Consider the following 112,657-nt stretch of genomic DNA (forward strand, 5'->3'; position numbering starts at 1 on the left):
GATGGTGATCGAGAACTGGCGGTAGATCACGCCGGTGACGCCGTTGAAGAACGCCATCGGCACGAACACCGCGGTCAGCACCAGCACGATGCCGACCAGCGCGCCGCCGATCTGCTGCATCGAGCGCAGCGTGGCTTCCTTCGGCGGCAGGCCTTCCTGGCCCATCACCCGCTCCACGTTCTCCACCACCACGATGGCGTCGTCGACCAGCAGGCCGATCGCCAGCACCATCGCGAACATGGTCAGGGTGTTGATCGAATAGCCGAACGCGGCGAGCACGCCGAAGGTGCCCATCAGCACCACCGGCACGGCGATGGTCGGGATCAGCGTGGCGCGCCAGTTCTGCAGGAATAGGTACATCACCGCCACCACCAGCAGCACCGCTTCGATCAGGGTGATGACCACTTCCTTGATCGAGGTGGTGACGAATGGCGTGGTGCTGAAGGCGATGTGGTAGTTGAAGCCGTGCGGCCAGTATTGCTTGAGTTCCTGCAGGCGCTGGTCGATGGCCTTGGAGGTCTCCACCGCGTTGGCGTCGGAGTTGAGCTCGATGCCCAGCGAGGCCGAGGGCTTGCCGTTGAAGCGGGTGATGCTGTCGTAGGTCTCCGGGCCCAGGCCGATCCTGGCCACGTCCGACAGGTGCACGGCCGCGCCGCTGGCATCGCTCTTGAGCACGATGGCGCCGAACTGCGCCGGGGTCTGCAGGCGGCTACGGGTGGTCACGGTGGCGTCCAGGCGCTGCCCGCGCAGCGCCGGCTGGCCGCCGATCTCGCCGGCCGACACGTCGGTGTTCTGCGACTGCAGCGCGTTCTCCACGTCCGAGGGCATCAGCGCGTACTTGCGCAGCTTCTCCGGGTCCAGCCAGATGCGCATGGCGTATTCCGAGCCCATCGGCTGGATGTTGCCGACGCCGCTGACGCGGCTGATCTGGTCGTCGATGTTCGATTCCATGTAGTTGGCGACATCGAAGTTGTCCATGCTGCCGTCGTCGGAGGTGAACGCCACCACCTCGAACAGCGAGCCGCTGGACTTGGTGATGACCAGGCCGTTCTGCTGCACCGCCTGCGGCAACACCGACATCACCGACTGCAACTGGTTCTGCACCTGCACCTGCGCGGTGTCGGCGTTGGTGCCGGTCTCGAACACCAGGTTGACCTGCGCGGTGCCGTCCGAGGCGCTGGTGGAGGTCATGTACAGCAGGTGGTCCAGGCTCTGCTGCGACTGCTCGATCAGCTGGGTGACGGTGTTTTCCACCGTCTGCGCCGAGGCGCCGGTGTAGGTGGCGCGCACGGTGATGGTGGGCGGCGCCATGTGCGGATAGCGTTCGACCGGCAGCCCATGGATGGCCAGCATGCCGATCAGGACGATGACGATGGCCATGACCCAGGCCACCACCGGGTGGTTGACGAAGAAGCGCGACATGCGGGAGTCCTCAGTCGGCCTGGGCGTCGTCGCCCGGAAGCGCCGGCGCGGCATCGAGCTGGGCGGCGGTGACCGGATACGGCTGCGCCGGCTTGCCGAGTTCGGCACGGCTGCCGTTGACCACGATCAGGCGCTCGCCCGGCTTGAGCCCGGACTCCACCAGCCAGTCGTGGCCGATGGCCTCGCCGGTGCGGATGTGCCGCTCCACCACCTTGTCGTGCGCATCCAGCAGCTTCACCACCGGCTCGCCCTTGCTGTCGCGGGTCACCGCCTGCTGCGGCACCAGCACCGCGCCCTGGTCGGTGGCCATCGGCAGCACCGCGCGCAGGTACATGCCCGGCAGCAGCAGGTGCTCGGGGTTGGGCACCACCGCGCGCAGGGTGACGTTGCCGGTGCCGGCGTTGACCTGGGTGCCGACGAATTCGAGGGTGCCGGCGTGCGGATAGGTGCTGCCGTCCTCCAGCCGCACCTGCACCTGCGCCTTGCCGTCGATGGCGTGGATCTGCCCGGCGTCGAGCTGGCGGCGCAGCGCCAGCATCTGCGTGCTGGACTGGGTGACGTCCAGGTAGATCGGATCCAGCCGCTGGATGGTGGTCAGCGCCGCGTCCTGCGCGGCGGTGAGCAGCGCGCCGACGGTGTAGGCGGAGGTGCCGATGGTGCCGGAGATCGGCGCGGTGATGCGGGTGTAGTCGAGGTTGATGCGCGCCGCCTGCAACGCCGCCTTGGCCGCGACCACCGCCGCCTCGTCCTGGCGCAGCGCGGACACCGCGTCGTCGGCGTCCTGCTTGCTGGCCGCGTCCATGTCGGTGAGGCTGCGGGTGCGCTCGGCCTTGGGCCGCGCGCTGGCCAGCGCCGCCTCGGCCTGCACCAGGTTGCCGCGGGCGATGTCGTAGGCGGCCTGGTACGGCGCCGGATCGATCACGTACAGCGCCTGCCCGGCCTTGACCTCCTGGCCCTCCTGGAACAGGCGCTGGCGCAACAGCCCGCCGACCTGCGGGCGCACGTCGGCGGTCTCGTAGGCCACGGTGCGACCGGCCAGGGTGCGCTCCACCGGCAGCGTGCGCGCGCCCAGGGTCAGCACCCCCACCCGCGGCGGCGGCGCGGCCGCCGGCTTGTCGCCGGAGCAGCCTCCGGCCACGGCAATGGCCAGCAATACGGCACAGCGAACGGGACGACGAGGCGCCTGGAAGAGGTCGGGCATGGGGAGGACGGCTGGGAAGAAACGCGCAACGCTACTCCACGGATGTGTCGCATCGCACCATCCCTGTAACAGTGCGTTGTACGGGCTTCACCAAGGTCGGAGAAACGTCGGAAACCGGCACGCAGCGTCGCGTCGGCTGGCGTCGCCATTCGTTCTATTACCGAACACAAATGCGATAATCGCCCAACGTGGCGACGTCCTTTCCAGACGCGGCATGTCATCGTGCGCACGCCCGCCTTCCGCCCTCGTGGCCGGCCGCGGACGCCGTGCGTCTCCCCTGCAGAGGATCGAAAACGTGCAAACCCAATCGGATGTGTCGGCCGGCGGCCGGATATTGCTGTGGAGCGTCGGCCTGCTGCTGGCGCTGATCGGGCTGGCGCTGCTGGTCGGCGGCATCCGCCTGGCCACGCTCGGCGGCAGCGTCTACTTCCTGGCGATGGGCGCGGCCTGCATGGCCTCGGCGCTGCTGGTGCTGCGGCTTCGCCCGGCCGGGGCCTGGCTGTACGCGCTGGCCTTCGTGCTGAGCGTGGCCTGGGCGTACTGGGATGCGGGCCTGGCGTTCTGGCCGCTGGTGTCGCGGCTGATGATGCCGGCGGTGCTGGCGCTGCTGGTCGCCCTCGTCTACCCGAGCCTGCGCCGCGCCCGCGGCCTGCGCGGCGGACGCGGCGCCTATGCGCTGGCGGCGGTGCTGGCGCTGGCCTGCGCCGGCGGCCTGGCCGGCATGTTCGTGCCGCATCCGCCGGTGGCCGCCAGCGGCCCCGGCCCGGCACCGGTGCCGGTGACCCCGGCGCAGGCGCAGCGCGACTGGAGCCACTACGGCAACACCGCCGGCGGCAGCCGTTTCGCCGCGCTGGACCAGATCGGCCGCGGCAACGTCGACCAGTTGCAGGTGGCCTGGACCTACCGCACCGGCGACATCGCCCTCAGCGACGGCAACGGCGCCGAGGACCAGACCACCCCGCTGCAGATCGGCGAGACGCTGTATGTGTGCACGCCGCACAACAACGTCATCGCGCTGGACGCCAGCAGCGGCCGGCAGCTGTGGAAGCGCGAGATCAATGCGCAGTCCTCGGTCTGGCAGCGCTGCCGCGGCCTGGCCTACTTCGATGCCGACGCGGCGCTGGCCCAGCCCAGCGCCGCCAATGCCTCGCCGGTCGCGGCGGCGGTGCTGCCGGCCGGCGCCAACTGCCGCCGCCGCGTGCTGACCAACACCATCGACGCACGGCTGATCGCGCTGGATGCGGACACCGGCGCGTTCTGCAGCGGCTTCGGCCAGAACGGCCAGGTCGACCTGAAGGCCGGCCTCGGCGCCGCACCCGATCCGTTCTACCAGCTGACCTCGGCGCCGACCGTGGCCGGGACCACGGTGGTGGTGGGCGGCCGCGTCGCCGACAACGTGCAGGCCGACATGCCCGGCGGGGTGATCCGCGGCTTCGACGTGATCACCGGCGCGCAGCGCTGGGCCTTCGACCCGGGCAACCCGCAGGACACGCAGCCGCCGGCTGCGGGCAAGACCTACGTACGCAGCACGCCGAACGTGTGGGCGCCGATGTCCTACGACGCCGCATCCAACACCGTGTTCCTGCCGATGGGCAGCCCGTCCACCGACCTGTACGGTGCCGAGCGCAGCGCGCTGGACCACCGCTTCGGCGCCTCGATCACCGCGCTGGATGCGAGCACCGGCCAGGTCAAGTGGGTCTACCAGACCGTGCACAACGATCTGTGGGACTTCGACCTGCCGATGCAGCCGAGCCTGATCGACTTCCCGATGGCCGACGGCCGCAAGGTGCCGGCGCTGATCATCGGCACCAAGGCCGGCCAGCTGTACGTGCTCGACCGCGCCACCGGCAAACCGCTGACCGAGGTCCGCGAGGTGCCGGTGAAGGCCGCCGACATCCCGCACGAACCGTATGCGCTGACCCAACCGCTGTCGGTGGGCATGCCGCAGATCGGCACCAAGCACCTGAGCGAAGCGGACATGTGGGGCGCCACCCTGCTGGACCAGATGCTGTGCCGCATCGCCTTCAAGAAGATGCGCTACGAGGGCCTGTACACCGCGCCCGGCACCGATGTGTCGCTGAGCTTCCCCGGCTCGCTGGGCGGCATGAACTGGGGCGGGCTGTCGGTCGACCCGGTGCACGACGTGGTGTTCGCCAACGACATGCGCCTGGGCCTGTGGGTGCAGATGATTCCGCAGAAGGCCGAGAAGGCCGCCGCCTCCAGCGGCGGCGAGGCGGTCAACACCGGCATGGGCGCGGTGCCGCTGAAGGGCACGCCGTACGCGGTCAACAAGAACCGCTTCCTGTCGGCGCTGGGCATCCCCTGCCAGGCGCCGCCGTTCGGCACGCTCAGCGCGATCGACCTGAAGACCCGCCGCATCGCCTGGCAGGTGCCGGTGGGCACCGTGCAGGACACCGGCCCGCTCGGCTTCAAGATGCACCTGCCGATCCCGGTCGGCATGCCGACGCTGGGCGGCACCCTGGCCACGCAGAGCGGCCTGGTGTTCATCGCCGGCACCCAGGACTACTACCTGCGGGCGTTCGACAGCGGCACCGGCAAGGAACTGTGGAAGGCGCGGCTGCCGGTGGGCAGCCAGGGCGGGCCGATGACCTACGTGTCGACCAAGACCGGCAAGCAGTACATCGTGATCACCGCCGGCGGCGCGCGGCAGTCGCCGGACCGCGGCGACTACGTGATCGCCTACGCCTTGCCGAACGCCAAGTAGGAAAACGGCACGCCATTGCCACCTGCATGCGGTGGCAATGGATGGACCCGCGTTCGTGAGACCTCACAGCGCCTCGACCGAGGCGCCGCAGGTTGGTCGACACATCGAGCACGGCGCCGGGCAGCGGCGCCGATCGGGCGACGCACGCCAGGCCGCGTCGCAAAGCGCGTTGTCCTCGAAGCCCAGACAGACCCGCGCCCGCCCCGCCCTGCCCTCAACGCGCCGGCTGCAGCCGCATCGTCAGCACCGCGGCAATGGCCACCAGCAGCGGCAACGCCAAGACGTAGTACAGATTGGCCGGCTGCCAGCCGGCGTCGACCAGCACGCCGACGGTCATCGGCGAGAGGATCGCGCCGACGCGGCCGATGCCGATCGCCCAACCCAGGCCGGTGGTGCGCACGGTGGGCGCGAACACGATCGGCGCCAGCGCATACAGGCCGGCCATCGAGCCGAACAGCGCCGCACCGATCACGAAGGCCACCGGGAAGGCGAGCTGCAGCTGCGCGCCGAGCGTGGCGAACGCCGCCATGCCCAGTGCGGCGATCAGGAAGCTGGCTGCGGTCAGCCGTGGCAGCAGAAAACGTGCGGCCAGACCGCCGAACAAGGCGCCGCCGACGATGCCGCCCAGGTTCAGCAGCACGCCGCCGGTGACGCCCTGCTCGGCCGACAGCCCGGCTTGCACCAGCAGCTTCGGCGTCCAGCTCAGCACGAAATAGAAGGCGAACATGTGCATGAAGAAGCCCAGCGCGATCAGCACGCTGTTGCGGCGCAGGCGCGGGGTGAACAGCGCCGCGTAGCCGGCCTTCTCCTGCACCGGCGGGCGCGGCGGCAGGGCATCCAGGGTCGGTGCGCGCATGCGCGCCAGCAGCGCGTTGAGCCGCGCCAGCGCATCCGGCGGGCGCCGGCTGAGCAGGAAATCCAGCGATTCGGGCAGCAGCGCCAGCACCACCGGGATACACAGCAGCGAGGCGAGTGCGCCGAACACGAAGGCCGCGTGCCAGCCCCAGCGTTCCAGCAGCATCGCGGCGATCAGCCCGCCCAGGGTGGCGCCGATGGGATAGCCGGTGGCCTGCAGCGCCACCGCGGTGCTGCGCCACTTCGGGCTCGCGTATTCGGCGGTGATCACGCCGACGCCGGCGAGCATGCCGCCGATGCCGATGCCGGTGAACACACGCAGCGCGGCCAGTTGCCAGATGTCCTGCGCCAGCGCCGAGGCGGCCATGCCGACGGTCAGGATCACCAGGCAGCACAGGATCATGTTGCGCCGGCCCCAGCGGTCGGCCAGCGGCGCCAGCAGCAGCGAACCCAGCGCCATGCCCACCAGCCCGGCGCTGAGCGCGATCCCCAGCAGCTTGCCGGACAGGTGCCAGGCCTCCGACACGTGCGGGGCGATGAAGGCCATCACCATCACGTCGAAGCCGTCCAGCATGTTCAACAGCACGCAGACCGCGATGGCCGTCCACTGGAAACCGCTCATGCGGTCTAGGACGAGCGCGGTGGGCGGGGCGGCGGCATGGCTCATGGGGTCACTCCTGCTGGAACGGCGAACGAGAACCGCGGCGACGCGGCGTCACTTGGCGGGCGCGGCCGCGTGCAGGGCGTCGAGCGCCTGGCGCAGGCGCGCCGCGTCGATCTGCCCCGGCGCCGAGGCGCTGCCGAGCATTCCGAAGGTCAGGCTCTGCCCGAAGGTGCCGCCGGACAGCCGCGACACCGCACCCAGCGGCCCCATCGCCATGGTCAGCAGCGGCTGCCCGCTGCGCTGGCGCATCTGCCAGGTGGCGTCGAGCAGATGCAGCACGTCGCCGGGATCGCGCGGCATCACCGCGATCTTCAGCACGTCGGCGCCCAGCGCCTGCTGCCGCTGCAGCCGCGCCACGATCTCCGCCACCGGCGGGGTGGCGTGGAAGTCGTGGCTGGACATCACCACGTACACGCCCTGCCGGTGTGCGCGCTCGACCACCTGCCGCAGCACCGCCGGGTCGCGGAACATCTCCACGTCGAGCAGGTCGGCGAAGCGCGCCTCCAGCAGGCGCGCGTACAGCGCGCCATAGGCGGCATCGTCGATCGCCACCGCACCGCCCTCGGCCTTGGTGCGGAAGGTCAGCAGCAGCGGCTTGCCGTGCAGTGCCTGCGCCAGGCGCGGCCCCAGGGCCGCCAGCGCGGTGGCGTCGGTGGCCCCGTCCATCAGGTCGATGCGCCACTCGGCCAGGTCCGCATCGGGCGAGGCGGCGATGCGCTGCGCCTGCGCCAGGGCCTGCTCGGCGTCGGGCGCGGTGATCGGCACGATGATCTTGGGCAGGCCGGCGCCGATGGCGAGCCCGCGGATCTGCAGCACGCGCGGCGGCGGCAGCGGCGCGGTCGCCTCCGGCGCGGCGGGCGCCGTGGCCGCAGGCGCCGCGGGTGCGGCCTGCAGCGGCGATGCCAGCAGCAGGCCGGCGCAGCACAGGAAGGTCAGTGGTCGTGGGAACAAGGGCATCGGGATCGCCTGGGCAGGAGCGCGCAGCGCGCGCTCAGAAGGTGAGCTTGACCTGCAGCCCCACCGCCAGCGCGTTGTCGGTACGCGCATAGGCGAAGGTGCCGGGGTTGACGATGTACTGCACGTCCGGCCGCAGCATCAGCCATGGCGTCAGCTGCGCGCTGTAGGACAGTTCGTAGAGCTCCTCGGCGGTGTCGAGCGCGAACACCGGCGCCTCCGGCGGCACGCCGGCATCAAGCAGCGCCGCCCTCCGCGCGTCGAGCAGGCGGTGGTTGATGTCGGCGCCGACGTAGCCCAGGGCGATGCGGTCCTGGCTGCGCCGGCCGATGCCCTGGTACACGCCGCCCACGGCGTACCAACGGGTGATCTGCGCGGTGGCATGGTCGGACACCATGTACTGGGCGAAGCCGGTGAGGCCGCGGCCGCGCTCGCCGTCGGGCGAATACAGCTTCTGTTCCACCAGCAGGTAGGCGCCGTCGCGGCCGGTGGTGGCGCGCGGATCCAGACCCTTGCGCGGCACGCGCGAGGAATCGTAGTAGCCGCCGAACTTGTAGGTGCCCGGGTAGTTGCCGCCGGCGCCCGGCGTCCAGGTGAGTTCGACGGGGAACAGCGAGCCGGTGGTGCCGCGCGCGGTCAGATCGAACGCGGTGTGCACGTTGTTGTTGGTGCTGGGGTTGACCTGGAACCAGCCGACCCGCAGGTTCGCCGCCGGCGTCAGTTGCTGCGCCACTTCCGCGCCCCAGCGCGCGTTCGGATAGTTGTACCAGCCGCTGTTGCCGGACATCGCCAGCGGATGCGCGCAGAAGGCGGCGTTGACGAAGTTGGTCAGCAGCGTGTGCGCGCCGAACTGGTTGCCCATCGCGTAGAAGCCGGCCTTGATGTAGCTGCGCCCGTCGTTGAAGCGGCGGTCGTAGCTCAGTTCGGTGAGCCGGGTGAACTGACCGCCGTAGGCTTCCTGGATCGGGAAGCGGTTGCCGAGCAGATCGGCCGAGGTGCTGCGGCCGCGGCGGTCGTTGACGGTCACGTGCAGCGTGCCGCCGTCCCAGCCAGCGAGTTTCGCCAGGTCCAGATCCACGCCCAGCCGCACCTGCTGCGCATAGCGCGCGCCGCGCTCGCCGTCGACCAGGCCCATGGCTTCGCCGACGTAGTCGCCGCGCACGCTGACGCCGCGCCGCAGCCAGTCGCTGCGCGTGCCGCCCCAGTCGCCGGTCAAGGTGCTGTGCGCCAGGTCGGTGGCGTCCTGCGCGGCGGCAACGGCCGGGACGAGGGCGATGGCCACGGCCAGCAGCGACCAGGCCGGCAACGACGGCAGGCGTCGCATCGCACGCGCACCGGCGGAGACGACGCGGCTCACGGCGTCACCGCCAGCGGTGCGCTCAGCGGCGAGGTCGCGCCATCGTCGCTGGTGACGGTGGCTGTGAGCGTGGCCAGCACCGCGCTGTCGCCGTCCAGCGGCAGCGCGAAGCGGCCCTGTCCCTGCGCATCCACCGCCGCTTCGACGCGGCCGAGATAGCGTTCGGCTTCGTCGTCGCCGCGGTGGCGGTTGCCGAACAGTTCCACCGTGTACAGATGGCCGGGGCGGCCGACGAAGCTGCCCTGCACCTGCGGCACGCCTGCGCCGCGTTCGATCGTGCGCAACTGCGGGGCGGCCTGGCCGAAGTTCGGCGGCGGCTGGCAACCGTCCGCCGCCGTAGCGCCGCAGATCGTCGCGCGCTTGCGCGGGTCCGGATCGACGCCGATGCCGCGCGAGCCGACGAAGGGCGCATGCTCCAGGCCCGGCACGCCGAACACGATGGCGCCGCGCGGCTGGCCGGGCACGCAGGCGCCGCCGGCGAAACAGCGCTCGATCTTCAGGCCGTTGCCGGACAGCAGGTTGGCGCTGAACCGGTTGGCTTCGCTGCGCGGCTGCGGGCGCACCGCGATGCCGATGCCGTTGCCGGTCAGGCGGTTGCCCTCGATGAGGTTGTCGCGGCCGGTGACGCTGACCCCAATCGAATTGCCGGCGAAGTCGTTGTCGGCGATGGTGTTGCGGTTGCCCCAATTGATCTGCAACCCGTCGGAGTAGCGCTCGAAGCGGTTGCGCAGCACGGTGTTGTCGTTGCCCCACAGGATCTCGATGCCCTGCGAGGGCTCGGGGTTGGCGTCGGTGGAGCGGAACAGGTTGTCGGCCACCAGGTTCCAGGCCGCGCCGCGGGTCAGTTCCAGGCCGTCACCGTTGTCGAGGAAGGTGTTGCGCTCGATGCGGTTGCGCACCGTGGTGGTGGCGGTGGACTGGCCGTTGCCGTCGTCGCCGGTCAGCATCACCCCGGCGCCGCCGTGGTTGGCGACGATGCGGTTGTCGCGCAGCACATTGTCGCTGGCGCGGTTGAGCAGCACGCCGATGCAGAAGTTGCGGATCTCCAGGCCGCTCAGTTCCACGCCCTGGGTGTCGCGCAGCACCAGGCCCGGCAGCGTGGTGCTGCGCACGTTGGTGCCGAACTGGCCCTTTTCCGCGCCCGGGCAGGCGGCGGTGCCCTTGCCGCGGATGTAGCCGGCGCCGTCGATGGCGATGTACTGGCCGTCGTGCGCCCGCGCCAGGCCCACCACCTGCAGCGGCCCCTGCAGCGCCGGCAACGGCGCGCGCGGGCGGATCACGTACGGCGGCGCGCCCACCGCGACGATCTCGATGCGGTAACGGCCGGGCGCCTGGTTGGCGGTGGTGATCGCCCAGCGCAGCGATCCCGGGGCCTCGTCGTCGGCGTAGCGGTCCACGGTGAGCACGCTACGCGCCGGCGGCGCCGGCTCGGCCTGGTAGGCGCGCACGGCGCCGGGAAGCAGGGCCGCCGCCAACAGGGCCAGGCCGCGGGAAAACGCACAGGACATGCACCATCTCCAACAGAATCGGGACCGCGCCGGCGGCGGGCGGCGCCGCGGCCGCCAGCGGCGCACGCGTCGCGCGCTGCCAGGCGCCGGGACAGCGGCAACGCTAGTTTTATCGCACTGCACCATTCAAGTGCGAATATCGATTCGCGGTGCGTTTATCGCACAACCGGAGTCGCCGACCGCGCCGCAAGGCCAGGTGCATGGCGCTATGCGGCGGCGGCGGCCTTGCGCGCGATCAGCCGATGCACGCGCTTGCCGGAGGAGGCGCTGACGACCTCGTGGTCGTCGAGCAGCTGCATGCCGGCACCCAGCGCCGCACGCATCCGCGTCGCATCCAGCCCGGTATACAGGCGGCCATGCGCATCGCGCGGCGCGTCGTTTCCGGCCACCCGCCAGCTCAGGTACAAGGTGCCCTCCGGCATCAGCAGCTCGGCCAGCCGCGCGGCGGCGGCGGCCGCGTCCGCCTGGTCGAGATGCATCACCACCGTTTCGCACAGCACGTTGCGAAACGCGCCGGACGGGACGCCGGCCAGTGCCGGCAACGCGGCCAGCTCGAACCGCAGGCCGCGGTAGCGCCGCCGCGCCTCCTCGAGCAGGCCGGCGCTCGCATCGTAGCCGCACACCTCGAAACCGCGCGCTGCGAGCCAGGCCGTATCGCGCCCCGCGCCGCAGCCGACGTCGGCGGTCGGCCCCGGCGCGAAATGCCGCCGGAGCAGTGCGTACATGTCCTCGGGCGCGGCTTGGTCGCGCCAGTCCTGCGCATAGCGCGCGGCATCGGCGTCATAGGCAGCGACGGTCGGGCGGTCCACCATGGCGATTGCTCCGCAACGGCGTCGCACGACGCCCGGCGTAGCTTAGTCCTTGCGTGCGACACGCGTCGGGGGACGCGCCCGCGGCGGCCGGCCCGAGCGACCGCGCTATCATCGGCGCCCGCGTGGCCGCCGGCCGCCCACCGCCGGAGAGCGCCGTGTCCCCGATCCGCCCCTACCTCGACAAGACCCCGCAGCTGGGCGCGCGCGTCTACGTGGACCCCGCCTGCACCCTCATCGGCGACGTGGTGCTGGAGGACGACGTGTCGGTGTGGCCGGGCACGGTGATCCGCGGCGACGTCAATGACGTGCGCATCGGCGCGCGCAGCAACATCCAGGACGGCACCATCATCCACGTCAGCCACCACAGCCCGTTCAACGCGGCCGGCTACCCGACCCTGATCGGCGCGGACGTGACCGTCGGCCACGGCACCATCATCCATGCCTGCACCATCGAGGACCTGTGCCTGATCGGCATGGGCGCGTGCATCCTCGACGGCGCCACGGTGAAGAAGCACGGCTTCGTCGGCGCCGGCGCGGTGGTCGGGCCCGGCAAGACGGTCGGCGAGGGCGAGCTGTGGCTGGGCAATCCGGCGCGCAAGGCGCGCATGCTCAGCGACAAGGAGATCGAGAGCCTGCACTACTCGGCGCAGCACTATGTGCGGCTGAAGGACCGCTACCTGGCCGCGGCCGCGGCAGCGCCGCAGTAGCCTGCACCGCTACTCGGCCGCCAACGCCAGCAAGGCACGGCCGATCGGACGCGGCGCCTCGCTGCGCAGCACCACGCTGGTGGTCACCGCGCCAAAACGCGCCAGGGCGTCGATGACCGGCTCCAGCTGCGCCGGCGCGGGTACCAGCACGCGCAGCACGAAGCAGTCCTCGCCGGTGACCCGATGCACGTCCAGCACCTGCGGCATCTGCGCGAACAGCGCCAGGCACGCGCCGATCTGCGCATGCGTGGTGCGCAGGCGGACGATGGCCGAGGTCGCCAGGCCCAGCGCGCGCGGATCGACCCGGGCGGTATAGCCGGTGATCACGCCCTGCTCCTCGAGCCGGCGCACGCGCTCGGACATCGCCGGCTGCGACAGGCCGATGCGCCGCCCCAGGGCGGCCAGGGCGATGCGGCCGTCGCACTGCAGCGCCTCCAGGATCGCGTAATCCAGGGCATCGCCCCGCCAGGTCTTCGCCGCCACTCGCCTCGCCCCTTCGCCATGCACCATGGATTCATCGGAAAACCGTCGCTTGCGCCGATGCATCGCCATGGCGATGCCAGCCAGGCAGCGCGACACTCACGCTTTCTTCCGACGGAGCGTAGCGCATGCAGGACGTGGTGATCGTGCCGGGCATCGGCGACTCGGGACCAGAGCACTGGCAAACCCTCTGGCAGCGGCACGACCCGCGCATGCGCCGGCTGCAACCGGCGTCGTTCGCGCATCCGCAACTGCACGACTGGCTGCGCGCGCTCGACCATTGCGTGCAGCACTGCGCCACGCCGCCGCTGCTGGTCGCGCACAGCCTGGGTTGCCTGCTGGTCGCGCATTGGGCCGCGCGTGCCGAACGCCTGCCGCGCGGCGCCTTCCTGGTCGCGGTGCCCGATCCGGACAGCGCCGCGTTCCCGCATGCGCACGCGGCCAGCTTCGTCCCGGCGCCGACGACGCCGCTGCCGTTCCCCAGCCTGATCGTGGCCAGCAGCGACGATCCCTACGCGGCACCGTCCTACAGCCGCCGCTGCGCGGCCGCCTGGGGCAGCGGACTGGTCGAACTCGACCGCCTGGGCCACCTCAATGCAGCCAGCGGCCTGGGCGCATGGCCGCACGGCGCGCACTTGCTGGCCGCCTTCGACGCCGGCCTCGGACCGGCACCGGGCTCGCCCGCCTGAGCGCTGCCGACGCCTCGCCGCGCGACGCCGTGGAGCGGTAAAAAAGCGCGCTCGCGACTGGCGCGCTTCCCGCGCCTGCGCGACACTACGCGTCTCTGGCGTGGGGACGCCACCGAACGAATGGAATCGCAGATGCTCAAGATCTCGCTGCGCGGCCTGCTGGCCGCTTTTTGCTGTGCGCTGTGCTTCAGCGCCGTCCCGGCGCTGGCCCAGGACAGCGGCCCGGACATGACCGCCGAGCAGTTCGTCGGCACGCTGCATTTCCGCGACGGCCACATCGAGGTCCCGCAGGCCAAGGTGCATTTCGACCTCGGCCCGGAATTCCGCTACCTGGACAAGGCCGATGCGCGGCGGGTGCTGGAGAGCTACTGGGGCAACCCGCCCGACGACGACGTGCTGGGGCTGATCGTGCCGCGCCGGCCGGCGCTCGACGAGAGAGGCAGCTGGGCGGTGGTGGTCACCTATTCCGACGACGGCTACGTGTCCGACGAGGACGCCAGCAAGATCGACTACCAGGCCATGCTCAAGGACATGCAGGAGGCCACCCGCGAGGAGAACGCGCAACGCAAGAAGGCCGGCTACGAGCAGGTCGACCTGGTCGGCTGGGCGGTGCCGCCGCGTTACGACACCGGCAGCAAGAAGCTGTACTGGGCGCGCGAGCTGGCGTTCGCGGGCGAGCGCGAGCACACCCTCAACTACGACATCCGCGTGCTCGGCCGGCATGGCTACCTCAGCCTCAATGCGGTCTCGGGCATGGGCGAACTGGCGCAGGTGCGCGCGGGCATGCAGCAGTTGCTGCCGATGGCCGAGTTCGACAGCGGCGCCCGCTATGCCGACCACAACCCGTCCACCGACAAGATCGCCAGCTACGGCCTGGCCACCCTGATCGGCGGCGGCCTGGCGGCCAAGGCCGGCCTGTTCGCCAAACTCGGCCTGCTGCTGGCCAAGGCCTGGAAGCTGGTGCTGGTCGGCCTGATGGGCCTGGTCGCCGGCGTGCGCAAGCTGTTCGGCGGACGCCAGCGCGACGGCGGCACGGTGCGCTGACCGGCACCGCCGTCACGCTGGGCAATTCACGCCACCCCGGCTAAAGTTCCGTGTCGGAGCAGGACGCAGTCGAGAGCAGCATGCCGCCACAGGCAGCCGGCCGAACGGAAGGACGGCCTCCCCACATCGCAGGCGTCAGTGTCCGCCGCACCATGCGGCGGCGGTAAGGGGCATGCTCGATACCTATCGCGAAGTCGTCACCCCCGAAGGCGTGCCGCTGCATCTGCCGGCCGCCGGCGCGGTGCCGCGCGCGTTGGCCTGGCTGATCGACCTGGCGCTGCGCTTCGCCCTGCTCGCCGCCATGGGCATGCTCCTCGGCCTGCTCGGCGGCCTCGGCCAGGGCCTGTACCTGGTGGCGATGTTCCTGGTGTTCTGGGCCTACCCGATCGTGCTGGAGGGCTGGCGCGGCCAGACCCTGGGCAAGCAGGCGCTGGGCCTGCGCGTGGTGGCGCGCAACGGCGCGCCGGTGGGGTGGATGGCCGCGATCACCCGCAACCTGCTGCGCACCGTGGACATGCTGCCGTTCGGCTATGCCGTCGGCCTGATCGCCTGCCTGTTCGATGCCCATTCGCGGCGCCTGGGCGACTTGGTCGCCGGCACGCTGGTGGTGCACCAAGCGCCGCGCGAGGACGAGGCGTTGCCGCCGATCGCCAGCGCCCTCGCACCGCCGCGGCCGCTGCTGCCGGCCGAACAGGCGGCACTGATCGCCTTCGCCGAGCGCGCGCCGCGGCTCACCCCGGAGCGACAACTGGAACTGGCCGCGCTGGCGCAGCCGCTGACCGACACGCCGGGCCAGGCCGGGGTGCTGCGCCTGTACGCGATGGCCAACTGGTTGCTGGGCCGCCGATGAAACAGGAACAGTTCGTCCTCCGCCATCAGCACGAGTGGCAGGCGTTCGAGGCCTGGCTGCAGCGCAGCGGCAGCGCGCGCAAGCCGGCGCCGACCGCCACCGACACGCCCGGCGATGCCACGGCCGCGGTCGCGCCGCCGCATCCGCAGCAGCCGCCGCCGCTCGCCGACGAGGACGTGCCGGCGCGCTACCGGCGCCTGTGCCAGCAGCAGGCGCTGGCGTGCAAGCGCGGCTACAGCCCGCAGGTCACCGCGCGCCTGCAGCACCTCATGCAGCAGGGCCACACCGTCCTGTACCGGGCGCCGCGTCCGCACTGGCGGCGTGCGGCGGAGTTCCTGTTCGCCGAATTCCCGCAGGTGGTGCGCAGCCAGGCCGGCTACATGGCCGCGGCCACCGCGCTGTTCGTGGTGCCGCTGGTGACCATCTTCGTGCTGCTGCAGTTCCGTCCGGAACTGATCCACGGGCTGATGGATCCGATGCAGGTCAGCCAGATCGAGCGCATGTACGACCCGGCTGCCAGCGCGCAGAAGCTCGGCCGCGACAGCGGCACCGATTGGCAGATGTTCGGCCACTACATCATGAACAACATCAGCATCGGCCTGCGCACCTTCGCCAGCGGCCTGCTGGCGGGACTGGGCACGGTGCTGGTGCTGCTGTTCAACGGCATCACCATCGGCGCGGTGGCCGGGCACCTGCACCAGATCGGCTATGGCGTCACCTTCTGGCGCTTCGTCGCCGGGCATGCGCCGTTCGAACTGACCGCGATCGTGATCGCCGGCGGCGCTGGCCTGCAGCTCGGCCTGAAGGTGCTGGCGCCGGGACGGCGGCGACGCATCGATGCGCTGGTGGAAGGCGGCAAGATCGGCGCACGGCTGTGCCTGGGCGTGGCCGCGATGCTGCTGGTGGCCGCCTTCATCGAGGCGTTCTGGTCGTCCATCGCGACCGTGCCGGCGTGGATCAAGTACAGCGTGTCGGCGTTGCTGTGGACGCTGGTGCTGACGTGGCTGTGGCGCGGCGGCCGCGGCCGGGTGGAGGCCATCGATGCGGATTGAGCGCCTGGACGTGGTGCTGCGCGCACGCTCGGCCTGGGAAGCGATGGAACTGGGCACCGCGCTGGTCCGTCGCCACGCCGGGGCGATCTGGAAGCCGTGGGTGCTGGTCACCCTGCCGCTGTGCGTCGTGCTCAACCTCGGCGCCTGGGCGATCGACCGGCTGTGGCTGGCGTCGCTGTTGCTGTGGTGGCTGAAGCCGGTGCTGGACCGGATCCCGCTGTTCGTGATCTCGCGCGCGGTGTTCGGCGACGTGCCGCGCGTGCGCGACACCGTGCGTGCGCAGGGCGCCTGGGGCTGGCGCACGCTGCTCGGCTACCTGACCTGGCGCCGGCTGAGCCCGGCACGCAGCGTGTTCATGCCACTGGAACTGCTGGAAGGCGCCAGCGCCGACCAGCAGCGCGAGCGCCGCCGCACCCTGGGCGGGGCCATCTACGGCCACGCACTGCTGCTGGCCAGCGTGTGCTGGCATTTCGAGGCGATGCTGTGCGTGGCCTGCATCGCCACGATCTTCATGTTCGTGCCCATCGACCTGCTGCCGGAAACCGCACGCGCGGCCTGGGCGCTGATCGGCGACCAGACGCCGGCGTGGGCGGACATCGGCTTCAACGTCATCGGCTGGCTGGCGATGACCCTGATCGAACCGTTCTTCGTCGGCGCCGGCTTCGGCCTGTACCTCAACCGGCGTACCCAGCTCGAAGCCTGGGACGTGGAGATGGCGCTGCGCCGGATGGCCGCGCGCCTGCGCGGCGCCGCGCCGCTGGCGCTGCTGTGCCTGGCCCTGCTCGCCGCGCCGGCCGCGGCGCTGCGTGCGCAACCGCTGGCCGACGACGCGGCAACGCAGACCGCGGCGGCGCAGGATGCGCCCGCCGAGGGCACGCGCGATGGCGAGACCGACACCGCGGCGGACGCCGACGCGGACGCCGACACCGACGCAAACGCCAAGACCGACGACAAGGCCGCGGCCGCGCCCACCGCCGACAGCCACCACCACACCGCCGCGCACCCGGTCCCGCTGGACGAAGTGTTCGACACCGAGCCCGCCGCCGATGCGCGCTTCGCCCGCGCCGCCGACCGTGCCTACGCCGACCCGCTGCTGACCGCCAAGCGCACCATCGGCTACTGGAAGAAGCGCAATCCCGACGAACCGCCCAAGCCGGACGACAAGCAGCAAGACCTCACCCCGTTCGGCAAATGGATCAAGGCCGCGGCCCAGGCCATCGCCTTCGTCGGCCGCTGGGGCATGTGGCTGCTGGCGGGGATCCTGCTGCTGGTGCTGCTGCTCACCGCCAGGCACTGGCTGCCGTGGATGCGCGGCACCGGACGTCGCCGCGCGGCGCCGCCCACGGCGCCGGAGCATGTGCCGGTGCTGGCGCCGCAACCGCTGCCCGACGACGTGGCGACGGTGGCGCGGCGCGCCTGGCGCGAGGGTCGCCACCGCGATGCGCTGGCGCTGCTGTACCGGGCCAGCGTGGCGACGCTGTGCGAACGCGCCGACCTGGTGCTGCCACCCAGCGCCACCGAGGCGCAGTGCCTGCGCGCCGCGCAACGCCTGCCCGACGCCGCCGACCGCGGCCTGTTCGCGCGCATGGTGCGGGTCTGGCAGCACGCCGCCTATGCCGGCCGGCTGCCCGAAGATGACGCCTTCGACACGCTGGTCGACGAGCTGCAGCGCCAGTTCCGGTGGCAGGCATGAACAGCGGCACACGCAATGCGCTGATCTTCCTGGTCGGCCTGCTGCTGGTCAGCGTCGGCGCGGCCTGGTTCTTCGGCCGCTACGAACGCGCCGAGCGGGAGATCGTGCTGCCGCCGCGCGGCGAGGCCGCCTACAACCCGCTGTACGCGCTGCGCCAGACCCTGCGCGCCGACGGCGTGCGCGCCGAATCGCGGCAACGCCTGGACCTGGCGGCGATGCACCTGCGCCCGCACGACAGCGTGGTGCTGTACGGCGACCCGCGCATGCTCGGCAAGGCCGATGGCGACGCCCTGCTGGACTGGGTGGAGCAGGGCGGGCATCTGGTGCTGCGCACGCCCACCGTCGAGGTCAAGCGCGGCGACGTGCCGATCCTGGAAGCACTGGACATCACCGTCGAGGCAAGCAGCCCGGACAACTGCCTGATGATGGCGGTGCCCGGCGCGGCGCCGCAAAAAGTCTTCTGCGACGGTCGCCGCTTCCACATCGATCCGGACACGCCCGACAACTGGTGGAGCGGCGAGGACGACGACTTCGTGTTTGCGCGCGTGCCCTACGGCGACGGCAGCGTGGACGTGCTGTCGGAACTGGATTTCCTCGAAAACCAGGACAACCGGCTCGGCAGGATGTTCGAGGGTTCGCCGATGGAAAACGACCCGATGCTGCGCAGCGGCGGGTTGCGCGAGGCCGGCAACCGCCTGCTGGCGCGGCAGGTGCTGGGGCCGAACTACGGCCAGGGCACCATCCACCTGATCTATTCGGCCGAACTGCCGTCGCTGTGGCGCACCCTGTTCACCCGCGGCTGGCCGGCCTGGCTGCCGGCGCTGCTGATCCTGCTGGCCTGGCTGTGGTCGCGCATGCAGCGCTTCGGGCCACTGCGCGCCGCGCCGGCCGAGGACCGCCGCTCGCTGCTGGAACACGTGCGTGCCAGCGGCGAACACCTGCTGCGCTTCGGCCGCGCCGACCTGCTGCACGCGGCGATGCGCGAGGCGTTCCTGGCGCGGCTGCGCCGGCGCGCACCGCTCGCCGCGGCGCTGGAGGGCCCGGCCCAGGCCGCCGCCATCGCCGAGCGCCTGCAACTGCCGGCGGCGCAGGTCGAACAGGCGCTGCAGCCGCCGCCGCCCAACCAACCCGCCGCCTTGCGCGAGCGCATCCGCCTCCTCGTCCAGATGAGAAACCAGTTATGACCACCGCCCCCTCCGACGCCGTCGCGCCGCTCGCCGGCCCTGCCCTGATCGAACGCGCCGAGGCGATCCGCGCCGCGGTCCGCCATGCCTTCATCGGCCAGCCGGAGGTGCTGGAGCAGATCCTGATCGCGCTGCTGGCCGGCGGCCACGTGCTGATCGAGGGCGTGCCCGGCCTCGGCAAGACCCTGCTGGTGCGCGCGCTGGCGCAGGCGCTGGAACTGAACTACGCACGCGTGCAGTTCACCCCGGACCTGATGCCCAGCGACGTCAGCGGCCATGCCGTGTACGACCCCAAGACCGAGAGCTTCAAGATCCGCCGCGGCCCGGTGTTCACCCACCTGCTGCTGGCCGACGAAATCAACCGCGCCCCGGCCAAGACCCAGTCGGCGCTGCTGGAAGTGATGCAGGAAGGCCAGGTCACCATCGAAGGCACGGCCTTCCCGCTGGCGCCGCCATTCCTGGCCCTGGCCACGCAGAACCCGGTGGAGCAGGAAGGCACCTATCCGTTGCCGGAAGCGCAACTGGACCGCTTCCTGCTGAAGATCCTGATCGACTACCCGCAACTGGAGGACGAGGCGCGCATGGTCGCCGCGGTCACCAGCGGCCGCAGCGCCGGCGACTTCGACCTGTCGCAGGTGCCGCGCGTGCTCGGCGCCGAGGACGTGGTGGCGATGCAGGCCGGCACCGCCGCCATTGCGGTGGACCCGCAGGTCATCGACTACGCCGTGCGCATCGTCGCCGCCACCCGCCGCTGGCCCGGCATTGCGCTCGGCGCCGGCCCGCGCGGCAGCATCGCCCTGGTCCGCGCGGCCCGCGCGCAGGCGGTGCTGTCCGGCCGCGACTTCGTCATCCCCGACGATATCCGCGACGTGGCCAAGCCCGCCCTGCGCCACCGCATCGCCCTGGCCCCGGAACTGCAGATCGAAGGCCAGAGCGCCGACGACGCCCTCAGCGCGCTGCTGGCCAAGGTGGAGGCGCCAAGGAAATGAGCCGGGAGTCGGGAATGGGGAATCGGGAATGGAAAAAGCCGGGGTTCCCGGCGTTTCCCGCTACTCCCTATTGCAGTGAGCTGACGAACGCAGCGATGCGTCGCGCTGCAGCGCTGCCGCTTTTCCCATTCCCCATTCCCCATTCCCCACTCCCGGCCCCCCAGCGATGAGACCCGCCCCGCTCCTGCTGGCCTTGCTCGCGCTGTGGGCGCTGTGCGGCCTGGCCGTGGCGCTGGGCTGGGTGCCGCTGTGGAGCTGGCAGGCGGTGGCGGCGGGCATCGCGCTGGTCGCGGCGCTCGATGCGTGGCGGCTGTGGCGGCGGCCGACACCGCAGGTGCGCCGCGAGCTGCCCGAAGCGCTGCCGCTGGGCGTGCAGCGCGAGGTGGTGCTGCACCTGGACAGCGCGCAGCGCCAGCGCATGGACCTGTTCGACCTGGTGCCCAGCGGCTGGGAGCTGCAGGGCCTGCCGCAACGCATGACCCTGCCCGCCGCGCATCAGACCCAGGTGCGCTACCCACTGCGCCCGACCGCGCGCGGTCGCTTCGTCTTCGACGGCACCCACCTGCGCCTGCATGCGCCCTGGCGCCTGTGGCGGCAGCAACGCCTGGCCGGGCCGGCGCAGACCGTGCGCGTGTATCCGAACTTCGCGCCGCTGACCCGCTTCGCCCTGTTCAGCGCCGAACAGGCCTCGCGTCTGGTCGGCGCGCACCTGAAGCGGCGCCGCGGCGAAGGCACCGACTTCCACCAGATGCGCGAGTACCGGGTCGGCGACAGCCTGCGCCAGATCGACTGGAAGGCCACCTCGCGCGCGCGCAAGCTGATCTCGCGCGAGTACCAGGACGAGAAGAACCAGCAGTTGCTGATGCTGATCGACACCGGGCGGCGGATGCTGGCCAGCGAGTCCGGCCTGTCGCACTTCGACCATGTGCTCAATGCGGCGCTGGTGGTGTCGTACCTGGCGCTGCGCCAGGGCGATGCGGTGGGCATGATGGCCAGCGGCGGCGACGCGCGCTGGGTGGCGCCGCAGCGCGGCATGGCCACGGTCGACGTGCTGCTGCGCGCCAGCTACGACCTGCAGCCGCAGCCGGTGGCCACCGACTATCTGGCCGCGGCCACCGAACTGTCGCTGCGCCAGCGCCGCCGCGCGCTGGTGATGCTGGTCAGCAACGTGCGCGACGAGGACATCGAAGACCTGCTGGCCGCGGTGCGCCTGCTGCAGCGCCGCCACCTGGTGTGCGTGGCCAGCCTGCGCGAGCGCGAGCTGGACCAGGCGCTGAGCGAGGAGGTCCACGACCTGCCGCAGGCCGTGCAGGCTGGCGCGGTGGCGCGCTACCTGCAGCAACGCAGCGCCGCGCACGAGGCGCTGCGCAGCCACGGGGTGATGGTGCTCGACGTCACCGGCGAGGAACTGCCCGCCGCCCTGATCGAGCGCTACCTGGCGGTGAAGCGCGACGGGTTGCTGTAGCGCGCCTTGGCCAGGGCAGCGTTGCGCCTTCACGTTCTTTGTTTGGATGCCAGCAGCCAGCACAGTGCCGTCGCGTGGCAACGCAGGTGCGAGCGGTTGTTGTTCCACTGCAATTGCCGCCCCCATGCAGGAGCGGCTTCAGCCGCGACGGGCGTTCACCGGGACTCTGTCGCGGCTGAAGCCGCTCCTACAGTGCACTCGATGCAGGCCACCGAAAGAGACTGAGCGGCACGCCCCCATCGATTGCGCAGATCGCGCGAATCACCTGAAAGGCAAAACACGCACGGACGCTGCTTACACACCCGACGTCGCAGGCACGGACGGCAGCTGCGCACTGGCCTGCTGCAGACGCTGCAAGGTCCGCAGCATCAGCGGCCGATGCCGTGCCAGCTTCATCCACGCCGGCAACCGCGCCACCATCGAGCGCCCGAACAGGCCACGGCGTTCGCGCAGCGTCGCCGCCACGTAGTCCTGCAACTCCTGCAGATGGCGCGGGTTGTAGGCCCACAGCACGCCGGCGCGGGTCGGCGCGACCAGCGCCAGCGGCATGCCGAAATGCGGATCGTGGGGCGAGCCGTCGCGCACGCGCCGCGGCTGCACCGCCACTGCGCAGTCCTTGCGACACGACGCGCAGCGGCCGGGCAAGGTCTTGGGCGGCGGTACAGCGGCGGCTGACACTGCGCAGACATGCACCCACTGATGTCCGCAGTGGCCGCAGGCCCGGCGGCCGACCAACTGCACCATTCCTACCCAGTCGTCCGCCGCGCTGTCCAACGCAGCGCTGCACTGCCCGCAACGGAAGCGTGCCTGCCAGCGATACGGCTCCCACTGCGCCAGCACCCAGCCCGGCGTGCCGCAGCGATGGCAGCGCACCGCCACCTGGTCGGCATAGGCAGCCAACGGCGTTCCGTCGTTGCGATGCCGACGCGGCGCATCAGGAGACGCCGTGTCGGCGCGCGACACCGACTCACGCATACAGCACACCCGGCCGCGCCTCCTCGACGATGGCATGCGGCAGGAACCGCGCGCTGTCGCTTGTGATCGGACTGTCGTCCTCGCGGATGCCGATGCCGCAGGCGCGGTCGCCGACGATCCAGCTGCCGACCATCGGGTAACGACCCTCGAACGCCGGCAGCGGATGCGCTTGCTGGCGGATGTAGGGCCCGGCGTAGGGGCCGTCGCTCTCCAGCACGCGGCCATCGTCCAGGTGCAGCACGATGTTGGCGCCCTCGCGCGAATGCAGCGGCTTGCGCACCCAGCCCGGCGGCAACGTGGTGCCGTCGTCGAACGCGGCCGGCAGCAGGTTGGGATGGCCGCGATGGCGCTCCCACAGCAGCGGCAGGATGCCCTTGTTGCTGAGCAGCGCCTTCCACGGCGGCTCCAGCAGGCGCAGGCCCGAGCCCGGCAGGGCCTGGCCGAAGCGCTCGGCGAACATGTCCTCCAGCGGGTACAGCTTGAACAGCGCGCCGATCACCGTGTCGTCCAGGTCGGTGTAGCGGCCGTCGCTGGACAGGCCAATGTCCTCGATCGCGATCAGCTCGCCAGCGACGCCGGCCTGCGCGGCGCAGTCGCGCAGATACGCGATCGTGCCCTGGTCCTCTTCCGAATCGCGCACCGCGGCGAAGTACAGCGGCGGCGACAGCCCGCCGGCGAGCGCGGCGAAGCGCTCCAGCAAGGCTTCGTGGATGGAGTTGAACTGGTCGGCGTCGTCCGGCAGGCGGCCCTGTGCGCGCTGATCCTCCAGCCACTGCCATTGGAAGAACGCCGACTCGAACAACGAGGTCGGCGTGTCGTAGTTCAGTTCGTACAGCTTGGCCGGGCCACGGCCGTCGTAGGCCAGGTCCAGGCGCCCGTACAGATGCGGCTCGCGGCGCCGCCAGCTGTCGGCGATCCAGTCGCGGAACGCCGGCGGAATCGCCAGCCGCTGCATCAGCGCCTCGCTGGCGACGATCTCGTCGAGCAGGCCCATCGCCATCGCGTGCAGTTCGGCGCTGGGGTCTTCCAGGTCGCGCTCGATCTGGCGCAGGCTGAACGCGTAGTAGGCGCGTTCGTCCCAGTAGCGCTGACCGTCGATGGTGTGGAAGCGGAAACCGTACTCCGCGGCCTGGGCGCGCCAGTCGCCGCGCTCGACGATCGCGATGCGTTTCATGCGGGGTCTCGTGCGTTGAGGAAAAAAGCCGGACTCAGCTGCCGAAGCCGCGCCCACCGGCGGATTCGCCGAAACCGCCGCGGCTGACGGTGACCGCACGGTTCGGCGTGGCGCCGATATGGGTCATGGTCTGGTTGCCGCGCAGCATCGTACCGCTGCTCACCGCACCGGCGCCGCCGGAATAGGAGGCCGGCCGCTGCCACTGGTTCTGCCGGTCCTGGTAGGCGGGCGCGGCATTGAACCCGGCGGCGCGGTTGTTGTTGAGCATCTGCGACAGGAAGAAGCCGGTCATCATCGGCCCGATGAAGGAATGGCCGTGGCTGTCGCGCTGCTCCACGCACCGATCTTGCGCATAGTCCTGCGCGCACTGCTCGCGGCTGGCGTACTTGGGCCCCTGTTCCGCCGCCTGCTTCTGCGCCTGCGCGAAGGCCTCGCGGCAGGTGGCGATGTCGTGGGTCTGCGCCACACAGGCATCCACCGAGGTGTACAGGCCTTCCTGCGCCTTCGCTTCCGGCTCGCGCCCGCAGGCGGTGAACAGCAGCGGCGCGGCGCTCATCAGCAACAGGGCGGTCGTCTTCGACCTTTTCATGGCAACGTCTTCCTGAGTCCAGCCACGATGATGCCCGGTTCCGCCGGCCGCGGAAACCCGCGGCCGGCGGTTGGACGTCGCTGCTGACGCAGTCGCGACGCGTCAGCTCGTCGGCGGCGGCGGCACGTAGCTGGACAGGCGCGCGTCGAAGTACGGCTGCACCGCGGCGATGTTGGACTTGACCTGGATATCCATGCCGACATCGCGGCTCATGCCCAGCACGTCGTTGTCCGGCCAACCGGGCCCGAAGCACCACTGCGTGCTGGGGATGTTGTTGGCCTGCAGGTGCGCGAGCATGCGCTTGGTCGCCAATTCCGCGCTGGCGTTGCCGGCCGGATAGCCGTGCTCGCCGAGAAAGCCGCGCTTGCCCCTGTGTGCCAGCCAGTCGATGAACGGCTTGACCATCTCGATGCCGGTGTCCGGCGCAACGTTTTCATTGGGATTGGTCCAGGCGCCGCCGCCTTGGCCCTGGTTGTCGAGGTAGTTGTGCGCCTCATAGACGATGCGATCGTACGGGTCGGGGATCGTGTCCAGGTTGTTGGACACCTTGTCCCACAAGCGCGCGCTGGCGTACTGATTGCCGCAGACGAACACGTAATGCGACCGGTCGAAATCGAAGATGCGCGCCGCGGTGGCGGTGGCTGTGCGCAGCCAGTGATCGGCCATCACCAGCGTGCTGCCGTCGGCGTTGAGTTCCGGTCCCTGGTAGGGCTCGTTCATCAGGCCCCAGCCGAAGATCGCCGGATGCGAGCGGAAGCGCTGCACGATGCGGCTCCACAGATCCGGTAGGCCGGCGGCGTTGTACAGCGTGCAGCCCGGCGTGCCGATCACGCGGTACTCGTAGAGCTTGAGCAGGTTGTCGGCCGGGTCGAAGTAGGCCAGGTACAGGAAATTGCCCTTGCGGTAGGTGCCGTTCCACACCGCCTGGTCGGCGGGGTCGGTGACCGCGCGTCCGTCCGGCCCGATCAACTGCCCGGAGCCATCGCGCCGGTAACCGGACTTGCTCGCGACCTTGATCGGCAGGCGCATGTAGTCGTGCAGCTCCAGGATCGCCACCTTGCCGCGCAGCGCGAGCCGGTCCAGCACTTTCTCGACCTGGTCGCAGTACGTGGCGTTGAGCGGCATGCCCTGGCCAGTGCTGAAGCGTGCGGCGGTGGTGGGCAGGCGGAACAGCGGGCAGGCGCCGGCGGCGGCGATGTGCTGGTCGCGGATGTCGCGGTAGTGCCGGTCGATGACGGCGTTGTCGACGAAGTTGTTGGACGCCAGCCCGGACAGATTGAGGCCCGCGAACGGCAGCGTGCCCGCGGCGCGGGCCTGCCCGCCGAGGCCCCACAGCGCGGCGCCGGCAGCGATACCGACACCGGCGCGCAGCACGCTGCGGCGGCCCGGATCGGCCGGGGTGGACACAAGGGACGGGGTGGGGGAGGAAACAGCGGAAGACGACGTACGCACATGCCGAAGCATGGACACCTCCTGTGGTCATGATGGGCGAGCCGGGCCTACGCCCCCTGACGCACCGGCCACCGCAGTCTGCCAAGCGTGTTCGGGCAGGTCTGCGAACCGCTTCTCACTCCTGGCCGGCGCGCGGTGGCGCCAGCGTGCGTGCTAACGTGGTCGGCCCACCCGGTGGATGCCAGGACGGTTGCAGCAGCAACGATCCGATCGCGCCACCATCGCCAGCCTCCCCGCCCGCTCGTTCGCTGCTCCCATGCCCGACTATCGCTCCAAGACCTCGACCCACGGCCGCAACATGGCCGGCGCCCGCGCGCTGTGGCGCGCCACCGGCATGCAGGACGCCGACTTCCACAAACCGATCATCGCCATCGCCAATTCCTTCACCCAGTTCGTGCCCGGCCACGTGCACCTGAAGGATCTCGGACAACTGGTCGCGCGCGAGATCGAGCGCGTCGGCGGCGTGGCCAAGGAGTTCGACACCATCGCCGTGGACGACGGCATCGCCATGGGCCACGACGGCATGCTGTACTCGCTGCCCAGCCGCGAGATCATCGCCGACTCGGTCGAGTACATGGTCAACGCGCACTGCGCCGACGCGCTGGTGTGCATCTCCAACTGCGACAAGATCACCCCCGGCATGCTGATGGCCGCCCTGCGCCTCAACATCCCCACCGTGTTCGTCTCCGGCGGGCCGATGGAAGCCGGCAAGACCAAGCTCGCCGACCACAACCTGGACCTGATCGACGCGATGGTGATCGCCGCCGATCCCACGGCCTCCGACGAGAAGGTCGCCGCGTTCGAGCGCAGCGCCTGCCCCACCTGCGGCTCTTGCTCGGGCATGTTCACCGCCAACTCGATGAACTGCCTGACCGAAGCGCTGGGCCTGGCCCTGCCCGGCAACGGCACCGTGGTCGCCACCCACGCCGACCGCGAGCAACTGTTCCTCAAGGCCGGCCGCACCGCAGTGGAACTGTGCCACCGCTGGTACGGCGCCGAAGACCCGCGCGCGCTGCCGCGCGGCATTGCCACCTTCGAGGCGTTCGAGAACGCGATGACCCTGGACATCGCGATGGGCGGCTCCACCAACACCATCCTGCACCTGCTCGCCGCCGCGCAGGAAGCCGAGGTGCCGTTCACCCTGCGCGACATCGACCGCCTGTCCAAGCGCGTGCCGCAGCTGTGCAAGGTGGCGCCGAACACGCAGAAGTACCACATCGAGGACGTGCACCGCGCCGGCGGCATCGTCGCCATCCTCGGCGAACTGGCGCGCGGCGGCCTGCTGCATACCGACCAGGCCACCGTGCACAGCCGCAGCCTGGCCGACGCCATCGCGCAGTGGGACATCACCCAGAGCGACGACCCCGCGGTGCAGACCTTCTACCAGGCCGGGCCCGCCGGCATCCCCACCCAGGTCGCCTTCAGCCAGGCCACGCGCTGGCCCAGCCTGGACGCCGACCGCGCCACCGGCTGCATCCGCGACGTCGCCCACGCCTACTCGCAGGAAGGCGGCCTGGCGGTGCTGTACGGCAACATCGCCGAGGACGGCTGCGTGGTGAAGACCGCGGGCGTGGACGAATCCATCCACGTGTTCGAGGGCAACGCCAAGGTGTTCGAAAGCCAGGACGCCGCGGTCAAGGGCATCCTCGCCGACGACGTGAAGGCTGGCGACGTCGTGGTGATCCGCTATGAAGGCCCCAAGGGCGGCCCCGGCATGCAGGAAATGCTGTACCCGACGTCGTACCTGAAGTCCAAGGGCGTGGGCAAGCAATGCGCCCTGCTCACCGACGGCCGCTTCTCCGGCGGCACCTCCGGCCTGTCGATCGGCCACGCCTCCCCGGAAGCGGCGGCGGGCGGCGCCATCGGCCTGGTCCGCGACGGCGACCGCATCCGCATCGACATCCCCCAGCGCCGCATCGACCTGCTGGTCTCCGACGCGGAACTGGCCACGCGCCGCGCCGAGCAAAACGCCCGTGGCTGGAAGCCAGCGGAACCGCGTCCGCGCAAGGTCAGTACGGCGCTGAAGGCGTACGCGCTGCTGGCGACCAGTGCGGACAAGGGGGCGGTGCGGGACAAGGCGATGCTGGACGGGTGAGGTGTTGTCATGCCATGAAGACTCCTGATTCCCAGGGTCTTCATGGCATCCCGGCCCTGCACTGTGGGAGGGACTTCAGTCCCGACGCGGATCAACAAACGCGCACGACTGGGCTGCTTTCCTGGACACCACGGCACATGCGGATGTACCTGCCCGGCCTGCCCCGTCCGCGCCGGATGTCGCTTGCCGTTGGCCAGGATGAAGCGCCGTATCCAGCCGATGTAGGCTTGCTCGGTGCGCAGGCTGTCATGCCGAAGCCGCAACCGGCCACGCACCTGCTCCAGCAACCTCGGCGGTTGATGCGCCGTTACGGCTTCATCGTCATGGGTGTAACTCATACGCCAGCTCGAACGTCGGATAACGTAGCCAGCATGGCGCACGGAGCCGCGGCCACCATCCGGCAAGTCATTGATGCAAGTTAGGAATTTCCCGCTTTGCAGACGTCTGGCGTTGGTGGATACTTGGGGCATTACCGCTTTTTGGCGGTCCAATAGTAGTTAGGTGCCACATGCAGACTCCACCAGTGCTCGAAGAACCAACCTACCCGGGGCGCTCTGGCGGGTATGTCGCCCGTATCACCGGAAAGCTCATGCATGAGGCCGCGACCCTCGGGAGCCATCGTCTGTTCCTGCCGGCACCTCGTTCTGCCGAAACGCATTTTGTGTATTCCGGCTATGACCCATCTTTTCCACCGCTATTCCAAGTTCCTCACGAGTTTTATCCAGGACTCTACGAGAGGGTCAAAGCAATATTCGGGGTCGGCGCTAGTACAAAGAACGGCGAGAAAGTTATTACCTATGACGGAACTGCTTACACATTCCAAGCCCAGCTTGTTTCGGAGGCCGTTCGTGGTGTCGGCATCTCAATCTCCCCCGGTGGCACCTAACAATTCATTCAAGCCGAAGCCGCTTCGCGGCTCGGCCTAATTCAGGCGCTAGGCGGCAGAGATACATCATGGCAACTGGCTGCGTCTTTACCATCAACCCGAGCATTCCGCTGGCTGCGGTGGCCGAGCGCATCGGCGCGGCGCTGGTCGCGCGGCTTGAACCTGAAATGTCTGGGCGCTTCGAGGAGTATCCGGCGTTCGTGGGAGCCACATCCGATCTGGATATCGTCCTGCTTGGCCCGCCTAGACCCGAGGACGACATTCGCGAGAACCCAACGCAAGACTATGCACTTCAGGTAGCACCTATCGCACAAGTCACGCAGGACCGCTACGTGGAGCTGCATCAGCAATTACTAGCAGGCGGCGTCGAGGTGGTGGCCTACGAGTTGCCGCCTAACAATTCATTCAAGCCGAAGCTGCTTCGCGGCTCGGCTTAATTCAGGCGTTAGGCCTTACGGAGCATCATCGTGAGTTGGGACGTCAGCATCCAGCGCTTCAACTGCGTGTACACATCGGTCGATCAAATTCCGAATGATGAACAGTGCCTCCCTCTTGGGTCGCAAGCTGAGATACGCGCTGCTATTTCGCAAGTCTTTATTGGCACAGATTGGAGTGACCCAACTTGGGGCCACTATCAATGCGTGGCTGGCTCTATCGAGTTCAACATGGGCAAGACGGATCCCAACGATGGGTTTGCTCTTCATGTCCGTGCATCCAGCGAAATCGTCGAGCCCATCATCGCCCTCTGCCGAGCACACGGTTGGCAAGCCCTCGACTTCAGTGATGGGCGGTTCCTTGAGCAATCAAGCGATCCCTCGGCAAATCTTCGGGCTTGGGCAAGCTACCGTGATCAGATCCCCGGAAAGGCCTAATATTTCGTTCAAGGCGGACGGCTTCGCCGCCGCTTAACTCCAGCGTTAGCGCGCTATGGCAATTGCAGAGCACTCGATAGTCTCCTTCCGCATTTTCGGGGACGACCTTGTGCCCACTGAGATAACTAGCCTCCTGTGCTGTGAGCCAACCAAGGCGTTCGCAAAGGGTGATGTCCGGGTCGGCTCCAAGACAGGGAACCGCTACATTGAAAAGACCGGCCGTTGGAGCCTCGCGGCCGAAGACCGAAGGCCAGAAGATATCCCCGCTCAGGTCTTGGAGATCCTTGGCAAGCTCCCTGGGGATTCGGCCGTGTGGGCAGTACTGCGGTCCCGCTTCACAATGGATTTCTTCTGCGGCGTCTTAATGGGCTCATCCAACGATGGGCTTGAGTTCTCACCGGAGCTTCTCGGGGAGCTGTCCTCACGTGGCATATCGCTTGGCCTAGACATCTACGATCCGTGCGAGGATTGAAATGCACGGGGCGCACGCTAACTATTCGTCCAAGCCGACGCCGCTTCGCGGCGCGGCTTAACTCAAGGTGTTAGGGCTCATATGCGGGCACGCGATCTCTCCTTTCTAGAACGGCGGACCTTGACCAAAGACCGTGCGCTAGTGCAGCGGCTCCTTGGCAAGAACGACCGTCTCGAGCGAGATGCGCGCGACTTGCCCAAACTGCAGCGGCTTCTCGCTGCGTCACCTTCAAATGATGCTTTGATTGGCCTGGGCACTGCCTTTGGCGACGTCCTCGCCTCAGAACTTGGCCTTAGTTGGGTATTGGCCACAGACAACCTCGGCTCTGACCATGCGCTCCAAGCTCTGCCAAAAAAGGTCTTCGTCTTTCCTCGCAGCATGCTCATCAAGCGCATAGCCCGCGGCGAGGAGCCCAAGGCAATAGACTTGGCCTATATGCTCACCGAGATCGGCCATACAGTGACAGGGCAGTCGGCTGGGGCCGCAACCAATGAGCCCTAACAAATCGTCCAAGCCGACGCCGCTTCGCGGCGCGGCTTAACTCAAGCGTTAGGCCTAAGGTCGTACATGGATGCAATCTCAACCATTGAGCAGGTTCTACGTTCCGGACTGCTGTCGGAGAACCTTGTATTTGCCCCATCAGCAGGCGTACTCCCGGCGCAGCTATCCGCGCTTGAGATCATCTTGCCACGCTCCATATCCCCACAGCACCGAGCCTTGCTCGCTCGCTGGAACGGCATCGACCTTGATGTAATTCGCGTACTCGGCACCGGCAATATAGAGGGCCAATTGCCCCGGATTGAGGACAATCAGGCCCTAAGCACAGAAACTGGGCATGCTGGCGCCATTGCCATTGCAAATGATCCGTCTGGATTTGTGTACTTTGAACTTCCAGATGGTTCGGTGATCGCTTGGGACCATGACGGTGGCGGCACCACCTTCATGGCATCGGATATCAACGATTTTTTTGGGCAAACTGTCTTTGGCTCGCGTGGAGCTGAGTTTTTTGGAGAGGAGTAGGGCCATGAATTGCGGGCGGCCGGACTTGTGTAGCCTTAGGCCTAACAATTCATTCAAGCAGAACCCGCTTCGCGGCGCGGCTTAACTCAAGCGTTAGGCCCTTCATACACACCACGACCTCCGGAGAAGAAAAGTGATGGAGCGTTTTATCTCAGGTATCCCTGCTTCACAACTCTTTAAAGAGTTGCGAGAGCAGGACAGCGCCATCACCGGAACTAAGCTCGTGGAGATTCTTCTAACGGAGTTCCCGAAGATCAGCCCTGCTGCTTGTGTAGCCATCAATAGATGGTCAGGGATTGGGAGTGTAGTGATCCCAGACGAAACCCTTGACGCCTTGATATCTCACTACATCAAAGAGGCTGGATATGGCAACTAACGCCGAGGAAGCTATGGCTAACGACAACGCTACCAGACTGGTCAAACCAAGCATTGCCAGCACTCTTAGACCAAGTGCAGGCTCCCGGCCTCTACCATGGCTCCCTGGCCTAACTCATTGGTCAAGGGGACGCTTGCTCAATCCAGCGCTACGGCCAGGCCAAATGGGCACCCCTTACCGCGGGCGTTAGGCCTCATGGACGCTAAGCCGCTGTACATCCATATAAAACCAGGAAGTGCGCCTCCGGCGCTGCCACACGAGCCGACGCGTACGGTAGCCGTCTTGGACCAACTCGTTGCACCAGACTGGCAGCATCTTGTAAGTCGTTGGCTCATCAAGACCGGCTGTTTGTACATGCTTGCTTGGGGTGAGGGCTGCAGGAGCTGGGATGATTCGGTGGATATGGCCAACGCTGAGCTGTTCGGCCAAGGTGGAATCCCGGATGAGTCAAGCGCGATGACTACGTGGCACGCCGATGAATCTTTGATGGAGTGCATGTGGTTCGCAAAGAACTGCGCCATGCACGCTGTCGTGGAACTGGAGCGCACGGTTCTTCTGCACGTTGGCGCTGCGGCTCGCGAGCAAGCTTTGCTCGACGCGTATGCTGAGGCCTAACAATTCGTTCAAGCCGACGCCGCTTCGTGGCGCGGCTTAATTCAAGCGTTAGGGCGCACAGGTGAGCACACCGCGACTCGCTACAAGAGAACACGACGGCTGGTGGCTATCGGACGGCGAAGAGGCCCATGCCGAGAGCCCGGAGTCGTTCTGGGTCCCGCCTGCAGCAGCCCGCCGTGGGCTCGCACCCGGCGACATAGCTAAGCTCCGGTTCTACATCCTGCCCTGACGCCTCCGGCGAGGAGGTCGAGCACGGCGAGCGCATGTGGGTACAGGTCTTGGAGTGCCAGGCGGGCTGGTACCGGGGCGCGCTAGACAACGACCCGCACTGCCCAGACCGGCTGCAGGCTGGCATGGAGCTATGGTTCCAGCCTCGGCACGTGATAGATATCCATCAGGGGTGAGGCAGCGGGTGCGCCCTAACAATTCATTCAAGCCGACGCCGCTTCGCGGCGCGGCTTAACTCAGGTGTTAGGCCGCTATGGCAGCAACAAAGCTCTCGCCGGAAGATGCCTCGCTGCTCGCCTCGCGCTATCCGCAGCTCCCCCGTGACTACGTCTCGCATCTGGTCACCCACGGCTGGGGCGATACCGCGAACGGCAAGGTGCTGTATAACGGTCCACTGGAGACCGCCGAGATTTTTGGCGCCGCCGCTGGGCCACCCGGCTTACTCGCCCTCGGCGATGATCTGTCCGGCTACTGCTTCGCCTATGATCCGAGCGCTGGAGTGTACGGTGAGCTAGACCCGAATGGTCGCTGGGAGCCTTGGCACATCGGTCGCGGCATCAGCGCATATGTCACGGCCTAACAATTCGTCCAAGCCGACGCCGCTTCGTGGCGCGGCTTAACTCAAGGTGTTAAGCATCACGTGGAAACGTCGCGCGCCCCCTATCCGGGACACACCGAAGAAGTGGATGGCTTCGACGAGCCGCCCGGCGCCATCTATACCTTTGCCGAGGCGGGGCGGGCGTATCGATTCGACGTTGCAGAATGCTCGAAGTACGCGTCATGTCTGCCGTCGCTAGTAGAAGGAAGGGAGGTGACCATCATGGTGAATGCGCCGCACTCGCCGACAAGCCCTGCTATTCAGATCCCGACGGATTGCGCCGCCTTCCAAGCTGCGTTGGTCGAGCTTGGGGCACTCGGCGTCAAGTACGTCTCCTTCTTCAACCAGCCGACTGGCGGGTTCAAGCAGTTCGAGATTTGGGAGTTGCGTGATGATTCCTAATGCCGAAGTCCACGCGGTCACGCGGCGCAACGCACGGCGAGCAGTGTTGCTTAACCTGTCAGTGGAGCGGACCGCCTTCGGCGTCCGCTCACCTTCACGTTAGGCGGTAGTGCTGCAAGTGCGGCGCGGCTTCCGTCCTCGGCAACAGCGCTGGCACTTCAGCGGTCGGCTCCGGTGAGCAGTCCTTATGTTTCCCGCCATCGGATCGCTCGCCGCTTCGTCGTCCGTCTTCATTGCTCCGCTGCGCTCATTGCCTTCGGGCTCGGTCACATCCAGCGGTCAGCGCCTCGGGCAAGCCCCAAGACCGCAATCTGTGGCATGCTCGGCGCTCGGCGGCAGTGCTGGGGAGCACGGTCCATGCTTCACCATCTCCTGGCACCACCGTCTAACTCTTCATCCAAGCCGACGCCGCTTCGCGGCGCGGCTTAATTCAGGCGTTAGGCGTTAGGCGTTAATAGCGATTAACGGGGGTCTGTGTGAACTGGTTGAAAGCCTTCTTATCCTCGAATTGGCAGTCGGCTTCTGCGAATTCAGCGTCGAGCGAAATCATCAGTGCCGCCAAGGTGCCCTGGCGAGTGGAGGTAGTTCCGGGTAATAGGGCATTGGAAAAGATCCTAGCACTCCGCCTGACGGAGGATGAGTCGGTGCCAGTCGCACTCGGCGACGACGACGATCTCGACCGCACTATGGAAGCTCTGGAGCACAACAACGCTTCAACGTTGGAAATTGTTGAAGCAGCGGAGTCGATTGATATCCAAGAGTGGTTCAAAGAACGTGTTACCGAGGATCCCGACTATTACGCCGTAGATGGCGAGGAGCTCGCACCCGGCCCGCAGCCCGCGCAGGCCAAACCGCTGTCCTTGGCTTTTGATGTGCTCAGCGGGGCTCCGAAAGCAAAGGTGCATATCGCGCTCATTCCCACTACTAAGCCGTGGGAGGTGCCTGCTCATCTGAAGATGGGCAGCTGGAACGAGTGTCCGGAGCCAGAGGTCCACATCGCAGTGTTTCGGTCATGGTTCGAACGGTACGGTGCGGTCGTGACTGGCGTTGGTCCAGACACGGTCGAGTTCTCCGTTGCCCGTCCCCCTGAATCGCTCGAAGAAGCTCGGGTCCTCGCACGGGAACAGTTCATCTACTGCGCCGATATCGTTCATCAAGGGGTGCAGTCTGTTGAGAACCTAGCTCGAGTATTGTTGAAAAGTGGCAACTGGTACTTCTGGTGGGATTGACGCCTAACAATTCGTTCAAGCCGACGCAGCTTCGCGGCGCGGCTTAATTCACGTGTTATGCCTCATGAGAAAACTTCTCGCCGTTCATGACAGCTTTTATGTGCCAGGCAGAGGCAGGGTTATTGTTGGACGCATCGAGGACAAGGATGCGCAGTTGCTCGTTGGTCAAGTCTTTGTGCTGGTTCTGTCAAGTGGTGAGCCTCACAGTCTCAAAGCACTCGGCGTCGAGGCGTTCACTGGATGCTTCAGTAATCCAACGCAGCTTGGCATTCTAGTAGGCGATCAGCTTGGCACTTCAGCATCTCTCTCGGATTCGGAGATCTGGGTTGAGGCCTAACAATTCATTCAAGCCGACGCCGCTCCGCGGCGCGGCTTAATTCAGACGTTAGGCGGTAGTGCTGCAGGTGCGGCGCGGCTTCCGTCTTCGGCAACAGCGCTGGCGCTTCAGCGGTCGGCTCCGGTGCGCAGTCCTTACGTTTCCCGCCATCGGATCGTTCGCCGCTTCGTCGTCCGTCTTCATTGCTCCGCTGCGCTCATTGCCTTCGGGCTCGGTCACATCCAGCGGTCAGCGCCTCGCGCAAGCCCCAAGACCGCAATCTGTGGCATGCTCGGCGCTCGGCGGCAGTGCTGGGGAGCACGGTGCATGCTTCACCATCTCCTGGCACCACCGTCTAACTCTTCATTCAAGCCGACGCCGCTTCGCGGCGCAGCTTAACTCAGGTGTTAGGCGTCAATGACACTTTCAAGGAATACCTCAGAAGAGATCACTGCGCTGCTAGCCCCCCCAGTTGACGAGATTGTCTATCATCTCGACGACATTGCGGGACAGATCGCCGCAGCTCCGCTTGAGACCTGGGAGGCGATAGCGGCCCTATGGTCGATGCAAGGGGCTGATTGGAAATCTTGCGCGTCTATGATCATCGACCGACTAGATAGCTCTCGGAAAGCTATCTTGCTCCGTGAGATTATCGGCTCGCATGCAGAGGAGGATGCAGCTTTGGCAGCCAACCTAGTTTCGCAAATCGGCCAGGCCCAGATTGGAGATTGGCAGCCCCTTGTCGTCACCTATCTTGAACGGAGCTGGCAGGAGTTTCCAGCACTTCGTGATTACGTCGTTGTATGCAGCAAGGCGGGCGGTCTCAACCTGCGGGTTGGCGCCTAACAATTCATTCAAGCCGAACCCGCTTCGCGTGTCGGCTTAACTCAGGCGTTAGGCGCGCAGGGGGAGTTCGTGGAAAAGCTTGACGAGTACAACGACATCACGACGCGGCTGGTGGGCGAGACGATTGCCTGCTGCCCCGACGGATGGGAGGCTGGAACACTCAGCATGCAATCGGACGGCGTAAAGCTGACCTATCAGCTCCGCAAGCCCGATCACCCGGACAAGGCGTCGATCAGCGAGCTACTGCGAGACCTGATTGACGAGCTTTATGTCCGCATGGCTAGGCACGGCGACATTTGGCTCGAGGCTTCCGCCGTTTGGTGGCGAGAAGGCAACGACGCAAAGTTCAAGATCAGCTATGTGTATCCAGAGCCCAAGAAGGCACCGTGGTGGAACATCCTGGCCAAGAGCGCCTAACAATTCGTCCAAGCCGACGCCGCTTCGCGGCGCGGCTTAACTCAAGGTCTTAGTGCCAATGACACAACTTAGCTGGCCAGACATTTTCACAGACGCCTCTGAGCTGGACTTTGGTGCGCTTCTGGCCGAGTGGCCTGGAGCAGTCGCCGGTCCGTTGGGCCCTATCGGCGGCTCCGCATTTGGGGATCTCTATTTCCAACGCCCAGGTGGAAGCGTTGAGCGGCTAGATGTACTGGAGGGCGGTGTTCACCGTGTCGCAGACAACTTCGGGGCATTCCAGCTACTCATGAATGACCCGCAGTGGCAGGAAGCCAACCTTCTAACCTCTGGCTTAGCGCTTCTTCATGAGCGTGGCGTGCGCCGAGGGGCCGGCCAGTTCTATGGCTTCGCACCGCACCCTGCGCTGGCAGGCCGCATTGACTGGAGTCACGTCATGCCGTTCGATGCTCTTGTATGGCATTCCATCTGCAGCCAGACACTTGGCGCTCGGCCATGACAAGATTGGCACCTAACAACTCGTCCAAGCCGACGCCGCTTCGCGGCGCGGCTTGACTCAAGCATTAGGCGCACATGGAAGTATCAGTACCGACCACGTACAAAGATTTTCTCGCTATGCATGGGCCATTTGAGGGTTTTCTCTTAGATGAGGCGCCACCAGGCTACATTGAGCTATGGCAGCTCGATGACATCGCATCGAACAATCAAGACATAGAGATTTCCAAGCATGCACCAAGCTACTTGGCTTTCGCCGGCAACGGCGGTGGAGAGGTGCTAGCCTTCGATTCATCAGGTGCCGTATACATGCTCCCGCTCATCGGCATGGCAGCCGACACCGCCATCAAGGTGGCAGATTGCTTCACAGAGCTGGCGTCCAGGTTTGATCCAGCCGCCTAACAGTCAATCAAGCCGAAGCCGCTTCGCGGCTCGGCTTATTTCCAGCGTTAGGGCCCATACATGCAATTCGTACGGCACGGTGATTTTCTTACGGTAGCCAGGATTACGGGGCCGACACACAACCTGCTTTCGATCCGGCTCGGCGCTCCAATCGATGAGCTGCCCTCGTGCGAGTGCTTTCCGGCCGTGGGCGGGTGTCGTCATGGCCCCCTGAGCAAACCGGAGATCATCAGGCATGTGCTCAAGGGTGCGGCTGAAGCAAATGAACATCTCGGAACATCCTATGCAGTTTTGGGCATCCGTTACGTCGAGAACGACACTCCACCCGAGTCAGCGTATGGGCTCATTGTTAGGGCTATCATTGAGCATCTGCACAGCGGCGGCCAATTTGCCCCGGCTGGGCCCTAACAATTCATTCAAGCCGACGCCGCTTCGCGGCGCGGCTTAATTCAGGCGTTAGGCATCGCATGAAAGTTGATCTAGACGTCGAGATGGAGCTCTTCACCACTAGAGGCGTTGCTCTATCATTTGAGCAAGGGCTGGAGGTGTCGCTCGATTGCATCATTTGTGGAAGAACTCATCGAACCGTTGTGTTCGGTGGTGCGAACGAGCTCGGCCAATGCACTCCCACCGGACACACTTATCCGGGCAAAATCGGCCCGAGCAAAGTGGCATCGCCGCGTCTCTGGCAAAGCAAGTATCGGTGCGTCATTCCGCTGCACTACGAATATCACGAGGTTAAGGACAGAAAGTATCCTTCCAGGACCTCGTCAATTCTTCCCACGTGGGCTCGGATGCGTTTCACGGCGACATGCCCCAAATGCGGACAATCCAGCAATCAGTCCACGCAGAGCAACATCGTGCGCCCTCATACTTGTCATTGCTCCTGCGGAAACCTGCTTTACACGGACACGTCGCCGCCTACTTTCAAGGCGCGCGATGCCTAACAATTCGTTCAAGCCGATACCGCCTCGCGGCACGGCTTAACTCAGGTGTTAGCCGTCATATGCAGACAGAGGCCTACACCACGGACGCGATCTGCCAGCGCATGGGGATGCCGTCGTTCGATGGCGACCCTGCTTGCACGGGCGCAGGCGAAGCGATTCGCTTACTGCTGAAGCCGTCTTTCCATCCGGAACTCTGCATTACCTTTGCCGACGGCCTGGTGTCGGTGGTCTGCGCACGAGCGATGATTTGGCCGCAGTTTGAACCGTCGCCGATGGTGACCGACCGCGCGCAAGGCGTCGTTCCGGCATCAGTTTTCGCGACGCTCACTTCTTCGATGGTTCCCGTAGCTCATACCGGCGCAGTGCCAGGGATCGTGATCGACGGAATGCCCGTCGAGCTGCTGCACTTCCTGCGCGGCAGCGTCACGTTGAAGGTCGGCGGGAACGCGGGCAAACGTGGCGACTTCTCGGGCTTTGTCGCGCTCGCGATCACCGCGGCATGGGAGTGCGTTTCGAGCCCCTACTGCCTCAACGCTCTTGCCGCGGCAGCGGAGTATGTGGCAAGAAGCTTCCGCATCAAGCAGAGTCTCCACGCAAGCCAACCATCGAAACTCTTGTACTCGGTCCGCAAGAAGGCCGAGAGCAACTACTTGAGGCGCTCCGGAAACACCGTGACGGCTAACCCATCCTTCCAGCGGACCGCCTGCGGCGACCGCTGAACTCAACCCTTAGGCGGTAGTGCTGCAAGTGCGGCGCGGCTTCCGTGTTCGGCAACAGCGCTGGCGCTTCGGCGGTCGGCCCCGGTGCGCAGTCCCTACGTTTCCCGCCATCGGATCGCTCGCTGCTTCGTCGTCCGTCTTCATTGCTCCGCTGCGCTCATTGCCTTCCGGCTCGTTCACATCCAGCGGTCAGCGCCTCGGGCAAGCCCCAAGACCGCAATCTGTGGCATGCTCGGCGCTCGGCGGCAGTGCTGGGGAGCACGGTCCATGCTTCACCATCTCCTGGCACCACCGTCTAACTCTTCATCCAAGCCGACGCCGCTTCGCGGCGCGGCTTAATTCAGGCGTTAGGCGTCATGACCGAGGTCTTTCTCTTCACTGTTGATGATGTGTTCCAACTTTCTGGGCGCCCGGGGCTTGTATTGGTCCCGGGCATCCCGGACTCACCAGGCGTGCCTCTCGTTCGTATCGGTTCACCAATCGTTCTATCCGCGCCCGGTGGCAAGCGCATCAACACAAAAGTGGCGGCCTTTGAAATGCTCAATTTTGGTAGCCGGCCGCGGCCTGCGATCTTGTCCACACCGGTTGCACTGCCGGCGGGTATCTCAAAGCGAGATGTGCCTGCGGGTACTACGGTATCTTTGGTCATCAGCGGCGCTGGCAGCACTGGCACCTAACAGTTCGTTCAAGGCGGACGGCTTCGCCGCCGCTTAACTCCAGCGCTGGGCCGCAAGAAAGTACAGAACATGTCAGAGCTAGAAACGCAAATCCGTGAAAAGGCCGATTTGGCTGTCGAGCAATTTCAAGATCGTGCGGGCGGAAGATTGGATTATTCTATCGACAGCCTTTTGGTCGTGGAAGAGATGCTCGATGAAGCATCGGAATATGTCGGCCAGATGCCGCCGACTGATATAGTCGCGCTGGTGCAGTTGTTAGGTTCTTATTTTCTTAACGTTGCGCATACTGCCCATGGTGGCGAGTTCGTTTGGCACCAAGAGCGAGATCAACCCGTATTAGTCGTTGGAGAGCCGAATTTCCATGTCGCGCTAATGGCATTTACGAGAGTTCGGGGACGGCTAAATGGAAACAAGGCCGATAATATTCTGTTTTTCTATCAAGGTTTTGATGAGCGCGTTCGTTCTGCCCTGCCTGGTACCCGCGTCCTTTATGTTTAACGCATATCGCCCAACCTTTCATTCCAGTGGAACGCCTTCGGCGCCCGCTGAACTCACGCGTTAGACCCGCATGACAGTCTCTCGCAACTACGCAGAAGAAATATTGGCCTCGGACAATGCTTGGGTTGCTGGTGGCGCCAATCCCACGCAAATTGCTGCTTTAGAGGCTGCGTTACGAGTTACCTTTCCAACCAGTTATCGACTCTTTCTTGCATCGGCGGGAGGGGCAGCAATCGGCGACAACTTTGTCTCCGGCATCATCGACGATGATCCACTGTCCTTAGGTGGCGGCTCACTTTTTGGCGACACAGTCAATGCCCGTGAGGAGCAGCAACTGCCTGCTCATCTTCTAGTGATACAGTCTGACGTTGACGCGCCGTACTGCATTGACACCTCGGCAAACCCTGTTCGCGGAGAGGTACCCATCGTCTGCTACGAGCCATTCAATTCGGTTGCAACACGCGTGGCAGGCTCATTCGACGAGTGGTTTTCCACTTTCTTCCTCGGGCGGGTCTAACAATTCATTCAAGTCTAACCCGCTTCGCGGCTCGAGTTAATTCAAGCGTTATACGGCAGGGGTAGTAATGGAGCATCGGACAGATTTCTATCTTGCGCCCTTCGCTATCGACGGCGAACTGGCCGGGATTGCTCCAATGTCTCTGTCAACTCTCTCGCCACAGTGGCTAGAGTTCTGTCGCGAGCTCATAGACAGGAACAGTGAATCCTTCACAGGCGCCCTTCCGCAACAGTCCCTTCGTCATATTTCCCTGCAGATCACGTCAAGCGCTGGTGCAACCTTGGCCACCTTTAGTGCCAATGGTGAGATTGTTAGCTCTGCCGCGTCCCTAACAGGCACAAATCCTATGGCTGAAGCCCAAGTCCTTGGCATGTTCGTCAAATCGCTCCGGACCGTTTATTTAGTCGAAGCTGCCTTTAGATCCTCCGAGCCATTTGAGCAGGCACTTCATTTAGCAGAGCGTCCTCTGTATATCGTCGTTCCTTGGGCAAACCCGATAATCTCTGACACAGACCATGAATTGGTTCGGGAGCTAAACAGCCACCTAGCCGGTGCTCTCTTAACGTCACGGGTTGCCGCATAACGATTCATTCAAGCCGGTGCAGCTTGGCGGCGCTGCAGACTCAAGGTGCTAGGCGTCATGACAGAAACTCATCGCAAAGGCCTTATGCGCGTCATTAGTGACGCTGGTGCATTCATCTCTGTAGCACCGGCACCAAGTAGCCCGGGCGTATCAAACGGGTGGTGGCCCTCATCGGTACCCAAGGCAATCGTTCCCGATCGGCTGCGTATGCCAAACTGCACTTTCTTGGTCACTTGGTCCACCGACCGAGACGTTCTGAGTATCTCCGAGCAAGGCAGCTAGCAATGTGCCTAACCACTCGTTCAAGGCGGACGCGCGTACCGCGCGCCGCTTAACTCCAGCGTTGGGCCTCGTCATGTTTGAGCTTGAAGTGGTGGACGTCTTTCACCTTGGAAGCGGGAAAACCGTCCTCACCGGGCGGGTGGCTGCTGGCAGGGTCCAAATTGGTGATAGCCTCATCTTGAGATCACGTCTGGGCGAAATGCCGATGGTGGTGGCTTTGCTCGAGCCTCGTGGGCTCGCTCGCTTAGGCGCGATCGAGGGAGACAACATTGCGATCGTTACCGACCATTTAGATCTGGGGCCAGTGGCGGATGGCGTTCGCCAAGTAGATAAAAATCTGTACGAGGTCGTTGCCCTTAAGCTTCAGAGCCAAGAGGTCAATGCAGCAAACGGCGCACCGGCCTGACCATTCGTCCAAGCGGACGCGCTGACGCGCGCCGCTTAACTCCAGCGTTAGGCCTACTTGGAATCACTCATGCACGTCATACAAGACCAAGCGCGCCACGATCAGCTGGAGCGCTGGCTAGCTGATCAGATTGTCGGGCTCGTAAGGTCAAGACTCGCGTCTGCTGGCGTCAATGGCGAAGCGCTCGCAGGTCTCACAAGAGAAATTTCCGTTGGTGTCGCAGATCTCTGGGATGGCTGCCATGGACTTTCATTGAACGGGGATTTTCTGTCTCCGTTCTTGGTCTTCGCTTCCGACAACGATGAGGAAGAGATTGTCGTGAGCTCGTACAGCCATACCGGATCCTTCCTTCATGAGCACGTGGTTGTCGCCGCCGGCAGGTCTGCCACTACGCAGGCCTAACAATTCGTCCAAGCCGACGCCTCTTCGCGGCGCAGCTTAACTCAGGCGTTAGGCGTCACAAATAACCCTGGGGGAGAAGCTCGTGCATTTTGATCCATCAATAGCTGACGAAGACGAACTTTGGCTTTTTGAGCGTATAGCCCAGCAGTTGCAGAAGACATATGGGCATAGCGAAGCGGCCTCCATTGCTCTGATCAATGCCTACTACAAGCGCTTCACGGATGCTTCCTTCTGTGAACGCTTTGATCTATCGCTGCAAACGACAGACTTCTTCTCGCGGGAGGAGTCTCTTAACATGGCTGATCGTGTCCAGTTCTTTGAACACCTTAGGAACGCCCCAAACGAACAGGAATTTATCCAGTGGCAACGAAGCGTTCGCCTATGAGCGCTGAGCGCCGCCTAACTAGTTGGTCAAGCCGACGCCCACAAGCTCCGCTTGCGGTTGCTCTCCGTGCTTCGCACTCCGGCGCGGCTTACCGCGAGCGTTAGGCCTCATGGGTGACAGCACAGCTCCCGCGGGTGCGTGGACCAGCTACCGACGGAAGCAACGCGACGTCTTGCTGGCCATGCTCGCGTTTCCAGTCTCTGCCGGCGTGGCCAACGGTCGTCGTTGCCCGCACTGCGGTCTGGCGCGCTATGCTGAGGCCTAACAATTCGTCCAAGCCGATGCCGCTTCGCGGCGCGGCTTAACTCAGGCGTTATCCCTCACAAATGACATCACTCGTCACAAAAGAAGATGCTCTCTCGTATCACAAGGCTACTGGCTGTCCACTCGCGCGCGCATCCGTCGTGCTTGCTGCCATGGAGCCCTTGCTGCGCGAGCGCGTTCTACTGGCCAGTCAGCAGTTCCAAAGTTCTCGCGGCCTTCGTGACCCACTAGAGTTCGCACCAGAAACTTCCGCACTTATCGAATCCGCTTGCGCCGAGGCAAAGGAGCGTGCAAGGGCATCGGGACGCACCGGACGAGGAAGCTGCCATTTTATTTGGCAGGAGCAGGCTCGTATTCTTTACGAGCGGTACAATATTGTCTGGTTTTCACCAAAAGCAATGAACCCTGACGTCGTGTATGACTAGGCAGGCTAACCATTCGTTCAAGGCGGACGGCTTCGCCTCCGCTTAACTCAAGCGTTACGTGTCCCCATGTATTCTCGCTCTCTTGCCTCAGTTCTGATGCTTCTCGCGCTGTCTTCTTGTGCGCAAGAGACACCCCCTATCGAAGATCGGAAGGAAAAGATCAAGGTCATGGAATCCAACGCAACAGGGGCGTCGCTCGAGCGGAGAACACGTTCAGTCGCCCGACTCAAATCAGAAGGGGTGCCAGTCATCGAACATCTTCCGGCAATTGAGGATGTCCGTGATGTCAAACGCAGGACCAAAGAGGAAATTGCGTGGCGAGCAATGGCCCTACTAGTCGTGGCCGTTAAAGGTGAAGGCCTAGAGCAGCCTATTGTCGACAAGATCGTCAAAGACTATGGTCTCGATGGACACTTCACGCCCAACGAGGCGGCCTTCGTTCAGCAGCAACCTCCTACTACCCATGACCGAATCCAGTTTGCTTGGCGGTATGAGGCTGCATGGACTCTGCTGTGGTCGCTTGGCTACGTCGAGTCCTTGGGAAAGCCCACCGAAATCTGCGACGTCCCACGCGCTGTGAAGTTCCTACACGAACGCACGTCCTCACAGTTTATTTCTGATTCCAACCTACGGCCCATAGAAGAGATCCTGGATGAGGCGGATCTAATCTATCGCTATCACTGGGCGGTAGTTGATGCCAGGATAAACGGCAAGCAAGCCCCAGCATCTCTAGAGCCGGGAGTAACCATGGAGAGGCACCATACCCTCAACTGGCTCATTGGATATATGGATCAAGAGTGGGATGACATCTCGACAGACACCTAACAATTCATTCAAGCCGACGCCTTTGGCGTGGCTTAACTTAGGCGTTAGGCTCTCTATACTCCACCCATGAAGAAGATCATCAACTCAACGCTCGCGGCGCTCGGCATAGCATCGTCCGCGCAGGCGGATCCGGTGCAAACCGTCGACGCGAAGTCGATTCGGTTTTCGATGCCAACCGTCGCAGCCGATCAGATCGACTTCGTGATGCCAACCAAAGAATCGTTCGAAGGGGCGCCACAGTTTCACGAAGACGCATGGCGGCAGCTGGAGTTCTTTCCGGTTGCGCGCCTTCAAGAGATCAAGCAGCGATTGGCTGAATACAAGTCCTTCGAGCTGGCCCATCGCACTCAATACGGGTGGACGGAAATCTACGCGAGGCGGTTAGCGCCATCCGAGGTGGTAGCGGGCGATGATGCGGTTGCTCAAGTCGGCAGGGTAGTTGGTGCCAAACTCGCCCCATCACCTATCCTCACCACCGCGTCGCGTCCACTTGGGCAAGTCAAGGGCGGCTTCACGCTAACCATCGGTGGAGGAGTCTTTCTCTACGGGATTGCCAGCCAAGGTGAGGTTGTCGCGCTCGGCGCCATGGTGGAGCGCGGCGGAGAGGATCTCAAACTGACCCACGCATTTGCTCAACTGAACGAGACGTACAAGCTCATCCTGGTGGACTGGCGCTCTCAACTGGTGCTCGTGTCGCTTGCGCCGTCCGGGGATGTAGATGTCTGGCGCCCATGAGCCTAATCCCTCCATCGAACGGACGTCTTTGAGCTACCTGCGTCAGCCCAAAGCCGCTGCTCATGTCGAACGTTAGGCCGCTTATCCAATGACCTGGTACGCAGACGAAATCATCCTTCGCGCTAGCGACGCAGCCTTGAAGGCGATCAGTGCCTCATCGCACTTGGCGCCCTTTGCGTACCACATCCAGTCACTCGACGGACATGAATGGTATCGGCAGGAACAGCTTCATGCGCTCCCCGATGGCGGGCTATTAATGATACGCCCCGTATGTGGCAGGTCATCTCACGGCGTTGACTGGCACGGGGTGGCGGCACTTGACTGGGCTGAGCTGCCATTTGATTCAATTGCTGAAGTACTGTTGGACACAAGCGTAGCGCAGCAGCTTTCTGAGTACCTGGACGAAGAGTCTATTCCGCCATTGCAATTGCGCAAGGCGATCGCAAGTCTAGCGGCTCATCTGAACCAACCAGTCCTGTATTACGGCTGTGGCATGTGGGGTGGAAGCGTCGACTATGAATATTCCCTTGTGTACGAGCCAATGGAATCAGTCTTTCTCACAAGATCAAGCGTTCAGTTTGACGGTCTGGGTACAGAAGACTCGCTCCGCGCCGGCCTGGCAAAAATTGGCCTGAATCTGCCAACCACTTACTTTGCCCCGCACACAAGGAGTTATCCATGGCAGCTGCACAAGCTCCGGTGACGCGGCCTAACAGTTCATCCAAGCCGACGCCGCTTCGCGGCGCAGCTTAACTCAGGCGTTAGATACAAAACTGATTCATAGGCATACAAGACCACTACAACATGGATGATTCAGAAGAGTACCCAAGCCGCGAAGAATTCCTAGATTTACTGTGGAGCGAAATCATCAATTCGCCAATGCAGGAATTCTGGATCGACAATGCAATCAATACATCGCAGCAGCAGCCCGATGGTCCATTCGGGGACGCCGGCCCTGTCCTGGAACGATTGCTTTCTTTGGGAGCATCGAGGCGCGACCTGTCCCTCATCTATCGCATGGCATCCTATGAGGCCGTGTTCGACACGCTCTATAAAATGGCAGATCCAGGGATCAAACCAGATGACGCGGCCATGCTCTTTGAGGACCTGCTTGGGTCGGACCCATCGGGTCTGGATGCCGGGCCTGGTTCAGCGCCAGAGAAGAACGCCTAACAATTGATGCAAGTCTCCCGCGCCACTTGCTGCGACGGGCTAAGGCTTGCCCTCTAACAAGAACGCCGGGCGCCGCAGCAGATGTCTGCAGTCGATCAACTTGTCGGTGACGTTTGCCAGTTGCTCGACTTGCTCACAGATGTAGAGGTGTTGAGCAGCCGCGTTCCTGGAGATACTGCAATCTTGGAGATTGTGAGTCATAGCCCAAGCGCGACGCTGGTCGTCCAGTTGCTCTGTGCAGCTGCAAATGTGTCCTTTGAGTCCAATGCCGGTTCCGATAAGTCTGCCCGCTATGGCATAACCACCTGCGAACTAGTGGTCAGCACCCGAGGATTCGACCTGGTCCCACACGGCTACTTGCAGTTGCTGGCCATCCATCTCGTCTGGCATCTTCATGACATCGGCGTGATCCCTGAGCAGGCGGCAAATGCGCTCTTGGACATGTGGCATGGTGGCCGGGTCGGTGCTCAATAAGCTATTCAAGCCGGCGCCGCTTTGCGGCGCCGCATAATTCTGACATTAGGCTCTGGAAATGATGATCCGAACAAACCGGGAAGATGTTGCCTTGGAAATCCTCAAGAAGCCAGAATGCTTCAAAAGCCTGCCGCAGCGTACGGAGTTTGAGCGCAAGCTTTGCTTGTGGCGCGCCCCGTCGTTTTCCACGCACTCGTCATGGTCGATCTTTCAACCTCCGAGGTCAACTAATTACATTGTTAGGCGCCTGGAGCATAATCCTCACCGAGGGCTTCCCATCAACATCGACGACCCTCACATCTTCGGTGCAGAAGCCCTGGTTTGTCCTGAGTTAGTAGCTCAAACCATCACCTCATTTGAGACTTTAGTTCTGCCGATGTTTCGGAAGCCACAAGGCGTCGGTATAGATGGCACTGGTTACGGGGTGATCTTCGGCAACCTCTGGCAAGGCACCAACGTCAATTGGTGGGGAGAGAATCCTGCAGGCTGGAGCCCACTCGCCATTCTGTTTCAGCAAACTATAGAGCTCCTGGATAGTTTCTTACCAACCAGCACTCTGCGCACCACTGGTGTCTAGCAATTCATTCGGACCAGATCACTTCGGGAATTGGCTTAATTGAGGCATAAGGCTCTTCATATGAAAAATGATGCACTTGATCCAGACTCAGTAAAAGACCGAGAAAGCTTTATCAACTTTGTTCACTCACTAATCACTGATCGCGAGAATTCTGAGCAGCTTGAACGGGCTAACCCTAAGCGGTACCAACTGGGCGGAGCCAATGGTTGGCAGAACTCAGAAATCTCAACCTTTCTCGAATGCGCACTAGCAGGAGCTGAGGCACAAGATGACTGGGGTAATACATCTGCGCCAAGCTGGACAGATCTAGCAGTCTTTCTGTACCTAGGAAAAATATACGAGTGATCGTCCAGCGCTGCGGCGCACAGTCGTTGAACTCCGCACACACCACGCACCTCGCACATGCCCCCATGAAGTGGAAAGCGATCCTTGCCTACACCGCGCTGCTGTTTCTTTTCCAGTGGGGCACTGGCTTTGCCAGCGGGCTCTTCGACCCTCTTGGATGGATCAATGCGTGGAATCTCCTCTCGTTCCTGCTATGCGCCGCGCTGTTCGCACACATGACGCGACGCGTGACGCAGCACCGCCTGGCGCATGCCTGCCTCATCCTGGCCATCTACGCCGTCGTTGCCGACCTGCTCGCGGCGCTGTTGCCGCCAGACGCGACGGGCGAACCGACGCTGTTTGTCATTCTCGAATGGGTGCAATTGCTCGCTTCCGCCGGCTTCGGCTTGTTCGTTGGCTGGCTGTTCCGGCGCAGGCCCGAGCAACGCCAGCTATTGTAGGTATGCGCGTCCCAAAGCCACTCGACGGCGGGTGAGTGTCATGGTCAAGATCATCCACTATCTTGGGAAAGAGATAGCGATCCTCATCCTGGCAATGCTCCTGGCATTGATCGCCTACGATGTGCTCGCCGTCCGCCCACATCTGGCTCGGATTCGCGATCTGCTCGCCCAAGCCAATCCAGAAGATGCTTCTCCTCCCGAAGCGATCCGCAGGCTGATCGACGCGAATGTGGACTCGCCTTCTTCGCAGGCGGTCCGTCTGGTGGCATCCCGAGTTTCATCGGATCTGACGCAAGGGAAATCGCAAGTACGCGAAGCGCTTTGGCGCATGCTGTTGCCGATGCATTTCGACAAGTCGCAAATGTACGGCATTTACTGCAGTCTTACTTACAATGGCGTGGATCACGGGCTGAGCAGCTTTGCCGATCGAGAGTTCGGCAAACCGCTCAGCCAGCTCTCACCGATGCAGGCGGCAACAACCGTTGCAATCACCCATGCCCCTACACTCTACTTGAGAGACCGCAACAGGCTGACCCAGCGCGCTCGGACACTACTGGTGAGGTCCCAGCAGCCGCGTTAGCCCTCCACGCATGCACAGGAAGGCGACGCCATCGGTTACCCGCGCCGATACCCCTCTGACAGGATCCTTTCCCACAGGATTGACACACGAATGAAGAAGACCCTCGCGTGCCTTGCAATGACAGCGACCTTGACGAGCCTGCCGCTCGCAGCACCGGCGTCTGAGCCGCTGTCATCCATCACCCAAGCAACACTGCAGGAGTCAGAGAGCGAGTACCAGCACAGCCCGCTGTGCGGCGAGGACGAGCTCACCCTGTGGACGTGCCAGACACGCAAGCGAGAGTTTTCGCTATGCTCGTCGAAGGCGGTCAACCGGACCTCGGGCTACCTGCAGTACCGAGCGTCGGAGGGCGGCAAGCTGGTGCTGCAGTACCCTGCGGAGAAGAAGCCACCGACGGGTCTTTTCACTTACGACACGTTTGCCAACGGCAACGCATCGATCGAGTTCAGCAACGGCGGCTACCGGTACAGCCTGTTCGATCCACTCCGATCCGCCTCGTCCATCTCCGTCTCCGGACCTGGAGCGACGGACAAGACCACGCAGATCGCCTGCGGCCCGAACCAGACGCTGCAGCTCAACTACACGATGCGGCTGATGTACGACGCAGGCGTCTGGGTCGATCCCTGAATGCGATGACCCATGTCGCGGTGCCGGCGCCCCGCTTCTTCGGACGGCCACCGACCTAGCCCGGTGGCGGTAGCGGTCGACGCAATCTGCGCTTGCTACACTTGGCGCAACGGCCCGGCTCCTGCGAGCGACCAGGTCGACCGCCATGCCAAAGCCGCCACACCTTACGTATTTTTTCCCGCAACCTCTTTCTCCCTCATCGACTATCGGTGCCATCATGAAACAGGCCGTCGCGCTTCTCCTGCTCGCCTTCGCTTCCTCGTCCGCTTTCGCGGCCGGCAGATCCTGCGAGGAGTTGAAGGCCGAGCTCACCGCGAAACTCGATGCCCACGGGGTCAAGGACTACACGCTGGAGATCCTCGACAACGCCGATATCAAGGCGGACCGCAAGGTCATTGGCAGTTGCGCGGCGGGGAGCAAGAAGATCGTCTACAGCAAGAACAAACCGTCGACGTAAGCGACAGGGGTTGTTACGTCATGCATGCAACGTGGACGCGAGGCATTGTCGTCGCGCGGAGAAGGAGCATGTCATGCAGGTAGTGGATCACGCGCCTCATGCCTGGTTCCTCCTGCGTGACGGCGACACGCTGCTGCTCGACGTCAACTGCAACCATGGCCCGGTCGGTTACGCGTGGACCATGGCGCTGACTGCCCAGGAAGTTACGCAGTTCCAGGCGCTCGGGCGTGATTTCATCGCGCAGCTCGCCGAGCGCGTGCAGTCGACCGCGCCGGGGGTATTGGGCAATCGGTCGCCGTATCTGGTTCGCAAAGCAGATGCCGAGACTCGCCAGCGCGTCACCCTGGCCATCAAGGCCTGGAACCAGAGCAACTGATTGTCCTGGGTGTCCTGCCTGGAAATCAACGCAGCTTTGCTGATCGTGCCAACTGCAATACGCAAGCCACACCCGGCAATCAGCTGATGTACCTGACCGGCATCGCGCCGGCTGATTCGACACGCCGCTTCGTCACTGTCTTGCGACAGTTCGAGATCGCGCCGATCCTCGGACTTTAGTAGGTTCGTCGCGTACGGGTCGATGGGCAGACCCGCCGAGCCGCAAACAGGTGCCGCTTGCCATGCGTGTATTTCTGGACGACGAGCGAAAGACACCCGCTGGATGGACAAGGACCTATTGGCCGGATGACGTCATCGCGCTGCTCCAGACCGGGAAGGTAGAGGAGCTCAGCCTGGGCCACGATCTAGGCGACGATGCGCGCGGAACAGGCGACGACGTGGTGCTCTGGATCGAGGAGGCGGTCGCGCTTCGGTCCTTCGTCCCGCCGAGGATGCACGTCCATTCTGCAAACACCTCGGCCGGGGATAAGATGCGTCGTGGCATCGAGGCGATCGAGCGGATGGCGGCGGAGCGCGGGCGCGTAGCTCCATCGCGATGCGGCTGACATGCGACTGATCGCCTGCGCATTGCGCGGCGCACTTCGTACTTGCTGACTTTTCGCGCCACATCCTCGTTTTCCAGCAGCGACTGCAACCATGACAAAGGATCCGGAAGCCCAACGTCGCAAAGCCCTCCGCAAGGCGGCAGAGCACGAGCAGCGTCTACGAGAAGAAGCCACCCTTCCCCTCCCCAAGGAAACGCTCTGGGCCTTGTTCGATTACTTGAATGACGCGCTCGCCGATGGCTGCGATCACTCCTTGCGGCTGACCACGCAGTTTCTCGCATCCCGCGATGTCGCTCCGGAGCCGGTCATCCCCTGGCTTGGTGCGTACGGCGGCTTCTGCGATTGCGAAGTGCTTTTCAATGTCGAGGAGCGCTGGGGCAAGGAGTGAGAGTGGACGTGATCTCCCGCACGGCCTGACAAACACTTTGGCGGCATCTTCTTCAAGGCACAGTATCCGGCCACGCTGCAGCCCTGGTGACAGCGTCATCTCGGCGTCGACGTGCAGGCCTGGGGCCGCGGCCTGTCAACTGTCGCCATGGCCGCGCCTGCTACGAGTCGACCATGTAGTGGACGAATAGCGAGCCGCTCACCATCGCGTGCGCGGGCGCGCTTTCATCGCGCAACTCGCCGGACAGGTGCAGTGGACTGCCCCGGGCGTGCTCAACAGTCGGTCGCCGTATCTCGGACGCAACGTCGATCGGGAAACCGGTCAGCGCCTCACCCAGGCCGTTCAAGGGCCTGCGTGAGGGAGACTGACAGCCAGGCTCACCGCCTGGGGGCCGAAGGCAAGGCGCCACACTTGTTGCTCCCTTGTACATGACAGTCAAGCCACTGACTGGCCGACAGCCATACGCACCACGCGGTATCGCATGCCGTTTCGCTCTGGCATGATCCACCCAGGACGGGGATCCAGGACATGAAAGTGGTCATGAAAACGCGAGTCGCCGTGCTCATCGGCGTGATGAGCACGATAGTCACAGCCGCCGCCGGCGATGTCCGTGCCGAAGAAAATGAAGCTGCTGCGCCGTACCGGGCGTTTCTGGATGTCTATGCCGGCAAGGACGGACCGCCCATCAACGTCAGCCGCGAGGCCGAGGCGATCAATGCCGAACAACTGGACGCGTTGAAGGGATGTACCGACGGTGAGTCCACATGGAGTGCGACCACGCCCGTCGCCGATCTCGGCCCGGCGATCGGCGAACTGCCATACGTGCGCCTGGTCGATCCAAAGCGCTGGACACCGCGGGACCCCGGGGAGCTGATAAGCCAGGGACATCCTGTGGATCAGGCGGTGGAACAAGGCATGGCCGCCGGATTGATGACGCTGACCGCCGTGACCTTCGATGCCAGCCACCAGACGGCGGCGTTCGCCTACTCCTTCCAATGTGGAATGCTGTGCGGGAATGGCGGCATCGTCGTACTCACCAGGAAGGGGGACGACTGGGCCGTCAGCGACAAGCGATGCGGCATGTGGATGTCGAAGCTGGATGTTCCCTCGAGGGCGCCCAAGCAGATGACAATGCCGCTCGCCGGCTGACGGCGTAATTCGGCGAAGCTTGAATCACCTTTGACACGGCAGCCCTATACATCCCGAAGATCCCTACGCACCGCCGACATCTGCATTGACGCATTCCAGCCCCGCATCTGCGCCGCTAAAAACGGACAGAACCCTTCAGAAGATCCTCACCGTACTACTGATCTACCCCGCTCTCGACATAGGATTGCCGGCCGTTCTCTCTTTTCTTTCAGACCGGCGACCGCCTGTTGCAGTTCTCCTGTGGCCCATAGCTGCTGCACTTCTCGCATGCTCTGTCTTCATGATCTGGAGAGTCCGGAGCAAGCGATTGCTTGTAGCGCTGGTGCCTATTCTGTTCGCGATCGGATTCACCTCGAAATTGCCAGCACTCTCCCTGATGATCAGCTTTGTACTGACGTTGATCCTTTTCTTTAGATTGCCCAAAAACAGCCAAAATTGAATCCTTCGGGGCTTCGCGCCCTTACGTCATTCGGTTCAGCCGTGTCGAGTGAAATATTTCACTTGGTAGGGAACGGCGTACATGATTGCGCTGACGCTGCCCAATGAAATGAAACGCATGCACGTCGACATCACCCACCACGTGGACGCCAGCGAGCCGGACGACGAAGACGGCTATTACTACGCCTACACCCTCTACCACTTCAGCGACGGCCGCGATCGGCTGCTGGCGCGCAGCTACGACGACGAGGCGGACCAGGCGCATTTCCTGAATATCGAAGTCGATGGGCGCGCGCGGACGCTGACGGACGCGGATCTGCGGCATCCGCTGCTGCTGGCGGCCGCCGCGTACCTGGGCGAGGCCGGCAAGCGTAGACTGCGCTGGCTGAGCGGCCGCGGCGACGGGTACGAGCCGCTGCCCGGCCAGCCCACCATCGGACCAGCGGAGGCTCCATGAAACGCGTCACCGGGATTGGCGGCATCTTCTTCAAGGCACAGAATCCGGCCGCGCTGCAGGCCTGGTACCAGCGGCATCTCGGCATCGACGTGCAGGCCTGGGGCGGCACCGCCTTCGCCTGGAACGACGGCAGCGGCGCGCCGGTCACCGGCTCCACCGTCTGGTCGATCGGTGCGGCGGCGCAGGAGCCGCACTTCGCGCCCGGCACGGCCCCTTTCATGATCAATTACCGGGTGCACGATCTGCACGCCCTGGTCGCGACGCTGCGCGAGGAAGGCTGCCACGTGCTGGACCGCATCGACGAATCGGAATACGGCGCCTTCGCCTGGGTCATCGACCCGGAAGGCAACAAGGTGGAACTCTGGCAGCCGCCCGCCGGGCAGTAGCCCCGGCGCCGGCCGGTCAGCCGTTACCGCTTGAGCCCGCCCAACGCGCAGCAAGACCCGCTACACGTGCGGGCGCGCTCCGGCGTCGCCCACATTCACCGACCGGGGGCTGTGCACCGCCGACGGGCGGCGCGCGATCTTCGCTCCCCCTGCACCGCCCTGCCACTACTGTCCGCGCTCATTGACCTGATCGGGATCCGCGCCACCGATGAATGCCTCCGTCCCCGGTTCCCCCTCGCCCCTGCGCGCGTTCACGGCGCGGGTCCTGGTCGTCATGGCGCTGGGTGCGCTGGCGCTGCTGGCCTGGCAGTTGTCGGAGCTGCTGCTGATCGTGTTCGGCGCGGTGGTGGTGGGCGTGCTGCTGCATGGGCTGGCCACGCTGTTGCGCAAGTGGTTGCCGCTGCCGGAGTGGGCGGCGCTGGCGCTGGTGATCCTGGTGCTTGTCCTGGGGCTGTCGGCGATCGTGCTGCTGTTCGGTGCCGAGGTCGCCGCGCAGATCGACACCTTCCGCGCCACCCTGCCGGCGGCCTGGAACAAGTTCCATGCCTGGCTGCAGTCCGGCCCGCTGGGGCCGCAGATCGAGCGCATCCCCGACCAGTTGCGCGACGGCGCTTCGACCCTGGCCACGCACGCCGGCGCGATTGTGCTGTCGGCCGGCGGCGGCGTCACCGATGCGGTGCTGATGATGGTCGGCGGGCTGTATCTGGCCGCGCAGCCGCGGCTGTATCGGCAGGGCCTGCTGCACCTGCTGCCGCGCGACCGGCGCGGCGTCGCCGACGAGGCGCTGACCGCCAGCGGCCAGGCGCTGCGCGCGTGGTTGACCGGGCAATTGCTGGCGATGGCGGTGATCGGCACCCTGACCGGCATCGGCCTGTGGCTGCTGGGCGTGCCGGTGGCGCTGGGCATCGGGCTGCTGACCGCGCTGCTGGACTTCATTCCCATCGTCGGCCCGATCGTGGCGGCGGTGCCGGCGATCCTGCTGGGCTTCACCGTCAGCCCGCAGGTGGCGCTGGGGGCGCTGCTGCTGTTCGTGGTGCTGCAGCAGCTTGAGGGCCATATCCTGCAGCCGCTGATCCAGGCGCGCGCGGTGGATCTGCCGCCGGCGCTGCTGCTGTTCTCGCTGTTCGGCATCGGCGTGCTGTTCGGGCCGATGGGCGTGGTGCTGGCGGCGCCGCTCACCGTGGTGCTCTACGTGCTGGTCAAGCGCCTGTACGTGCAACACGCGCTGGGCGATGCCGAAGGCGCGGACGGCGCGGGAAAGCCCGCCGCCTGAGCTGCGGGGCGATCCGCCCCGAGCCCGCACACCGCAATGCCCAGCGATTCACAAAACCCGCAGAGCGACCTGGCCGACACCTTGCACGGTGCCGCCGCGTACAACGACAAGGGCCATGCCTGGCTCGGGCAGGATGCCAGGCAGATCGCCGACATGCAGCGCGGGTTCCAGACGCAACTGACCGAACTGGCCGCACGCCTGGGCGAGGCGCGGCTAGGCCCGGCGCTGAGCGCGGCCATCGCCAGCGGTGCAGCAGCGCGCGACGATTCGGGCGTCTATGTGGCGCTGTGCGAGCGGGTCTTCGGCAGCACGCGAGCGCGCCGCTGAGGTCGGGCGCGGGCACCATGCCGCGGCGTCATCGGTCATCCGAAAAACGCGGCCTGCGATACGGCCGCTGAACGCCGGCCCCGGAGTGGGACGGGCTGGCTTTGACTTGTCATTCACGCGGCCCACACTGGCGGGTGCCTTTTCCCTCGCCCGATGACCCCGTGAAGAAGCCGCCCCAGGATCCTGCGTCCACCCCGCCCGCCGACACCGACACCACCCCCGAAAACCCGCAACGCCGACGCCTGCTCGGCGGCCTGGCGCTGGCCGGCAGCGCCCTGGCGCTCGGCGGCCCCGCCGAGGCCCACGCCGAGACCGCCAAGCGCGCGCCAGCGCGTGCGCTGTCGGCGACGGAACTGGATCGGCAACTGCGGCAGAAGATCGAGCACGTGGTGGTGATCTACGCAGAGAACCGCAGCTTCAACAACCTGTTCCCAGAGTTCCCCGGGCTGCAGCAACCGCTGTCCAAGGTGACGCCGGCGCAGGCGCGGCAGGTGGACCGCGACGGCAGCGTGCTCGACATCCTGCCGCCGATCTGGGGCGGTCTGGCCCCGGACGAACAGGTGGTGGCGCACCGCCGCTACAAGATCGGCGAGGACGCGATCGGGCCGCTGCCCAACGCGCCGTTCGCGCTGCGCACGCCCGACGGCCAGTTGCTGCCGCACGGCATCGTGACCCGCGACCTGGTGCATCGCTTCTACGAGAACCAGATGCAGATCAACGGCGGCCGCAACGACGGCTTCGCCGCCTGGAGCGACGCCGGCGGGCTGGTGATGGGCCACTACGGCGATGCGCCGGCCACGCTGCGGCTGTGGAGCCTGGCCCGCGAGTACACGCTGTGCGACAACTTCTTCATGGGTGCGTTCGGCGGCTCGTTCCTCAACCACCAGTACCTGATCGCCGCGCAGGCGCCGTACTACCCCAAGGCCGACAGCAGCCCGGGGCGGACGCAGATCAGCGTGCTGGCCAGCGACCGCCCGGACGAGATCCGTCTGGCGGTGCAGGACGATTCGCCGGGCAGCGCACTCAACGGCCGGCCGCGCTTCGTGCGCAACGGCGCGCTGACCCCGGATTTCTGGGCGATCAACACCCTGAGCCCGCCGTTCCAGCCCAGCACCAGCCAGGATCCGACGCGCCCGGACTACGCCGACCCGAACAGCCCCAACACGTTGCCGGCGCAGACCCACCGCCATATCGGCGATGCGCTGGACGCCAAGGGCGTGGACTGGGCCTGGTATGCCGGTGGCTGGGCGCTGGCGGTGCAGGGCAAGGGCGACACCGGCGATACCAGCGAGTTCCCGGGCAGCCCCAACTTCCAGATCCACCACCAGCCGTTCAACTACTTCGCCAACCTCGCCCCCGGCACGCCGGCACGGGCGCGCCGCCTGCGCGACGGCGGCCTGGGCGACAGCGCCCCGCAGAACCGCTTCCTCGCCGACGTGCAGGCCGGCACGTTGCCGCCGGTGACGTTCTACAAGCCGCAGGGCAACCTCAACATGCACGCCGGCTATTCCGACGTGGCCGCCGGCGATCGCCACATCGCGATGGTGGTGGAGGCGCTGCGCACCAGCCCGCTGTGGGAGAAGACCGTCGTGTTCATCACCTTCGACGAGAACGGCGGCTGGTGGGATCACGTGGCGCCGCCCAAGGCCGACCGCTGGGGTCCGGGTTCGCGCATCCCGGCGCTGGTGGTGTCGCCGCACGCCAGGCGCGGCCACGTCGACCACAGCGTCTACGACACCGGCTCGATCCTGCGCTTCATCACCCGCCGCTTCGGCCTGGAGCCGTTGCCGGGCCTGGTCGAACGCGAACGCGCGATGCACGCCGCCAGCGGCGTGGTGCCGGGCGACCTCACCGCCGCGCTGGATCTGGGTTAGACCGGCGCGCGTTGCGAAGGGCGCGGCGGACTGCCGCCGCCCTGTCCTGCCTCACGCAGTGCCGCGCTCAGGCGGCCTGGAAGGTGCCGGCGCCGCGCTGGCGACGGAACAACAGCCAGGTGCAGACCAGGCCGATCAGCGCCGCCAGCGACAGCCACAGCGCCGGCGCCGCGCGGCTGTGCGTGGTGTGGATCAGCCAGGTGGACACCGCCGGGGTGAAGCCGCCCATCGTGGCGGTGGCCAGGCTGTAGGCCAGCGAGAAGCCGGTGGTGCGCACCTCGGCGGGCATCACCTCGGTCAGCGCCACCACCATCGCACCGTTGTAGGCGCCGTACAGCAGCGACAGCCACTCGCCGACCAGCAACAGCCGCCCGAACGAAGGCGCGTCGACCAGCCACTGCAGCGCCGGCCACACCGTCAGCAGCATCGCCACGCTGGCGAACACCAGCAACGGCTTGCGGCCGATGCGGTCGCTCAACGCGCCCATCACCGGCAGCCACACGAAATTGGACAGACCGATGCAGCCGGTCACCACCAGGCTGTCCATCTCGCTCAGGTGCAGCTCGGTGCGGCCGTAGGTCGGCATGTAGGCGGTGATCAGGTAGAACGACACGGTGGTCATCATCACCATGCCCACGCCGGCAAGGATCAAGCCGACATTGGCGCGCAGCGAACGGGCGATGCCGGCCAGGTCCGGCGCCTGCCGCGCGGCGAACTCCGGGGTTTCCTGCAGCGAGCGGCGGATCAGGAAGATCAGCGGCACGATCAGGCTGCCGATGGCGAACGGCACGCGCCAGCCCCAGCTATCCATCACGCTGTCGGACAGCAGCGCATGCAGGGCGACGCCGAGCGCGGCGGCGAACACCACCGCCACCTGCTGGCTGGCCGACTGCCAGGCCACGTAAAAGCCGCGCCGGCCAGGCGTGGCGATCTCGGCCAGATACACCGACACGCCGCCCAGCTCCGCGCCGGCGGAAAAGCCCTGCAGCAGGCGGCCGAGCAGCACCAGCACCGGCGCCAGCACGCCGATGGTGCCGTAGCCGGGGACGAAGGCGATCAGCAGCACGCCGGCCGACATCAACCCCAGGGTCAGGATCAGGCCCTTGCGACGCCCGTGCCGGTCGATGTAACCGCCCAGCACCAGCGCGCCGATCGGCCGCATCAGGAAACCGGCGCCGAACGTGGCCAACGACAGCATCAGCGAGGCGAACGCGCTTTTCGCCGGGAAGAACGCATGGCCGATGGCCGTGGCATAGAAGCCATAGACCATGAAGTCGTACATCTCGAGGAAGTTGCCGGTGACCACGCGGAACACGGCGGCGGCGCCGTGCGGCGCGGCCTCGGCGGCGGCTTGGGTTGGTGCGGGAGCGGTCATCGGTCGAAGTCTGCTGGAGAAGAAACGGCGCCGCCTTGCGATGCGGTGCGACAGCGTGGGCGGCGCGCGTGGCAACGGTACAACACGCCGCGTGCGCATGCCGCCATGGAGCCGCGTGCCGCTACGTGCGGGTTAATGCATGGCGATCCGAGAGCGCGGTTCCTGGACACTCGCTGTTGCAGCGCCGGGATACACTGCGACGCGCCGGCGATGCGCCCAGGTGCCGATGCCGGCGTTGATCCACCCCGCATCCGCGCACGATGCTTGGCGCAGCCACCTCCACCGAATCCGGCGCGCACGCGTATGGCGACGACACCACCACTCCCGAATCGGTAGGCTGCACGCTGGTCATGCCCCAGGAAGCACCACCGATGCGTCCCGTTCGACCGCTGCATCTCGGCGTGATCGCCGACACCCATGGCCTGCTGCGGCCCGAAGCGCTGGAGGCGCTGCGTGGTTGTGCGGCCATCGTGCATGCCGGCGACATCGGCAAAGCGGAGGTGCTGGAGGCGCTGCGGGAGTTGGCGCCGCTGCACGCGATCCGCGGCAACATCGATACCGCGCCGTGGGCGCAGGCGCTGCCCGAGACCCTGGACCTGGACATCGACGGCGTGCGCCTGCACGTGCGCCACGACCTGAAGACGCTGGACCACGTCTCCGACGGCGTGGACGTGGTGATCAGCGGCCACTCGCACATGCCGTCGCTGCAGACCCGCGACGGCGTGCTCTATCTCAATCCCGGCAGCGCCGGGCCGCGCCGCTTCCGCCTGCCGATCGGCATCGGGCATCTGTACCTGACACCAGACGGTCCGCGCGGCCAATTGCAGACCCTGGGCTAGCGCACGCACCCGCATTCTCCCGCTCGCGGCGGGCAGGCGACGAGCGCGCGCGATCTTCGCTACAGTGGGCGCGGGGAGGCGTGCGGCCAGCGGATGGGCGTGGCGGCGCCAGGATGCGACAGCGCGAAGGGGAACGAGCATGCGCAAGGGATGGAACGTGTTCGGCAAGGTCGGCCTCGGCCGCATGACCAAGGACGAGTACCAGGCCAATCTCAACGGCCTGAACATGTTCTTCGGTGCGGTCCTGGGCCTGGTGCTCACCGGCACCGAACGCCTCAACGCCTGGCAGTTCGGTGTGGTCCTGGGCGTGCTCGCCAGCCTGGTCACCTCGATCCTGTTCATTTCCAGCAGCCGGCACCGGGTGGCGTACGCGATCTACACCCTGCTGATGGTGCTGGCGCTGCCGAAGGTGATCGACGTGATGCTCAAGGGCCAGGCACTGCTGCCGGACAAGGTGCAGCCGACGCTGATCGTGTGGACCATGATGACCATCATGGTGGAGTTCTGGGGCCGCGAGAAGGACGCCGAGACCGCTGCCGCGACGGCCGCGGACCGCACGCTCGGCTAAGGCGGCGCGCGGGCGCGATTACACGTCGCGCACCGTTGCGATGGCGGCGCGTCGCCTCACCAATCGGTCGGCGCGTAGTCCTTGAGGAACTGGCCCCACACGTGCTCGCCGGTGTTGAAGCCGTGGATGATCGGATCGACGATGCGCGCGGCGCCGTCGACGATGTCCAGCGGCGGATGGAAGCGCTCTTCCTGCACCTTGCGCGCGGCGATCTCGGCCGGATCCTCGTCGGTGACCCAGCCGGTGTCCACGCTGTTCATGTGGATGCCGTCGTTCTGGTAATCGGCCGCCGAGGTGCGGGTCATCATGTTCAACGCGGCCTTGGCCATGTTGGTATGCGGATGCCGGGTGGTCTTGAAGTTGCGGTAGAACTGCCCCTCCATCGCCGACACGTTGACGATGTGCTTGTCGCGCTCGGGCGTGCGCAGCATCAGCGGCTTGAGCCGCGCGTTGAGGACGAACGGCGCGACCGCGTTGACCAGTTGCGTCTCCAGCAACTCCACCGAGGACACTTCGTCCAGCAGCAGGCGCCAGGAATTGCGCCCGCGCAGATCCACCTGCTGCAGGTCCTGGTCCAGCCGCCCTTCCGGGAACAGGTGCTGCTGGGCGAGCAGGTCGTCGGCCAGCAGCGGCACCTGCGACAGTTCGGCGGCGCGCAGCAGACCGTCGGCACCGGCGTGCGCATGACCGCCCCCGACCGGCAGCGTGCTCCCCGCGGCCGGCAGCAGGTCGGGGCCGCGCAGGCCTTCGTACTGGCCCACCAGCCGGCGCACGTGCTCGGGCAGGTCGTGCAGCGCGGCAGTTTCGCCGGCCAGCATGTGCGCATAGAACTGCGGCGGCCGGCGCACGGTCTGGCAGGCGTTGTTGACGATGAAATCCAGGCGCGTGCGGGTCGCCAGCAGTTCGCTGCAGAACGCCTCGACGCTGGGCGTGTGGCGCAGGTCCAGCCCGTACACCTGCAGGCGATGGCCCCACTCTGCGAAATCCGGCTCCTGCGCGTAGCGCGCCGCCGAGTCGCGCGGGAAGCGCGTGGTCACGATCAACTCGGCGCCGGCGCGCAGCAGCTTGAGCCCCGCCTGGTAGCCGATCTTGACCCGGCCGCCGGTGAGCAGCGCCACGCGCCCGCGCAGGTCCGCGGTCTCGGTGCGCTTGACGTAGTTCAGCTCGGCGCAAGGCGGGCACATCTGGTCGTAGAAGTGATGCAGCTCGGTGTACTTCTGCTTGCACACGTAGCAGTGGCGCAATTCGGGCGAATGCGCCGCCGGCTCGGCCGCCGCAGCCTGCGCATGGATCAGCGCTTCGGGCGTGTGCGGCGGGAAATAGTTGGGCGTGCTGAACACCGGCTTGCGCCGTAGCGCGCGGATGCCGGTCTGCGCCAGCAGTTCCTCGGCCTTGCGCACCTTCTCCTGGTGGCGCTCGCGCGCCTGTTCCTTGAGCAGCTTGCGCCGCGCCTTGGGCTCGGGGTTGAAGACCTGGGCGACCACCTGCAGCAGGCGCACCCGCTCGGCCTCCGGCAGTGTATCGAGCACGCGCCGGTCGGCGGCGATGGTCTCGAGCAGGTCCAGGGCGATACGCAGGCGCTCGGCCAGGGGTAGGTCGTCGGGCAAAACAGGGGCAGTGGCGTTCAAGACAGATCCGGGATGGGCGACGGCGAGCCGCGGCAGAGCGCCGGCACGATGCCGACAGGGCAGCACGCGGCCCTGTGGCCGCCTCCACCGGGGCGGCGGACGGCGGCGGCACGGGCCGCGGCGGGCCGGAGGAACCGGCCACCCGGGCATTTTCGCCGATCCGCGGCCTGCGATCCACGCGCGGTGCGATCGTCGTGCCTGGCCTCCGCCCCGGAGGCGGACCGGGGCCGCTCAGCGTGCCGGTGCGGTCGCGAACTCGCCGCGCTGCAGCTTGGCCACGTCGTTACCCTGCGCATCCCTGGCCTGCAGGTCGGCGCCCTTGGCGGCGAGGTCCTTCAGCACCTCGGTGCGCTGGAACAGCGCGGCGTACATCGCCGCGGTCTGACCGGCGTTGTTGCGCTGGTCCGGCGCGCAATCGGCCTGCATCAGCCGCTTGGCGATGCTCAGCTCGCCCTTGAAGATCGCGCCCATCAACGCGGTGTTGCCGCGCTTGTCCTGCGCACAGGGGTCGGCACCGGCACGCAGCAACTGTTCCACCGCCGCCTGCTGGCCATGGTAGGCGGCCAGGATCAGCGCGGTGTAGCCCTTGTCGTCGCGGGTATTGAGGTCGTAATGGGCGCGGATGAACTCGGCCAGCATGTCCTGGCGGCCCTGCCGCGCGGCATCGAAGAAATAGGTGCGCAACTGCGCCTGCACCGCGGCCGGATCGGGCGCCGCAGGTGCGGCCGGTGCAGCGACGGCCGTGGTGCTGACCGCGAGGCCAAGAAGGAAGAAGACAACACGACGCATGGGGAGTCTCCGCAAGAAAGTGCGCGGCGCGGCGATGCCGCCGCCGGGCCGCGCGTGGGACGCATCAATCCTGTAGCTGCGCAGCCAGTTGTTTGACCCGCGCCAGGTCGCCCTTGGCCACCCGCGCCACGCCGCTGCCGTAGGCCGGGTCGGCCTTGTACAGGTACGAGAGCATGATGTGCTTGCTCGCGTCGTCGGTGCCGGCCAGCGATTCGCCGAAGCTCTGGATCAGGTCCTGCTGCTCCTTCTTGCTGTAGCTGCGGAACAGCTCGCCGGCCTGCTTGAAGTTCTGCTCGCGCGCGATCCCGGCCTGCTGGGTGGTGCCGGACAGCGGCAACTGGCTGTAGCGCGCGTTCGGATCCTGCGGCCGCGGGCTGAGCCGGCTCGGCTCGTAGTTCACGCCGCTGCTGGTGCTGCCGGCGTTCATCGCCCCGTCCTGGTTGCCGTTGTTGACCGCCACCCGCGGCCGGTTCACCGGCAGGCTCAGGCCGTTGGTGCCGACGCGGTACAGCTGGGTGTCGGCGTAGGAGAAGATGCGTCCCTGCAACAGGCGGTCTTCCGACGGCTCGATGCCCGGCACCAGGTTGGCCGGCGCCATCGCCACCTGCTCGGTCTCCTGGAAGAAGTTGTCCACGTTCTTGTTCAGCACCATCTGCCCGATCTTGCGCTCGGGCACGCCCGGCCAGATCTTGGTGGCATCCAGCGGATCGAAGTCGAACTTGGCCAGGTCCTCGGGCGCGAGCACCTGGATGTACAGGTCCCACTTCGGATAGTCGCCGCGCTTGATCGCGCCAACCAGATCGTTGGTCAGGTGGCTGTAGTCCTTGCCCTGCACCGCCATCACCTGCTGCGGATCCAGGTTCTTGAGGCCCTGCAGGCTCTTCCAGTGGAACTTGACGTAGTGCACCTGGCCCTGCGCGTTGACCAGCTTGTAGGCATGCACGCCGTTGCCGTCCATGAAGCGGTAGCCGGCCGGCGTGCCTTCGTTGGAGTACAGCAGGGTCAGGGTGCGGGTCGCCTCGGGCACGTGCGAGAAGAAATCGAAGCGGCGCGCATCGTCGTCGAGATTGGTGCGCGGGTCCGGCTTGAACGCATGCACCATGTCCGGAAACTTGATCGCATCGCGGATGAAGAAGGTCGGGAAGTTGTTGCCCACCAGGTCCCAGTTGCCTTCGCTGGTATAGAACTTGGTGGCGAAGCCGTGCGGATCGCGCAGCGTCTCCGGCGAATGGTTGCCGTGCACCACCGAGGAGAAGCGCACGAACACCGGCGTGGTGGTGCCCGGCGCGAACACCTTGGCCTTGCTCAGGTCGGAGATGTCGGCGGTGGCGGTGAACTCGCCATGCACGCCGGTGCCGCGCGCGTGCACCACGCGCTCGGGGATGCGTTCGCGGTCGAAGCGCTGCAGCTTCTGGATCAGTTGCACGTCCTGCAGCAGCGTCGGGCCGTTGGGCCCGGCGGTCTGCGAGTTCTGGTTGTCGCCCACCGGCGCACCGTTGTCGCGGGTGAGCGTGGACTGTGCGGCGCTGGCCGACAGGATCAGGGAAGGCGACAACAGGACAAGCAACAACAGGGATCCAGGGCGCATGGCGTCGGCTCGCGTGAAGGGAGCTGCAGCATGGCGGCAGTCCGGCGCGCAGAACATTCGTTCCTTGCGATCGATGCCATCGACGCAGCCAATCGCGTCCGCGCACTGTGATCGCGACCATTGGTAGAGCGCGCAATCCGTTGCAGCTGCAGCGCCGTCGCTGCGTCACTCGACGATGATGCAGCTGCAGATCGGCCGCAAAATGTAGACGCGCGCGCGTGCCAGCGGCAACGGCGATGCCTGGCGATGCGGCCGCAAGCGCACCGCGGCGCGATGCACCGCGCGTATCGCCGCGATGGCGGACGCTAGCGCTTGGCGCTCAGCGCGCGGCTGCGATCGGCGAACAGTGCCTGATCGGCTTGGCTGTAGGCGGCGCGCTGCACGGCCGCATCGATGCCGCGCTGGAAGTCGGCGCGAAAGCCAGGCTCGTTGATGCGCTGGGCGATCAGGAACACCGCGTGCGCCGTCTCGGCGCCGACCGCCTGCGTATCGGGAAAGCCCTGGCGCCGGATCAGATCGGTCAGGCGCTCCTGGCTTTGCTTCTGCGCCATACGCACCTCGCGTGCATACGCGCGCAGCGACTCGGTGTCGTGCTGCAGCCGCTGCGGCGAGTAGTCCCGCTTGAGATCGGCGCGCGCCTGCGCGTCGTCGCTGATCAACTGCAGCAGTTGCGTGCGATAGGCCGGATTGGCCGGCGCCGCCGCGGCAGCGTCATCTGTCGGTGCACCGATCGGACCCGCCGCGGCGATGCTGGTCAGCACGCACAACGCCGCTCCGAACGCCCAGCGTGTGGCGATTCGCATGATGATGTTTCCCCTGTCGCCCGCGATACTAGACCAGTGCGCGCGGCCTGTATGCGGTTATGGACTGGGCACCACATATCGCCTTCCAGACGGCACCGTTTGGCGATAGAAATCACAGTATTGAATCAACGCAAGTCACGCAAAGAGGCCGGTGGCGGCCAGGTCGCGGCACGCCGGGAGCACATCCGCGCAGATGCTTCAGCGGCGATCTGCGTTGGCGATCTGCGATTCGAGGCGATCCGATCTAAAGCGCCGAACCGTTCGTGGACGATCTGGCCACCTATTGGACATGGCCAATCCTGCGGCTGCGATAAAGACCGCCCCACCGGGCATCCGCAGAAGCAGCGGGTGTGCCTCGAAGCGCGGCGTCCTCGCGGTCGCGTCAGGGTCCGGCGACGTCCGGCGGCAATCCCATCGCAGCCCGGCGCTGCTGCAGTTGCTCTGGCTGTTCCACCTCGAACAGGCTGCCGTCGGACTTGTGCTGGGTCCCATACAGTTGCGGCCGACCGCTGAGAATGCGATTGCGATCCACGAACAGCGCAAGATCCTCCTTGCTATAACGCCCGTTCTCGGCCGCGGCTTCGATGCCCTTCAGGAAGGCATCGCGGAACGTCCTGTCCGCGACATGCTGTGCGACCAGGAAGCCCGCGTGCGCGCCGTCATCGCCGGCAATCGCAGTATCCGGAAAGCCGTATTGGTTCATCAGCGCGGAAAGCTTCTGCTGATTCTGCTGCTGCGAGGCGTGGATCTGCAACGCGACGGCACGGGCGGCGCCAGGATCGCTCTGCAACTGCTGTGGCGTGTAGTGCTTCAGGGCATCGGCGCGGATCTGCTGGTCGGCCTGGGCCAGCTGCAGCAGTTGTTGCCGGTAATCCGCGTTGACGCTCGCGCCTTGGTCGGAATGGGCCATCGATGGATCCTGTTGAGGACGGGCGAAACCGCAGCCAGCGATCGCGAGCAGGGTCGCCGCCGTGACCAGACGCATCATCATTCGCATACGGGACTCGCTTCTGTTGGGGCGGGTGTACGCTCGGACGCTTGCGCAGGCGGCGCAACGGCGACAGGCGTAGCGAACTCACGGTAGCGTGCGATTGCTCCATGGACCAGCAAAGCGCAGAACTTGCGTGCGATATCCAGATGCGGGAGCTTCTGGTCCAGATACAGGAACTGGCCGCCCGGATTGAGTTCGATGAAGATCGGCTCGCCTCCATCCGCCGGCACGAGAAAATCGGCGCAGAAGAAGTCGATACCCAGTGTCTGTCGCAGGCGCTCGAGCTTGACCAGCAGCGCGGGCGGCAGTGCGGTCTCGGCGTAGGTGATCGTGGTCTTGTGGCGTACCGCGCGGTAATCGATCTCACCATCCAGCGCATGCGTCATCTTGACCGCCACGTATTCCCCCTGGAGACAAACCACCCGCAGATCGCCGCGGTGGCGCACTACTTCCTGATAGTTGGTAGGACAGGCGCTCACGTCGCCATCGGCCAGGGTTTCCTCGATACGGACGCGGGTCGCATAGGACACGCTATAGCCCGCATTCTCCGACCAGGCACCGACGTTGAACGGCTTGACGACCACGCCATCCGGTTCGGCGTTCCGGAACCGACGAATGTCGTCCGCACGATGGCTGATCAGGGTCCGCGGCAGGCGCAGCCCGCTGGCTGCCGCCGTCGCCAACTGCAAGGCCTTCTGGTCCGCCATGAGCGCCTGCATCGGCGCATTGAGCCAGCGCTGCACACCGACCCCGCCTCCCATCACGGCAAGCGTGCCAAGGTCGAACAGCAATCCTTCGGAACGGATGAATCCCACGTCCTGCTCGTGCACACTCGCGGGTGGCTGCTTCTTGAACAGCAATCGCCTGCACCAGGCGGCGTCATAGTGCAGTGGTGACCCGTCGCGCACAAAGCGGACACCTTGCGTATCGCAGAGCAGCGATCCGGCCATGCCACTCGGCCAGGCGCTACTGTCGAACAATTCCACCGTGTGTCCCGCCGCCCCGATCATGGCGGCAATGGTCGTTGCGTGCGTGTCGCGTTGCGGCGCCACGATCAAAACCTTCCTTGCCTCTTGCTGCATCATCTTGGCATCCGTTATGCAATCGCTCCGAATGCATGGCGGCGCTGCAGCACCGCCATGCGCCTTCAGATCAGCTGAAGATGATGATCGTCTCGGTGTCGACGGCTTCGACGATGATGATGATCAGCGTGTCCCCCTGCTGCTGGCCGCCGCCGCAGGAGATCGCATTGACTTCTTCCTGGGTCATTTCACGCGCGAAGCGCTGCGCAACGGGACGCGAATTTTCCGTGTTCACGACAGTTTCCATTCCACTCTCCTTGAAAGACAGCATGGTTATTCGCCAGCGACAATGCCGGCGAGCTTCTCAACGCTTCGCGACGCGTCAAGTCTTTCGGCGCCAGATCGCACGCCTTGATTCCGCTCCGCCCCCAACACGACCTTGCGGTCGGCCGAGGCGATGGTGTCTTCTCGATGCGCGATCAGGACGCGCGTCATGCTCAGCGCCTTGATATGCGCATTGACCATCTCGTCGCGCTGCCGATCCAGATGGCTGGTTGCCTCATCAAGCACCAGGATCTTTGGCTGCCGATACAGGGCGCGCGCCAGAATCACTCTCTGCCGCTGTCCGCCCGACAGGATCGATCCCATGTCGCCAACCAACGACTCGTATCCCATCGGCATACGTACGATGTCGTCGTGGATGGCTGCCAGCTTGGCAGCGGCCACAACGCGCTGCAGGCTGGCGTCAGGATCGAAGAATGCGATGTTGTCGGCCAATGAGCCGGCGAAAAGCTGGTCATCCTGCATCACCGCACCGACCATGCCGCGATAGACCTCCAATCCCAGCCGTCGGATTTCCACACCGCCCACCTCGATGTGCCCTTCGGTTGGCGTGAGCAAGCCCAACAGAAGCTTGGCCAGCGTGGATTTGCCGCAACCGCTCGGTCCGACGATGGCCACCGATTCGCCTGCGCGAATCTTCAGATCAAAGTGGCGCAGAACCCAAGGATCATCGTCGGAGTAGCGGAAGCTGACGCCCTTCAATTCAATCTCCGGTGCCAGTTCGGGCCCACTGTAGTGCCCCAACGCATGCTGCTCGGGATCACTCATGGCGATGTCGGAGATGCGCTCGGCGTGCAACCGCAGCATACGAAACTCGACGCACTTGTCGACCAGGCTCCCCGCCCGACTGGTGAACAGGTCCGCATAGCTGAGAAACGCCACCAGCATGCCCGCCGACAACGCATCGTGCAGTGCCATGTAGCCGCCGATGCTGATCAGCAGCACGCGCTGGAGCCCGAAGACGCCGCCATTCAACGCAGTGAACGCCAGGCCGATGCGCTGCGCCTGCATATCCAGACTGGCTGCCTGGACGGTCGCTGCAAACAGCCGGCTCTGACGCAGGCCCTGCTTGTTGGCCAGCTTGATCGCCTGGATGCCGCGAACCGACTCCATCAACTCGCTCTGCTGCCGCGCCGAATGAAACAATTGATCGCGGGTGATTCGGAACTGCACGCGGTACATCGCCACGCGCAGAAGCAAGTAGCATACGAATGCTGCCAACACCAAACCGGCGAGCTCGGCACTGTAGAAAAACAGCACCACCAGCGCCAGTATGCCGGTCATGCCGTTGAGGACGGCTTCGACGAAGCTGCCAGTCAGCGTCGTCTGGATCGACTTCAGCGATCCGAACCGGGACAGCACATCGCCCATATGCCGCTTTTCGAAATAATCCAGCGGCAATCGCATCAGGTGGCCAAACAGGTTATTGATCCACTGGCTGTTGAGCGAGGCGCCCAGCCAGCTGACCACCCAGCTGCGCGCCAGACTCAGCGCCGTCTGTGCGAGGACCGCGAGCAGAAACCCGATCGCCAGGATCTTCAGCAGTGGCATGTCGGCCGAGACCAGGACGTGGTCGATCAACCACTGCATCTGGAATGGCATCAGCAGCACCAACATCTCGATCGCCAGCGCCAGCGCAAAGACCTGCACCAGCGCTCGACGCAGCCCAACGACCCTCCCGGTCAGCATGCGCAAGGACACCGGCCGCGGCGCCGCCACCTTCTCGAAACTCGGACTCGGCAGCAGTTCCAGCAACACCCCGGTGAAATGCTTGCCTACCTCTGCCAGCGGCAGCCGCAGCGTGCCGCGCGCAGGGTCGTGGATCAGCGCGACTCCTCGCGTGACGCACTCAAGGACCACGAAGTGGCTTAGATCCCAGTGCAGGATGCAGGGGCCGCCAACGGCGGTCAGATAGTCGAGCTCAGCGCGCATCGGCCTGACCTCGAAACCGATGGTGCGCGCGATTTGCATCAGACGCTCAAGACGTGCGCCCTGCAATGAGATGCTGAAGCGCCGACGCAAGCTGGGCAGGTCGACGTTCTGGCCATGGAAGCCCGCGACCATCGCCAGGCAGGCCAGGCCGCACTCCGCCGCTTCCGTCTGCATGACCGGCACGATCCGCGTCGCAAACGGCGACCTCCAGGGCGACCAAGGCCGACTCATGATCCACGCTCGTTGGAAGGAGCATCACGCATACCGGAGGCCAGTTCGTAGACCGGCTCGAACATCCATTCGATCAGGTGTCTGCGTTCGAGCAGGATGTCTGCATCCAGCGCCATTCCCGGGCGCAATGGCTCCTTGCGTCCATACGCCACCACAGTCTGGCTGCCCAGTTCGACGATGACCCGGTAGCGCTGCTCCTTGATGTCCTGGCCCAGCAACCGGGTCAGGTCACCCGAACTCATCGCGCTGCGCGAAATCTCCGCGACGTGGCCGGCGTGGCGCCCGAACTTCTGATACGGGAATGCCTGATAGCGCAACACCACCCGGTCGCCTGGACTGACGAACCCGACAGCCCGCGACGATACCCAGAGCTCGGCGCGTAGCCGCGTGTCCCGCGGCAACAGCGTCATCAACGGCTGCTGCGCGGCGACGGGCTGTCCCGGATACACCAACAGATTGCCGACGATCCCGTCCGAGGGCGCGCGCAGGATCACCGCACGGCGCGCCTCGCTCTCGGAGATCGATTGCGCCACATCCGCCAGTTGCCGATCGATCTCGTTGTTCTTTCCGATCAGCGTTGCCGGCAGTTGTTCCAGTTGTGTCCGCAATTGCGATTGTTGCTGCCGTAGTTCCAGCGAATGCTTCTGCAGATCCTTGAGCTGCGCCTGATTCTGGATCGCCACATCCTGCTGCTGCAGCAGTTGCACCTTGGTGAGTACACCGCGATTGCCCGGGCTGGACCACTGCTCGTACAGGCGCATGGCGCTTTCGGCGCGCTGCCGCTGCAGTTCGATCTGTTCTTCGGTACTGGCGATCTGACTCTTCAACAGTTCGATACGCGTGCGCAGGTCGCGATCCTGCGCTTGCGACAGGCTGCGCTGTTCCTCGATGTCGGATCGCAAACGCTCGCGCTTGAGGCGCAACTGCGCGATCACCGATGCCTGCGTATCGCCGAGCGACGCGCTGTCCTGCTCGCCGGAAATCTCAATCAGCGGCTGGCCCGCGCGGACTTTTGCGCCCTCCTTGGCGAACGTACGCACGACCCGACCGGATGCGGAGGGCGTCATGGTCAGCAGTCCGCGATCGGGCACCAACGTGCCGTTGACCGCTTCTCGCCGCGTATAGCTGCCTACGCACAGCAGCGCCAGCACAAAGACGAGAAGCGCGATGCTGGCCCAGAAGTAAGCCCAACCGAAGCGTGGCGCGTCCAGGCGCACGGCGCCGAGCCAGCCCTCGCGGCGTGCTCGAAACACTTCTTCCCTGAAGAATCCGTCCGCCATCGCCATCCCCTGAGCGGCGCTGTGTGCTTTCCTAGCGCGTGAATGTTTATCGCTTGCAGGGATCAGGGCCGTCAAGCGCGCATCGGCACAATGCTGGACGGCGCGGTAGACAATTCACGCCGCCACCACAGCGCCCGCGGTGTGTCGCGCGAAACGGCGATCGACTACGTCGGCATCAATGGCTTCGCACGTGCTTCCACTAGCCGATCACCCGCTTGAACGGCGGCAACGCATCGATGATGCGCTTGCCGTAGCGCTTGGTCAGCAGCCGCGAATCGAGAATGATCACGCGGCCGTGGTCGTCGGCGGTACGGATCAGGCGGCCGGCGAACTGGGTCAGGGTGCGCAGCGCGTGCGGCACCGCGATCAGGTTGAAGGCGTTGAGGCCGCGGCTCTCGAACCATTCGCCGAGCGTGGCGGTCTGCGGATCGGTCGGCACCGCGAACGGCACCTGGGTGATGACCACCGTGGTGCAGGCCTCGCCCGGCAGGTCCAGGCCTTCGCCGAAGGAATTGAGGCCGAACAGCACCGAGCCTTCGCCGGCGGCGATGCGGCGCATGTGCTCGCCGATCATCTGCGACTTGGAACCGTCGCCCTGCACCAGCACGCGGTTGCGCTGCGCGATCGGCAGCAGATCGGCCACCTTGAGCATCTTCCAGCGCGAGGTGAACAGCACGATCGAGCCCTTGCCCCAGTCCAGTTCGCGCACCAGGTAGCGCGCCACTTCGCGCGGATGGCCCTCGCGGTCGTCCGGCGCCACCGGGAACGCCGGCACGATCAGTTCGGCCTGGTTGGGCAGATCGAACGGCGAGGACAGCGACACCATCTCCGCATGCGCGGGCAGGCCGTTGTCGATCGCCAGCGCCTGGAAATCGCCGCCGCCGGTGAGCGTGGCCGAGGTCAGCACCGCCGCATCCACCTCGCTCCACAGCAGCGAGCGCAGTACTTGCGCGGCCGACACCGGCGAGCAATGGCAGATCAGATCAGCATCGCGCGAGGCGGTGATCCAGCGCGCCATCGGCGGCTGCCCGTCCTGGTCCTCGCGGCGCCAGCCCAGCCACAGCGCGTACTGCTGCTCGACCATCTCCAGGGCCATGCCCAGGTTGCGCTGCAGGCGCTCCTTGGCCGCGTCCTCCTGCTTGGACTTGGCCGCCATCTGGTGCGCGGCCTGCACCCAGTTCAGCAGCGCCCCGGTGTCCTGCGCCTGCGCATCGATCAGCGGCTTCCAGTCCTCGGGCAGGCGGCCATTGGGCGCGCGCCACATCGGTTCGTCCTGACCCGGCTCCGGCACCCACACCCGTTCGATCTCGGCGCGGAACGCCTTCAGGCCCTTGGCCACCCGCGCGGCGAGTTCGACCGCCTCGTTGGGCAACTGATTGCCGATGCGGTCCTTGTCGGCAAGCCGGTAGGCGGCGCCGACCAGCGCCTGCAGGCGGCCGGTGCGCCGCGCCAGCTCGTCCAGCGGCAGGTTCGCCGCGCCCTGGTCGATGGCCACGCCGGCGATGTGGTGGCCTTCGTCGAGCACCAGCAGCATGTCCGACGGTGGCGCGATCAGCGGCTGGCCGTTGTCGCTGTCGCCCAGCGACAGCGCCGACAGCAGCAGGGCATGGTTGGTGACCACGATCTGCGCATCGCGCACCTCGCTGCGCGCCTTCAGCACCGGACACTGCACCGCGAACGAACAGCGCCGCCCGGCGCAGCCGGCCGCATTGGTGGTGATGCGCGCACGCAGCGACGGCGGCACCGGCTCCGGCGCGGCGTCCAGGTCGCCGTTCCAGGTCCGGTCGGCGTAGGCCTTGGCCAGCGCGCGCGCCTGCTCGGCCTCGGCCGGGCTCAGCGGGCGGTCGTACAGCGGCGCCTCGTCCTCGAACATGCTGTCCTGCGCGGCCTCGCCATGCAGCTCGGCGACGTTGCGCGTGCACAGGTAACGGGTGCGGCCCTTGGCCAGCGCCACCGTGGCCTCCAGCCCGGTGGCCTTGAGGAAGGCCGGGATGTCGCGCTCGACCAGCTGCGACTGCAGCGCCACCGTGCCGGTGCTGATCACCAGCTTCTTCTTGCTGGCCAGGGCGATCGGCACGCCGGCGGTCAGATAGCCCAGGCTCTTGCCGACGCCGGTCGGTGCCTCGGCCACGCCCACGCCGCCGGAGGTGCCCAGCGCGCGCGAGACCACGCCGATCATCTGGCTCTGCGCACGGCGCACGCGGAAGCCCGGCGTATTGGCCTGCAGCTTGGCGTAGGCATCGCGGATCGCCAGCTTGACCGGTTCGGTGAGCTGACGCGGGGACGGGCCGGACGCGGGCGGCGTCGACGGCGAAGCGGAATCGGTCATCCCGGCATTTTCTCACGTCCCGTCGCAGGGACTGAAACCCGGGAACTGAACGGTGCGGCGCGCCGCGTTATGGCAGCGGCGGCGCCGTCTTGCGCGGCAGCGCCAGCCACAGCGCGCGCAGCAGCAACGCCAGGCCGGCCACGTAGAGCGCATCGTCCAGCAGATGCACCAGCGCGGAAACGTCCGGATGGACGCCGCGGAACTGCGGAGACAGCAGCGCCACCGAGCCCAGGATCGCGTTCAACAGCCGCGGCAGGATCGCGTCCATCAGCAACACCGTCAGCCCGAGCCGGGCCAGCGTGCGCGCGCGGCCCGGCGCCAGCCGCGGGAGCAGCAGCAGGGCGATCAGCGGCAGCAACAGGCGCGCCAGCAAGCCGAGCGCACCGGTCAGCACGCTCATGTCCAGAAGCGGGTGCAACTCCATTGCCGGCATCGCGTCCTCCCTCGAATCCGGTGGCGTCGGTCAGTGCGGCGGCGCCACGCGCGGCGGCAGGGCGAAGCGCAGCGCCAGCACCACTAGCAGCACGCCCACCGTCAACATCAGGCTGAGGACCGCGCGCAGCACGCCCAGCCACATGGTGAACTGGGACAGGCTGGCGCCACGCGACATCAGCCACATCGGCAACATCGACAGCGCCGTGCCCAGCAGCATCACCACCAGCATGAGGCTCAACCCGCACAGGCCCAGCGTCCGTGGGCGACCGGGGCGCCGCGTGGCCAGCAGCGCCATCCCCACCACGTACACCACCACGACCGGCAGCTGGAACAGCAGGGTCGTCAACATTTGCATCGCAAGTCCAGTGTCCACGCAGTCGTTCCTCTCGATGAAGACGCAGGCGTCAGTCGGCGCTGACCAGAACCGCATCGCGCTCGCGCAGCGCGGCGTACACCGGACCGGTGTCCGGGCGCACGCCATGCCATGCCTCGAAGCTCTCGGCGGCCTGTTCCACCAGCATGCCCAGGCCGTCCACGGTGTCGCGGCAGTGCGCCGCACGCGCCCAGGCCAGGAACGCGATCGCCACCTCGCCGTAGTTCAGGTCCACCGCCAGGGTCATGCTGTTGATCAGCGACAGCGGCAGGGTGAAGCTGGCGGCCGGGTCGCGGCCGATGGTGGTGGCATTGACGATCAGTTCGAAATCGCCCAGCTCGCGCAGGTCTTCCCAGTAGCGCGAGATCGCGCGTGCCGGCTCGCCCAGCGCATCGACCAGCGCATCGGCGCGTTCCGGCGCCCGGTTGACCACCACCAGTTGCTGCACGCCGGCCTCCAGCAGCGCCGGCGCCACGCCGCGCGCGGCGCCGCCGGCGCCCAGCAGCAGCGCGCGGCGGCCGCGCAGGTCCAGGCCGTTGCGGTCGGTCAGGTCGCGCACCAGGCCGGCGCCATCGGTGTTGTCGCCGTGCCACTGGCCATCGCGGTAGCTGAGCGTGTTGACCGCACCGGCCGACTGCGCGCGTGCGCTGTGCACCACGCTGAGCGCGAACGCGGCTTCCTTCAGCGGCAGGGTCACGTTGGCGCCGACACCGCCGTCGGCGGCGAAGGCGGTCAGCGCCGCGGCGAACCCGTCGGCCTGGACGTCGATCGCCTCGTACTGCAGGGCGATGCCGGTCTGCTTGGCGAAGGCGGCGTGGATGCGCGGCGACAGCGAATGGGCGACGGGATGGCCGAACACGGCAAAACGGGAGTTGGGCATGGAGCGCTCGTTGGTTGTTTTAGACTGGCGGCGACATTCCATGGAATCCCTCATGCGGACCCCTGCCCTGCCGCTCGCGCTGGCCGCGAGTTTACTCTGCGCGCCGTGTGCGTTCGCGCTTTCCGAATTCGGCATCGAGGGCATGGGCGTGGTATCCACCGCTGCCGACGAGACCCGCGCCAGCGTATCGGCAGACGGCCAGCGCATCGTCTGGGCCAGTCCCGACCGCGCCGGCGGGCCCGGCGGCGGCGATCTCTGGCAGGCGCGGCTGCGCGACGGCCGCTGGAGCGACCCGCAGCCGCTGCCGGCACCGCTCAACTCGCCGAACCTGGACAGCGACCCGTTCTTCAGCGCCGACGGACGCTGGCTGTACTTCGCCTCCGATCGTCCCGGCGGCCACGGCGGCAGCGACCTGTACCGCGCGCCGGTGCTCGCCGACGGCGGCTACGGTGCGCCGCAGAACCTGGGCGCGGCGGTGAATTCGCCGGGCAACGAGCGTGCGCCGGCCCTGTCGCTGGACGGCACGCGGCTGCTGTTCGCCAGCGACGGCCATGGCGGCGCCGGCGGCCTGGACTTGTTCGTGGCGCGCCTGCAGGGTCAGACCTTCACCGCACCGCAGGCGCTGGCCGAAGTCAACAGCGCCGACGACGACACCGATGCGGCGTGGCTGGGCGACGGCCGCGCGCTGCTGTTCGCGCGTGCGCACGGCAATGCGAGCAGCCAGGTGCTGCTGGCGCAATGCGCCGGCGGCCGCTACGCGGACCCGCAGCCGCTGGCGCTGTCGTTCAACAGTCGCGACGGCCACACCGCCGGCGCCGTGCTGGATGCGTCCAAGCCCAGCGAACTGTTGCTGTCCGGCAGCGCCCGCGCGCCCAGGGCCGGCAAGCGCGACCTGTACCGGATCAAGGCGCCGGCCGCCACCGGTAGCGGCGACTGCAGGTAAGCGGGTTGCGCGGCGACGCGAGACAGGGCCGGTCTGCTGCCGCGCCGACATAAAACAAGCAGACAGAAAGCAGTTGTGGGAGGGACTTCAGTCCCGACGCATGGCACTCGGACGCATCGCCCGGTCGCTACACGCGTGCATTCCGCACGGATCAGAGTCCCTTAAATGGCTGCCACCGTCCTCAGCCCGTCATCATGATGCGCAGCGACGATCAACGCAGGCACGCAAGGCCCTGGATCGCGCTGCGATCGGCGCAGCGCCTCAATACACGTCGCGCCGGTAGCGGCCCTCGGCGCTGAGCGCATCCAGCGCGTCCTCGCCCAGGATCTCGCGCAGTGCCACATCCACGCCGCGCGCCATGCCGGCGAGGCTGCCGCAGACGTACACGGTGGCGCCGCGCGCGACCCAGTCGCGGACCGCGTCGGCGGATTCGCGCAGCCCGTCCTGCACGTAGCGCTTGTGTGCCTGGTCGCGCGAGAACAGCAGATCCAGGCGCTGCAGATGACCGGCGGCCTGCCACGCCTGCAGTTCGTCGCCGAACAGGGCATCGTGCGCCGCATTGCGCTCGCCGAACAGCAACCAGTGCCCCCGCACGCCGACCTGCTCGGCCTCGCGCAGCAGGCTGCGCAGGCCGGCGATGCCGGTGCCGTTGCCGATGAGCAGCATCGGCGCAGCGCCATGCCGCCGGAACCCCGGGTTGGCGCGCACCTGCGCGCGCAGTACCGCGCCCAGCGGTGCATGCTGGCACAGCCAGCCGGCGCCGAGCCCGGGGCTGCCGTCGTCGCGCAGGGTCAGGCGCACGACCATCTGCAGCAGGCCGTCGGCCGGCACCGAGGCGATCGAGTATTCGCGCAACGGCAGATTCGGCAGCGCGTCCACCCAGGCCTGCAGGTCGTCGCCCGGCGTTGGCGACGTCAGCGCGCGCGATGCCAGTGCCTGCCACAACGGCTGAGGCACGCCATCGGCCTGCACCGTCTGTTCGGCATCCAACGCCTGCGTCGCAAGCCAGGTGCGGACCGCGTCGGCGGCGTGGCAGGGCTGCACTTCCAGGATGTCGCCGGCATGCCAGTGCGCCTGCGGCGGCGGCACCAGATCGATGCGCCACACCGGCGCACCGACGCTGCCGGGATTGAGCAGGACGCGCCTGGCCAGGCGCCAGTCCAGCGGTTCCGGCGCCTGCAGCACCGGCGCCGACGCCGCCACGCCGGTGAGCGCGGACAGTTGCCATTGCCACTGCGCCAGCGCCTGCGGGTCGGCATTGTCCACTTCCAGTGCCGGGAACAGCGCCTGTGCGCCCTGCGCGTCCAGCCAGTGCTGCACCTCGCGGGAGAAGCCGCAGAACTGCGGGTACTGCCGGTCGCCCAGGCCGAGCATGGCGTAGCGCAGCTCCGGCAAGGCCTGCGCCTGGCGCAGCACGCGCCGGACGAAACCGCGCGCTGAGTCCGGCGGTTCGCCGTCGCCGAAGGTGCTGACCACGAACAGCACGCGCTGCGCGCCGCGCAGGTGCGCCAGCTCCAGTTGCGCCAGCGAACGCACCTCCACGGCCAGGCCTGCGGCCTGCAGGTGCGCGGCGGTCTGCCAGGCCAGGCGCTCGGCCAGGCCGCTCTGGCTGGCGAAGCCCACCAGCCAGGCGCCGGCGGCATCGCCGACCAATCCCGGCAGCGCGCGCCGCGCTTCGCGCAAGGCGCGCTTCTTGCGCCGGCGATCCAGGTACAGCATCCAGCCGGTGACGAAGAAAAGCGACATGCACAGGCTCGCCAGCAGCATCGCCACGCGCCCGGGCAGTCCGAAGAAGCTGCCGCTGTGCAGCGCGAACATGCTGGTCAGCAGGCGCCGGCCCAGCGGTTGCTGCCGATACTCCAGGTGGCGCAGGACGCGGCCGCTGGCCGGATCGACCTCCACGCTGTCGTAGGCGCGGTCGTGCGCCGGATCGGGTGGCAGGTAACGGGCCACGATCGGCTGGCCGCTGCGACCGGGCATGCGCAGGTCCAGGTAAGCGCGCTGCGCGGCCGGCAGGGTCGCCAGGGCCGCCTGCAGCCGCGCGTAGTCCACCGCCGGTGGCTTGCCGCCGCGACCGCCCTCCTTCTCCTTGGGCGCGGCATCGCCGCCGAGCACCGCCACCAGCCCCTGTCGGTACCAGTCGTAGGACCAGTACAGCCCGGTCGCGGCGATCAGCAGGTACACCAGCAGGCACCAGGTACCGATCACCGAGTGCAGGCTCCACAGGAAGCTGCGCCCCTGCCGGTTCCACTCCACCGCCCACCACGCGCGCCAGCTCCACCAGCGTCGCGGCCAGCGCAGATACAGGCCGGACAGGCAGAAGAAGATCAGCACGAAGGCGCAAACCCCGGTGATCGCCTTGCCGCGCTCGCCGGCGGCCAGGCGCCGGTGCAGGTCTTCGACGAAGGAGAAGAACCCGTCCAGGCGCGGCGCCGGCAGCACCGCGCCGGTGTAGGGGTCGAAGTACAGGCGGCCGCCGTCGCGGCCCGGCAGGCGCACCGCGGACGGCCGCGTGCCGGTCGGATCGATCAGCAGGCGGTTGCTGCGGTGCGCGCCGTCCAGGTCCAGGCGCCGCGCCAGCTCGGCCAGCGGCAAGGGCTGCTCGCCGGCGGCATGGCGCGCAGCGATGGCCGCCAGCGGCGGATTGGCCAGGCGCACGATCTCGTCCTCGAAGGCGAGCGTGGCCCCGCTCAGCCCCATCACCGACAGCACCAGACCGGCACTGATGCCGAGCAGCCAATGCAACTGGAACAACAGCGACTTGATCACGGCGGCGCGGTGCGGGACAGGGCGGTCGCGCATTGTAAATGAGAACGCTTATCGCATGCGATTGATCCGTCGCCGCGCGGCGTCTACCGCCAAGCGTGACCCGCGGCGCAGTTGCCATTGGCAGCACATCCAGCCGTCACCTGACGGACATCGAACGTGGCCAGTTTCTTCACCTCCATCGACCACCCCCGAGGTTCCTGCAATGTCCGTCTCCCTGCGCGGTTGTCTTGCCCTGCTTGCGCTGTTCGCCGCCCAGGCGGCCAGCGCCGCCACCAGCTGCCCCACGCTCTACGCCGGCGGCAAGGCGCCGACGCTCGATGCGTCGATCACCAGCCGCACCACCGAGGTCTGCCACACCGAGTACGTGCTGATGGCCTCGGGCGTGACCAAGGGTCCGCTGTACTCGGCCGAGCACATCACCGACCAGCAGGTCGCCGGTGCCGAATCGATCGGCCGCGTCGGCTCCTTCCACGACGAGACCGGCATCCCCGCCGCCGACCGCTCGCACACCTCGGACTACACCAACTCCGGCTACGACCGCGGCCACATGACCCCGGCCGGCGACGCTTCGACCACCAACTCGGAGAAGGAAACCTTCTCGATGGCCAACGTGGTCCCGCAGGACCACAAGCTCAACACCGGCGAGTGGGCGCGGATCGAGGAGCAGGTGCGCCAGCTGGCCAAGCAGCGCGGCGAGGTCTACGTGGTCACCGGCCCGGCCTTCGACAGCGGCACGCGCAGCAGCATCGGCGCCGACAACGTGCAGGTCCCGGACTACGTGTGGAAGGCGGTGTACGAGCCGGGCAACGGCGCGGCCGCCTACATGTGCGTCAACGACAGCACCATCAACTGCGACGTGGTGTCGATCAACGACGTCATCACCATGTCCGGCGTGGATCCGTTCCCGGCGATCAGCGCCAGCATGAAGGCCAATCCGATCGCGCTGACGTTGCCGTAAGGCAGGGATTCGGGAGTGGGGATTCGGGATTGGTAAAAGCGTCCTGACATCCCTGTCCGGGTGGGGGCGGCCGGCGGCGCGTGTGCGCCGGCCGGCCGCCATCGCGCACGCACCTCAGGCGGTGTGCGCGGTCATCGCCTCGACCAGGGCCGCGAACACCGCGCTGCAGGCGGCGCTGCCGCGCACGTCCTGGTGCATCACGATCCAGCTCTCCAGGCCCACGCGTACCTGCTGCGGCAGCACCGGCACCAGCGCCGGCGTGCGTCGCGCCAGCGCGACCTGGCAGAAGCCGATGCCGCAGCCGGCGCGCAGCAATGCCAGTTGCGCCAGGTCGCTGTCGGCACGCAAGGCGAACGCCTCGCGCCGCCATGCCGGCAAGGCACTGCGCGCCGCGCGCAGGAACGGCGTCTCCGCATCGAAGCCGATCAGCGCATGCTGCGGCAGGTCCTCCGGCGTCTGCGGCAGGCCGTGGCGTTCCACGTAGTCCCGGTGCGCGAACAGCGCCACCGCCACCTCGCCGACGTGACGCGCGATCAGCACGTCCTGCGTGGGCCGGGTCATGCGCACCGCCACGTCGGCCTCGCGATGCAGCAGGTCCTGCACCCGGTTGCTCAGCACCAGTTCCAGCCGCAGGTGCGGATGCGCGCGACGCAGGGCCGCCAGCACCGGCGGCAGCAGTTCCGCCCCGATCACCTCGCTGGCGGCGATGCGCACCGTGCCGCGTACCGCATCGCCGTGGCGGCCCGCCGCGCGCTGCAGCGACGCGGCCAGGCTGCCCATCGCCTGCGCATGCCCGCGCAAGGCCAACGCGGCATCGGTGGGCAGCAGGCCGGTCTGCGAACGCACGAACAGCGGCACCGCCAGCGCCTGTTCCAGCGCTGCCACGTGACGGCCGACGGTGGGCTGGGTCAGGCCCAACGCGCGTGCCGCCGCCGACAGCGAGCCTTCCTCCAGCACCGCCAGGAAGGACCGGTAGAGTTCCCAGCCGATCGTGTTGTCCATACAGAAATGTATAGCCGGTCCGCAGTATTCGCCAATTTTCTTCAGCGGCACCGGCACCGACACTGACCGCCGACCCCAACGGAGCGCTGTCATGTCCTCTTCTTCCACGGCCCTGGTGCTGGGCGCCAGCGGCGGCATCGGCGGCGAACTGGCGCGGCAGTTGCGCGACGCCGGTTGGCAGGTGCGCGCCCTGCAGCGCGGCCTCGCCCACCCCAGCGCGGAGCGCGACGGCATCCACTGGCTCCGCGGCGATGCGCTGCAACGGGCGGACGTGCTGCAGGCGGCCCGGGGTTGCGCGGTGATCGTGCATGCGGTGAACCCGCCCGGTTACCGGCGCTGGTCGGAGCTGGTGCTGCCGATGATCGACAACACCGTGGCCGCAGCGATCGCCGAGCGTGCCACCGTGGTCCTGCCGGGCACGGTCTACAACTACGGCCCGGACGCCTATCCGGCGCCGGACGAAGACGCGCCGCAGGCCCCGGTCACGCGCAAGGGCGCGATCCGGGTGGAACTGGAGCGGCGCCTGCAGGCGGCGACCGCCCAGGGCGCGCGGGCCATCGTGGTGCGCGCGGGCGACTTCTTCGGCCCGCGCGTGGGCAACAGCTGGTTCGCGCAGGGGCTGGTGCGCCCCGGGCGACCGGTGGCGACGGTGACCCTGCCGGGCGACCCGGGCGTGGGCCACCAGTGGGCCTATGTGCCGGACGTGGCGCGGACCATGCTGGCGCTGCTGCAGCGGCGCGAGCGTCTGCCGGCGTTCGCCCGCCTGCACATGGACGGGCACTGGGACGCCGACGGCTCGCAGATGGCCGCGGCGATCGCGCGGGTCGCGCAGCGCCACGGTCTGGCACCGCCACGCACGCGCCGTTTCCCGTGGCCGCTGCTGACCCTGGCCGTGCCGTTCTGGCCGCTGGCGCGCGAACTGCACGAGATGCGTCCGCTGTGGCGGCACCCGCTGCGCATGCGCAACGCGCGGCTGCTGGAACTGCTGGGCGAAGAACCGCACACACCGCTGGATGTGGCGGTGGAGGCGACGCTGCTGGGGCTGGGCTGTCTGCCGGGCTCCCATTCGGCCTGACGCGCGTAGGAGCGGCTTCCGCCGCGACCGGGCTTCGACAGGAACGCCCGGCCGCGGCGGAAGCCGCTCCTACAGCACGCCGACCATCGTTATCGGGCGTGCGCTGCAGCCGCTTGCACAGACAGACGCCGGCTCAGCGCGCCTCGCGCAGCCAGCGCGCCACCTGCGGCGCGAAGTAGGTCAGAACGCCGTCGGCGCCGGCACGCTTGAACGCCATCAGCGACTCCAGCACGCAGGCGCGCTCGTCCAGCCAGCCGTTGCCGATCGCTGCCTTGAGCATCGCGTACTCGCCGCTGACCTGGTAGGCGAAGGTCGGCACGCGGAATTCGTCCTTCACCCGCCGCACCACGTCCAGGTAGGGCATGCCGGGCTTGACCATCACCATGTCCGCACCTTCTTCCAGGTCCAGGGCGATCTCGCGCAAGGCCTCGTCGCCGTTGGCCGGGTCCATCTGGTAAGTGGTCTTGTCGGCCTTGCCGAGGTTGCCGGCGCTGCCCACCGCCTCGCGGAACGGGCCGTAGAACGCCGAGGCGTACTTGGCCGAGTAGGCCATGATGCGCACGTGCAGATGTTCGTCGGCATCCAGCGCGCGGCGGATCGCGCCGATGCGCCCGTCCATCATGTCCGAGGGCGAGACGATGTCCACGCCGGCCTGCGCATGCGACAGCGACTGCTGCACCAGCGCCTCGACGGTGATGTCGTTGAGCACGTAGCCGCGGTCGTCGATGATGCCGTCCTGGCCGTGGCTGGTGTACGGATCCAGCGCCACGTCGGTCATCACCCCCAGCTCGGGGAAGCGCGCCTTCAGCGCGCGCACCGCGCGTTGCGCCAGGCCGTCCGGGTTCCAGGCCTCGGCCGCGTCCAGCGACTTGCCGGCCGGGTCGATCACCGGGAACAGGTCGATCACCGGGATGCCCAGTTCCAGCGCGGCCTCGGCCTCCTTCAGCAGTTCCTCGATCGACAGCCGCTCCACGCCGGGCATGGAGGCGATCGGCGTGCGCCCAGGCACGTCGTGGACGAACACCGGCCAGATCAGGTCGTCGACGGTCAGGGTGTGCTCGCGCATCAGCCGGCGCGAAAAGGCATCGCGGCGCATGCGCCGGGGACGATAGTGGGGATGGGCCACGTGCAGGCTCCTGGGTGGGCGGATGTTGGGAGGCCGCGCCAGTCGTACGGCCGATGCCGCCAGGCACCGCAGGCCGCGCCGCCGGCACCGGCGTGAACGCAGGGCGGCCCGCGCGCGGGCCACCGTCGGCTGCGCATGTTACTCCCGCCGGCGTGGCAAGCCGCGCAGGATGCTGCAACACAGCATGCCGGTCGCCCGGCACGCGGCTCAGAGGACGCCGCCGCCCAGGCTCAGCCGGATCACCCCGACCACGATCACCAGCGCGTTGAGCAGCAGGCCGGTCTTGGCGCGGCCGCGATTGGGCGCGGCGGTGAACAGCAGCCCGATCGCGGCGATCAGCGCGCCGACCGCGGCGAACGGGATCAGGAACCAGTTGCCCCAGCCGAGCAGCGGGATGAAGGCCAGGATCATCCACAGCAACGCCACGATGCCCCACAGCAGACTGATCAGGCCCATGCCGGCCTCCATGCGAATGTCAGCCTGCACCATAGCGCGCGGCAACGACCAGGCAACCCAACTCTTGGCATGGGGATCACGGCGGCCCTGCCAGGGTGCGACAGCGGCGGGTTCGGCACGATTCACCCGGCCCGCCTATGATCGCGTGAGATCCGACCACGGGGGCAAGGCCATGAAGATCCGACCGTTGTTGCCGCTGGCGCTGCTGCTGAGCCTGGCCGGCTGCGCCAGTTCCTCGAAGGTGATGGTCGGCGCGGCGCGGCCGCCGATCGACCCGGCGCTGGTGCAGATCTACTCCGCGCCGCCGCCGGGAGCGGTGGATATCGCCCAGCTGGAAGCCTCCAGCGCGGCCGGCTTCGGCACCCAGGGCCAGACCGACGCGGCGGTGGACCGGCTCAAGCGCGACGCGGCCAAGCTCGGCGCCAACGGCGTGGTGCTGATGGGCGTGGGCTCGCAGCGCTCCGGCGGCGGCCTGTCGGTCGGCGCGGGCAGCTACGGCGGCCACGTCGGCGGCGGCCTGGGCATCGGCATCCCCACCACGCAGAAGCGCGCCGCCGGCATGGCGATCTGGGTGCCGCCGGGGGCGCAGGTGCCAGCGGAGCGGCAGCCCGTCCCGCCCCCGGGGGCCGCACCGCCCCAAGACCGCTGACGGCGACTGTCAGTACGGCGATCGAGGGGTGCCTGGGCGTGTCCACGTCCGTCCAGGCGCACGACCGGCGTCGGTGCTGGGCGCAGCAGGCGCCGCCGCTTGCGGTGTTTCGCACCCCAGAACCCCTGGTAAGCTAGGGCCGGGCTGCCCTATTTCCCGGCTGCGCTGCCGGCGCGTGCGTCTGACGCACCCAGGATTCGGAAGATGCGCTGCCAAATGGTCAGCCTGGGTATTCGGTGGACACCATCATTGACAGAAGGAATCGTTATGAAACGCTGGATATGGATATTGGTCGCCGCTGCCGGGCTGCAGACCAGTGCGATCGCATCGACGCCGCACCAGACGCTGGTCTGCCGCATGGACGACCCGTTCCTGTTCTGTTCCAAGGGCTGCGACATTCCTGACTACAACTGGAAGCCGGTGGACCCCATCTCGGGGACCTGGGCGCCGGTGTCGCCGTATTGCCCTTATCCAACACCGGTCTCGACACATCACTGCGTTGGATGGACGACGACCGCGATCGCAGCGCTTGCTCAATACCAGAGCATCTGTCCTGGCGCATTGAAGCAAGGACAGTGGAAGGGGACAAAGCCCCCGGAACTGGTTCCCTTCAAGCACTAGCGTTGGTTCGAGCGCCCAACGGATCAGGCTGGAAGGCGACGCACGCAGACGGTGCGTCGCTCCACATGCAAGGGTCAGGGCGCCTCGCTGCCACGCGTGTTGGCGATGAACTGGGTCTCCACCGCCTCCTGTAACTGGTCCGGGGGCAGCAACCCCTGGTCCAGCAGGAAGTTGTTGAACTTCAGCCGGTCGAACCTGGTGCCCAGCGCCAGTTCGGTGCGCATGCGCAGTTCTAGGATGCGGCTGTAGCCGTAGAAATAGCTGCCGGCTTGGCCGGGCGCGCGCACCATGTAGCGGTCCAGCTCCTGCCGCGCCATCGCCGGCGACAGGCCGACGTCGTTCTCCAGCACCAGGCGCGCACGCTCGCGGTCGATCAGGCCGAGATTGAGCATCGGGTCGAGCATGGCCCGCGCCGCGCGCAGCAGGCGGAACTGCAGGGCGATCAACTGCCCGTCCAGCGGCTCGTACGGCACCATCTCGGCCTCGGCGTACAGCGCCCAGCCTTCGACGTTGACCGAATTGAACGCGAACAGGCTGCGCGCCAGCGACACGCCGCGCTCGACCATGGCGGTGAACTGCAGTTCGTGGCCGGGCCGGCCCTCGTGCGCACTCAGCGTCCATGCCGCGGCGCCGAAGTTGAAATCGTCGTAATGCTCGCCCTTGCCGGCGCTGTCCGGATTGCCCAGCGGCAGCACGAAGGTGCCCTGCTCGCCGGTGTTGCCGACCAGCGGCGCCGGGCGGAAATGCGGCGCCGGTTGCGCGGCGCTTTCGGCCGGCGAGCCCAGGCGCATCTGCATCGGCCGCTGCGGCACGTCGACGATGCGCTGCTGGCGGATGATCGGATCGATGCGGTCGATGACGCTGCGGTAGTGCGCCTCGAGTTTGTCGTCGGGGATGGTGTCGCGCTTGAGCGCACGCAGCACGGTGCGGTAGTCGCGTGCATCGTCGCCGCGCAGGCCCTTTGCCGCGGCCACCAGCGGCGCCAGTTGCTGCATCGCCGCGCGGGTTTCCATGAATTCCAGCTGCGCGCGCTGCATCAGCACCTGCGGGGCGATGTCGATGCCGACCTGCTTGAGCTGGAACGCATACAGCTCTGGCGGCAGGCGCGCATCCTCGCGTGCCTGCGGCAACACCACCGTGCGGGTCCAGGTGGCGTAGTCCTGGAACTGCTTGTCCATCGCCGCCAGCGCCGCGTCCGCGCCGGTGATCCTGTACTCGGCGAACAGCGAACGAATGCCCTTGGCGTAGGTATCGACGTTGCTCAAGGCCTGCTCGACCTCGCGCTTGGTCGGCTGCAGGAGGTTGCCATCGGCGCGCTTCTCTTCGTAGCGTTGCCGCGCCAGCTGCAGGGTCGAGGTGCTGCCCGGCGCCAAGCCGACGTAACGCTGCAACCGCAGCAGCGCCTTGGCGCGGCGCGCCGCCGGTACCTGCTCGGACAACAGGTTGTTGATGCCGCCGAACACGTGCTGCGGCGCATCGGTCCATGGCAGCAGAAAGCGCTCATTGAGCGTGCTGCCCTCGATGGACTGGTCGGCGGCGTGGATCAGGATCGCCAGGTCCTGGCGCACGTTGGGATCGCGCTCCACCTGCAGTTTTTCCTGCAGCGTGCGACGCGCGGCGCTGGTGGCCTCGCGGAAGCGCCGCGCGTTGTCGGGACCGAAATCGGACACCTGGTCGTCGAAACCCGGTACGCCGAAAAAGCTCACCTCTTCGGCCTGGAACGGTGCCTGCGCCTGCAGCAGGATCTGCGCGAAGGCATTGCTGCGCTCCACCCAAGCCGGCGCGTGCTTGGCCGACGCAGCCGCCGGTGCGGCCGCTGCCGCCAGCGCAGGGAACGGCGAAGGTGCCGCCAGCGCCAGGGTCAGGGCGATGGCGAGGACACGTGGCTTCATGGCGCAGCTCCGACAGAACGATGCAGGGACCGTACGCGGCATTGCCGGATCGGCCATCTGCCGGAGGTCATGGCCGCCACCGCGCGGCGATGCCGCATGCGGCGGTGGCGATACGCCATCGCGTGCCCGTGGACGCTGTCGACCGCACACGACATGCGCGGCAAACCGCTTGCGCCCGCTATTGCGTGGCGTCGGCCTCGGCAGGCGTGGCGCTGTGCACGTCCGCCGCGGGTACCGGCGGCGCCTCGACCGCCATCCCGTCCGCCGCCTCGTCGTCCTCGCTGTCGGCGTCCTGCCCGAGCGCATCGAGCAGCGGGATCGCTTCACCCGCATCCGGCAATACCTGCAGGGTGGTGTAGTGCCACTCACCCGCATGGCGCTCGGCTTCGATGTACAGGGTGCCGTTGGCGCGCGTGCCGTGCAGCGACACGCTCAGGGCGGCATTGCCACTGCCGGCGCCGCTGCTGTTGAAGCTGCCGCTGGGCATGATGCCGTCCTTGATCGGCGCGCCCAGCGCGGCCGCCACGCGCGGATCGCGTTGCGCGGCCATCACGCCGACCCGGTACGGCTCGGACGACTTGGTGACGCGCGCGATGCCGAGCACGAACACCGCGATCGACGCCAGCAGCAGGGCGCCGAGCACCAGCACGATCAGCGGCACCGCCCATTTCCAGTGCCGCGCCCACCAGCCGCGCTTGGCCGGCGGCTGCGCCGTGGCGGAGGTGGGATCGGGCGTCCCGGGCAGCGGCGGCGGACTCGACATGGCGTCACTCCTTGTCATGCGGAAGCGGAGAGAGGGAAGCGCGGCGGCGCACTCAGGGCTTGAGGCAGCGCGCCAGGAACGCCTCGGTGGTGCGATAGCGATGCAGCGCGTTGCTGCCGGACAGGCCGTGCTTGGCGCCCGGATAGGTCATCAGCTCGAACAGCTTGCCGCGCTTCTGCAGTTCGCTCATCAGCGAGGTGGAATTGGTGAACAGCACGTTGTCGTCGGCCATGCCGTGCAGCAACAGCAGTTGCGAGGTCAGCCCGTCCAGGTGCGCAGCCACGCGGCTGTCGCGGTAACCGTCGGGATTGGCCTTGGGCAGGTTCATGTAGCGCTCGGTGTAGTGGCTGTCGTACAGGCCCCAGTCGGTCACCGGCGCGCCGGCGGCGCCGCAGGCATAGGCCTCGCTGTGCTTGGCCAGCAGCATCAGGGTCATGTAGCCGCCGTTGGACCAGCCGTAGACGCCGATGCGTGCGGCATCGACCCACGGCTGCGCCTTCAGCCAGGCCACGCCGCGCAACTGGTCGTCCACTTCCACGGTGCCCTGGTGCTGGTACAGCGCGCCGCCGAAATCGCGGCCGCGGCGCGGCGTGCCGCGGTTGTCCAGCGAGAACACCACGTAGCCATGCTGGGCCAGGTACTGGTCGAACAGCGCATCGCCACGGCCGGGCCAGCCATCGACCACGGTCTGCGCGGCCGGGCCGCCGTACACGTAGACCACCACCGGGTAGCGCTTGCCCGGATCGAAGCCGGCCGGCTTCATCAGCCGGTAGTGCAGCTGGGTCTTGCCGTCGGCGGCGGTCAGGGTGCCGAACTCGACCGGCCGCTGCGCCTCGCGGTAGGCGGCATAGGGATGCTGCGGATCGGCCAGGTCGTTGACCAGCAGGGTGGCGATCTTTTCGCCGTTGGCGCGGAACAGCTCGATCTGCGGCGGCGTGGTGGTGTTGGACCAGCTGTCGACATACACGCTGGCGTTCTTGGCGAAGCTGGCGGCATGCGTGCCGTTGGGCTTGGACAGCTTTTCGATGGCACCGCCGGCCAGCGGCACCGCGTACAGCTGGGTCTGGGTCGGCGACTCCTTGGTCGCGGAGAAATAGACCTTGCCGGCCGCCTCGTCCACCGCCAGCAGTTCGTCCACCATCCACTCGCCCTGGGTCAGCGGGCGCAGCGTGCGGCCGTCTTCCGAGGCCAGGTACAGGTGCTCGTAGCCGCTGCGCTCCGAGCCCCAGACGAAGCGCCCATCCTTGAGGAAGTGCAGATCGTAGGTGAGCGGCACCCAGGTCGGGCTGGTCTCGGTGATCAGCACGCGCTGCTTGCCGTTGGCCAGGGTCGCCTCGATCAGCTCCAGGCGCTTCTGGTCGCGCGACTGGCGCTGGAAGGTGAGCCGTTGCGGATCGCGCCAGTCCACCCGTGCCAGGTAGATGTCCGGGTTCTTGCCCAGGTCGATCCACTGCGGCTGCGCGCCGGCACGCGGCGCGATGGTGCCGAGCTGGATCCTGACGTTGGGCTGGCCGGCTTGCGGATAGCGCTGCTCCACCACCTCGGTGTGGTCGGCGTAGACCTCGGGGCGCTTCTGCACCGGCACCTCGGTTTCGTCGATGCGCGCGAAGGCGATCGCCGAGTCGTCCGGCGCCCACCAGTAGCCGGTGTGGCGATCCATTTCCTCGTCGGCAACGAACTCGGCCACGCCGTTGCCGATGGTCTCGCTGCCGTCGTGGGTGAGCTGATGCTGCTGGCCGCTGGCCAGGTCGATCACCCACAGATTGCGTCCGCGCACGAAGCTGACGTAGCCGCCCTTGGGCGAGATCTTGGGATCGGTGACGAAGCCTTCGCCGTGGGTGAGCTTGCGCACCGCGGCGCTGCCGGTCTTGCGCAGGTCGTACAGGTACAGCTCGCCGCCGAGCGGGAACAGCAGCGCATGCGCATCCGGCGCCCACTGGTACTCGACGATGCCGGTGTAGGCGGCGATGCGCTGGCGCTCGCGGCGCGCCTTCTCCTCGTCGCTCAGGGTCTCGGTGCCGGGCAGCACCAGCTTGGAATCCACCAGCATGCGGGTCTGCCCGCTGGCGATGTCGTACTCCCACAGGTCCAGCTGGTTGCGGTCGCTGTCCTTGCCGCGCAGGAAGGTCACCCGCGAGCCGTCCGGCGCCACCTTGGGCTTCATCAGGGTCGGCCCGGACAGCGGCTTGCTGCCGGTGATGGCCTCCAGGGTCAGTTTCTCGGCGTGGGCGGGAACGATGGGGGTGGCGAGCATGAGGGCGAGAGCGGCGAACAGAGAGCGCATGAAGGTTCCTGATGGAGCACCGAGCGCACGGATGATGCGCGTGCGCCCGGGATTTGAGAAGCGCGCCGGCTCAGCGCTGCCCGAACAGGTGCTTGCGCTCGGCATCGCTGAGCGGCTTGCCCGCGTTCGGGTTCACCTGCTCCTTCAGGGCGTAGGCGCGCTGGGTGGCCGGACGCGCGGCGATGGCCTCGTGCCAGCGCTTGAGGTGTGGGAAGGCGGCGTAGTCGGGGGTCAGGCCGTTGTACACCTCGATCCACGGGTAGCTGGCCATGTCGGCGATGCCGTAGTCGTCGCCGGCCAGGTAGGCGCTGTGCGCCAGGCGCTTGTCCAACACGCCGTGCAGCCGCCGCACCTCGTTGCCGTAGCGCTCGATCGCATAGCCGATCTTCTCCGGCGCATAGACGTTGAAGTGGCCCATCTGCCCGGTCATCGGGCCGAGGCCGGCCATCTGCCAGAACAGCCACTCCAGCGCGAGCACGCGCCCACGCGGATCGGCCGGCAGGAAGCGGCCGGTCTTCTCGGCCAGGTACAGCAGGATGGCGCCGGACTCGAACACGCTCTGCGGCGCGCCGCCGTCGGCCGGTGCATGGTCGACGATGGCCGGCATCTTGTTGTTGGGCGAGATCGCCAGGAATTCGGGCGCGAACTGCTCGCCGGCGCCGATGTTGACCGGCTTGAGCGTGTAGTCCAGCCCGGCTTCCTCGAGGAACAGGGTGACCTTGTGGCCGTTGGGGGTGGGCCAGTAGTACAGATCGATCATGGCGGCGTTCCTGGACAGGGGATCCCGAGTGTAGCGGCGGCCCCCGGCTTGGCAGCGTCATCGCCGGCCGGGTACCCTGGCCGCTCCCGCAACGCAGCATTCCAGACCACACCATGACTCCCGAGCGGCCCCGCCTGCATCCCCTGTCCAACCTGATCTTCGCCTCGCGCTGGCTGCAGTTGCCGCTCTACCTGGGGCTGATCGTGGCCCAGGGCGTGTATGTGTTCCTGTTCGGCAAGGAGCTGTGGCACCTGATCCACGAGGCGCCGCGCCTGGGCGAGCAGCAGATCATGCTGATCGTGCTCGGCCTGATCGACGTGGTGATGATCTCCAACCTGCTGGTGATGGTGATCGTCGGCGGCTACGAGACCTTCGTGTCGCGGCTGGGTCTGGAAGGCCACCCGGACCAGCCGGAGTGGCTGAGCCACGTCAACGCCAGCGTGCTCAAGGTCAAGCTGGCGCTGTCGATCATCGGCATCTCCTCGATCCACCTGCTCAAGACCTTCATCGCGGTCGGCGCGCTCGGCGGCATGCCGATGTGCTCGCCGGAGCAGTTGGCCAGCGCCGTGGGCACAGTGGACCTGAAGAGCTGCGCGACGCTGACCGCCACCGGCGTGCTGTGGCAGACCATCATCCATGGCATCTTCATCCTGTCGGCGATCGGCATCGCCTGGACCGACCGGATCATGTCCGGGTCCGCGCCGGCGCGGCCGGCGCACTGAACGACGCGCAGCGTCACGCTTTTTGCCGCAGCGCTGCGGCTGCCACACACGCGGCCGCCGTGGATGCTAGATTGACCGATGGGGTGCGCTGGCGGCATGGGGGCCGCAGCACCGCGAACGCACCGCCATCGCATCGTTGATTGCCAACACCGGGGATTCAGGGGGACGCATGTCGCAACTCACCACACTCGCCAAGGCGCGCCGCGTCGCGCCCGTCCTCTTGCTGGCCGCGCTGGCGGCCTGCTCCAAGCAGGACGAGGGCGCGCCACCCACCGCCGCACCGGCCACCGCCGCGGCCAACGCGCCGGCACCGCCGCCGGTGTCGGCCAAGGTGCAGTCGATGGGCACCGAACAGCTGCACGACTCGGCCAGCCAGGCGCTGCGCGAGAACCGCATGTATGCGCCGGCCGGCAACAACGCGGTCGAGTACTACCTGGCGCTGCGCGACAAGCAGCCCGACGACGCCGGGGTCAAGAGCGCGCTGACCGACCTGATGCCGTACACGCTGATCGCCGCCGAACAGAGCATCAACCGCGAGGATTTCCCGGAAGCGCAGCGCCTGATCGGCCTGATCGAGAAGATGGATCCGCAGGCGCCGGCGCTGCCGCGGCTCAAGCAGGGCGTGAGCAAGGGCATGGAGACGGTGGCCCAGCGCAGCCAGGACGAGACCGACAAGGCCAAGAAGGACGCCGAGCAGAAGGCCAAGCTGGCCGCCGAGCAGCAGAAGCAGGCGCAGCAGCAGGCCAGCGAGGCGCAGGCGGCGCAGCAGATCGCCGCGCAACAGGAAGCCGCGCGCCGCGAGAGCGCGCGCCAGGAAGCCGAACGCCAGGCCGCCGCGCGCCCCGCCACGCCCGCTGCCACCGCGCAAGCGACGCCGGCACCGGCGGCGACGCCCGCGGCCGCACCGGCATCCGCCGCCACGGCACAGACCCTGCGCCCGATCAGCACCCCGGCCCCGCGCTATCCGCCCGAAGCGCTGCGCTCGGGTACCGCCGGCGAAGTGCTGGTGGAAATCACCGTCGGCACCGACGGTGCGGTCACCAACGCACGCGTGCTGCGCTCCACGCCACCGCGGGTGTTCGACCGCGAGGCGCTGAACGCGACCAAGCGCTGGCGCTTCGAACCGGTCAGCGCACCAATCACCACCCGCCGCACGCTGGCGTTCAATCCCGGCGGCTGAGCCAAGACCTAAAGCGTGCCCGGCGGCTGCCGGGCGCGCTGCATCGCCGACGACCGCGCCGAGCGGAAACGCTCAGGCCGCGGGCACACTGCCCGCGCCGCGCGCAGGCGTGCCGAAGCGGCCCTTGCGCCAGGCCACCCAGGTCGCGAGCGCGCCCACCACCGTGCACACCAGCAGCCCTGGCAACGAGGCCTCCGGTCCGAACGCGCCGCCGCTCAGCCAATCCGGCACGCCCGCCTGCACCGTGCTGCGCGCGATCGCCGGTCCCATGTCGGTGCCCGACACTGCCGCGCCGAACAGATAGCCCTGAGTGAAGTTCCAGGCCGCGTGCACGCCGATGGAGACCCAGAGCCGGCCGGTGAGCACGTAGAACGCGCCCAGCATGATCCCGGCCTCCACCGCGATGCACAGCGCGGCGAACACGCTGGCGTTCGGATTGCCGAGGTGAGCCAGCCCGAACAGCGCCGCAGACAGCGCGAACGCCAGCCAGGGACCGAATGCGCGCCACAGCAGGCGCAGCAGGATCGCGCGCAGCATCAGTTCCTCGACCACGCCCGCCTGCAGCGCCTTGCCGAGCGGCCCCCACAGCGGCGCCGGTCCGGTCCAGCGGATCGCGTACACGTTCAACGCCGCCATCAGCGCCATCACCGCCGCGAACATCGCCGCGCCCAGCAGCAGGCCGACGGCCAACTGCAAGGGCGCCGCGCGCCAGGCCAGTTCCGCCGGCCAGCGCCGCTCGCCCAGGCGCACCGCCACGGCGTAGAGGATGGCGGCCGTCACTGCCGTGGCGAACGAGGCAAGCGGACCCGCGCCCGACCCAAGGAGCCTGCCGCACAGCAGCGGCACCGCCGTCGCCACGACGATCATCAGCGCGAGCAAGGCGATCACCCAGGCCACCGCTCGCAGCCAGCGCAGCATCCCCGGCTGCAGGATGCGTGCCTCGCCCAGCTCCAGCAGGCGGGCATCGCCGGCAGCCGTCAGTGCCGGGGCATCGTGTGGATCTGGAGACATGCAAGGCTCGCTGCGGAGAATGCTTCAGGAAGGCGGACGCATCCGCCGTGCGCGCAGGGAGTGTGCATCGCGTCCGCAGTCCCTGCGCGGCTGCGCGGCGATGGAGCGCAGCGCGCGGACGGCGTCCGCGCGCTGCCGGCGGCTCATGCCGAGATCGCCAACTGCTCCTGCCGGTAGCGGCGCACCGCCGCCAGCCACAGCACCGCGGCCAGGCCGAAGCCGGTGAGCAGGTACACCGCCCAGATCTGCGGATCGATCGTTTCGCGGCGGATGATCTTCATCAGCATCTGGTTCTGCGCCAGGAACGGCACCGCGAACTGCCACAGCGTGGTCTTCAGCGGATACACCATCAACGCGTAACCCGGCAGCATCGGCAGCAGCATCAGCCAGGTCATGTGGCTCTGCGCCTCCTTCATGCTCTTGGCCGCGGCCGCCAGGTAGGTCAGCAGCGAGGTGCCGATGAACAGCATCGGCAACAGCACGAACAGCATCTGCAGCATCGCCACGAAGCTGACGTTGAGCTGGCGGCCGATGCCGCTGGCCACCTGCGCGCTGAGCTTGAACGCGAGCAGGGTCAGCAGCAGCGACACCAGGCCGACCACGCAGGCCGCGGCGATCTTGCCGCTGACGATGGCGCTGCGCGAGGCCGGCGTGGCCAGCAGCGGCTCCAGCGATTGCCGCTCGCGTTCGCCGGCGGTGGCGTCGAGGATCAGGTAGGCGCCGCCGATGAACGAGGTGATGGTCAGCAGCACCGGCAGCAGCATCGCCAGCAACGCACCGCGCTTGGCTTCGGGCGTGGCCAGATCCTGCAGCGCCACGTCCAGCGGCCGCGACACCTGCGAATCGATGCCGCGCGCCAGCAGGCGCAAGGCCCCGACCTGCTGGCCGTACATGCTCAGCGCGGCCTGCACCCGCTGGGTGGGGATGTCGGCGTCGCGGCGGGTGCTGTCCTTGATGATCTCCACCAGCGCCGGACGTCCTTCGTGCCAGGCGTTGGCGTAGTCCTCGTCGATCTTCAGCGCCAGGTCCACGTCCTGGCTGCGGATGGCGCCGGCCAGGTCCTTCGGCGGCGCGACCGCGTTCAGGCCCTGCGCGGCGAGGAAGGCGACCAGGTTCGGCGCGCGTTCGCGGCCGATCACCGGAATGTCCAGCGGCTTGTCGATCTGGGTGCGCACGCGGCTCTCGGCCAGCGCGCCCATGCCCAGGATCAGCGCCGGATACAGCAGCGGCCCGAGCAGCAAGGCCAGCGCCAGGGTGCGGCGATCGCGCGAAAGGTCGCGCAATTCCTTGCGCATCACGGTGAATACGGTACGGAGCAGGCTCATGCGTGCAGTCCCTCGTCGCTGCCGATCGCCTTGACGAAGGCGTCTTCCAGGTTGGATTCGCCGGTCAGGGCGCGCAGTTCGTCGGCGGTGCCGGCGGCCACCACCGTGCCCTTGGCGATGATGACGATGCGATCGCACAGCGCCGCCACCTCCTGCATGATGTGGCTGGAGAAGATCACGCAGCGCCCTTCCTCGCGCAGTTCGCGCAGGAACCCGCGCAATGCGCGCGTGGTCATCACGTCCAGGCCGTTGGTGGGTTCGTCCAGGATCACGTTGCGCGGGTCGTGAACCAGCGCGCGGGCGATCGCGGTCTTGGTGCGCTGACCCTGGCTGAAGCCTTCGGTCTGGCGGTCGAGGATGTCGTCCATGTCCAGCGCCGTCGACAGCAGCCGGGTGCGCTCGGCGATGCGCGCCGCCGACAGCCCGTGCAGCTCGCCGAAATAGGCGATGTTCTCGCGCGCGGTCAGCCGCTTGTAGACGCCGCGCGCATCCGGCAGCACGCCCAGCGCGCGCCGCACCGCCATCGGATCCTGGCCCACGTCGACGCCGTCCACGCGCACCTGGCCCTGGTCCGGCGCCATCAGCGTGTAGAGCATGCGCAAGGTGGTGGTCTTGCCGGCGCCGTTGGGACCGAGCAGGCCGGTGATCTGGCCGTCGGCGGCCTGGAAGCTGACCCCTTGCACGGCCTGCACGGCGCCGGCGCGGGTCTTGAATGCCTTGTGCAGATTGTCGGCGACGATCATGCCTGCCCCTCCCTGTCGAACGCTGCGCAGCTCATGGTTCCCATCCGTTGAATGAAGTGAAGGCCGGCACGCCGCTCATCGCGTCCAGGCAGGTGGCATCGAGGTGCTTGGCATCGGCGGTCTCGAAGAACTGGCCGAGCAGCTTGGGCATGCAGCCCAGGGTCATGGTGCCGTGGCCCTGGCCACGCACCACCAGGTGACGGCCGTTGGGCAGGCCCTTCAGCACGCGCTCGGCGTAGCGCGGCGGCGTCACCGGATCCAGCTGGCCGGAGGTCAGCAGCACCGGCAGGGTGGAGGTGAACGGCGCGGTGAAGTCGGCCGGGCGGGTGCCGGTGGGCCACACCGGGCACGGCGCGAAGAACATCTGCGCCACTTCCGGGCCGAGCAGCGTGTCGTGCGTCTGCGGCGCGCGGTAGCGGTCGGCATCCTCGGCGCAGATCACCGACCACTGCATGCCGCGGTTCATCTGCCCGTCCAGCTGCCCGCCCATCATCCGCGCCAGCGACATCAGCGGGCCGTAGCGGCCGTTGGCGGCCTCGTCCAGCACCAGCGGCAGCAGCGACGCGGTCTGCGGCGCATAGGAGAACGAGAACGCCAGGCTGGTGACGGTGTCGGCGGTGACCCGGTCGTGGCGGCTCTCGCCACTGGCCGGATCGCGGTAGTCCACCTCCACCGGCGCCTGCCGCAGCCGCTCCACCACCGCGCGCAACTGCGTGCGGGTATCGGTGGGGAAGCGCTTGGCGCAGGCCGGATCGGCCTTGCACTGCTCGGCCTGCAACGCGATCGCATCCTCGAAGGTGGTGGCGAACTCGCCGCCGACCACCAGGTCGTTCGGCGCCACGCCATCGATGACCACACTGCGCACGTGTGGCGCGTAGCGGCGCGCGTACTGCTGGGCGACGCGGGTGCCGTAGGAGCCGCCGATCAGGTTGATCTTGTCCACGCCCAGCGCGGCGCGCACCGCATCCAGATCGCCGATCGCCTGGGTGGTGGTGTAGTAGCGCGGATCGGCGCGGCCCTGCAGCGACTGCGCGCAGCGCCGCGCGTAGTCGACCAGTTCGTTCGCGGTGGGCGCGCGCGCCGGATCGGCCAGCGGCATGTCCTTGCCGTCCGGTCCCAGGCAGCTCAGCGGGTTGGACTGGCCGGTGCCGCGCTGGTCGATCAGGAACACGTCGCGGCGCTTGCGGGTCTCGCGCAGCGCCATGTCGACGATGCTGGCGACCTGGGTGGCGGCCTGGCCGGGACCGCCGGCGAGGAAGAACACCGGATCCGGGTCGCTGCCGCCCTCGCCGGTGATCGGCAGCCAGGCGATGTTGAGTTCGATCTTGCGGCCGTTCGGCGCCGCCGGATTCTCCGCCACCGCCATCCGCGTGCACTGCGCCGGCACATTGTTGGAGGCCACCGGATTGGTCAGCGTGCACGGGTGGAAGCGCAGCGCGCCGTAGCTGCGCTCGGACGTCTGCGGCGCCGGTGCCTGGGCCGCCTGGCAGGCGGCGAGCAAGAGGGTGGCCGCCGCGATGGCGAACGGCCGGGAGGGGTGTCGCATGGTTCGCATCCTTGAGTTCATGGCTTGCAGAATGCCATGCCGGAACATGGCGTCGTCGGTACCCGGTAGGGCATGGAACGGAGTGCGCGCTTACTCGGCCTCATCGAACAGGAACACCTGCTCGATGCTGTGCGCGAACAGCCGCGCGATACGGAACGCCAGCGGCAGGCTCGGATCGTACTTGCCGGTCTCCAGCGCATTGATGGTCTGTCGCGACACGCCCAGCCGCTCGCCCAGTTCGCCCTGCGACCAGCCGTGCGCCTCGCGCAGTTCGCGGATGCGGCTGTTCATTGGTAGCGGCGCGCGTTCGCGACCTTGACCACCCCATAGGTCATGCACAGCGCGGGAAACACCCACAGCATCGCGCTCGAGGCCGGCACCGCGATCACCTGCGCCGCCTGCAGGAAGCCGGCGGCCATGTAGACGCCACAGGTCAGGCCGGCAGCGATGGCGATGGACTCCAGCTCGATGCGCCGCTGCAGTTCGTCGGAGTCGCGCACGAAGCGCGCTACCGCGCGGATCACCAGCGCCAACGTCAACGCCGGCAGCAGCGCGACCACCACGCGCAGCCAGTGCGCGTCGACGCTGTCGAGCAGGCGCTTCCAGAACAGCATCACCACCACGTAGGCGCCCATCGGCGGAAAGAACTCGCGGTAGTAGCGCCGCGCCAGCGCCCGCGGTGCGCTGTCGGCCAGGCTGCCCCGCGACCACCACATCAACAGCGCCATGAACAGGCCGCCGATGCCGACGCCCATGCATATCCCGCGCAGATAGTCGCTGCCGCCGAGCGGCAGCCAGGCCACCGCCAGCAGCGCCAGACTCACGCACAGCACCACGATCGCGTTGCGCCTGCAGTTGCCCATGCCCTGTCCCCAATCTCAGTTCGACCCGCTCCGGCCGCCCGTTACGGCGGCGCCACATGGCGTGCCGACCTTTCCCCTGTCAAGCACGCTTGACAGCAGAATGCGCGCGCCAAGGTCGACTGTCAAGCGTCCTTTACAGACAAAACAAAATCACCGGCAAGCCAGCGTAACGAGCCCCTCTCCCACCCGGAGAGGGGTTGGGGTGAGGGTAAGGGCGCGAAGCGCGCTCGACGCTTCGGAAACACGCAGCTTCGCCCTGGACGGACCGCAGGTGTAGCAGTCGCGGCTGAAGCCGCTCCTACGCGGGATGTCCAGCGCCAACGGGCACCCCTATGCTGACGCCTGGCCCGAACGACACGAAATCACCGGCAAACCAGCGTAACGAGCCCCTCTCCCGCCGGGAGAGGGGTTGGGGTGAGGGTAAGGGCGCGAAGCGCGCTCGACGCTTCGGAAACACGCAGCTTCGTCCCGGACGGACCGCAGGTATAGCGGTCGCGGCTGAAGCCGCTCCTATGCGGGATGTCCGGCGCCGACAGCGGCCGTTACTTGCTGCTGACGTATTTCTCGCGGCGGATGTGCGGCACCGGCATGCCAGCCTCCTTCAACGCATCGAAGCAGGCGTCGACCATGTTCGGATTGCCGCACAGGTAGGCGATGTCGCCCTCAGCCTGCGGCGCGAACTCGGCGAGGAACTGCTGCACGTAGCCATGCCGCACGTCGGCATGCGGCGCCTCCGGCAGCTCGCGCGAAAAGCACGGCACGAAACGGAAACCGGGATGCGCATCGGCGAAGGCGCGGAACTCGTCGCCGTACAGCAACTCGGCCGGCGTGCGCGCGCCCAGCAGCAACACCACCTCCACGCCGCGCTCGGCCATCGCCGCTTCCAGCATCGGCAGCATCGAACGGTACGGAGTGACGCCGGTACCAGTGGCGATCAGCAGGTAGCGACGGTTGCTGTCGCCGGGCTGCAGGCAGAAGCGGCCGTACGGACCACTGGCGCAGATCTGCCCGCCGATCTCCAGGCCTTCGAACAGCGCGGTGGCCGCACCGCCAGCGACGAAGCTGACCGCGATCTCGACCGTGGCATCGGCCGGCTGGGCCGGATCGTGGCGGGTGGCCAGCGAATAGCTGCGCTTGGTCGCGGTGCCATCGGCATAGTGGAAGTGCACCTGCACGAACTGGCCCGGCACGAACGGCAGCGGCTGGCCGTCGTCGCGGACGAAGCGATAGTGGCCGACGGCCGGGGCCAGCATGTGGCGGTCGACCAGTTTCAACGGGAATTGGGCAGGCACGGAGATGCAACAGTCTGTGGCCGGGGGCGACCCCGCGAGGTCTTCTATAATAGCGGCTGCACTTCTCCTGCGCCGTCGATGCGGCGCGAAGGCCCGCCTTGACTTCCGCATCCGCTCTTTCTTCACAGACCCCGGCGCCCGCGCTGCGCGTGCGCGACCTGCGCAAGACCTACGACAACGGCGTGCAGGCCCTGCATGGCGTGTCGCTGGACGTGCTGCCCGGCGACTTCTTCGCCCTGCTCGGCCCCAACGGCGCCGGCAAGTCCACCCTGATCGGCATCATCAGCTCGCTGGTCAACCTCAGCGCCGGCCAGGTCGAGGTGTTCGGCACCGACCTGAGCAGCCAGCGCAGCGCGGCGATGCGCCTGATCGGCCTGGTACCGCAGGAAATCAACTTCAACCTGTTCGAGAAGCCCTTCGACATCCTGGTCAACTACGCCGGCTTCTACGGCATGCCGCGCGCCGAGGCCGAGCGCCTGGCCGAAGCCGAACTCAAGCGTGCGCACCTGTGGGAGAAGGCCCAGGTGATGAGCCGCACCCTGTCCGGCGGCATGAAGCGGCGGCTGATGATCGCCCGCGCGATGATGACCCGGCCACGCCTGCTGATCCTGGACGAACCCACCGCCGGCGTGGACATCGAGATCCGCCGCGACATGTGGCGGGTGCTGCGCGAGATCAACGGCGCCGGCACCACCATCATCCTCACCACCCACTACCTGGAGGAAGCGGAGAGCCTGTGCCGCAACCTGGCGATCATCGACCGCGGCCGCATCGTCGAGCAGGGCCCGATGCGCGCCCTGCTGGCCAAGCTGGACGTGGAAGGCTTCCTGCTGGACATCGATGGCGAGCTGCCGGCGCAGTTGCCGGCGATCGAGGGCACCACCCTGCTCGCCCAGGACGCGCACACCCTGGACCTGGACATGCCGCGGGCGATGGACCTCAACCGCGTGTTCGCCGCACTGGGCGACGCCGGCATCCGCGTGCGCTCCATGCGCACCAAGAGCAATCGCCTGGAGGAACTGTTCGTGCGCCTCACCGGCGAACACCGCGATGCCGCTGCGGCCACGACCGGCACGGCCACGCCGTCCGCCACTCCCTGATGCCCCCACGGCGACGACCATGACTTCCCAGACCGATTCCACCCTCCCCGTTTCCGACGCCACGCCCGCCCAGCGCAACTGGGTCGCGCTGGGCACCATCGTGCGCCGCGAGGTCAAGCGCATCCTGCGCATCTGGGGCCAGACCCTGGTGCCGCCGGCGATCACCATGACCCTGTACTTCCTGATCTTCGGCGGGCTGATCGGCTCGCGCGTGGGTGACATGGGCGGCTACAGCTACATGCAGTTCATCGTCCCCGGCCTGGTGATGATGAGCGTGATCCAGAACAGCTACGGCAACATCAGTTCCAGCTTCTTCGGCGCCAAGTTCGGCCGCCACGTCGAGGAACTGCTGGTCAGCCCCATGCCCAACTGGGTGATCCTGTGGGGCTACGTCGCCGGCGCGGTGCTGCGCGGGCTGATGGTGGGCGTGCTGGTGCTGATCATCGCCATGTTCTTCACCCCGGTACGCATCCCGCACCCGCTGGTGACCCTGACCACGGTATTGCTGGGCGCGACCATCTTCTCCCTGGCCGGCTTCATCAACGCGGTCTACGCGAAGAAGTTCGACGACGTGGCGATCGTGCCGACCTTCATCCTGACCCCGCTGACCTACCTGGGCGGCGTGTTCTATTCGGTCAAGCTGCTGCCCGGCTGGGCCGAGGCCGCCACCCACGCCAACCCGATCTTCTACATGGTCAACGCCTTCCGCTACGGCCTGCTCGGCACCAGCGACGTGCCGGTGTGGGTGGCCTACAGCCTGATGCTGGGCTTCGTCGCGGTGCTTTCGGCGCTGGCGCTTTGGCTGCTGCGGCGCGGGGTGGGGTTGCGGAGCTGACGCGCCAGCATCCCTCAGCCCTACCCTCCAGGCGGCCTACGCCGCCCCGATGCGACGCCGCCAGGCGTCGTTACAACTGGCAACGTCTCGCGTCGCCCGAGGCCGCGCCAACACGGCGCAGCAAGGACACCGCGCACCGGCGCTCGCCATCTGTGCGGGAACCTCGTGGGCGGCGACGTCGACCCAGGGGACCTGCCCGAGCCCCGCATCGGCACGTACTGCACCGCCAACCGTCGCCCTCGCCGGGATCTGAGCGCACCAAGTTCTCAGCCGCCGTGTGTGCAGCGCGATACATGCCGCGTCCCTGATTGCAGTCGGTGTCAGGCACCGGCATATCCGCCATGCGTCACATTCGAATCTGACGAAGCGCACGGTGCGAATGCACCGAATTCACAATTGTATATTCCGTACGGGAACGCACGCGTCCAAAGTTTGACTCTATAGTGTGATGCAAATCCTGTTAAGCGCCAATTTATTAACGCAAGTTTTCTTGTAACGGCAATATCCCGACGCTACAGTGCACACGTCCGCTACACACCATCTCTTTACTGGACGTAAAGCGCGGGCCGGAGACCAGCTTCGTCTCCGTGAACGACTTCACTTAATGAACCCATGTCGCCACACGTTGCCGCTGGCACGCTTGTGTGTTGCCGGTAATTGGGCGATCGAGCCAAGGAGAGGAATCAGATGAAGATCCAACGCAAGCCCATCCGCTTCGGCCGCAAGCAGCACGGCCAGGGCATGACCGAGTACATCATCATCGTGGCCCTGATCGCGATCGCGGCGATTGGCGTGTTCACGTTCTTCGGCGGCACCGTCCGCAGCCAGGTCGCCGGTATGGCGCAGGAACTGTCGGGCAAGCAGGACGCCAGCCAGATGATCAACCGTGCTGGCACCAACGCCGGCAAGGCGCAGTCGCAGGCCGACAAAGACAAGGGCATGGCCGCTTACAACGGCAACAAGTAATGCCCTTGCCACCATCTGCCCCGAGGCGGGCAGATGGTGGCCTGCCGTCGATCGTGTCGGCAGAAGTCTCGTCCGAACTTCTGCACATTCGCTAGCTCCCAATCCATGGAACCCGCCGGGTCCGACGCACGCGTCGTGCCCTCGGTGTGGTGTTGCCCGAAGGAAGCCGCATGGTGATCATCGCCGCCGCCGATCCCTCGACCACGACGGTCGCCACAGGGCCGACCTGTGTCCGCTCCAGGATGCAGGGGCAGGCCATGCCGATGGTGCTGGTGTTCCTGATGGTGCTATGCGTCGGCTTGCTGGTGACCTTCAACACCGGACAGGTGGTCGGCAAGAAGGTCGAACTCACCAATGCCGCCGATGCCGCGGCGTACAGCATCGCCGTCGAGCAGGCGCGCGCGCGTAATTTCGCGGCGTATCTGAATCGTGGACGCGTCGCCAACGAGGTGGCAGTCGCGCAGATCGTCAGTCTGAACTCCTGGCTGACCATGGTGCACTCATCGTCGGTGCACTTCGAGAAGGTCGTAGAGGTCGCGGAAGTCTTGCTGTTCTGGGTGCCGGCCCTTGGTCAAGTCCTGATCGGCGTCGATCGCGCGATGACGGTGATCAACAGGACGCTCAAGATATTTCGCCAAACCTTTCTGCGGGCAGCGGACACCACCATCGGCATATTGGATCAAGCGCTCGACCATCCCTACGCGCTGGCCGCCGAGGCGGCGGTGGGCGACCTCACGTCGGAGGCCAACGTCTTCGCCATGGCCAGCAAGGTCGTCAAGGACAATGTGCCCGATGCCGATCTGACCGTGGTCGGCAAGGGCGTTCTGGCCAAGAACGTGCTTTCCGCAGGCAATCAGCTGGAAAGCTATAACCCAGGCGAACGCCGCGGCCTGACCAGCACCAACAAGGGCGGCGAGCGCTATCGCAATGTGGTGATGGCGTCGCGCGATACGTTCACGCGCGCACGCGACGGCACGGCGTTCGGCATCTTCAACAACAACGGCGGCACCGACATGGTCGAGTACGACCGGTGGTCGGCCGTGGACACCTTCCAACTCAAGCTTCCGCTGCTTGTCACCACCCTCAAGATTCCGATCGGCTGGGCGGGAACCCAGGCGGTCAACAATCGCAAACCCAACTTCTTTCCCGGGATGAACAATGGGCGGGGATGGCAGTCGCCCTACGAAAACAATCGCACCTATCGGGCCTACAACGGCACCAAGCGCAGCGACATCGCCGGTGCATTCATCGAAGGGGATCCGGCCGTCCTGCCGGACTTCAAACGCAACCAAGCTTTCATCAACAGCTATCGTTATGGCATCAGCCCTCGCTATCGCGACGTCAAGGACGCTTACTCGCAGCAGCCCGAGGGTGCCAATGCCGGGCCGATCTACACCGTCGAAGTCGGCACCCGGGTCGACAAGGCGCGCACCAGCTCGGCGCTGAAGATCGGCAGTGGACGGATGCAGCTGAAGGATCAGGCGCGCGGCGAGCAATTGCGCGCGATGGCCAGTGCGCAGGTCTACTTCAATCGTCCCTACGAACTCAGCGCCTTCCGGCGCTCGGTGTGGGGCAGAGGCGACAACAAGTTCGAAAAAGGCAGCCTGTTCAGTCCGTATTGGCAGGCGCGCCTGGTGCAAACCCCCATTTCCGACCGAACACTCCTGGTGGCCGCTCCATGATGTTATTGACCAACCGATCCCGCGCGCTGGCACTTGCTTGCATGGCCTCGCTGGCGTTCACCGCCGGCTGCCAGTCGCACGACGCGACCGAGGGCGGTAACGGCGGGGATTCCTCCTCGGAAAGCGGGGTCAAGTCGCTGCCCGCCCTCCATGTCGTCCTGACCTGGGAGTCGCGCATGGGAGGCGAAAACCTGGAGCGCAAGAACTATCAGGCGAAGCTGGAAGCCTGCCGTGGCTCCGGCATGCCCACGCGTGCGCTTTCGCCGCAGGACGAAGCCAAGCTGGGAACCGGCGAGGTCGAGATCATGATGGACGCGCATCGGCAGTTTGCGCATCAGGTCAGCTGGACCCTCGGCGCCGATGGCGACAGCGCGCAGGGCGCCTGCATGGTCAAGCTCGAGGAGCACACGGACAAGGACACCATCCAGGACACCAACGGCATGTATCTGCCGATCGACAGCAGCACGCGCACGCAGGAACGGCAGACCGTCCAGGCCATCGGCTGGAAGCTCGCTGGCGACGCCCAGGTTAAGGGGCAGCCCTGCACGCGCTGGGAGAACGGCAAGCAGGACGTGTGCATGTGGTCGGGCGGCAGCAAGTGGGGCTTTTCCGAGTCGCCAGGCGATGCGGCCGGCTGCACGATCGATGGCGCCGGCGCCTATCTGCAGGCCATTCCGCTGGAGGCCAAGCCGCTACAGGGCGGCAACGGCTGCGTGCTGCAGGTCAAGTCGTTCAGCCTCGGCAGTGGTCTGGTTCCTTCCAACGTGGCAGGTGAGAAGGAAGAAAACTAGGAGGACACGGCATGAAGACGACGCTCTTTGCACCAGCGCGCAGGATGCGCGGACAGGGGATGGTGGAGCTGGCGGTCTGTGCCGCTGTGCTGGTGCCGCTGTTCCTGCTGATCCCGGTTGTCGCCAAGTTGGGGCACGGCAAACAGATGGCGATGCAAGCGGCACGCAACGCCGCCTGGGAAGCGAGCGTGGCCAAGAACTATCAGCCGGCCAGCCGCGCCGCGCTGCAAGGCAAGGCGCTCGACCGCAACTTTGCCGACGCCGACGCGCCGATCACCAGCCGCACATCCGGCGCCAGCAGCGGTGCCTTCGCCGATCAGATGCTCAATACCTTCTCGAACCAGAAGCTGCTGGAAAAACGCGACCTGGCGATCACGCGTACAGCGAACAGGGGCTCTCCCGGCTACGTCGACGAGGCGGCCCAGTTGCTACCGAAGAACTATTTCGACAATGCCTTCCCACCCAACAAGAGCGGCTATGTCACGGCGGAAGTGACGTTGAACTATCGCGACCTGAAGACCGCGGATGGCCGACCCGCGCGCTTTCTCGAGCCGCTGGACAACCTTGATCTGGCCGACAAGCGTCACCAGACACTGCTGACCGATGCCTGGAATGCCTCCGGTCCGCGCAGCGGTGCGCGCAGCGTGATCGCCACGGTGCGTCCCCTGGCGCCGGTCTCCTACTTCGACGGGCTGGACCGGGTCTTCGACGTGCTGAAGCCCTTGACCCCGATCCTGCCCATGGTCGGCTCTCTCGGCGATCTCGAGCTGGGCGCGATCGAGCCGGATGTCGTGCCTGCAGACAAGCTCGCCAACTACCCGGTCAAGCCGGGCAAGCCATGAGTCCGCGCATTTCCCACCGCATGCTCGCTGGCGGGCTTGGCGCGCTCTTGTCGACGGTCGCGGCGCAGCAGGCGCATGCGCTGGACTGGCCGGATGTCCCGGTTCCCGAGCAGGCCTCGGGCGAGATCGTGTCCGAGCACATGCTCTACAACGGCATCGCCATGCGGGCCAGTCGCTTCCGTGTCGCCGAATCGCCGAAGCAGGTCGAGCAGTTCTATCGGAAGGAGTGGGGCAACGCCGTCGTGACCACGCCAATGGGCAACAAGACCGTGCTTGGGCACATGACCAGGGACGGCTACTACATCACCGTGGAACTGAGTGGCGATGCCAATCGCACGCAGGGCCAGATCGGCGTCATGGAAGTTCCCAAGAAGGATCTGCCCGCCGACGGCGTCGGCAAGGGCTTCGGCCGGCTGCCCGAGACACAGGTCGCCGAGGACATCGTCTACATGGACACGCCGCGTCATGTCAGGACGCTGAGCATGCTCAACCGCTACACGCCGCTGCAGAACCAGCAGTACTACGCGCGCTACTTTGCCGGGCAAGGCTATGCGCGCGACGGCTCCTCGTCGACCTGCACCGCGAGCAGTCCGCACTGCGTCTCCCGGTTCACCCGGCAGGACGATCGCGTCACAGTGACCTCGAGCCGCGGGCAGACCGGCACCGTGATCGTGGCGGTGGTCGAATGAACGCGCACGCCCTGTCCTGCCGGCGCCTGCAGCGCGGCCAGTCCACGGTCGAGTACACGGTGGTGGTGATGGCGCTGGTGATCGTGCTGATCGCCAAGCCCGACGTGATCACCGACGTGGTGACAGCCCTGAAAGATCTCTATGCCGCCTTCGTCTACGCCATCTCGGCGTCCGACGTGCTGGTGGGGTGATCCCTCTTCCCTCGCGATGACCTGCCCGACGGCGCCTCTTCAATGCAGAAACCCAAACTCAGCAAGAACGTCCTTTTCATCCTGGTCGCGGTGGTCATGGCCGGCCTGGCCGCCTTCATTGCGGTCAGCTACATCCGCACCACCGTCGCCGAACGCACCCAGGACAACCGGCCGATGGTCGACGTCGCCGTGCCGGTGAACGATCTGCCACAGGGAGCCATCCTGCAGGGCAGCGATCTGGCCCTGCGCACGATCCCGGCCGAGTTCGCGCCGGCCGACGCGGTCACGCCCGACAACCACACCCAGTTCGAAGGCAGGATATTGCGTGCACCGGCACGGGGCGGCGCGCCGTTGAGCGCCAGCGCCCTGGTTCCGCTGTACGACCAGTTCTCGCGGTTGATTCCCAAGGGCAAGGTCGCCTACACGATGAGCGTGGACGAGAACAATTCGATCTCGGGCATGATCGCGCCGGGCGACCTGATCGACATCTTCTTCGTCAAGGACGCCTCCACCGGCAGCAATGGCGCCGCCGGCAGCCAGGCATCGGGCGCGCAGGTGTTCCCGCTGCTGCAGAAGATCAAGGTACTGGCGGCCGGCAGCCGCATCGGCGAGACGGCGCCGAAGGAAGGCGAGGAATCCAGTACGTCCACCGGCTTCTCCAGCGTCACCCTGGAGCTGGACCAGTATCAGGCCAAGCAGCTCGCCGTCGCCTCCAAGGTGGGCGCGGTGCGCGTGCTGCTGCGCGAAGTTCAGGACACCTCGCCCGGCGCGGCGACGGGCATGAGCGAGAGTCAGTTGTTGCGATCGCTGGGATCGGGCGATCCGGCAAACACAGGCAGCGGAAGCAGCCGCGTAGAGTTCATCATTGGCGGAAAGGGTTAAGCATGACGCAAGCTACACGCCGTCGCAGGAGCAAGGCCGGGACATCGGCGCCATGGTTGGCCGGCTTGCTGCTGGCGGGCATCGGGGGATGGAACGCATCGGCACAACAGGCCGCCACCACTGCTGCGGCATCACGGCCTGCCGCGCGCGCGCCGGCGACCACGCCAGCAGCGCCGCCGGCGACCGGGCAGGCGGCGGATGCCCCGTCGGCAGAACAGGCCCGACTGATGGCGCAAGGACGCCAGGTCGACCAGCTCAAGCAGACGGTGGAATCGCAGATCCAGGAACTGGGCAACGGCAACGCTTCGTCGGGCGGTGGCGGCGTCGCCTTGGCCGGCGACAAGAAGCCCTCGGTCGCCCCGTTGATCCAGCCGTCGCAAAGCATCTACGCCGGCGAGGCCGTGGTGCGGCGGGTCCCCGGTACGCTCCGCCGCATCGCGGTCGGCGACGGCGAGGTCCTGAGCGTCTTCTCGGTCGGCAAGTCCGAACTGGTCATGATCGGCACCAAGCCCGGCGAGACCAACGTCCACCTGTGGATGGCCGACGGCAGCCAGCGCGACGTCAACGTGACGGTCGGTGGCAGCAAGTCCGAAGGCGCGGCCGAGACCGTGCGCGAACTGCTGGGCAATACGCCGGGCGTTACCGTGCGGGCCATCGGCTCCAATGTGGTGATCTCGGGCAACGACGTCGATGCCGCCACCACCGCCAAGATCCAGGCCTTGCAGAAGATCTATCCGCAGGTGCTGAACTTCGCCGGCGCCGACCCGGTCGGCATGCGGCCGATGGTGCAGATGGACGTGTCGATCATGGAGTTCAACAAGAACGCCGTGGAGGATCTGGGCATCCGCTGGGACAGCACCATCGACGGTCCGATCGGCGGCCTGATTCGCGACGTGACCACGAACAACTACTTCCGCGTGCTGCCGCAGGACAACCAGACCTTCCAGGACATCAAGGACCAGTTGCCCACCAAGCTGCCCGGGCCGCAGGGCTACTTCGGCATCGCCACCACGATCGCCTCGAAGATCAACCTGCTGATGAGCCGCGGCAAGGCCTGGGTGCTGGCGCAGCCCAAGCTGAGCGCCAAGAGCGGCAGCAACGCGACCTTCCTGGTCGGTGGCGAAGTGCCGATCGTGGTGCCGTCGATCCTCGGCCAGACCCAGATCGAGTACAAGGAATACGGCATCCGCCTGAACATCAACCCGTCGGTCAACTCGTCCAATCAGGTGAATACCTCGATCATGGCCGAGGTCAGCCGGATCGATCCGTCGGTGTCGGTGCAGGGTGTGCCCGGCTTCCTGACGCGCCGCGTCGAGACCGAACTGAACGTCAATGCCGGCCAGACCATCGTCATCTCCGGGCTGCTCGATCGTGAGGCTTCCAAGGCCGTGGACAAGCTGCCGCTGTTGGGCGACATCCCGATCCTGGGCAAGCTGTTCCGCTCCGATGGCTTCCGCGGCAACAAGACCGAACTGGTGATCTTCGTGACCCCGCGCATCGTCAGCCCGACCTCGCCGGAGAACCTGCAGGATCTGCAGCGCGCCCAGGGGATCGAAAAGGAGTTGCAGGACGAAATCAGCCCCCGCCAAGACAAGCTCATCAAGTAACCACCCACGGAGCACAAGGTTCACCGCCATGTTCACAGTGCTGATCAATACGCCAGGAGGCGACACGCGTCAGGTCAAGTGCATGCACCGCGAGTGCGGCATCGGCCGCGCCGATGCCAATCTGGTGATGCTGCAGGGCTGGAACATCGCCGGCAAGCACGCCACCCTGCTGCGCGAGGACGACGGCGTGTTCATCCTGCCCCTGGGCGGGCGCGAGCCGATCACGCTCAACGGCAAGGTGGTGCTGGCCAAGCAGGGGCCGATCGACGGCAAGGACGAGATCCGCATCGGCCAGTACATGCTGAAGGTCAGCGGCGACGATGCACGCATCGTCCGGCAGACGCCTGCCGCCAACGACGGCGCGGCGGTCAGGGCCACGGAAGCGCCCGCGGCAGCCACCGACACCGCGCCCGACCGCCAGACGGCGGCGCCCGCCGCGACAGACATGGTGGTGGCCGGGCCTCCGCCCTCCGATATCGCCACCTGGCGCACCAAGCTGCACATGGCGCTGGTGCGGCAGATGGACCTGCGGCGCATGGACGTGCGCAGCATGGACGACAGCGCGCTGCGCGACAGCACCATCAACCTGATCGACGACATCCTCAAGCGCGAGTTCAGCGATCTGCCGGCGGACATCAGCCCGCGCAGACTGGCCAAGCAGGTGCTGGACGAGGCGATCGGACTGGGGCCGCTGGAAGACCTGATCGACGATCCGACCGTCACCGAAATCATGGTCAACTCGCACGACGACATCTTCATCGAGCGTGCCGGGCGCATCCAGAAGTCCGAGGTGGTGTTCTCCAACGAACGTGCCTGTCTGGCCGCGATCGAACGCATCGTTACGCCCCTGGGGCGGCGTATCGACGAAAGTTCGCCGCTGGTCGACGCACGCCTCAAGGACGGCTCCCGCGTCAATGCGGTGATCCCGCCGGTCGCCTTGCGCGGACCGAGCATCAGTATCCGCAAATTCGCCACGCGCCGGCTGATGGGCGAGGACCTGCTCAAATTCGGCTCGCTGAACCAGCCGATGCTGGACTTCCTGATCATGGCCGTGCGCGAGCGTCGCAACATCGTGGTGTCCGGCGGTACCGGCTCGGGCAAGACCACCCTGCTGAACATCCTGTCCAACTTCATCCCGGACGGCGACCGCGTGGTCACCATCGAGGATGCAGCGGAACTGAAACTGGTCCAACCCAACCTGGTGGCGCTGGAAGCCCGCCCGCCCAACATGGAGGGCAAGGGCCAGATCACCATCCGCGACCTGGTCAAGAACGCGCTGCGCATGCGCCCGGATCGCATCGTGGTCGGCGAGTGCCGCGGCGGCGAGTGTCTGGACATGCTGCAGGCGATGAACACCGGCCACGAAGGCTCGCTGACCACCGCGCATGCCAACAATCCGCGCGAGACGCTCTCCCGCCTGGAAGTGATGGTGATGATGGCCGGCATGGAGCTGCCAATGACGGTGGTGCGCGAGCAGATCGCGTCGGCAGTCAACCTGATCGTGCACCAGCGCCGCTATCCCTGCGGCTCGCGCAAGGTCAGCCACATCACCGAAATCACCGGCATCGAAAGCGGCACCATCCAGATGCAGGACCTGTTCCTGTTCAAGCCCACCACCTACCACGGCCCTGACGGCAAGGTCGCCGGCAACTTCGTGGCGACCGGTGCGGTGCCCGAGTTCTACGAAGAGCTCGCCGAGCGCGGCGTGTCGGTGGATCTTGGCATCTTCCGCAACCAGGGAGGCGCGCGCTGATGGGCCTGTGGCTGATCGCCCTGCTGGTGTTCGCCGGAACCGCGATGGCCATCCTGCTGATCGCGCGCTCCAGCGAGCAGTTCCTGAAGCGCTACCGCGAGAGCTTCATGGACCAGGCCCGCATGAACCTGGCGGATATGTTCCTGTTCCTGGATCCGGCCCAGGTCTACATGATCAGCGCCGTGGTGATGGTGGTCATCCCGCTGTTGGTGTGGATGCTGACCGGCAGCCTGGTCATCGCGGTGCTGATCGGTATCTTCCTGATCTTCGCCCCGCGCAAGGTCTACGCGTTCCTGCGTAAGCGTCGGCTGGAGAAGATCCAGGAGCAGCTTCCCGACGCGCTGCAGATGCTGTCCAGCAGCCTGCGCGCCGGCGTCGGCTTTGCGCCGGCGATGGAAGTGCTGGTCCACGACGGCCAACCGCCGCTGGCGCAGGAACTGGCGCTGGTGCTGCGCGAACAACACATGGGGCTGCGCGCCGAAGAGGCGATGGAGAACTTCAGCAAGCGCGTTCCCATCACCGATGCCGAGCTGTTCGTTTCGGCGGTGAATATTTCGCGCGAGGTCGGCGGCAACCTGGCCGAGACCCTGGCGACCCTGGCAGAAACGCTGCGTCGCCGCCTGACCATGGAGAAGAAGGTGAAGTCGCTGACGGCGCAGGGCCGCCTGCAGGGCATCGTCATGGCGATGCTCCCGGTGTTCCTGATCGGCTACCTCAGCCTGATGTACAGCGAAACCATGCAGCCGATGTTCCACAGCTGGCACGGCTGGGTGGTGATCACCATCTGCCTGGTCATGGAATACCTGGGCTACCGTCTCTGCAAGAAGATCATGACGATCGACGTATGACCTGGATGCTTGTCCTCATCGCGCTTCTGGCCGCCGGCGCCGTCGCCCTGGTGGTCATCGGCACGCGCGGGGTGATCCGCGAAGTCGAGCTGGAAGACCGCACCTACTACGACCCGCTGCCGCGGCTGATGCAACTGATGTGGCCGCTGGTGACGGTGCTGACCCGGCGCATCGCGCCGCGCCTGAGCGTGGCGCAACTGGAACAGACCCACCGCCAGCTGCAGGCCGCCGGCCAGGACTACACGCTGACGCCGGAAGAGTTCTACGGCCTGCGCATGGCCAGCGCGCTGGTGGTGATCGCCTTCTTCCTGCTGTGCACCGGCATGCTCGGCCACCTGGGCATCGGTTCGGGCCTGATGTGCCTGCTGTTCGGCGGCGTGCTGGGCTGGCTGTATCCCGCACTGTGGCTGGGCGAGCGGCGCAAGGCGCGGCAGAAGACCGTGGTGCGCGACCTGCCGGTCTATCTGGACTTCATCACCATGTCGGTCGAGGCCGGCCTGAACGTCACCGGCGGCATCGAGCAGGCGGTCGCCAAGGGACCGTCCGGCGCGCTGTCGCAGGAGTTCTCGCGCATGCTGCGCGACCTGCGCGCCGGCCTGCCCCGCGCCGAGGCGCTGCGGCGCATGGCCGAGCGCATGGACATCCAGCAGATTACCAGCTTCACCAGTGCGCTGATCCAGGCCGACAAGGTCGGCGCCAACCTTAGCGACACCTTGCGCGCACAGGCCAACCAGCGCCGCGAGGAGCGCTTCCTGCGTGCCGAAAAGCTGGCGCTGGAGGCACCGGTGAAGATGATGCTGCCGCTGGTGATGTTCTTCTTCCCGCTGATCTTCCTGTTCCTGGGCTACTTCATCTACTTGAAGATGCTGCAGGAGGGCATCCTGTGAAGCGTGGATGCATCGAGCGCAGCGCCGGCATCCCGATCCCGCAGGTGTGGGCGGCGGATACCTGGTGGTCGCGCGCGCGCGGACTGCTGGCGCGCCCGACGCTAGCAACCGATGGATCGGAGGCCTTGCTGATCCGCCCCTGCGCCAGCGTGCATACCATCGGCATGGGCTACCCGCTGGATCTGGTGTTCCTGAGCCAGGACGATGTGGTGCTGGAGTGGCGCGAGAACGTCAGGCCGTATCGCACGGCGATGTGCCGGCGCGCCGCGGCCACCATCGAGTTCCATGGCGGTGCGCTGGACCGCCTGCAACCGCAACGCGGCGAACACTGGCACTGGCGCGCCACCGCGCCGGCGCCTTCCTCTACAGGAGCTCGCTCATGAAAGCACGCGTCCGCACTCTCCGCAGCCGCACGTCGATGCGCGGCCAATCCATGGTGGAACTGGTGATCATCACGCCGGTGCTGCTGTTCCTGTTGCTTGCGGTCATCCAGGCCGTGCTGCTGTACCGCATGAAGTCCACGCTCGATTACGCCGCGCTGATGGCAGCGCGCGCGGGTGCGGTGAGCGGAGTGGACCGCATGGAGATGCGCAAGGGCTTCGCCAAGGGCATGATGCCGCTGTACGCCCACGACACCGGCCAGGCCGCGCTCGAAGTGGCATACGCTAAGGCATTCGCCGACCTCACCCTGCACGGCCGCATCACCGTGATCAATCCCACGCGGGCCGCATGGAGCAACTTCCGCGAACGTCAGTACAACGGCCAGTACGCGTTGCCGAACGACACGCTCGCCTATCGCAGCGACGCGATCGGCAGCAGCGGCGTCAATGTGCAGGACGCCAACATCCTCAAGATCAAGGTGGTCTACGACGCGCCACTGGTGGTGCCCTTCGTCGGCTGGGTGCTGGGCGGGAAATCGCAGTACCTGAAAGCAGGTACGTTCGAAGCCTCTCCCCTGCAGCCGCTCACCGGGCGCCTGCCCATCGAGAGCTATGCGATCGTGCGCATGCAGTCGCCGATCTACACGCAAGGCAACCTCGACAAGTGATGCCCCGTCTCGCGCTGCTGGCGTGCGTTGCACTGCTGTGCCAGATCATTGCCGGCTCGGCGTGCGCCGAGGATGCCGCGTTCTCCGGCGTGGCGCAGGTGAGCACCAACGAACTTGGCGGCCTGAGCCGGATCCAGCCACGCGGTGCGGTGCAACCGGCGACGGTGTTCTTTCGCGACGACGCGTTGCGGATCCAGTTCCAGGATGCCAGCGGTCGGTCGTATGCGCTGATCCTGGCAAAGGGTGCGCCCACCGGCTGGATCGTGGGCCAGCAAGGGGGTGCCATGCCCGTTCCCGGCATGCGCTGGCCGCTACGCTTCGATCCGGAGCAACCCTGCGCGGGACTTGGCATGTTCGCCGACTGCCAGCGTGGCGACAGCGGCCTGCGTGCGGGCCGCGACGCGGTGCAATGGCGGTACCGCCTGGCCAATCCGGATGGGCCGGGCAGAACCCGGCAAGGCACGATGTGGCTG

The 112,657-nt window shown here is 66.7% G+C and carries 116 protein-coding genes and 1 pseudogene (2 of these 117 running past the window's edge); 75 read left to right on the plus strand and 42 right to left on the minus strand.

The genetic code is table 11. The annotated features are described in order from the left end of the window. Together J7357_RS04610 and J7357_RS04615 are read right to left on the minus strand one after the other, a co-directional pair. Positions 1–1,422: the start of an efflux RND transporter permease subunit gene (locus J7357_RS04610; RefSeq protein WP_209245093.1), read on the minus strand. The gene continues 1,707 nt to the left of window position 1, outside the view; only the first 1,422 of its 3,129 coding nucleotides appear in the window; the start codon lies at positions 1,420–1,422; the stop codon falls past the left edge of the window. Positions 1,423–1,432: 10 nt separating this feature from the next. Beyond that, positions 1,433–2,623, minus strand: coding sequence for an efflux RND transporter periplasmic adaptor subunit (locus J7357_RS04615; protein WP_209245095.1), 1,191 nt, complete (start codon positions 2,621–2,623; stop codon positions 1,433–1,435). A gap of 295 nt (positions 2,624–2,918) precedes the next feature. Between J7357_RS04615 and J7357_RS04620 the strand changes: the two genes are divergently transcribed. Further along, positions 2,919–5,348: a membrane-bound PQQ-dependent dehydrogenase, glucose/quinate/shikimate family gene (locus J7357_RS04620; protein ID WP_343237388.1), complete on the plus strand. Its 2,430-nt coding sequence runs from the start codon at positions 2,919–2,921 to the stop codon at positions 5,346–5,348. Between the two features lie 214 nt (positions 5,349–5,562). Here J7357_RS04620 and J7357_RS04625 read toward each other — a convergent pair whose 3' ends face one another. The 5 genes from J7357_RS04625 to J7357_RS04645 form a co-directional block, all read right to left on the minus strand. Next, positions 5,563–6,870, minus strand: coding sequence for an MFS transporter (locus J7357_RS04625; RefSeq protein ID WP_209245096.1), 1,308 nt, complete (start codon positions 6,868–6,870; stop codon positions 5,563–5,565). Between the two features lie 48 nt (positions 6,871–6,918). Beyond that, entirely contained in the window at positions 6,919–7,824 is a 906-nt protein-coding gene (gene aroD / locus J7357_RS04630; protein ID WP_244667279.1) for a type I 3-dehydroquinate dehydratase, read from the minus strand. A gap of 34 nt (positions 7,825–7,858) precedes the next feature. Next, on the minus strand, positions 7,859–9,178 hold the full coding sequence (locus tag J7357_RS04635; RefSeq protein ID WP_343237389.1) for a carbohydrate porin: 1,320 nt from the start codon (positions 9,176–9,178) through the stop codon (positions 7,859–7,861). Further along, positions 9,175–10,686 (minus strand): right-handed parallel beta-helix repeat-containing protein, encoded by a 1,512-nt coding sequence (locus J7357_RS04640; protein WP_209245098.1) that lies wholly within the window; start codon positions 10,684–10,686, stop codon positions 9,175–9,177. Before J7357_RS04640 ends, J7357_RS04635 begins: the two co-directional genes overlap by 4 nt. 206 nt (positions 10,687–10,892) lie before the next feature. Then, complete coding sequence (locus tag J7357_RS04645; protein ID WP_209245099.1) at positions 10,893–11,498, minus strand: class I SAM-dependent methyltransferase; 606 nt, start codon at positions 11,496–11,498, stop codon at positions 10,893–10,895. A 155-nt stretch (positions 11,499–11,653) separates the two neighbouring features. On the opposite strand from J7357_RS04645, the gene J7357_RS04650 reads away from it, so the two are divergent. Further along, positions 11,654–12,205: a gamma carbonic anhydrase family protein gene (locus J7357_RS04650; protein WP_209245101.1), complete on the plus strand. Its 552-nt coding sequence runs from the start codon at positions 11,654–11,656 to the stop codon at positions 12,203–12,205. A gap of 9 nt (positions 12,206–12,214) precedes the next feature. Here J7357_RS04650 and J7357_RS04655 read toward each other — a convergent pair whose 3' ends face one another. Then, positions 12,215–12,688 carry an Lrp/AsnC family transcriptional regulator gene (locus J7357_RS04655; RefSeq protein WP_209245102.1) on the minus strand — a complete coding sequence of 158 codons (474 nt, stop codon included), beginning with the start codon at positions 12,686–12,688 and terminating at the stop codon, positions 12,215–12,217. A 125-nt stretch (positions 12,689–12,813) separates the two neighbouring features. Between J7357_RS04655 and J7357_RS04660 the strand changes: the two genes are divergently transcribed. The 8 genes from J7357_RS04660 (at position 12,814) to J7357_RS04695 (ending at position 21,651) form a co-directional block, all read left to right on the plus strand. Continuing rightward, entirely contained in the window at positions 12,814–13,374 is a 561-nt protein-coding gene (locus tag J7357_RS04660) for an alpha/beta hydrolase (protein WP_209245103.1), read from the plus strand. A gap of 120 nt (positions 13,375–13,494) precedes the next feature. After that, complete coding sequence (locus J7357_RS04665; protein WP_209245105.1) at positions 13,495–14,418, plus strand: DUF2167 domain-containing protein; 924 nt, start codon at positions 13,495–13,497, stop codon at positions 14,416–14,418. Between the two features lie 172 nt (positions 14,419–14,590). Further along, entirely contained in the window at positions 14,591–15,268 is a 678-nt protein-coding gene (locus J7357_RS04670; RefSeq protein WP_209245107.1) for an RDD family protein, read from the plus strand. Beyond that, the gene (locus J7357_RS04675) at positions 15,265–16,320 is read left to right on the plus strand and encodes a stage II sporulation protein M (protein WP_209245109.1); all 1,056 of its coding nucleotides are present in this window, start codon (positions 15,265–15,267) and stop codon (positions 16,318–16,320) included. The genes J7357_RS04670 and J7357_RS04675 overlap by 4 nt, the downstream gene beginning before the upstream one ends. Continuing rightward, entirely contained in the window at positions 16,310–18,013 is a 1,704-nt protein-coding gene (locus tag J7357_RS04680) for a DUF4129 domain-containing protein (protein ID WP_209245111.1), read from the plus strand. The genes J7357_RS04675 and J7357_RS04680 overlap by 11 nt, the downstream gene beginning before the upstream one ends. Beyond that, the gene (locus J7357_RS21495; RefSeq protein ID WP_209245112.1) at positions 18,010–19,197 is read left to right on the plus strand and encodes a DUF4350 domain-containing protein; all 1,188 of its coding nucleotides are present in this window, start codon (positions 18,010–18,012) and stop codon (positions 19,195–19,197) included. The genes J7357_RS04680 and J7357_RS21495 overlap by 4 nt, the downstream gene beginning before the upstream one ends. Continuing rightward, on the plus strand, positions 19,194–20,186 hold the full coding sequence (locus J7357_RS04690) for a MoxR family ATPase (protein WP_209245114.1): 993 nt from the start codon (positions 19,194–19,196) through the stop codon (positions 20,184–20,186). Before J7357_RS21495 ends, J7357_RS04690 begins: the two co-directional genes overlap by 4 nt. Before the next feature lie 166 nt (positions 20,187–20,352). Beyond that, positions 20,353–21,651 carry a DUF58 domain-containing protein gene (locus J7357_RS04695; RefSeq protein WP_209245115.1) on the plus strand — a complete coding sequence of 433 codons (1,299 nt, stop codon included), beginning with the start codon at positions 20,353–20,355 and terminating at the stop codon, positions 21,649–21,651. A 294-nt stretch (positions 21,652–21,945) separates the two neighbouring features. On the opposite strand, the gene J7357_RS04700 is transcribed toward J7357_RS04695, so the two are convergent. The 4 genes from J7357_RS04700 to J7357_RS04715 all read right to left on the minus strand — a co-directional run bounded on the left by J7357_RS04700 (position 21,946) and on the right by J7357_RS04715 (position 25,763). After that, positions 21,946–22,551 carry a hypothetical protein gene (locus J7357_RS04700; protein ID WP_209245117.1) on the minus strand — a complete coding sequence of 202 codons (606 nt, stop codon included), beginning with the start codon at positions 22,549–22,551 and terminating at the stop codon, positions 21,946–21,948. A 67-nt stretch (positions 22,552–22,618) separates the two neighbouring features. Beyond that, positions 22,619–23,800: a glutathionylspermidine synthase family protein gene (locus tag J7357_RS04705; protein ID WP_209245119.1), complete on the minus strand. Its 1,182-nt coding sequence runs from the start codon at positions 23,798–23,800 to the stop codon at positions 22,619–22,621. Positions 23,801–23,834: 34 nt separating this feature from the next. Beyond that, positions 23,835–24,389: a DUF1190 domain-containing protein gene (locus J7357_RS04710; RefSeq protein ID WP_209245121.1), complete on the minus strand. Its 555-nt coding sequence runs from the start codon at positions 24,387–24,389 to the stop codon at positions 23,835–23,837. 102 nt (positions 24,390–24,491) lie between these two features. After that, positions 24,492–25,763: a cellulase family glycosylhydrolase gene (locus J7357_RS04715; RefSeq protein ID WP_209245372.1), complete on the minus strand. Its 1,272-nt coding sequence runs from the start codon at positions 25,761–25,763 to the stop codon at positions 24,492–24,494. A gap of 334 nt (positions 25,764–26,097) precedes the next feature. On the opposite strand from J7357_RS04715, the gene ilvD reads away from it, so the two are divergent. Beyond that, entirely contained in the window at positions 26,098–27,936 is a 1,839-nt protein-coding gene (ilvD, locus tag J7357_RS04720; protein ID WP_209245123.1) for a dihydroxy-acid dehydratase, read from the plus strand. A 155-nt stretch (positions 27,937–28,091) separates the two neighbouring features. Here the strand turns inward: ilvD and J7357_RS21305 are convergent. Then, positions 28,092–28,274, minus strand: a pseudogene (locus J7357_RS21305) (phage integrase N-terminal SAM-like domain-containing protein); the annotation flags it as partial. A 616-nt stretch (positions 28,275–28,890) separates the two neighbouring features. On the opposite strand from J7357_RS21305, the gene J7357_RS04730 reads away from it, so the two are divergent. The 39 genes from J7357_RS04730 to acpA all read left to right on the plus strand — a co-directional run bounded on the left by J7357_RS04730 (position 28,891) and on the right by acpA (position 56,678). Continuing rightward, positions 28,891–29,259 (plus strand): hypothetical protein, encoded by a 369-nt coding sequence (locus tag J7357_RS04730; RefSeq protein WP_209245125.1) that lies wholly within the window; start codon positions 28,891–28,893, stop codon positions 29,257–29,259. Positions 29,260–29,289: 30 nt separating this feature from the next. Then, on the plus strand, positions 29,290–29,694 hold the full coding sequence (locus tag J7357_RS04735) for a hypothetical protein (RefSeq protein WP_209245127.1): 405 nt from the start codon (positions 29,290–29,292) through the stop codon (positions 29,692–29,694). A gap of 55 nt (positions 29,695–29,749) precedes the next feature. Next, a complete protein-coding gene (locus tag J7357_RS04740) occupies positions 29,750–30,166 on the plus strand; it encodes a DUF4279 domain-containing protein (protein ID WP_209245128.1) in 417 nt (138 codons plus the stop codon). Between the two features lie 120 nt (positions 30,167–30,286). Then, complete coding sequence (locus J7357_RS04745; RefSeq protein ID WP_209245130.1) at positions 30,287–30,667, plus strand: DUF3806 domain-containing protein; 381 nt, start codon at positions 30,287–30,289, stop codon at positions 30,665–30,667. 66 nt (positions 30,668–30,733) lie between these two features. Next, the gene (locus J7357_RS04750) at positions 30,734–31,186 is read left to right on the plus strand and encodes an SMI1/KNR4 family protein (protein WP_209245132.1); all 453 of its coding nucleotides are present in this window, start codon (positions 30,734–30,736) and stop codon (positions 31,184–31,186) included. A 136-nt stretch (positions 31,187–31,322) separates the two neighbouring features. Further along, positions 31,323–31,562, plus strand: coding sequence for a hypothetical protein (locus J7357_RS04755; RefSeq protein ID WP_209245134.1), 240 nt, complete (start codon positions 31,323–31,325; stop codon positions 31,560–31,562). A gap of 282 nt (positions 31,563–31,844) precedes the next feature. Next, entirely contained in the window at positions 31,845–32,177 is a 333-nt protein-coding gene (locus J7357_RS04760; protein WP_209245135.1) for a hypothetical protein, read from the plus strand. A gap of 481 nt (positions 32,178–32,658) precedes the next feature. After that, a complete protein-coding gene (locus J7357_RS04765; RefSeq protein ID WP_209245137.1) occupies positions 32,659–32,985 on the plus strand; it encodes a hypothetical protein in 327 nt (108 codons plus the stop codon). Between the two features lie 60 nt (positions 32,986–33,045). Continuing rightward, entirely contained in the window at positions 33,046–33,405 is a 360-nt protein-coding gene (locus J7357_RS04770; protein WP_209245139.1) for a hypothetical protein, read from the plus strand. A gap of 476 nt (positions 33,406–33,881) precedes the next feature. After that, on the plus strand, positions 33,882–34,634 hold the full coding sequence (locus tag J7357_RS04775) for a DUF4253 domain-containing protein (RefSeq protein WP_209245141.1): 753 nt from the start codon (positions 33,882–33,884) through the stop codon (positions 34,632–34,634). Positions 34,635–34,698: 64 nt separating this feature from the next. After that, complete coding sequence (locus tag J7357_RS04780; RefSeq protein WP_209245143.1) at positions 34,699–34,971, plus strand: hypothetical protein; 273 nt, start codon at positions 34,699–34,701, stop codon at positions 34,969–34,971. An 894-nt stretch (positions 34,972–35,865) separates the two neighbouring features. Then, a complete protein-coding gene (locus J7357_RS04785) occupies positions 35,866–36,213 on the plus strand; it encodes a hypothetical protein (RefSeq protein ID WP_209245145.1) in 348 nt (115 codons plus the stop codon). A gap of 570 nt (positions 36,214–36,783) precedes the next feature. Continuing rightward, a complete protein-coding gene (locus J7357_RS04790; protein ID WP_209245146.1) occupies positions 36,784–37,107 on the plus strand; it encodes an SMI1/KNR4 family protein in 324 nt (107 codons plus the stop codon). A 1,006-nt stretch (positions 37,108–38,113) separates the two neighbouring features. Further along, positions 38,114–38,773: a hypothetical protein gene (locus tag J7357_RS04795; protein ID WP_209245148.1), complete on the plus strand. Its 660-nt coding sequence runs from the start codon at positions 38,114–38,116 to the stop codon at positions 38,771–38,773. 356 nt (positions 38,774–39,129) lie between these two features. Continuing rightward, positions 39,130–39,450, plus strand: coding sequence for a hypothetical protein (locus tag J7357_RS04800; protein ID WP_209245150.1), 321 nt, complete (start codon positions 39,130–39,132; stop codon positions 39,448–39,450). A gap of 69 nt (positions 39,451–39,519) precedes the next feature. Then, entirely contained in the window at positions 39,520–39,948 is a 429-nt protein-coding gene (locus tag J7357_RS04805) for a hypothetical protein (protein WP_209245152.1), read from the plus strand. A gap of 70 nt (positions 39,949–40,018) precedes the next feature. Then, positions 40,019–40,465, plus strand: a complete 447-nt coding sequence (locus J7357_RS04810) for an SMI1/KNR4 family protein (RefSeq protein WP_209245153.1) — start codon at positions 40,019–40,021, stop codon at positions 40,463–40,465. A 938-nt stretch (positions 40,466–41,403) separates the two neighbouring features. Next, the gene (locus tag J7357_RS04815; RefSeq protein ID WP_209245155.1) at positions 41,404–41,736 is read left to right on the plus strand and encodes a hypothetical protein; all 333 of its coding nucleotides are present in this window, start codon (positions 41,404–41,406) and stop codon (positions 41,734–41,736) included. 484 nt (positions 41,737–42,220) lie between these two features. Continuing rightward, positions 42,221–42,523 (plus strand): hypothetical protein, encoded by a 303-nt coding sequence (locus tag J7357_RS04820; protein WP_209245157.1) that lies wholly within the window; start codon positions 42,221–42,223, stop codon positions 42,521–42,523. Positions 42,524–43,380: 857 nt separating this feature from the next. After that, a complete protein-coding gene (locus J7357_RS04825) occupies positions 43,381–44,037 on the plus strand; it encodes a DUF4272 domain-containing protein (RefSeq protein ID WP_209245159.1) in 657 nt (218 codons plus the stop codon). A gap of 66 nt (positions 44,038–44,103) precedes the next feature. Next, a complete protein-coding gene (locus J7357_RS04830) occupies positions 44,104–44,772 on the plus strand; it encodes a hypothetical protein (RefSeq protein WP_209245161.1) in 669 nt (222 codons plus the stop codon). Between the two features lie 88 nt (positions 44,773–44,860). Then, positions 44,861–45,475 carry a hypothetical protein gene (locus tag J7357_RS04835; protein WP_209245163.1) on the plus strand — a complete coding sequence of 205 codons (615 nt, stop codon included), beginning with the start codon at positions 44,861–44,863 and terminating at the stop codon, positions 45,473–45,475. Between the two features lie 101 nt (positions 45,476–45,576). After that, on the plus strand, positions 45,577–45,945 hold the full coding sequence (locus J7357_RS04840) for a hypothetical protein (RefSeq protein ID WP_209245165.1): 369 nt from the start codon (positions 45,577–45,579) through the stop codon (positions 45,943–45,945). Positions 45,946–46,026: 81 nt separating this feature from the next. Beyond that, the gene (locus J7357_RS04845; RefSeq protein WP_209245166.1) at positions 46,027–46,419 is read left to right on the plus strand and encodes a hypothetical protein; all 393 of its coding nucleotides are present in this window, start codon (positions 46,027–46,029) and stop codon (positions 46,417–46,419) included. A 58-nt stretch (positions 46,420–46,477) separates the two neighbouring features. Further along, positions 46,478–46,996: a hypothetical protein gene (locus J7357_RS04850; RefSeq protein ID WP_209245167.1), complete on the plus strand. Its 519-nt coding sequence runs from the start codon at positions 46,478–46,480 to the stop codon at positions 46,994–46,996. A 60-nt stretch (positions 46,997–47,056) separates the two neighbouring features. Beyond that, positions 47,057–47,341, plus strand: a complete 285-nt coding sequence (locus tag J7357_RS04855; RefSeq protein WP_209245169.1) for a hypothetical protein — start codon at positions 47,057–47,059, stop codon at positions 47,339–47,341. Continuing rightward, positions 47,338–47,781: a hypothetical protein gene (locus J7357_RS04860; protein WP_343237390.1), complete on the plus strand. Its 444-nt coding sequence runs from the start codon at positions 47,338–47,340 to the stop codon at positions 47,779–47,781. Before J7357_RS04855 ends, J7357_RS04860 begins: the two co-directional genes overlap by 4 nt. 40 nt (positions 47,782–47,821) lie before the next feature. Next, complete coding sequence (locus J7357_RS04865; RefSeq protein WP_209245171.1) at positions 47,822–48,361, plus strand: transglycosylase domain-containing protein; 540 nt, start codon at positions 47,822–47,824, stop codon at positions 48,359–48,361. 90 nt (positions 48,362–48,451) lie between these two features. Further along, positions 48,452–48,988 (plus strand): hypothetical protein, encoded by a 537-nt coding sequence (locus J7357_RS04870; protein ID WP_244667281.1) that lies wholly within the window; start codon positions 48,452–48,454, stop codon positions 48,986–48,988. 217 nt (positions 48,989–49,205) lie between these two features. Next, the gene (locus J7357_RS04875) at positions 49,206–49,445 is read left to right on the plus strand and encodes a DUF1161 domain-containing protein (RefSeq protein WP_209245173.1); all 240 of its coding nucleotides are present in this window, start codon (positions 49,206–49,208) and stop codon (positions 49,443–49,445) included. A gap of 73 nt (positions 49,446–49,518) precedes the next feature. After that, complete coding sequence (locus J7357_RS04880; protein WP_209245175.1) at positions 49,519–49,821, plus strand: hypothetical protein; 303 nt, start codon at positions 49,519–49,521, stop codon at positions 49,819–49,821. Between the two features lie 241 nt (positions 49,822–50,062). Next, positions 50,063–50,386 carry a cyclic-phosphate processing receiver domain-containing protein gene (locus J7357_RS04885; protein ID WP_209245177.1) on the plus strand — a complete coding sequence of 108 codons (324 nt, stop codon included), beginning with the start codon at positions 50,063–50,065 and terminating at the stop codon, positions 50,384–50,386. Positions 50,387–50,477: 91 nt separating this feature from the next. Next, entirely contained in the window at positions 50,478–50,774 is a 297-nt protein-coding gene (locus J7357_RS21310) for a DUF2695 domain-containing protein (protein ID WP_244667282.1), read from the plus strand. 528 nt (positions 50,775–51,302) lie between these two features. After that, the gene (locus J7357_RS04895) at positions 51,303–51,923 is read left to right on the plus strand and encodes a hypothetical protein (protein WP_209245178.1); all 621 of its coding nucleotides are present in this window, start codon (positions 51,303–51,305) and stop codon (positions 51,921–51,923) included. 556 nt (positions 51,924–52,479) lie between these two features. Then, positions 52,480–52,818 (plus strand): hypothetical protein, encoded by a 339-nt coding sequence (locus J7357_RS04900; protein WP_209245376.1) that lies wholly within the window; start codon positions 52,480–52,482, stop codon positions 52,816–52,818. Then, positions 52,815–53,204: a VOC family protein gene (locus tag J7357_RS04905; RefSeq protein WP_209245180.1), complete on the plus strand. Its 390-nt coding sequence runs from the start codon at positions 52,815–52,817 to the stop codon at positions 53,202–53,204. Before J7357_RS04900 ends, J7357_RS04905 begins: the two co-directional genes overlap by 4 nt. A 274-nt stretch (positions 53,205–53,478) precedes the next feature. Then, complete coding sequence (locus J7357_RS04910) at positions 53,479–54,477, plus strand: AI-2E family transporter (RefSeq protein WP_209245377.1); 999 nt, start codon at positions 53,479–53,481, stop codon at positions 54,475–54,477. A 36-nt stretch (positions 54,478–54,513) separates the two neighbouring features. Beyond that, positions 54,514–54,804, plus strand: coding sequence for a hypothetical protein (locus tag J7357_RS04915; RefSeq protein WP_209245186.1), 291 nt, complete (start codon positions 54,514–54,516; stop codon positions 54,802–54,804). A gap of 161 nt (positions 54,805–54,965) precedes the next feature. After that, on the plus strand, positions 54,966–56,678 hold the full coding sequence (acpA, locus tag J7357_RS04920; RefSeq protein ID WP_209245188.1) for an acid phosphatase: 1,713 nt from the start codon (positions 54,966–54,968) through the stop codon (positions 56,676–56,678). 67 nt (positions 56,679–56,745) lie between these two features. On the opposite strand, the gene J7357_RS04925 is transcribed toward acpA, so the two are convergent. After that, positions 56,746–58,053, minus strand: a complete 1,308-nt coding sequence (locus J7357_RS04925) for an MFS transporter (RefSeq protein WP_209245190.1) — start codon at positions 58,051–58,053, stop codon at positions 56,746–56,748. Between the two features lie 371 nt (positions 58,054–58,424). Between J7357_RS04925 and J7357_RS04930 the strand changes: the two genes are divergently transcribed. Next, complete coding sequence (locus tag J7357_RS04930) at positions 58,425–58,892, plus strand: metallophosphoesterase family protein (protein ID WP_209245192.1); 468 nt, start codon at positions 58,425–58,427, stop codon at positions 58,890–58,892. Positions 58,893–59,031: 139 nt separating this feature from the next. After that, positions 59,032–59,460, plus strand: coding sequence for a hypothetical protein (locus tag J7357_RS04935; protein ID WP_209245194.1), 429 nt, complete (start codon positions 59,032–59,034; stop codon positions 59,458–59,460). A 56-nt stretch (positions 59,461–59,516) separates the two neighbouring features. On the opposite strand, the gene J7357_RS04940 is transcribed toward J7357_RS04935, so the two are convergent. The 13 genes from J7357_RS04940 to aroE form a co-directional block, all read right to left on the minus strand. Then, positions 59,517–61,088 (minus strand): SDR family oxidoreductase, encoded by a 1,572-nt coding sequence (locus J7357_RS04940; protein WP_209245195.1) that lies wholly within the window; start codon positions 61,086–61,088, stop codon positions 59,517–59,519. Positions 61,089–61,319: 231 nt separating this feature from the next. Beyond that, positions 61,320–61,877 (minus strand): ankyrin repeat domain-containing protein, encoded by a 558-nt coding sequence (locus J7357_RS04945; protein ID WP_209245197.1) that lies wholly within the window; start codon positions 61,875–61,877, stop codon positions 61,320–61,322. 64 nt (positions 61,878–61,941) lie between these two features. After that, a complete protein-coding gene (gene katB / locus J7357_RS04950) occupies positions 61,942–63,465 on the minus strand; it encodes a catalase KatB (protein WP_209245199.1) in 1,524 nt (507 codons plus the stop codon). A 305-nt stretch (positions 63,466–63,770) separates the two neighbouring features. Then, positions 63,771–64,268: a hypothetical protein gene (locus J7357_RS04955; RefSeq protein ID WP_244667284.1), complete on the minus strand. Its 498-nt coding sequence runs from the start codon at positions 64,266–64,268 to the stop codon at positions 63,771–63,773. Positions 64,269–64,650: 382 nt separating this feature from the next. Then, entirely contained in the window at positions 64,651–65,259 is a 609-nt protein-coding gene (locus J7357_RS04960; protein ID WP_209245200.1) for a DUF6624 domain-containing protein, read from the minus strand. Further along, complete coding sequence (locus J7357_RS04965) at positions 65,256–66,344, minus strand: hypothetical protein (RefSeq protein WP_209245202.1); 1,089 nt, start codon at positions 66,342–66,344, stop codon at positions 65,256–65,258. The genes J7357_RS04960 and J7357_RS04965 overlap by 4 nt, the downstream gene beginning before the upstream one ends. A 67-nt stretch (positions 66,345–66,411) precedes the next feature. Continuing rightward, entirely contained in the window at positions 66,412–66,588 is a 177-nt protein-coding gene (locus J7357_RS04970) for a hypothetical protein (RefSeq protein WP_209245204.1), read from the minus strand. A 26-nt stretch (positions 66,589–66,614) separates the two neighbouring features. Further along, complete coding sequence (locus J7357_RS04975; RefSeq protein ID WP_209245205.1) at positions 66,615–68,786, minus strand: peptidase domain-containing ABC transporter; 2,172 nt, start codon at positions 68,784–68,786, stop codon at positions 66,615–66,617. Beyond that, entirely contained in the window at positions 68,783–70,141 is a 1,359-nt protein-coding gene (locus tag J7357_RS04980; protein ID WP_280515332.1) for an HlyD family efflux transporter periplasmic adaptor subunit, read from the minus strand. Before J7357_RS04980 ends, J7357_RS04975 begins: the two co-directional genes overlap by 4 nt. A 124-nt stretch (positions 70,142–70,265) precedes the next feature. Continuing rightward, positions 70,266–72,395, minus strand: coding sequence for an ATP-dependent DNA helicase DinG (gene dinG / locus J7357_RS04985; RefSeq protein WP_209245208.1), 2,130 nt, complete (start codon positions 72,393–72,395; stop codon positions 70,266–70,268). 67 nt (positions 72,396–72,462) lie between these two features. Next, the gene (locus tag J7357_RS04990; RefSeq protein ID WP_244667285.1) at positions 72,463–72,795 is read right to left on the minus strand and encodes a hypothetical protein; all 333 of its coding nucleotides are present in this window, start codon (positions 72,793–72,795) and stop codon (positions 72,463–72,465) included. Positions 72,796–72,858: 63 nt separating this feature from the next. Beyond that, on the minus strand, positions 72,859–73,185 hold the full coding sequence (locus tag J7357_RS04995; RefSeq protein ID WP_209245212.1) for a hypothetical protein: 327 nt from the start codon (positions 73,183–73,185) through the stop codon (positions 72,859–72,861). Between the two features lie 49 nt (positions 73,186–73,234). After that, a complete protein-coding gene (aroE, locus tag J7357_RS05000; protein WP_209245213.1) occupies positions 73,235–74,083 on the minus strand; it encodes a shikimate dehydrogenase in 849 nt (282 codons plus the stop codon). A 52-nt stretch (positions 74,084–74,135) separates the two neighbouring features. On the opposite strand from aroE, the gene J7357_RS05005 reads away from it, so the two are divergent. Beyond that, positions 74,136–75,026: a PD40 domain-containing protein gene (locus J7357_RS05005; RefSeq protein ID WP_209245215.1), complete on the plus strand. Its 891-nt coding sequence runs from the start codon at positions 74,136–74,138 to the stop codon at positions 75,024–75,026. Positions 75,027–75,287: 261 nt separating this feature from the next. Here J7357_RS05005 and J7357_RS05010 read toward each other — a convergent pair whose 3' ends face one another. Next, positions 75,288–77,795, minus strand: a complete 2,508-nt coding sequence (locus tag J7357_RS05010; protein WP_209245217.1) for a sulfite reductase flavoprotein subunit alpha — start codon at positions 77,793–77,795, stop codon at positions 75,288–75,290. A 202-nt stretch (positions 77,796–77,997) separates the two neighbouring features. Here J7357_RS05010 and J7357_RS05015 point away from each other — a divergent pair, with 202 nt between their 5' ends. Then, on the plus strand, positions 77,998–78,753 hold the full coding sequence (locus J7357_RS05015; protein WP_019801907.1) for a DNA/RNA non-specific endonuclease: 756 nt from the start codon (positions 77,998–78,000) through the stop codon (positions 78,751–78,753). 114 nt (positions 78,754–78,867) lie between these two features. Here the strand turns inward: J7357_RS05015 and J7357_RS05020 are convergent, their stop codons facing one another. Beyond that, positions 78,868–79,755 (minus strand): LysR family transcriptional regulator, encoded by an 888-nt coding sequence (locus J7357_RS05020; protein WP_209245219.1) that lies wholly within the window; start codon positions 79,753–79,755, stop codon positions 78,868–78,870. Positions 79,756–79,846: 91 nt separating this feature from the next. Between J7357_RS05020 and J7357_RS05025 the strand changes: the two genes are divergently transcribed. Next, on the plus strand, positions 79,847–80,830 hold the full coding sequence (locus tag J7357_RS05025; protein ID WP_209245220.1) for an NAD-dependent epimerase/dehydratase family protein: 984 nt from the start codon (positions 79,847–79,849) through the stop codon (positions 80,828–80,830). Between the two features lie 133 nt (positions 80,831–80,963). Here J7357_RS05025 and hemB read toward each other — a convergent pair whose 3' ends face one another. Both hemB and J7357_RS05035 read right to left on the minus strand, forming a co-directional pair. Further along, positions 80,964–81,956 (minus strand): porphobilinogen synthase, encoded by a 993-nt coding sequence (gene hemB, locus J7357_RS05030; RefSeq protein ID WP_209245221.1) that lies wholly within the window; start codon positions 81,954–81,956, stop codon positions 80,964–80,966. Between the two features lie 207 nt (positions 81,957–82,163). Next, complete coding sequence (locus tag J7357_RS05035; protein ID WP_209245222.1) at positions 82,164–82,412, minus strand: hypothetical protein; 249 nt, start codon at positions 82,410–82,412, stop codon at positions 82,164–82,166. Between the two features lie 172 nt (positions 82,413–82,584). Between J7357_RS05035 and J7357_RS05040 the strand changes: the two genes are divergently transcribed. Both J7357_RS05040 and J7357_RS05045 read left to right on the plus strand, forming a co-directional pair. Continuing rightward, positions 82,585–83,061: a hypothetical protein gene (locus tag J7357_RS05040; protein ID WP_209245223.1), complete on the plus strand. Its 477-nt coding sequence runs from the start codon at positions 82,585–82,587 to the stop codon at positions 83,059–83,061. A gap of 267 nt (positions 83,062–83,328) precedes the next feature. Continuing rightward, positions 83,329–83,682, plus strand: coding sequence for a hypothetical protein (locus tag J7357_RS05045; protein ID WP_081481889.1), 354 nt, complete (start codon positions 83,329–83,331; stop codon positions 83,680–83,682). A gap of 74 nt (positions 83,683–83,756) precedes the next feature. Here the strand turns inward: J7357_RS05045 and J7357_RS05050 are convergent, their stop codons facing one another. The 4 genes from J7357_RS05050 to J7357_RS05065 form a co-directional block, all read right to left on the minus strand. Continuing rightward, a complete protein-coding gene (locus J7357_RS05050; protein ID WP_209245224.1) occupies positions 83,757–85,574 on the minus strand; it encodes a DUF885 domain-containing protein in 1,818 nt (605 codons plus the stop codon). A 178-nt stretch (positions 85,575–85,752) separates the two neighbouring features. Then, on the minus strand, positions 85,753–86,337 hold the full coding sequence (locus J7357_RS05055; protein ID WP_209245225.1) for a cytochrome c oxidase assembly factor Coa1 family protein: 585 nt from the start codon (positions 86,335–86,337) through the stop codon (positions 85,753–85,755). 52 nt (positions 86,338–86,389) lie between these two features. Then, positions 86,390–88,621, minus strand: a complete 2,232-nt coding sequence (locus J7357_RS05060; RefSeq protein ID WP_209245226.1) for a S9 family peptidase — start codon at positions 88,619–88,621, stop codon at positions 86,390–86,392. A 70-nt stretch (positions 88,622–88,691) separates the two neighbouring features. Continuing rightward, entirely contained in the window at positions 88,692–89,381 is a 690-nt protein-coding gene (locus tag J7357_RS05065; RefSeq protein WP_153751779.1) for a glutathione binding-like protein, read from the minus strand. Positions 89,382–89,494: 113 nt separating this feature from the next. On the opposite strand from J7357_RS05065, the gene J7357_RS05070 reads away from it, so the two are divergent. Both J7357_RS05070 and J7357_RS05075 read left to right on the plus strand, forming a co-directional pair. Continuing rightward, complete coding sequence (locus tag J7357_RS05070) at positions 89,495–90,103, plus strand: TIGR00645 family protein (protein WP_209245227.1); 609 nt, start codon at positions 89,495–89,497, stop codon at positions 90,101–90,103. 169 nt (positions 90,104–90,272) lie between these two features. After that, positions 90,273–91,283: an energy transducer TonB gene (locus J7357_RS05075; protein ID WP_209245228.1), complete on the plus strand. Its 1,011-nt coding sequence runs from the start codon at positions 90,273–90,275 to the stop codon at positions 91,281–91,283. 72 nt (positions 91,284–91,355) lie between these two features. On the opposite strand, the gene J7357_RS05080 is transcribed toward J7357_RS05075, so the two are convergent. The 7 genes from J7357_RS05080 to J7357_RS05110 form a co-directional block, all read right to left on the minus strand. Next, positions 91,356–92,294: a CPBP family intramembrane glutamic endopeptidase gene (locus J7357_RS05080; RefSeq protein ID WP_209245229.1), complete on the minus strand. Its 939-nt coding sequence runs from the start codon at positions 92,292–92,294 to the stop codon at positions 91,356–91,358. A gap of 143 nt (positions 92,295–92,437) precedes the next feature. After that, on the minus strand, positions 92,438–93,619 hold the full coding sequence (locus tag J7357_RS05085) for an ABC transporter permease (RefSeq protein ID WP_209245230.1): 1,182 nt from the start codon (positions 93,617–93,619) through the stop codon (positions 92,438–92,440). Beyond that, complete coding sequence (locus J7357_RS05090; protein ID WP_010340635.1) at positions 93,616–94,362, minus strand: ATP-binding cassette domain-containing protein; 747 nt, start codon at positions 94,360–94,362, stop codon at positions 93,616–93,618. Before J7357_RS05090 ends, J7357_RS05085 begins: the two co-directional genes overlap by 4 nt. Before the next feature lie 31 nt (positions 94,363–94,393). Further along, on the minus strand, positions 94,394–95,908 hold the full coding sequence (locus J7357_RS05095; RefSeq protein ID WP_209245231.1) for an alpha/beta fold hydrolase: 1,515 nt from the start codon (positions 95,906–95,908) through the stop codon (positions 94,394–94,396). Between the two features lie 90 nt (positions 95,909–95,998). Further along, on the minus strand, positions 95,999–96,199 hold the full coding sequence (locus J7357_RS05100) for a helix-turn-helix transcriptional regulator (RefSeq protein WP_010340539.1): 201 nt from the start codon (positions 96,197–96,199) through the stop codon (positions 95,999–96,001). Then, positions 96,196–96,771 carry a hypothetical protein gene (locus J7357_RS05105; protein WP_209245232.1) on the minus strand — a complete coding sequence of 192 codons (576 nt, stop codon included), beginning with the start codon at positions 96,769–96,771 and terminating at the stop codon, positions 96,196–96,198. The genes J7357_RS05100 and J7357_RS05105 overlap by 4 nt, the downstream gene beginning before the upstream one ends. 542 nt (positions 96,772–97,313) lie before the next feature. Next, positions 97,314–98,024 (minus strand): FAD-binding oxidoreductase, encoded by a 711-nt coding sequence (locus tag J7357_RS05110; protein ID WP_244667306.1) that lies wholly within the window; start codon positions 98,022–98,024, stop codon positions 97,314–97,316. Positions 98,025–98,161: 137 nt separating this feature from the next. Between J7357_RS05110 and J7357_RS05115 the strand changes: the two genes are divergently transcribed. The 16 genes from J7357_RS05115 to J7357_RS05190 form a co-directional block, all read left to right on the plus strand. After that, positions 98,162–99,163, plus strand: a complete 1,002-nt coding sequence (locus tag J7357_RS05115; protein WP_209245233.1) for an ABC transporter ATP-binding protein — start codon at positions 98,162–98,164, stop codon at positions 99,161–99,163. Positions 99,164–99,182: 19 nt separating this feature from the next. Continuing rightward, positions 99,183–99,998: an ABC transporter permease gene (locus J7357_RS05120; RefSeq protein WP_209245234.1), complete on the plus strand. Its 816-nt coding sequence runs from the start codon at positions 99,183–99,185 to the stop codon at positions 99,996–99,998. Between the two features lie 687 nt (positions 99,999–100,685). After that, positions 100,686–100,964, plus strand: coding sequence for a hypothetical protein (locus J7357_RS05125; RefSeq protein ID WP_010340544.1), 279 nt, complete (start codon positions 100,686–100,688; stop codon positions 100,962–100,964). 170 nt (positions 100,965–101,134) lie between these two features. After that, positions 101,135–102,646, plus strand: coding sequence for a pilus assembly protein TadG-related protein (locus J7357_RS05130; RefSeq protein ID WP_209245235.1), 1,512 nt, complete (start codon positions 101,135–101,137; stop codon positions 102,644–102,646). Continuing rightward, the gene (locus J7357_RS05135; protein WP_209245236.1) at positions 102,643–103,437 is read left to right on the plus strand and encodes a hypothetical protein; all 795 of its coding nucleotides are present in this window, start codon (positions 102,643–102,645) and stop codon (positions 103,435–103,437) included. Before J7357_RS05130 ends, J7357_RS05135 begins: the two co-directional genes overlap by 4 nt. A gap of 11 nt (positions 103,438–103,448) precedes the next feature. Continuing rightward, positions 103,449–104,279, plus strand: coding sequence for a TadE family protein (locus tag J7357_RS05140; RefSeq protein WP_244667286.1), 831 nt, complete (start codon positions 103,449–103,451; stop codon positions 104,277–104,279). After that, positions 104,276–104,968: a hypothetical protein gene (locus J7357_RS05145; protein ID WP_244667287.1), complete on the plus strand. Its 693-nt coding sequence runs from the start codon at positions 104,276–104,278 to the stop codon at positions 104,966–104,968. Before J7357_RS05140 ends, J7357_RS05145 begins: the two co-directional genes overlap by 4 nt. After that, positions 104,965–105,159: a hypothetical protein gene (locus tag J7357_RS05150; RefSeq protein WP_209245237.1), complete on the plus strand. Its 195-nt coding sequence runs from the start codon at positions 104,965–104,967 to the stop codon at positions 105,157–105,159. Before J7357_RS05145 ends, J7357_RS05150 begins: the two co-directional genes overlap by 4 nt. 42 nt (positions 105,160–105,201) lie before the next feature. After that, positions 105,202–106,041 carry a Flp pilus assembly protein CpaB gene (gene cpaB, locus J7357_RS05155; RefSeq protein WP_209245238.1) on the plus strand — a complete coding sequence of 280 codons (840 nt, stop codon included), beginning with the start codon at positions 105,202–105,204 and terminating at the stop codon, positions 106,039–106,041. A 227-nt stretch (positions 106,042–106,268) separates the two neighbouring features. Beyond that, positions 106,269–107,648, plus strand: a complete 1,380-nt coding sequence (locus J7357_RS05160) for a pilus assembly protein N-terminal domain-containing protein (RefSeq protein WP_010340551.1) — start codon at positions 106,269–106,271, stop codon at positions 107,646–107,648. 28 nt (positions 107,649–107,676) lie between these two features. Beyond that, a complete protein-coding gene (locus tag J7357_RS05165; RefSeq protein ID WP_209245239.1) occupies positions 107,677–109,401 on the plus strand; it encodes an ATPase, T2SS/T4P/T4SS family in 1,725 nt (574 codons plus the stop codon). Next, entirely contained in the window at positions 109,401–110,249 is an 849-nt protein-coding gene (locus J7357_RS05170; protein ID WP_209245240.1) for a type II secretion system F family protein, read from the plus strand. Before J7357_RS05165 ends, J7357_RS05170 begins: the two co-directional genes overlap by 1 nt. After that, a complete protein-coding gene (locus J7357_RS05175) occupies positions 110,246–111,136 on the plus strand; it encodes a type II secretion system F family protein (protein ID WP_209245241.1) in 891 nt (296 codons plus the stop codon). The genes J7357_RS05170 and J7357_RS05175 overlap by 4 nt, the downstream gene beginning before the upstream one ends. Then, positions 111,133–111,519, plus strand: a complete 387-nt coding sequence (locus J7357_RS05180) for a DUF192 domain-containing protein (RefSeq protein WP_209245242.1) — start codon at positions 111,133–111,135, stop codon at positions 111,517–111,519. Before J7357_RS05175 ends, J7357_RS05180 begins: the two co-directional genes overlap by 4 nt. After that, positions 111,516–112,184, plus strand: a complete 669-nt coding sequence (locus J7357_RS05185; RefSeq protein ID WP_209245243.1) for a TadE family protein — start codon at positions 111,516–111,518, stop codon at positions 112,182–112,184. Before J7357_RS05180 ends, J7357_RS05185 begins: the two co-directional genes overlap by 4 nt. Then, positions 112,184–112,657 carry the 5' portion of a hypothetical protein gene (locus J7357_RS05190; protein ID WP_209245244.1) on the plus strand. It continues 135 nt past the right edge of the window, so only the first 474 of its 609 coding nucleotides appear in the window; it begins with the start codon at positions 112,184–112,186; its stop codon lies off the right edge, out of view. The genes J7357_RS05185 and J7357_RS05190 overlap by 1 nt, the downstream gene beginning before the upstream one ends.

This window comes from Xanthomonas sp. D-109, assembly GCF_017746095.1.
GTDB classification, from domain to species: domain Bacteria; phylum Pseudomonadota; class Gammaproteobacteria; order Xanthomonadales; family Xanthomonadaceae; genus Xanthomonas_A; species Xanthomonas_A sacchari.

Coding starts and splice junctions, on each gene's coding strand:
- J7357_RS05100 (WP_010340539.1), bottom strand. CDS start 96,199: ATGAACAGCCGCATCCGCGAACTGCGCGAGGCGCACGGCTGGTCGCAG.
- J7357_RS05140 (WP_244667286.1), top strand. CDS start 103,449: ATGAAGACGACGCTCTTTGCACCAGCGCGCAGGATGCGCGGACAGGGG.
- J7357_RS05070 (WP_209245227.1), top strand. CDS start 89,495: ATGACTCCCGAGCGGCCCCGCCTGCATCCCCTGTCCAACCTGATCTTC.
- J7357_RS05040 (WP_209245223.1), top strand. CDS start 82,585: ATGAAGATCCGACCGTTGTTGCCGCTGGCGCTGCTGCTGAGCCTGGCC.
- J7357_RS05005 (WP_209245215.1), top strand. CDS start 74,136: ATGCGGACCCCTGCCCTGCCGCTCGCGCTGGCCGCGAGTTTACTCTGC.
- J7357_RS05075 (WP_209245228.1), top strand. CDS start 90,273: ATGTCGCAACTCACCACACTCGCCAAGGCGCGCCGCGTCGCGCCCGTC.
- J7357_RS05130 (WP_209245235.1), top strand. CDS start 101,135: ATGGTGATCATCGCCGCCGCCGATCCCTCGACCACGACGGTCGCCACA.
- J7357_RS04780 (WP_209245143.1), top strand. CDS start 34,699: ATGAGAAAACTTCTCGCCGTTCATGACAGCTTTTATGTGCCAGGCAGA.
- J7357_RS05185 (WP_209245243.1), top strand. CDS start 111,516: ATGAAAGCACGCGTCCGCACTCTCCGCAGCCGCACGTCGATGCGCGGC.
- J7357_RS04990 (WP_244667285.1), bottom strand. CDS start 72,795: ATGAGCGTGCTGACCGGTGCGCTCGGCTTGCTGGCGCGCCTGTTGCTG.
- J7357_RS05105 (WP_209245232.1), bottom strand. CDS start 96,771: ATGGGCAACTGCAGGCGCAACGCGATCGTGGTGCTGTGCGTGAGTCTG.
- J7357_RS04995 (WP_209245212.1), bottom strand. CDS start 73,185: ATGCAAATGTTGACGACCCTGCTGTTCCAGCTGCCGGTCGTGGTGGTG.
- J7357_RS04690 (WP_209245114.1), top strand. CDS start 19,194: ATGACCACCGCCCCCTCCGACGCCGTCGCGCCGCTCGCCGGCCCTGCC.
- J7357_RS05065 (WP_153751779.1), bottom strand. CDS start 89,381: ATGATCGATCTGTACTACTGGCCCACCCCCAACGGCCACAAGGTCACC.
- J7357_RS05170 (WP_209245240.1), top strand. CDS start 109,401: ATGGGCCTGTGGCTGATCGCCCTGCTGGTGTTCGCCGGAACCGCGATG.
- J7357_RS05015 (WP_019801907.1), top strand. CDS start 77,998: ATGTCCGTCTCCCTGCGCGGTTGTCTTGCCCTGCTTGCGCTGTTCGCC.
- J7357_RS04945 (WP_209245197.1), bottom strand. CDS start 61,877: ATGCGTCGTGTTGTCTTCTTCCTTCTTGGCCTCGCGGTCAGCACCACG.
- J7357_RS05055 (WP_209245225.1), bottom strand. CDS start 86,337: ATGTCGAGTCCGCCGCCGCTGCCCGGGACGCCCGATCCCACCTCCGCC.
- J7357_RS21310 (WP_244667282.1), top strand. CDS start 50,478: ATGACAAAGGATCCGGAAGCCCAACGTCGCAAAGCCCTCCGCAAGGCG.
- J7357_RS05165 (WP_209245239.1), top strand. CDS start 107,677: ATGTTCACAGTGCTGATCAATACGCCAGGAGGCGACACGCGTCAGGTC.
- J7357_RS04915 (WP_209245186.1), top strand. CDS start 54,514: ATGCCCAGCGATTCACAAAACCCGCAGAGCGACCTGGCCGACACCTTG.
- J7357_RS04850 (WP_209245167.1), top strand. CDS start 46,478: ATGATGATCCGAACAAACCGGGAAGATGTTGCCTTGGAAATCCTCAAG.
- J7357_RS04880 (WP_209245175.1), top strand. CDS start 49,519: ATGCAGGTAGTGGATCACGCGCCTCATGCCTGGTTCCTCCTGCGTGAC.
- dinG (WP_209245208.1), bottom strand. CDS start 72,395: ATGACCGATTCCGCTTCGCCGTCGACGCCGCCCGCGTCCGGCCCGTCC.
- J7357_RS04680 (WP_209245111.1), top strand. CDS start 16,310: ATGCGGATTGAGCGCCTGGACGTGGTGCTGCGCGCACGCTCGGCCTGG.
- J7357_RS04705 (WP_209245119.1), bottom strand. CDS start 23,800: ATGAAACGCATCGCGATCGTCGAGCGCGGCGACTGGCGCGCCCAGGCC.
- J7357_RS05175 (WP_209245241.1), top strand. CDS start 110,246: ATGACCTGGATGCTTGTCCTCATCGCGCTTCTGGCCGCCGGCGCCGTC.
- J7357_RS04905 (WP_209245180.1), top strand. CDS start 52,815: ATGAAACGCGTCACCGGGATTGGCGGCATCTTCTTCAAGGCACAGAAT.
- J7357_RS04965 (WP_209245202.1), bottom strand. CDS start 66,344: ATGATGCAGCAAGAGGCAAGGAAGGTTTTGATCGTGGCGCCGCAACGC.
- J7357_RS04885 (WP_209245177.1), top strand. CDS start 50,063: ATGCGTGTATTTCTGGACGACGAGCGAAAGACACCCGCTGGATGGACA.
- J7357_RS05110 (WP_244667306.1), bottom strand. CDS start 98,024: ATGCTGGCCCCGGCCGTCGGCCACTATCGCTTCGTCCGCGACGACGGC.
- J7357_RS04815 (WP_209245155.1), top strand. CDS start 41,404: ATGTTTGAGCTTGAAGTGGTGGACGTCTTTCACCTTGGAAGCGGGAAA.
- J7357_RS05150 (WP_209245237.1), top strand. CDS start 104,965: ATGAACGCGCACGCCCTGTCCTGCCGGCGCCTGCAGCGCGGCCAGTCC.
- J7357_RS04840 (WP_209245165.1), top strand. CDS start 45,577: ATGGATGATTCAGAAGAGTACCCAAGCCGCGAAGAATTCCTAGATTTA.
- J7357_RS04665 (WP_209245105.1), top strand. CDS start 13,495: ATGGAATCGCAGATGCTCAAGATCTCGCTGCGCGGCCTGCTGGCCGCT.
- J7357_RS04810 (WP_209245153.1), top strand. CDS start 40,019: ATGACAGTCTCTCGCAACTACGCAGAAGAAATATTGGCCTCGGACAAT.
- J7357_RS05135 (WP_209245236.1), top strand. CDS start 102,643: ATGATGTTATTGACCAACCGATCCCGCGCGCTGGCACTTGCTTGCATG.
- J7357_RS05085 (WP_209245230.1), bottom strand. CDS start 93,619: ATGAGCCTGCTCCGTACCGTATTCACCGTGATGCGCAAGGAATTGCGC.
- J7357_RS05020 (WP_209245219.1), bottom strand. CDS start 79,755: ATGGACAACACGATCGGCTGGGAACTCTACCGGTCCTTCCTGGCGGTG.
- J7357_RS04645 (WP_209245099.1), bottom strand. CDS start 11,498: ATGGTGGACCGCCCGACCGTCGCTGCCTATGACGCCGATGCCGCGCGC.
- J7357_RS04730 (WP_209245125.1), top strand. CDS start 28,891: ATGGCAACTGGCTGCGTCTTTACCATCAACCCGAGCATTCCGCTGGCT.
- ilvD (WP_209245123.1), top strand. CDS start 26,098: ATGCCCGACTATCGCTCCAAGACCTCGACCCACGGCCGCAACATGGCC.
- J7357_RS05145 (WP_244667287.1), top strand. CDS start 104,276: ATGAGTCCGCGCATTTCCCACCGCATGCTCGCTGGCGGGCTTGGCGCG.
- J7357_RS04870 (WP_244667281.1), top strand. CDS start 48,452: ATGAAGAAGACCCTCGCGTGCCTTGCAATGACAGCGACCTTGACGAGC.
- J7357_RS04845 (WP_209245166.1), top strand. CDS start 46,027: ATGTCTGCAGTCGATCAACTTGTCGGTGACGTTTGCCAGTTGCTCGAC.
- J7357_RS04900 (WP_209245376.1), top strand. CDS start 52,480: ATGCACGTCGACATCACCCACCACGTGGACGCCAGCGAGCCGGACGAC.
- J7357_RS04750 (WP_209245132.1), top strand. CDS start 30,734: ATGGATGCAATCTCAACCATTGAGCAGGTTCTACGTTCCGGACTGCTG.
- J7357_RS05160 (WP_010340551.1), top strand. CDS start 106,269: ATGGCGCAAGGACGCCAGGTCGACCAGCTCAAGCAGACGGTGGAATCG.
- J7357_RS05035 (WP_209245222.1), bottom strand. CDS start 82,412: ATGGGCCTGATCAGTCTGCTGTGGGGCATCGTGGCGTTGCTGTGGATG.
- aroE (WP_209245213.1), bottom strand. CDS start 74,083: ATGCCCAACTCCCGTTTTGCCGTGTTCGGCCATCCCGTCGCCCATTCG.
- katB (WP_209245199.1), bottom strand. CDS start 63,465: ATGCGCCCTGGATCCCTGTTGTTGCTTGTCCTGTTGTCGCCTTCCCTG.
- J7357_RS05080 (WP_209245229.1), bottom strand. CDS start 92,294: ATGTCTCCAGATCCACACGATGCCCCGGCACTGACGGCTGCCGGCGAT.
- J7357_RS04960 (WP_209245200.1), bottom strand. CDS start 65,259: ATGATGATGCGTCTGGTCACGGCGGCGACCCTGCTCGCGATCGCTGGC.
- J7357_RS04970 (WP_209245204.1), bottom strand. CDS start 66,588: ATGGAAACTGTCGTGAACACGGAAAATTCGCGTCCCGTTGCGCAGCGC.
- J7357_RS04625 (WP_209245096.1), bottom strand. CDS start 6,870: ATGAGCCATGCCGCCGCCCCGCCCACCGCGCTCGTCCTAGACCGCATG.
- J7357_RS04695 (WP_209245115.1), top strand. CDS start 20,353: ATGAGACCCGCCCCGCTCCTGCTGGCCTTGCTCGCGCTGTGGGCGCTG.
- J7357_RS04675 (WP_209245109.1), top strand. CDS start 15,265: ATGAAACAGGAACAGTTCGTCCTCCGCCATCAGCACGAGTGGCAGGCG.
- J7357_RS04930 (WP_209245192.1), top strand. CDS start 58,425: ATGCGTCCCGTTCGACCGCTGCATCTCGGCGTGATCGCCGACACCCAT.
- J7357_RS05095 (WP_209245231.1), bottom strand. CDS start 95,908: ATGCGACACCCCTCCCGGCCGTTCGCCATCGCGGCGGCCACCCTCTTG.
- J7357_RS04955 (WP_244667284.1), bottom strand. CDS start 64,268: ATGCGAATCGCCACACGCTGGGCGTTCGGAGCGGCGTTGTGCGTGCTG.
- J7357_RS04795 (WP_209245148.1), top strand. CDS start 38,114: ATGCAGACAGAGGCCTACACCACGGACGCGATCTGCCAGCGCATGGGG.
- J7357_RS05120 (WP_209245234.1), top strand. CDS start 99,183: ATGACTTCCCAGACCGATTCCACCCTCCCCGTTTCCGACGCCACGCCC.
- J7357_RS04800 (WP_209245150.1), top strand. CDS start 39,130: ATGACCGAGGTCTTTCTCTTCACTGTTGATGATGTGTTCCAACTTTCT.
- J7357_RS04935 (WP_209245194.1), top strand. CDS start 59,032: ATGCGCAAGGGATGGAACGTGTTCGGCAAGGTCGGCCTCGGCCGCATG.
- J7357_RS04740 (WP_209245128.1), top strand. CDS start 29,750: ATGGCAATTGCAGAGCACTCGATAGTCTCCTTCCGCATTTTCGGGGAC.
- J7357_RS04925 (WP_209245190.1), bottom strand. CDS start 58,053: ATGACCGCTCCCGCACCAACCCAAGCCGCCGCCGAGGCCGCGCCGCAC.
- J7357_RS04975 (WP_209245205.1), bottom strand. CDS start 68,786: ATGAGTCGGCCTTGGTCGCCCTGGAGGTCGCCGTTTGCGACGCGGATC.
- J7357_RS04640 (WP_209245098.1), bottom strand. CDS start 10,686: ATGTCCTGTGCGTTTTCCCGCGGCCTGGCCCTGTTGGCGGCGGCCCTG.
- J7357_RS04790 (WP_209245146.1), top strand. CDS start 36,784: ATGGAAGTATCAGTACCGACCACGTACAAAGATTTTCTCGCTATGCAT.
- J7357_RS04830 (WP_209245161.1), top strand. CDS start 44,104: ATGAAGAAGATCATCAACTCAACGCTCGCGGCGCTCGGCATAGCATCG.
- J7357_RS05025 (WP_209245220.1), top strand. CDS start 79,847: ATGTCCTCTTCTTCCACGGCCCTGGTGCTGGGCGCCAGCGGCGGCATC.
- J7357_RS04670 (WP_209245107.1), top strand. CDS start 14,591: ATGCTCGATACCTATCGCGAAGTCGTCACCCCCGAAGGCGTGCCGCTG.
- J7357_RS04875 (WP_209245173.1), top strand. CDS start 49,206: ATGAAACAGGCCGTCGCGCTTCTCCTGCTCGCCTTCGCTTCCTCGTCC.
- J7357_RS04765 (WP_209245137.1), top strand. CDS start 32,659: ATGGCAGCAACAAAGCTCTCGCCGGAAGATGCCTCGCTGCTCGCCTCG.
- J7357_RS04835 (WP_209245163.1), top strand. CDS start 44,861: ATGACCTGGTACGCAGACGAAATCATCCTTCGCGCTAGCGACGCAGCC.
- J7357_RS04865 (WP_209245171.1), top strand. CDS start 47,822: ATGGTCAAGATCATCCACTATCTTGGGAAAGAGATAGCGATCCTCATC.
- J7357_RS04615 (WP_209245095.1), bottom strand. CDS start 2,623: ATGCCCGACCTCTTCCAGGCGCCTCGTCGTCCCGTTCGCTGTGCCGTA.
- J7357_RS04895 (WP_209245178.1), top strand. CDS start 51,303: ATGAAAGTGGTCATGAAAACGCGAGTCGCCGTGCTCATCGGCGTGATG.
- J7357_RS04755 (WP_209245134.1), top strand. CDS start 31,323: ATGGAGCGTTTTATCTCAGGTATCCCTGCTTCACAACTCTTTAAAGAG.
- J7357_RS21495 (WP_209245112.1), top strand. CDS start 18,010: ATGAACAGCGGCACACGCAATGCGCTGATCTTCCTGGTCGGCCTGCTG.
- cpaB (WP_209245238.1), top strand. CDS start 105,202: ATGCAGAAACCCAAACTCAGCAAGAACGTCCTTTTCATCCTGGTCGCG.
- J7357_RS04855 (WP_209245169.1), top strand. CDS start 47,057: ATGAAAAATGATGCACTTGATCCAGACTCAGTAAAAGACCGAGAAAGC.
- J7357_RS05090 (WP_010340635.1), bottom strand. CDS start 94,362: ATGATCGTCGCCGACAATCTGCACAAGGCATTCAAGACCCGCGCCGGC.
- J7357_RS05050 (WP_209245224.1), bottom strand. CDS start 85,574: ATGAAGCCACGTGTCCTCGCCATCGCCCTGACCCTGGCGCTGGCGGCA.
- J7357_RS05045 (WP_081481889.1), top strand. CDS start 83,329: ATGAAACGCTGGATATGGATATTGGTCGCCGCTGCCGGGCTGCAGACC.
- J7357_RS05060 (WP_209245226.1), bottom strand. CDS start 88,621: ATGCGCTCTCTGTTCGCCGCTCTCGCCCTCATGCTCGCCACCCCCATC.
- J7357_RS04910 (WP_209245377.1), top strand. CDS start 53,479: ATGGCGCTGGGTGCGCTGGCGCTGCTGGCCTGGCAGTTGTCGGAGCTG.
- J7357_RS04710 (WP_209245121.1), bottom strand. CDS start 24,389: ATGAAAAGGTCGAAGACGACCGCCCTGTTGCTGATGAGCGCCGCGCCG.
- J7357_RS04805 (WP_209245152.1), top strand. CDS start 39,520: ATGTCAGAGCTAGAAACGCAAATCCGTGAAAAGGCCGATTTGGCTGTC.
- J7357_RS05125 (WP_010340544.1), top strand. CDS start 100,686: ATGAAGATCCAACGCAAGCCCATCCGCTTCGGCCGCAAGCAGCACGGC.
- aroD (WP_244667279.1), bottom strand. CDS start 7,824: ATGCCCTTGTTCCCACGACCACTGACCTTCCTGTGCTGCGCCGGCCTG.
- J7357_RS04825 (WP_209245159.1), top strand. CDS start 43,381: ATGGAATCCAACGCAACAGGGGCGTCGCTCGAGCGGAGAACACGTTCA.
- J7357_RS04660 (WP_209245103.1), top strand. CDS start 12,814: ATGCAGGACGTGGTGATCGTGCCGGGCATCGGCGACTCGGGACCAGAG.